This window comes from Hathewaya limosa, from assembly GCF_030815255.1.
Classification (GTDB): Bacteria; Bacillota; Clostridia; order Clostridiales; family Clostridiaceae; genus Hathewaya; species Hathewaya limosa.
Map to the genome: position 1 here is coordinate 1 of NZ_JAUSWN010000001.1, position 115,343 is coordinate 115,343.

101 protein-coding genes, 2 pseudogenes, 1 riboswitch and 2 other annotated features (1 of these 106 running past the window's edge) are annotated in these 115,343 nt (G+C 27.7%); of the genes and pseudogenes, 92 read left to right on the plus strand and 11 right to left on the minus strand.

Features of this window, described 5'->3' with window-relative positions; all coding sequences use genetic code 11:
• The 8 genes from QOZ93_RS14015 to QOZ93_RS00035 all read left to right on the plus strand — a co-directional run.
• Window positions 1-213 (plus strand): reverse transcriptase domain-containing protein (locus QOZ93_RS14015; protein WP_340342880.1); only part of this gene is annotated, 213 nt, incomplete at its 5' end.
• A gap of 60 nt (window positions 214-273) precedes the next feature.
• Window positions 274-660 (plus strand): group II intron maturase-specific domain-containing protein, encoded by a 387-nt coding sequence (locus tag QOZ93_RS14020; RefSeq protein WP_340343054.1) that lies wholly within the window; start codon window positions 274-276, stop codon window positions 658-660.
• Between the two features lie 163 nt (window positions 661-823).
• Complete coding sequence (locus QOZ93_RS00010; protein ID WP_307354633.1) at window positions 824-2,698, plus strand: sensor histidine kinase; 1,875 nt, start codon at window positions 824-826, stop codon at window positions 2,696-2,698.
• Between the two features lie 23 nt (window positions 2,699-2,721).
• Complete coding sequence (locus tag QOZ93_RS00015; protein WP_307354635.1) at window positions 2,722-3,414, plus strand: response regulator transcription factor; 693 nt, start codon at window positions 2,722-2,724, stop codon at window positions 3,412-3,414.
• 684 nt (window positions 3,415-4,098) lie between these two features.
• Window positions 4,099-5,520 (plus strand): basic amino acid/polyamine antiporter, encoded by a 1,422-nt coding sequence (locus tag QOZ93_RS00020; RefSeq protein ID WP_307354636.1) that lies wholly within the window; start codon window positions 4,099-4,101, stop codon window positions 5,518-5,520.
• Window positions 5,521-5,807: 287 nt separating this feature from the next.
• Window positions 5,808-7,217: a basic amino acid/polyamine antiporter gene (locus QOZ93_RS00025; RefSeq protein WP_307354637.1), complete on the plus strand. Its 1,410-nt coding sequence runs from the start codon at window positions 5,808-5,810 to the stop codon at window positions 7,215-7,217.
• Between the two features lie 586 nt (window positions 7,218-7,803).
• On the plus strand, window positions 7,804-9,351 hold the full coding sequence (pruA, locus tag QOZ93_RS00030) for an L-glutamate gamma-semialdehyde dehydrogenase (RefSeq protein ID WP_111943987.1): 1,548 nt from the start codon (window positions 7,804-7,806) through the stop codon (window positions 9,349-9,351).
• 216 nt (window positions 9,352-9,567) lie between these two features.
• Complete coding sequence (locus QOZ93_RS00035; RefSeq protein ID WP_307354638.1) at window positions 9,568-10,434, plus strand: YitT family protein; 867 nt, start codon at window positions 9,568-9,570, stop codon at window positions 10,432-10,434.
• A gap of 62 nt (window positions 10,435-10,496) precedes the next feature.
• Here the strand turns inward: QOZ93_RS00035 and QOZ93_RS00040 are convergent, their stop codons facing one another.
• On the minus strand, window positions 10,497-10,742 hold the full coding sequence (locus QOZ93_RS00040; RefSeq protein WP_307354639.1) for a metal-binding protein: 246 nt from the start codon (window positions 10,740-10,742) through the stop codon (window positions 10,497-10,499).
• 127 nt (window positions 10,743-10,869) lie between these two features.
• On the opposite strand from QOZ93_RS00040, the gene QOZ93_RS00045 reads away from it, so the two are divergent.
• Window positions 10,870-11,445 carry a nucleoside recognition domain-containing protein gene (locus QOZ93_RS00045; protein WP_307354640.1) on the plus strand — a complete coding sequence of 192 codons (576 nt, stop codon included), beginning with the start codon at window positions 10,870-10,872 and terminating at the stop codon, window positions 11,443-11,445.
• Between the two features lie 12 nt (window positions 11,446-11,457).
• A complete protein-coding gene (locus tag QOZ93_RS00050) occupies window positions 11,458-11,979 on the plus strand; it encodes a spore maturation protein (RefSeq protein ID WP_307354641.1) in 522 nt (173 codons plus the stop codon).
• Window positions 11,980-12,082: 103 nt separating this feature from the next.
• Here the strand turns inward: QOZ93_RS00050 and QOZ93_RS00055 are convergent, their stop codons facing one another.
• The gene (locus tag QOZ93_RS00055; protein WP_307354642.1) at window positions 12,083-12,274 is read right to left on the minus strand and encodes a hypothetical protein; all 192 of its coding nucleotides are present in this window, start codon (window positions 12,272-12,274) and stop codon (window positions 12,083-12,085) included.
• Window positions 12,275-12,572: 298 nt separating this feature from the next.
• Between QOZ93_RS00055 and QOZ93_RS00060 the strand changes: the two genes are divergently transcribed.
• The 20 genes from QOZ93_RS00060 to QOZ93_RS00155 all read left to right on the plus strand — a co-directional run bounded on the left by QOZ93_RS00060 (window position 12,573) and on the right by QOZ93_RS00155 (window position 41,029).
• Window positions 12,573-13,136, plus strand: a complete 564-nt coding sequence (locus tag QOZ93_RS00060) for a helix-turn-helix domain-containing protein (RefSeq protein ID WP_111943981.1) — start codon at window positions 12,573-12,575, stop codon at window positions 13,134-13,136.
• A gap of 31 nt (window positions 13,137-13,167) precedes the next feature.
• Window positions 13,168-14,070 (plus strand): trans-4-hydroxy-L-proline dehydratase activase, encoded by a 903-nt coding sequence (locus QOZ93_RS00065; protein ID WP_307354643.1) that lies wholly within the window; start codon window positions 13,168-13,170, stop codon window positions 14,068-14,070.
• 4 nt (window positions 14,071-14,074) lie between these two features.
• Entirely contained in the window at window positions 14,075-16,441 is a 2,367-nt protein-coding gene (gene hypD / locus QOZ93_RS00070; protein ID WP_307354644.1) for a trans-4-hydroxy-L-proline dehydratase, read from the plus strand.
• A 182-nt stretch (window positions 16,442-16,623) separates the two neighbouring features.
• Window positions 16,624-17,430, plus strand: a complete 807-nt coding sequence (gene proC / locus QOZ93_RS00075) for a pyrroline-5-carboxylate reductase (protein ID WP_307354646.1) — start codon at window positions 16,624-16,626, stop codon at window positions 17,428-17,430.
• A 126-nt stretch (window positions 17,431-17,556) separates the two neighbouring features.
• Complete coding sequence (locus QOZ93_RS00080; protein ID WP_307354647.1) at window positions 17,557-18,528, plus strand: DMT family transporter; 972 nt, start codon at window positions 17,557-17,559, stop codon at window positions 18,526-18,528.
• A gap of 334 nt (window positions 18,529-18,862) precedes the next feature.
• Window positions 18,863-19,120, plus strand: a binding site (T-box leader).
• 90 nt (window positions 19,121-19,210) lie between these two features.
• Entirely contained in the window at window positions 19,211-21,172 is a 1,962-nt protein-coding gene (metG, locus tag QOZ93_RS00085) for a methionine--tRNA ligase (RefSeq protein ID WP_307354648.1), read from the plus strand.
• Between the two features lie 311 nt (window positions 21,173-21,483).
• A complete protein-coding gene (locus QOZ93_RS00090) occupies window positions 21,484-22,995 on the plus strand; it encodes a DUF445 family protein (protein ID WP_307354649.1) in 1,512 nt (503 codons plus the stop codon).
• A 31-nt stretch (window positions 22,996-23,026) separates the two neighbouring features.
• Window positions 23,027-23,794, plus strand: a complete 768-nt coding sequence (locus QOZ93_RS00095) for a TatD family hydrolase (protein WP_307354650.1) — start codon at window positions 23,027-23,029, stop codon at window positions 23,792-23,794.
• Window positions 23,795-24,128: 334 nt separating this feature from the next.
• The gene (locus tag QOZ93_RS00100; protein WP_111943972.1) at window positions 24,129-25,166 is read left to right on the plus strand and encodes a 3D domain-containing protein; all 1,038 of its coding nucleotides are present in this window, start codon (window positions 24,129-24,131) and stop codon (window positions 25,164-25,166) included.
• Window positions 25,167-25,285: 119 nt separating this feature from the next.
• Window positions 25,286-26,962, plus strand: a complete 1,677-nt coding sequence (locus QOZ93_RS00105) for an alginate O-acetyltransferase AlgX-related protein (protein WP_307354651.1) — start codon at window positions 25,286-25,288, stop codon at window positions 26,960-26,962.
• A gap of 357 nt (window positions 26,963-27,319) precedes the next feature.
• Entirely contained in the window at window positions 27,320-28,411 is a 1,092-nt protein-coding gene (locus QOZ93_RS00110; RefSeq protein WP_307354652.1) for an MBOAT family O-acyltransferase, read from the plus strand.
• 86 nt (window positions 28,412-28,497) lie between these two features.
• A complete protein-coding gene (rnmV, locus tag QOZ93_RS00115) occupies window positions 28,498-29,040 on the plus strand; it encodes a ribonuclease M5 (RefSeq protein ID WP_111943969.1) in 543 nt (180 codons plus the stop codon).
• Between the two features lie 18 nt (window positions 29,041-29,058).
• Window positions 29,059-29,895, plus strand: a complete 837-nt coding sequence (gene rsmA, locus QOZ93_RS00120) for a 16S rRNA (adenine(1518)-N(6)/adenine(1519)-N(6))-dimethyltransferase RsmA (RefSeq protein ID WP_307354653.1) — start codon at window positions 29,059-29,061, stop codon at window positions 29,893-29,895.
• A 76-nt stretch (window positions 29,896-29,971) separates the two neighbouring features.
• The gene (locus tag QOZ93_RS00125) at window positions 29,972-31,399 is read left to right on the plus strand and encodes a hypothetical protein (RefSeq protein ID WP_307354654.1); all 1,428 of its coding nucleotides are present in this window, start codon (window positions 29,972-29,974) and stop codon (window positions 31,397-31,399) included.
• A 135-nt stretch (window positions 31,400-31,534) separates the two neighbouring features.
• A complete protein-coding gene (locus QOZ93_RS00130; protein WP_307354655.1) occupies window positions 31,535-32,125 on the plus strand; it encodes a PsbP-related protein in 591 nt (196 codons plus the stop codon).
• A gap of 260 nt (window positions 32,126-32,385) precedes the next feature.
• Window positions 32,386-35,595, plus strand: coding sequence for an N-acetylmuramoyl-L-alanine amidase (locus tag QOZ93_RS00135; RefSeq protein WP_307354656.1), 3,210 nt, complete (start codon window positions 32,386-32,388; stop codon window positions 35,593-35,595).
• A 242-nt stretch (window positions 35,596-35,837) separates the two neighbouring features.
• On the plus strand, window positions 35,838-38,435 hold the full coding sequence (locus tag QOZ93_RS00140) for an N-acetylmuramoyl-L-alanine amidase (protein ID WP_307354657.1): 2,598 nt from the start codon (window positions 35,838-35,840) through the stop codon (window positions 38,433-38,435).
• A 98-nt stretch (window positions 38,436-38,533) separates the two neighbouring features.
• Window positions 38,534-39,292: a prolipoprotein diacylglyceryl transferase gene (locus tag QOZ93_RS00145; RefSeq protein ID WP_307354658.1), complete on the plus strand. Its 759-nt coding sequence runs from the start codon at window positions 38,534-38,536 to the stop codon at window positions 39,290-39,292.
• A 13-nt stretch (window positions 39,293-39,305) separates the two neighbouring features.
• Window positions 39,306-40,145, plus strand: coding sequence for a YhfM domain-containing protein (locus QOZ93_RS00150; RefSeq protein ID WP_307354659.1), 840 nt, complete (start codon window positions 39,306-39,308; stop codon window positions 40,143-40,145).
• Between the two features lie 26 nt (window positions 40,146-40,171).
• The gene (locus QOZ93_RS00155; protein WP_307354660.1) at window positions 40,172-41,029 is read left to right on the plus strand and encodes an Mrp/NBP35 family ATP-binding protein; all 858 of its coding nucleotides are present in this window, start codon (window positions 40,172-40,174) and stop codon (window positions 41,027-41,029) included.
• Between the two features lie 64 nt (window positions 41,030-41,093).
• Here the strand turns inward: QOZ93_RS00155 and thiT are convergent, their stop codons facing one another.
• From thiT to QOZ93_RS00170, 3 genes are all read right to left on the minus strand, one after another.
• Entirely contained in the window at window positions 41,094-41,750 is a 657-nt protein-coding gene (thiT, locus tag QOZ93_RS00160) for an energy-coupled thiamine transporter ThiT (protein WP_307354661.1), read from the minus strand.
• Between the two features lie 58 nt (window positions 41,751-41,808).
• Window positions 41,809-41,897, minus strand: a riboswitch (TPP riboswitch).
• A 78-nt stretch (window positions 41,898-41,975) separates the two neighbouring features.
• Entirely contained in the window at window positions 41,976-44,345 is a 2,370-nt protein-coding gene (locus QOZ93_RS00165) for a heavy metal translocating P-type ATPase (RefSeq protein ID WP_307354662.1), read from the minus strand.
• Window positions 44,346-44,364: 19 nt separating this feature from the next.
• A complete protein-coding gene (locus tag QOZ93_RS00170; RefSeq protein WP_111943958.1) occupies window positions 44,365-44,742 on the minus strand; it encodes an ArsR/SmtB family transcription factor in 378 nt (125 codons plus the stop codon).
• A 369-nt stretch (window positions 44,743-45,111) separates the two neighbouring features.
• On the opposite strand from QOZ93_RS00170, the gene nrdD reads away from it, so the two are divergent.
• A complete protein-coding gene (nrdD, locus tag QOZ93_RS00175; RefSeq protein WP_307354663.1) occupies window positions 45,112-47,232 on the plus strand; it encodes an anaerobic ribonucleoside-triphosphate reductase in 2,121 nt (706 codons plus the stop codon).
• Between the two features lie 13 nt (window positions 47,233-47,245).
• Window positions 47,246-47,764 (plus strand): anaerobic ribonucleoside-triphosphate reductase activating protein, encoded by a 519-nt coding sequence (nrdG, locus tag QOZ93_RS00180; protein ID WP_307354664.1) that lies wholly within the window; start codon window positions 47,246-47,248, stop codon window positions 47,762-47,764.
• A 67-nt stretch (window positions 47,765-47,831) separates the two neighbouring features.
• Here nrdG and QOZ93_RS00185 read toward each other — a convergent pair whose 3' ends face one another.
• A complete protein-coding gene (locus tag QOZ93_RS00185; RefSeq protein ID WP_307354665.1) occupies window positions 47,832-48,527 on the minus strand; it encodes a beta/alpha barrel domain-containing protein in 696 nt (231 codons plus the stop codon).
• Between the two features lie 131 nt (window positions 48,528-48,658).
• Entirely contained in the window at window positions 48,659-49,303 is a 645-nt protein-coding gene (locus tag QOZ93_RS00190) for an MBL fold metallo-hydrolase (protein ID WP_307354666.1), read from the minus strand.
• A gap of 463 nt (window positions 49,304-49,766) precedes the next feature.
• Window positions 49,767-50,007: a binding site (T-box leader), on the plus strand.
• Window positions 50,008-50,074: 67 nt separating this feature from the next.
• Between QOZ93_RS00190 and ileS the strand changes: the two genes are divergently transcribed.
• The 17 genes and pseudogenes from ileS (at window position 50,075) to QOZ93_RS00275 (ending at window position 70,959) form a co-directional block, all read left to right on the plus strand.
• The gene (ileS, locus tag QOZ93_RS00195) at window positions 50,075-53,185 is read left to right on the plus strand and encodes an isoleucine--tRNA ligase (RefSeq protein ID WP_307354667.1); all 3,111 of its coding nucleotides are present in this window, start codon (window positions 50,075-50,077) and stop codon (window positions 53,183-53,185) included.
• Window positions 53,186-53,320: 135 nt separating this feature from the next.
• The gene (locus QOZ93_RS00200; protein WP_307354668.1) at window positions 53,321-54,520 is read left to right on the plus strand and encodes a phosphopentomutase; all 1,200 of its coding nucleotides are present in this window, start codon (window positions 53,321-53,323) and stop codon (window positions 54,518-54,520) included.
• Between the two features lie 23 nt (window positions 54,521-54,543).
• The gene (locus tag QOZ93_RS00205) at window positions 54,544-54,990 is read left to right on the plus strand and encodes a hypothetical protein (protein ID WP_307354669.1); all 447 of its coding nucleotides are present in this window, start codon (window positions 54,544-54,546) and stop codon (window positions 54,988-54,990) included.
• 201 nt (window positions 54,991-55,191) lie between these two features.
• On the plus strand, window positions 55,192-56,103 hold the full coding sequence (locus tag QOZ93_RS00210) for an ABC transporter ATP-binding protein (protein WP_307354670.1): 912 nt from the start codon (window positions 55,192-55,194) through the stop codon (window positions 56,101-56,103).
• Window positions 56,103-57,320, plus strand: coding sequence for an ABC transporter permease subunit (locus QOZ93_RS00215; protein WP_307354671.1), 1,218 nt, complete (start codon window positions 56,103-56,105; stop codon window positions 57,318-57,320). Before QOZ93_RS00210 ends, QOZ93_RS00215 begins: the two co-directional genes overlap by 1 nt.
• A gap of 94 nt (window positions 57,321-57,414) precedes the next feature.
• Window positions 57,415-57,675: pseudogene (locus QOZ93_RS00220) on the plus strand (sugar phosphate nucleotidyltransferase); the annotation flags it as partial.
• Window positions 57,676-57,790: 115 nt separating this feature from the next.
• Entirely contained in the window at window positions 57,791-58,774 is a 984-nt protein-coding gene (locus QOZ93_RS00225) for a substrate-binding domain-containing protein (protein ID WP_307354672.1), read from the plus strand.
• Between the two features lie 143 nt (window positions 58,775-58,917).
• The gene (locus QOZ93_RS00230; protein ID WP_307354673.1) at window positions 58,918-60,279 is read left to right on the plus strand and encodes a sensor histidine kinase; all 1,362 of its coding nucleotides are present in this window, start codon (window positions 58,918-58,920) and stop codon (window positions 60,277-60,279) included.
• A gap of 4 nt (window positions 60,280-60,283) precedes the next feature.
• Window positions 60,284-61,573 (plus strand): response regulator, encoded by a 1,290-nt coding sequence (locus QOZ93_RS00235; RefSeq protein ID WP_307354674.1) that lies wholly within the window; start codon window positions 60,284-60,286, stop codon window positions 61,571-61,573.
• Between the two features lie 163 nt (window positions 61,574-61,736).
• The gene (locus QOZ93_RS00240; RefSeq protein WP_307354675.1) at window positions 61,737-62,798 is read left to right on the plus strand and encodes a galactose ABC transporter substrate-binding protein; all 1,062 of its coding nucleotides are present in this window, start codon (window positions 61,737-61,739) and stop codon (window positions 62,796-62,798) included.
• Window positions 62,799-62,896: 98 nt separating this feature from the next.
• Complete coding sequence (locus QOZ93_RS00245) at window positions 62,897-64,405, plus strand: sugar ABC transporter ATP-binding protein (RefSeq protein WP_307354676.1); 1,509 nt, start codon at window positions 62,897-62,899, stop codon at window positions 64,403-64,405.
• 21 nt (window positions 64,406-64,426) lie between these two features.
• The gene (gene mglC / locus QOZ93_RS00250; RefSeq protein WP_111943941.1) at window positions 64,427-65,431 is read left to right on the plus strand and encodes a galactose/methyl galactoside ABC transporter permease MglC; all 1,005 of its coding nucleotides are present in this window, start codon (window positions 64,427-64,429) and stop codon (window positions 65,429-65,431) included.
• Window positions 65,432-65,561: 130 nt separating this feature from the next.
• A complete protein-coding gene (locus QOZ93_RS00255) occupies window positions 65,562-65,714 on the plus strand; it encodes a hypothetical protein (protein ID WP_162630413.1) in 153 nt (50 codons plus the stop codon).
• The gene (locus tag QOZ93_RS00260; RefSeq protein ID WP_307354677.1) at window positions 65,707-67,257 is read left to right on the plus strand and encodes a recombinase family protein; all 1,551 of its coding nucleotides are present in this window, start codon (window positions 65,707-65,709) and stop codon (window positions 67,255-67,257) included. Before QOZ93_RS00255 ends, QOZ93_RS00260 begins: the two co-directional genes overlap by 8 nt.
• 14 nt (window positions 67,258-67,271) lie before the next feature.
• Window positions 67,272-68,093, plus strand: a pseudogene (locus QOZ93_RS00265) (mannose-1-phosphate guanylyltransferase); the annotation flags it as partial.
• Window positions 68,094-68,761: 668 nt separating this feature from the next.
• On the plus strand, window positions 68,762-70,063 hold the full coding sequence (locus QOZ93_RS00270; RefSeq protein WP_307354678.1) for an APC family permease: 1,302 nt from the start codon (window positions 68,762-68,764) through the stop codon (window positions 70,061-70,063).
• A 62-nt stretch (window positions 70,064-70,125) separates the two neighbouring features.
• Window positions 70,126-70,959 (plus strand): type I phosphomannose isomerase catalytic subunit, encoded by an 834-nt coding sequence (locus QOZ93_RS00275; protein ID WP_307354679.1) that lies wholly within the window; start codon window positions 70,126-70,128, stop codon window positions 70,957-70,959.
• A 41-nt stretch (window positions 70,960-71,000) separates the two neighbouring features.
• On the opposite strand, the gene QOZ93_RS00280 is transcribed toward QOZ93_RS00275, so the two are convergent.
• Window positions 71,001-71,159 carry a small, acid-soluble spore protein, alpha/beta type gene (locus tag QOZ93_RS00280; RefSeq protein ID WP_307354680.1) on the minus strand — a complete coding sequence of 53 codons (159 nt, stop codon included), beginning with the start codon at window positions 71,157-71,159 and terminating at the stop codon, window positions 71,001-71,003.
• Window positions 71,160-71,403: 244 nt separating this feature from the next.
• Here QOZ93_RS00280 and QOZ93_RS00285 point away from each other — a divergent pair, with 244 nt between their 5' ends.
• The 4 genes from QOZ93_RS00285 to QOZ93_RS00300 all read left to right on the plus strand — a co-directional run bounded on the left by QOZ93_RS00285 (window position 71,404) and on the right by QOZ93_RS00300 (window position 77,038).
• Complete coding sequence (locus QOZ93_RS00285; RefSeq protein ID WP_307354681.1) at window positions 71,404-72,432, plus strand: LacI family DNA-binding transcriptional regulator; 1,029 nt, start codon at window positions 71,404-71,406, stop codon at window positions 72,430-72,432.
• Window positions 72,433-72,592: 160 nt separating this feature from the next.
• Window positions 72,593-73,588, plus strand: coding sequence for a galactose-1-phosphate uridylyltransferase (galT, locus tag QOZ93_RS00290; RefSeq protein WP_307354682.1), 996 nt, complete (start codon window positions 72,593-72,595; stop codon window positions 73,586-73,588).
• A gap of 24 nt (window positions 73,589-73,612) precedes the next feature.
• Window positions 73,613-74,782 carry a galactokinase gene (locus QOZ93_RS00295; RefSeq protein WP_307354683.1) on the plus strand — a complete coding sequence of 390 codons (1,170 nt, stop codon included), beginning with the start codon at window positions 73,613-73,615 and terminating at the stop codon, window positions 74,780-74,782.
• A gap of 177 nt (window positions 74,783-74,959) precedes the next feature.
• Window positions 74,960-77,038, plus strand: coding sequence for a methyl-accepting chemotaxis protein (locus QOZ93_RS00300; protein ID WP_307354684.1), 2,079 nt, complete (start codon window positions 74,960-74,962; stop codon window positions 77,036-77,038).
• Between the two features lie 73 nt (window positions 77,039-77,111).
• Here the strand turns inward: QOZ93_RS00300 and QOZ93_RS00305 are convergent, their stop codons facing one another.
• A complete protein-coding gene (locus tag QOZ93_RS00305) occupies window positions 77,112-78,233 on the minus strand; it encodes a glycosyltransferase family 4 protein (RefSeq protein WP_307354685.1) in 1,122 nt (373 codons plus the stop codon).
• 130 nt (window positions 78,234-78,363) lie between these two features.
• Between QOZ93_RS00305 and QOZ93_RS00310 the strand changes: the two genes are divergently transcribed.
• The 4 genes from QOZ93_RS00310 to glpQ all read left to right on the plus strand — a co-directional run bounded on the left by QOZ93_RS00310 (window position 78,364) and on the right by glpQ (window position 82,817).
• Window positions 78,364-79,365 carry a CotS family spore coat protein gene (locus QOZ93_RS00310; RefSeq protein WP_307354686.1) on the plus strand — a complete coding sequence of 334 codons (1,002 nt, stop codon included), beginning with the start codon at window positions 78,364-78,366 and terminating at the stop codon, window positions 79,363-79,365.
• A gap of 23 nt (window positions 79,366-79,388) precedes the next feature.
• On the plus strand, window positions 79,389-80,150 hold the full coding sequence (locus QOZ93_RS00315; RefSeq protein WP_307354687.1) for a protein kinase family protein: 762 nt from the start codon (window positions 79,389-79,391) through the stop codon (window positions 80,148-80,150).
• Between the two features lie 17 nt (window positions 80,151-80,167).
• Window positions 80,168-81,193: a CotS family spore coat protein gene (locus QOZ93_RS00320; RefSeq protein ID WP_307354688.1), complete on the plus strand. Its 1,026-nt coding sequence runs from the start codon at window positions 80,168-80,170 to the stop codon at window positions 81,191-81,193.
• 523 nt (window positions 81,194-81,716) lie between these two features.
• Window positions 81,717-82,817: a glycerophosphodiester phosphodiesterase gene (gene glpQ, locus QOZ93_RS00325; protein WP_307354689.1), complete on the plus strand. Its 1,101-nt coding sequence runs from the start codon at window positions 81,717-81,719 to the stop codon at window positions 82,815-82,817.
• A gap of 193 nt (window positions 82,818-83,010) precedes the next feature.
• Here the strand turns inward: glpQ and QOZ93_RS00330 are convergent, their stop codons facing one another.
• The gene (locus QOZ93_RS00330; protein ID WP_111943926.1) at window positions 83,011-84,123 is read right to left on the minus strand and encodes a glycosyltransferase family 4 protein; all 1,113 of its coding nucleotides are present in this window, start codon (window positions 84,121-84,123) and stop codon (window positions 83,011-83,013) included.
• Window positions 84,124-84,255: 132 nt separating this feature from the next.
• On the opposite strand from QOZ93_RS00330, the gene QOZ93_RS00335 reads away from it, so the two are divergent.
• The 17 genes from QOZ93_RS00335 (at window position 84,256) to rho (ending at window position 101,228) form a co-directional block, all read left to right on the plus strand.
• Window positions 84,256-85,269, plus strand: coding sequence for a CotS family spore coat protein (locus tag QOZ93_RS00335; protein WP_307354690.1), 1,014 nt, complete (start codon window positions 84,256-84,258; stop codon window positions 85,267-85,269).
• Window positions 85,270-85,381: 112 nt separating this feature from the next.
• Window positions 85,382-86,341: a sporulation peptidase YabG gene (yabG, locus tag QOZ93_RS00340; protein ID WP_111943924.1), complete on the plus strand. Its 960-nt coding sequence runs from the start codon at window positions 85,382-85,384 to the stop codon at window positions 86,339-86,341.
• A gap of 179 nt (window positions 86,342-86,520) precedes the next feature.
• Complete coding sequence (locus QOZ93_RS00345) at window positions 86,521-86,757, plus strand: Veg family protein (protein ID WP_307354691.1); 237 nt, start codon at window positions 86,521-86,523, stop codon at window positions 86,755-86,757.
• Between the two features lie 191 nt (window positions 86,758-86,948).
• Window positions 86,949-88,508 (plus strand): DUF3794 and LysM peptidoglycan-binding domain-containing protein, encoded by a 1,560-nt coding sequence (locus QOZ93_RS00350; protein WP_307354692.1) that lies wholly within the window; start codon window positions 86,949-86,951, stop codon window positions 88,506-88,508.
• Between the two features lie 168 nt (window positions 88,509-88,676).
• Window positions 88,677-89,525 carry a 4-(cytidine 5'-diphospho)-2-C-methyl-D-erythritol kinase gene (gene ispE, locus QOZ93_RS00355; protein ID WP_307354693.1) on the plus strand — a complete coding sequence of 283 codons (849 nt, stop codon included), beginning with the start codon at window positions 88,677-88,679 and terminating at the stop codon, window positions 89,523-89,525.
• 86 nt (window positions 89,526-89,611) lie between these two features.
• Window positions 89,612-89,803, plus strand: coding sequence for a CLC_0170 family protein (locus QOZ93_RS00360; protein WP_111943920.1), 192 nt, complete (start codon window positions 89,612-89,614; stop codon window positions 89,801-89,803).
• Window positions 89,804-89,829: 26 nt separating this feature from the next.
• Window positions 89,830-91,290 carry a spore germination protein gene (locus tag QOZ93_RS00365; RefSeq protein ID WP_307354694.1) on the plus strand — a complete coding sequence of 487 codons (1,461 nt, stop codon included), beginning with the start codon at window positions 89,830-89,832 and terminating at the stop codon, window positions 91,288-91,290.
• Window positions 91,291-91,350: 60 nt separating this feature from the next.
• Window positions 91,351-92,454, plus strand: a complete 1,104-nt coding sequence (locus QOZ93_RS00370; RefSeq protein ID WP_307354695.1) for a GerAB/ArcD/ProY family transporter — start codon at window positions 91,351-91,353, stop codon at window positions 92,452-92,454.
• Complete coding sequence (locus QOZ93_RS00375) at window positions 92,444-93,628, plus strand: Ger(x)C family spore germination protein (RefSeq protein ID WP_111943917.1); 1,185 nt, start codon at window positions 92,444-92,446, stop codon at window positions 93,626-93,628. Before QOZ93_RS00370 ends, QOZ93_RS00375 begins: the two co-directional genes overlap by 11 nt.
• Before the next feature lie 71 nt (window positions 93,629-93,699).
• Window positions 93,700-94,323 (plus strand): stage II sporulation protein R, encoded by a 624-nt coding sequence (gene spoIIR, locus QOZ93_RS00380; RefSeq protein ID WP_111943916.1) that lies wholly within the window; start codon window positions 93,700-93,702, stop codon window positions 94,321-94,323.
• Window positions 94,324-94,497: 174 nt separating this feature from the next.
• Window positions 94,498-95,883 (plus strand): germination protein YpeB, encoded by a 1,386-nt coding sequence (ypeB, locus tag QOZ93_RS00385; RefSeq protein ID WP_111943915.1) that lies wholly within the window; start codon window positions 94,498-94,500, stop codon window positions 95,881-95,883.
• Between the two features lie 217 nt (window positions 95,884-96,100).
• The gene (locus QOZ93_RS00390; RefSeq protein WP_307354696.1) at window positions 96,101-97,132 is read left to right on the plus strand and encodes a D-alanine--D-alanine ligase family protein; all 1,032 of its coding nucleotides are present in this window, start codon (window positions 96,101-96,103) and stop codon (window positions 97,130-97,132) included.
• Between the two features lie 19 nt (window positions 97,133-97,151).
• A complete protein-coding gene (locus QOZ93_RS00395; protein ID WP_307354816.1) occupies window positions 97,152-98,132 on the plus strand; it encodes a tRNA 4-thiouridine(8) synthase ThiI in 981 nt (326 codons plus the stop codon).
• Window positions 98,133-98,148: 16 nt separating this feature from the next.
• Complete coding sequence (locus tag QOZ93_RS00400; RefSeq protein ID WP_307354697.1) at window positions 98,149-98,568, plus strand: YwiB family protein; 420 nt, start codon at window positions 98,149-98,151, stop codon at window positions 98,566-98,568.
• 129 nt (window positions 98,569-98,697) lie between these two features.
• Window positions 98,698-98,982 carry a hypothetical protein gene (locus tag QOZ93_RS00405; RefSeq protein ID WP_307354698.1) on the plus strand — a complete coding sequence of 95 codons (285 nt, stop codon included), beginning with the start codon at window positions 98,698-98,700 and terminating at the stop codon, window positions 98,980-98,982.
• Between the two features lie 70 nt (window positions 98,983-99,052).
• Window positions 99,053-99,391 carry a hypothetical protein gene (locus QOZ93_RS00410; RefSeq protein WP_111943911.1) on the plus strand — a complete coding sequence of 113 codons (339 nt, stop codon included), beginning with the start codon at window positions 99,053-99,055 and terminating at the stop codon, window positions 99,389-99,391.
• Window positions 99,392-99,740: 349 nt separating this feature from the next.
• Entirely contained in the window at window positions 99,741-101,228 is a 1,488-nt protein-coding gene (gene rho / locus QOZ93_RS00415) for a transcription termination factor Rho (RefSeq protein ID WP_111943910.1), read from the plus strand.
• Window positions 101,229-101,318: 90 nt separating this feature from the next.
• Here rho and rpmE read toward each other — a convergent pair whose 3' ends face one another.
• Complete coding sequence (gene rpmE / locus QOZ93_RS00420) at window positions 101,319-101,531, minus strand: 50S ribosomal protein L31 (protein WP_111943909.1); 213 nt, start codon at window positions 101,529-101,531, stop codon at window positions 101,319-101,321.
• 176 nt (window positions 101,532-101,707) lie between these two features.
• On the opposite strand from rpmE, the gene QOZ93_RS00425 reads away from it, so the two are divergent.
• From QOZ93_RS00425 to atpA, 18 genes are all read left to right on the plus strand, one after another.
• Window positions 101,708-102,286, plus strand: coding sequence for a thymidine kinase (locus QOZ93_RS00425; protein WP_111943908.1), 579 nt, complete (start codon window positions 101,708-101,710; stop codon window positions 102,284-102,286).
• An 18-nt stretch (window positions 102,287-102,304) separates the two neighbouring features.
• Entirely contained in the window at window positions 102,305-103,231 is a 927-nt protein-coding gene (locus QOZ93_RS00430) for a DUF1385 domain-containing protein (protein WP_307354699.1), read from the plus strand.
• Window positions 103,232-103,282: 51 nt separating this feature from the next.
• Window positions 103,283-104,131, plus strand: a complete 849-nt coding sequence (gene prmC, locus QOZ93_RS00435; protein ID WP_111943906.1) for a peptide chain release factor N(5)-glutamine methyltransferase — start codon at window positions 103,283-103,285, stop codon at window positions 104,129-104,131.
• An 80-nt stretch (window positions 104,132-104,211) separates the two neighbouring features.
• A complete protein-coding gene (gene prfA, locus QOZ93_RS00440; protein WP_307354700.1) occupies window positions 104,212-105,291 on the plus strand; it encodes a peptide chain release factor 1 in 1,080 nt (359 codons plus the stop codon).
• 45 nt (window positions 105,292-105,336) lie between these two features.
• Window positions 105,337-105,918: a hypothetical protein gene (locus tag QOZ93_RS00445; RefSeq protein WP_307354701.1), complete on the plus strand. Its 582-nt coding sequence runs from the start codon at window positions 105,337-105,339 to the stop codon at window positions 105,916-105,918.
• Between the two features lie 71 nt (window positions 105,919-105,989).
• Window positions 105,990-106,712 carry a ZIP family metal transporter gene (locus tag QOZ93_RS00450; protein ID WP_307354702.1) on the plus strand — a complete coding sequence of 241 codons (723 nt, stop codon included), beginning with the start codon at window positions 105,990-105,992 and terminating at the stop codon, window positions 106,710-106,712.
• A gap of 25 nt (window positions 106,713-106,737) precedes the next feature.
• Window positions 106,738-107,790 carry an L-threonylcarbamoyladenylate synthase gene (locus QOZ93_RS00455; RefSeq protein ID WP_307354703.1) on the plus strand — a complete coding sequence of 351 codons (1,053 nt, stop codon included), beginning with the start codon at window positions 106,738-106,740 and terminating at the stop codon, window positions 107,788-107,790.
• A gap of 23 nt (window positions 107,791-107,813) precedes the next feature.
• Window positions 107,814-108,215 carry a hypothetical protein gene (locus tag QOZ93_RS00460; RefSeq protein WP_307354704.1) on the plus strand — a complete coding sequence of 134 codons (402 nt, stop codon included), beginning with the start codon at window positions 107,814-107,816 and terminating at the stop codon, window positions 108,213-108,215.
• Between the two features lie 16 nt (window positions 108,216-108,231).
• Window positions 108,232-108,681: a ribose 5-phosphate isomerase B gene (gene rpiB / locus QOZ93_RS00465; RefSeq protein ID WP_307354705.1), complete on the plus strand. Its 450-nt coding sequence runs from the start codon at window positions 108,232-108,234 to the stop codon at window positions 108,679-108,681.
• 45 nt (window positions 108,682-108,726) lie between these two features.
• Entirely contained in the window at window positions 108,727-109,356 is a 630-nt protein-coding gene (upp, locus tag QOZ93_RS00470; protein WP_111943900.1) for a uracil phosphoribosyltransferase, read from the plus strand.
• 164 nt (window positions 109,357-109,520) lie between these two features.
• A complete protein-coding gene (locus QOZ93_RS00475) occupies window positions 109,521-110,006 on the plus strand; it encodes a deoxycytidylate deaminase (RefSeq protein WP_307354707.1) in 486 nt (161 codons plus the stop codon).
• Between the two features lie 24 nt (window positions 110,007-110,030).
• The gene (locus QOZ93_RS00480) at window positions 110,031-111,056 is read left to right on the plus strand and encodes an MraY family glycosyltransferase (protein WP_307354708.1); all 1,026 of its coding nucleotides are present in this window, start codon (window positions 110,031-110,033) and stop codon (window positions 111,054-111,056) included.
• A 610-nt stretch (window positions 111,057-111,666) separates the two neighbouring features.
• Window positions 111,667-112,029, plus strand: coding sequence for an ATP synthase subunit I (locus QOZ93_RS00485; RefSeq protein WP_111943897.1), 363 nt, complete (start codon window positions 111,667-111,669; stop codon window positions 112,027-112,029).
• A gap of 14 nt (window positions 112,030-112,043) precedes the next feature.
• Complete coding sequence (locus tag QOZ93_RS00490) at window positions 112,044-112,724, plus strand: F0F1 ATP synthase subunit A (RefSeq protein ID WP_111943896.1); 681 nt, start codon at window positions 112,044-112,046, stop codon at window positions 112,722-112,724.
• 22 nt (window positions 112,725-112,746) lie between these two features.
• The gene (gene atpE / locus QOZ93_RS00495) at window positions 112,747-112,983 is read left to right on the plus strand and encodes an ATP synthase F0 subunit C (protein ID WP_111943895.1); all 237 of its coding nucleotides are present in this window, start codon (window positions 112,747-112,749) and stop codon (window positions 112,981-112,983) included.
• A gap of 61 nt (window positions 112,984-113,044) precedes the next feature.
• A complete protein-coding gene (locus tag QOZ93_RS00500) occupies window positions 113,045-113,527 on the plus strand; it encodes a F0F1 ATP synthase subunit B (protein WP_111943894.1) in 483 nt (160 codons plus the stop codon).
• Between the two features lie 2 nt (window positions 113,528-113,529).
• Window positions 113,530-114,063 (plus strand): F0F1 ATP synthase subunit delta, encoded by a 534-nt coding sequence (locus QOZ93_RS00505; RefSeq protein ID WP_111943893.1) that lies wholly within the window; start codon window positions 113,530-113,532, stop codon window positions 114,061-114,063.
• A 15-nt stretch (window positions 114,064-114,078) separates the two neighbouring features.
• On the plus strand, window positions 114,079-115,343 hold the 5' portion of the coding sequence (gene atpA, locus QOZ93_RS00510; RefSeq protein WP_111943892.1) for a F0F1 ATP synthase subunit alpha. It continues 256 nt past the right edge of the window; only the first 1,265 of its 1,521 coding nucleotides appear in the window; the start codon lies at window positions 114,079-114,081; its stop codon lies beyond the right edge, outside the window.

The window sequence follows — 115,343 nt, forward strand, 5'->3', positions numbered from 1 at the left end:
ATGCTTGATGAAGTAGATAAAGAACTTGAGAAAAGAGGTCATAGATTTTGTCGATTTGCAGATGATTGTAATATATATGTAAAAAGCAAAAAGGCAGGAATAAGAGTTATGGCAAGTACAAGAAGAGTACTTGAAGATGTATTAAAACTTAGAGTTAATGAAAATAAAAGTGCAGTAGATTTTGTGACGAGAAGAAAATTTCTTGGTTTTTAATTCTATTTTGTAAAAGGCGGAGCCAATATAAGGATACATGAAAAGTCATATAAAAGATTCATAAACAAAATAAGAAAATTAACAAATCGTAATAAAGGTATAAGTATAGAATATAGAATTTACATGATTAACCAATTAACGATTGGATGGATTAATTATTTTGGAGTAGCGAAAGCTAACGCTAAAATACAAAAAATAGATAGTTGGATAAGAAGAAGGTTAAGAAGTTGTATTTGGAAACAATGGAAAAAGGTTAAAACTAGAGGACGAAACCTCATAAAACTAGGTCTTCCGACCCATAAAGCATGGGAGTACGCAAATACAAGAAAAGGCTATTGGAGAATATCCAAAAGCCCAATTCTTGATACAATCTTAAACAACAAATATATTGAAAATCTTGGTTACAGAAGTATATCTAAAAGATATCAGCTAATACATAATTCTTAATGAACCGCCGTATACCGAACGGTACGTACGGTGGTGTGAGAGGACGCTAAATAAAATAATTATTTAGCTCCTACTCGATTCAAATATTAAGAAAATGTAAGAATTTATATAGATTTTTTTTAAATAAGTAATGATAAAATGTACATAAGGAAGAAGGGATAGTATGAATTTAAATGATAATGAAAATATAAAACATGAAGAAATGACAAAAAATCATGAAAATATAGAGAGTAATATAAGAGAAGATATACATAAGAAAGAGGAGGGTGGAAAGAAACAAGACACGGTTAAATATAGTTGGAGAGATAAACGAAAGTTTAAAAAGGAACAAAAGAAGCTTAAAAGAAAGAACAAAATCAATGTTAGAAAAGAAAAACTAAGACAAATATTAAAAAATGTTCAAGAACAAATAAAGACAAGTTTAAGAATGGAAGTTTTAGCAATAACTATAATATGTTTGCTTATTTCTGTGTTTAGCTATTATTTTGTTGATCGAAACTTAAAAAATAAAATTTCCAAAAATGTTACTATAAGTTTTAAAGAAGAGCGGGAGAATCTTGATAGAGAAGTTAGAACAACTTTAGGAGAATTAATGTATTTTAAACAAGGAATTGATTCTTTTGGAAGAGAAAATCAAGAAGAGTTTAAAAAGATCATTGAAGGAACTTATAATAATAAAAAAAGGCAAATAAATTTATCGATAGAACAATTAAAGGAATTTATTGTATCACAGTATAGTGTGAATCATGATGATATCAATGATGAAGAAATAAGAAAAATTATACAAAATTCAAGTAGTGTAGAAAATGCTATAGAAGAAGTTAAAAAATATATTTCAAGTGATACTTTAAACAATATAAGAATTAATGAAATTCTAAACAGGAGTTTAGGGAATGGAAATGTTTATTTAACTGATTTAGATGGGAACATAAAATTTAAAGGTAGTAATACTTTTGTGGATAAAATAAATGTATATGGTTTTATAAATAAGTTATATTCATCAGATAATGAGGAGGCAAATCAATATTATGCATTTTATCCAGTGAAAATATTAAATAGTAATTACTATTTAATGTACGATAATAGTTTGCATGGTACAGAAGTTGTTTTTTATACATCTGAAAGTAAATTTTTCGCATCTATAGTTGCATTTGTAGTATTTATTATCTTATTTTTATTAGCTACAAAGAAGAAAATTCAATATATAGAGTATATATCAAAATCTTTAAGAGAAATATCTAAAGGAAATCTAGATTATAAGGTAAATATAGAGGGAAAGGATGAATTAGCTATTGTAGCCTATGATATTAACTATATGGAAGAACAAATTAAAGACAAAATAGAAAAGGAAAGAAGAGCTGAAAAAACTAAAAATGAATTAATTACTAATGTTTCACATGATTTAAGAACTCCTTTAACTTCTGTAATGGGATATATAGGTCTTGTTAAGGAAGGAAGATATGAAAATGAAAAACAAAGAGAGGAGTATTTAAACATAGCGTATAATAAAGCAGAAAAGTTAAAAGTATTAATAGAAGATTTATTTGCTTTCACAAAAATGAATAATAAAGGTGCCCAATTAAATAAAAATAACATAGCTATAAATGAACTTATTCGTCAACTTATAGTTGAATTAGAGCCTATTTGTGAGGAGAAAAATATAGTAATTGATGATAAAATGAAAAAGTCTAATATTATGTTAGAAGTTGACGGAGATAAGATTTCTAGAGTGTTTGAAAATATTTTAAGTAATGCAATAAAGTATAGTTCCCCAAAGGAAAAGATAGAAATTAATATTGAAGATGATGAAAAATATTGTATAGTTAGCATTTCGAATAAGTGCTATGATATAAGTAAAGATGAGTTAGATAAACTATTTAATAGATTTTATAGAAGTGATAAATCTAGAAATTCTTCAACAGGGGGTAGTGGTTTAGGTTTAGCCATTGCTAAAAGTATTGTTGAAGCACATAATGGGGAGATATGGGCATCTTATGAAGATGATAGGATTTTCTTTAATGTAAGATTATATAAGTAAATTGCAATAAGGGGTGAGAGTTTGTGGAAAGAAATAAGATATTAATTGTTGATGATGAAGTTGAAATATGTGATTTAATATCTATATATATTAAAAATGAGGGGTATGAACCTATAAAGGCAAAGGATGGCTTAGAAGCTTTAGAAATATTAAAAAAAGAAAAAATAGATTTAATAATTTTAGATATTATGATGCCTAATTTAAATGGTATAGATACTTGTATAAAGATAAGAAAAGATAATAATATACCTATAATTATGCTTTCGGCTAAAAGTGAAGATATGGACAAGATATTAGGACTTTCTACTGGGGCTGATGATTATCTTACAAAACCTTTTAATCCATTGGAATTAGTTGCAAGGGTGAAATCACAGCTAAGAAGATATAAAGTTTTAAATAATTATGCAAATAAAAAAGAAAATGTTATAAATATAGGGGAGTTAGAGATTTATTTAGATGAACACGAAGTTAAGAAAAATGATAGAGTTATTAAACTTACTCCAACAGAATTTGATATTTTGAAGTTACTTTCTATTAATAAAGGAATGGTTTTTAGTGCTGAGAGAATTTATGAAAAAGTTTGGGGAGATAGCTTTTTTGATTCAGCAAATACTGTAATGGTCCATATTAGAAGGTTGAGAGAAAAAATAGAGGATAATGGAAGAAACGCCCAGTATATTAAAACAGTATGGGGTGTTGGATATAAGATCGAGTAAGAAAAATTTTCATAATAAAAACGTAGGAGTATATGAGTTATTAGAATTTTAATATTCATATACTTTTTTTGTTTATAAAAAGAAAAAAGTATATGAATATTGTTGAAAAATAAAGAATTAATTCAAAATAATAGAAAATATAGAATACATTTAAATAAACAAGTTCAAAATTATATAAAAAAATAAAATATGTAAAAAAAATTAAAAAAATTTTTAATTGAATTATATGCACAAAAACTTAAAGATTATTCATGGTAAAAAATACAAAATTGTTTATAGATACATATAAACTAAGCAAATCAAGAATTATAAATTTCTGAAAAAACTATTTCATGCAAGGTAATTACTAAAAAATAAGAAAAATTCGAAACTTTTTAATACTAATTGTTTCTTAAATTCGAAAAAGAGTTGTTAAATATTTATTCAAGGAAAAAAATTCAATAAATGCAATAAAAATTTAAATAATAAAAAAAAAACAAGAAAAAGACAAAAATATGAATTTACAAGATAGACATAATTAATTATAATAAGACATGCAAAGAGAAATTTCATATATATTTCTACATTTTTTTCAGGGATTATACATAATTAATATTAGACAAATATAAATGAAAGATTCTTTGTAAAACTGTTAAAAAATTAACAGGGAATACAATAAAATACCTTATAAAAGGAGAGATATTTATGGAAAATAACCAAAACGAACATAAGCTAGGTCTTATGATGCTTGTTTTACTAGGTATCGGTTCTATGATTGGCGGAGGAATTTTTAATAGTCCTACAGACTTAATTTCTGGGTCAAATCCTCAAGCAGCATTTTTAGGATGGACTATTGGTGGTATAGGTGTTATTTTCTTAGCATTAGTATTTAGTATGTTAGCTAATAAAAAGCCAGAGTTAACAGGTGGTGTTTATACTTATGCTAAAGAAGGATTCGGTGACTTTGCTGGATTTAACTCAGCTTGGGGTTATTGGATTAGTGCATGGTTAGGAAATGTTGCATTCGTTATTTTACTATTTAAAACTATCGCTGACCTTGCAGGTGGAATGAATAAGTATGTATCATTTATATTAGCATCAATATTCTTATGGGCAGTTCATTTTATTCAAAATAAAGGTGTTAAAAATGCAGGTGTTATTAATGCAGTAGCTACAGTTGCTAAATTAATACCAATTGCATTAGCCGTAGTATTAGGAATAGTTGTATTCAAAAAAGATACTTTCTTTGTTGCAAACTGGCAAACAGTTTTAGCAGCAACAGGACAAAAAACTACAGCATTACAACAAGTCAGTGCTTCAATGAGAACAATATTATGGTGCTTCATTGGTGTAGAAGCTGCTGTTGTATTATCTGAAAAAGCTAAATCACAAAAAATAGTTGGTAAAGCCATCGTTATAAGTTTAATCTGTACATTAGCTATATACATGTTAGTATCATTAATAGCTATGGGTGTAGTTCCAGCAGAACAATTAGGTAAATCAGCTACTCCATTCGCAGCATTATTAGGTGCTACAGCAATTGGTAAAGCTGGAGCAGTAATTGCTCAATTAGGACTTATTATTTCATTATTTGGTGCATTTGTTAGCTGGGTTATGTTAGCAGCAGAAACTCCATATGTTTTAGCAAAAGATGGTGCTATGCCAAAATCATTAGCAAAAACTAACAAATATGGTTGTCCAGTAAATTCATTATTACTTACAACTGTATGTACTCAAATATTCTTATGTTCTATGTTATCTGATTCATTACAAAAAGGTTATTCTGTAATGTTTACAATAGCTACAACAGCTATCTTAATACCTTACTTATTCTCAGCATTCTATGGATTTAAAGTTTCATTTGCAGAAAAAGATAAGTTTACAGGTGTAGATAGATTAGTAGGTACTTTAGCATCAATATATACAATTTATGTTGTGTATGCAGTAGGATTAGTTAACCTAGGATTAACAGTTATATTATATGCATTAGGAAGCTTTGTATATATAAAAGCTAAGAAGGAAGACGGAAAAGAAGTTACAGGAAAAGAAAAAGTTGCAATGGTTATTTTCTTTATAATTTCTATAATAGTAATCTACCTAATTGCAACAGGGAAAATTGCAGTGTAATATAATTTAAAAAATTATACTTACTGAACTTTTATTTAATTATAAAACTAAAAATACAATACAAAAGGACAAACCTTAAGAGCTAATCACTTTATTGTGGTTGGCTCTTTTTGGGTCGTGTAATTATTATACAAAAAAAATCATAAATATGCAATAGCAAAATATTAATCCTAATTTTAAAAGTTTATAAATATTTTAAGGTAAATTGATAATAATAAATTTAAGAAATAAATTTTTTACTAGTTACTGAAAAAATTATATATAAATGAAGGGAGAGAAAAAGGGGAATGAAAGAAAATGATAAATTAGGATTAAGCATGCTAGTTTTAATAGGCATGGGTTCTATGATAGGTGGAGGAATCTTCAATAGTCCTACGGATCTTATTAACTTAGCTAATCCACAAAGTGTTGTTATTGCATGGATAATTGGAGGTATAGGAATTATTGCCCTAGCCATGGTTTTTAATATGTTGGCAAATAAAAAACCAGAATTAACAGGTGGTATTTATACTTATGCAAAAGAAGGTTTTGGAGAGTTTGCAGGGTTTAATTCTGCTTGGGGATACTGGATAAGTGCTTGGTTAGGAAATGTAGCTTTTATAGTTTTATTAGTAAAAACCTTAGCTGATTTAGTAGGTGGAATGAGTGCCATTGTATCCTTTGCATTTGCAACTGTACTTTTATGGGCAGTTTATTTATTGCAAATTAGAGGAACTAAAAATACAAGTATAATAAATTCAATAGTAACAATAGCAAAACTTATACCAATTGTTCTTGCTATACTTTTAGGAGTTTTTATTTTTAAAAAAGATATCTTTTTCGTTCCTAATTGGCAAAATACATTAGCATCTACAGGGAGTGCTACAAATTTATTAAAGCAAGTCAGCGGTTCTATGGGAACTATTTTATGGAGTTTCGTAGGAATAGAGGCAGCAGTGGTTTTATCTGAAAGAGCAGAATCACAAAAAATAGTAGGAAAAGCAATAATTATTAGTATAATAGCAACTTTAGCAATATATATGTTTATTACAATTGTTAGTATGGGTGCAATACAGGCTAATAGTCTTTCTAAGTCCGTAACACCTTTTGCAGATTTATTAGGAAAAACCGTAATAGGAAAATCTGGTTCAATTATAGCAAAGCTAGGACTAATAATTTCTTTAATAGGTGCCTTTATTAGTTGGGTAATGTTAGCTGCAGAAACACCATATTTAGTTGCTAAAAGCGGTAGTATGCCAAAATGGCTTGGTAAGTTAGATAAAAATGATGTTCCAAGAAATTCACTTATGGTAACTACAATTTTGACACAAATATTTTTATTTTCTCTTTTATCAGGTGCATTTCAAAAGGCATATTCAATGTTATATAATATAGCAACTACATCTATATTAATACCTTATTTCTTCTCAGCTATATACGGAGCCAAAGCGGCTTTAGGAGAAGAAAAATTTACAGGTCTAGATAAGGTTATTGCAATAATAGCTACTATATATACTATTTATGTAATTTATGCCGTAGGAATCCTTTATTTAGGACTTACAGTAATCTTATATGCATTAGGAATTTATGTATATATAAAAGCTAAAAAGGAAAATGGTAAGGAAATTACATCAGGGGAAAAAATATGGATGGCTATTATTTTAATTATATCTATTTTAATGATAATAGGATTGGCCACAGGTAAGGTAGCTATATAAAATAAAAAAGTATATATAAATTATTATACAAAGATTAAGGGTTATACTAATAAGGATGTATAACCCTTTTTATAAAGATTTGTTCATAAAATATTAATTAATATTTTTATGAGATATATAATTTTTTAACAAGGTAATAAATAAATTTATAAAAGGAATAATAATAAAATGTGAACAAATTTAATGATAATGAAATAAATTTTACACACATAAACAAATAAACTATATAATATACATATAATAAGAGAAGAATTATAAAAAAAAGAAAGTACATAGCACGAAAAAATATTCTGAATTGTTTAAAAAATAACACTAAAAATAGTTGAATATTAGTTGTATATATAATATACTATATATAAATTAAAGATGAAAATGAAAATAATGAATATTTAAGATAAATAAAAAACAAAATTTATTTAGTAGTAAGGTTATATGTATTTAAATGTAAAATTCATTAAAATGAAAAAAAGTTGTTTGCTATGAAAATTAAAAGCTTTTTAATTAGGTGATTAAGTTATATAAATTTTTATATAACTTGTATATAACTTTAAGAGGGTTAAAAAATTTTGAAATGGGGGAAGTATAAATGTTAGTGCCTTACAAGAATGAACCATTAACTAATTTTAATTTACCAGAAAATAAAAAAGCTATGGAAGAAGCTTTAAATTTAATTGATAGCCAAAAAGGAAGACACTTTCCATTGATAATTAATGGAGAAAAAATAGATACTGAAGCAAGAATAACTTCTTATAATCCTTCAAAATCAGCTGAGATTATAGGAACAACAGCTAAAGCTAATAAAGAATTAGCTGAAAAAGCTGTACAAGCAGCTTTAAAAGCTTTTGAAGGCTGGAAAAATGTTTGTCCAGCACAAAGAGCTAATTATTTATTCAATGCAGCCGCTATTTTAAGAAAAAGAAAAAATGAATTTTCGGCTTTACTTGTTGAAGAGGCAGGTAAGATATGGGTTGAGGCTGATGCCGATGTAGCAGAGGCAATAGACTTTTTAGAATACTATGGAAGACAAATGCTTAAGTATGCTAAAGGAATGGAATTAATACCACTTAAAAATTCAATAAATGTGTGCAAATATATTCCGCTTGGAGTAGGCTTAGTTGTTGCACCTTGGAATTTCCCATTAGCTATTTTAGTTGGTATGACTTCAGCTGCTATAGTTTCAGGAAATACTGTAATAATGAAACCAGCTAGTACAACACCAATTATTGCTGCTAAATTTATGGGAGTATTAGAAGAAATAGGACTTCCAAAAGGCGTTGTTAACTATTTACCAGGACCAGGAGGAGAAGTTGGAGATTATTTAACTTCACATCCACAAATTAGATTTATAAACTTTACTGGTTCTAAGGATGTAGGATTAAGAATAAATAAAATGGCTGCTGATTTAGCTCCAGGACAAAAATGGATTAAACGTGTTATAGCTGAAATGGGAGGAAAAGATTTTATAGTTGTAGATAGTGAAGCAGATGTAGATTTAGCTGCTCAAGCTATTGTAACTTCAGCTTTTGGTTTCCAAGGACAAAAATGTTCAGCTTGTTCAAGAGCTATTATAGATGAAACAGTTTATGATGAAATAGTTGAAAAAGTTGTTGCTAAGACTAAAGAATTAAAAATTGGTCCAGCTAGAGAATTTGGAGTAAATGTATCTCCTGTAATAGATCAAAATTCAGTAGATAAAATTTTAAAATATGTTGAAATAGGTAAAAAAGAAGGTAAATTACTTACTGGAGGCGTAAGAACAAGTGAAGAAGGATTCTTTGTTGCTCCAACAGTTTTTGCCGATGTTGATAGAAATGCTAGAATAGCACAAGAAGAAGTATTTGGACCTTTTGTAGCATTAATAAAATCTAAGGGATTAGAAGATGCAATAGAAATTGCTAATGGAACAGTTTATGGATTGACAGGTGCATTTATTTCTAAAAATAGAACTAAAATTGAAATTGCTAAGAGAGAATTACATGCAGGAAATCTTTATATAAATAGAAAATGTACAGGTGCACTTGTTGGTGCAGAACCTTTTGGAGGATTTAATTTATCAGGTACGGACTCTAAAGCAGGTGGTGCAGATTATTTATTATTATTCATGCAAGCAAAATCAATTTCTGAACAATTGTAATCCTTATAAAAAATTAAATATATAAAGAAATATTTTAAAAAAAGTGTCGATAAAATCGGCACTTTTTTTTTCACAATATGTGTAAATATTTTATTGTTTTTGGTATAAGTAAGTGTTACAATATGAAATGATTAAAAGTTTTTAAAAAAATTCAGACAATTAAAGGGGAGCAATTATATTTATTATAAATTTTTAAAATTAGTGGGGGGAGCTTCTATGGTTAAAGTAACTGAACAAAATAAGAAAAAACTTATTGAAGACTATGTACTTATAGTTTTAGGCTGTACTTTGGTTGCAATATCAGTGCAAAAGTTTTTAGCAGAGGGAAACTTAGTAATTGGAGGGTTAGCAGGTATAGCAGTAATTTTAAAATATTTTACGGGTATTAGTATAGCTACTACTAATCTTTTAGTAAATGGACCTTTGTTTTTATTATGGATAAAACAAAGAGGAATTAAAGCAACTATTAGGATAGTAATTACTGTGGTATATCTTTCATTTGCATTATGGTATGTAGAATTTTTGCCATCTATGTTACCTAAAAATAATTTATTTTTAGCAAGTATCTATGGAGCACTGACCTTAGGTGGTGGAATAGGATTAATACTAAGAGCTTCTTCTAGTAGTGGAGGAACTGATTTAGCTGCTAACCTATTGCATTTTAGATTTAAATCTATTCCAATATCTGTTTTTATGCAAACACTTGATTCTACTATTATAGTCATTGGAGCTGTTGTATTTGGAAAAGAAAAGGCTATGTATGCATTGATATCTGCTTTTATAGTATCGAGGGTTGCAGGGTACATATTAGAAGGAGGACATTCTGCTAAGGCAGTATTAGTTATATCAGAAAAAATTGATGAAATTGCACCTAAATTACAGGATTCAATGAAAAGGGGAGGTACATTTGTCAATGGTACAGGTATGTATACTAATAATGAAAAGAAAATGTTATATATGGTTGTATCAAGTAAACAAATATTTAAATTTCAAAAGTTGGTTAATAAATTAGATTCGAATGCATTTATTACTATAACTGATGTAAAAGAGGCTTATGGTAATGGATTTAAGCAATTAGTGTAGTTAAATTAAATAATATTAAATAATAAAAAAAGTCATCGAATTAATGAATAGTTCGATGACTTTTAATTTGTAAAAAATTTTGATGGTAATATTAATTCTTCATTTCTAAAATAAGGGGCTGAAAATGCAAATACTTTTTCGTTTCCACATTTACTACAAGTACATATACATAGGTGATGTGGATAGCCCTCTATAAATTCTACATATAATTCATCTATAATAAGATTACTTCCGCAAAATTCACAAGGAGTGCTGTTGATAATAGAGTATTCACTTTCTATATAAAGCATTGTTTCTTTTGAAATCATTAACTTTCTCCTAATTGATATTTTCAACATATTTTATGGTATCACTAAAATAACATAAACACAAGGAAAAAATTAAGGAAATCATTCATATACATTAATGTAGTAATTATATTTAAGGGGTGATTTCTTGATAAATGGAATTTGGTTTTTACTTATTATTGTAGGTATAATAGTAGGCGTTTTTACGGGAAAAGGAGACGCATTAACAAAAGTCATAGTTTCTTCAGCAGGTTCTACTGTAGAACTTATGATAGCCCTAGTAGGATTAATGTGCCTATGGTGTGGTGTTATTAAAATATTGCAAGAAAGTGGGGCAATGAAATTTATTGCAAAAATATTGCAACCTATTTTAAAGCTTTTGTTTAAAAAAGAAGGCAGAAGTGAAAAGGCTATGGAATCTATTGTAATGAATTTGACTGCTAATAGTATGGGAATATCCAATGCAGCTACTCCAGCAGGAATTAAAGCTATGGAGGAAATGCAAAAGTTAAATACTAATAAAGATTATGCTACTAATGACATGATATTGTTTTTAGTTCTTAATTCTACATGTATACAATTTATTCCTTCTACTATTATTTCTGTAAGGGCAGCGTGTAATTCTAAAAATCCAGCAGTAATAATATTGCCAGCTATACTATCTACAGCTATAGCATCCTTAGCAGGAATTATATTTTGCAAAGTTTTAGAAAAATATTTTTAGGAGGAGCTTAATATGAATTTTACTAAATCTATTATTCCAGTAATAATATTACTTATTATTTTGCTTGGGATGTCTAAGGGAGTAAAAGTGTATGAATGTTTTGTGGAAGGAGCTAAGGAGGGAATAAGTATTTGTATTAGAATATTTCCTTATTTGTTAGCAATGCTTTTAGCAGTAGGGATAATTAGAGAATCAGGAGTGCTTAATTATATTATAGGTGGGGTTGGAAAGGTTACATCTGCGGTAGATTTACCTTCGGAGGTGTTACCTTTAGTCTTAATTAAACCATTATCAGGTAGTGGTGCATTAGGAGTTTTTACAGAAATAATAAAAACATATGGACCAGATACATATGTAGGGGTTTTAGCTTCTATTATTATGGGAACAACTGAAACAATTTTTTATACAGTTTCAGTATATTATGGTTCAGTTAAAATAAAAAAAATTAGACATACATTATGGGCAGCATTACTTGCAGATATGGTAGCAATAATAAGTGCTGTATGCTTTACTAAGTTAATTTTAGTTAGATAGAATTAGAAAATATAAAAACCAGTTACTTTTTAGTATAGTTTTAAAAAGTAACTGGTTAAATATATATATAAGGCGGTTTTAAAAATTTAATTAATTATATAGGCTATTTATTTTTATCTAAAGAGTCAGTGACTAGATTTTCTACATTTTCTTTAAATTTGCCTAATGATTTTTTGCTATAATCAGAAGCATTTATTTTATCCACTTCTTTTTTTAATTTATATAGTAATTCAGAATATAACTTCTTATAATTTTTCTTATAATTATTCTTTTGATTATCTTTTTTTATCCACAAAATGCTCACCTCAAATTAAAAAGAATACTATACTTTATATAGTATGAAAAAAATCATAGAAGTGATAATTTATTAAGGTAAGATAGAGATATGAAGTATAAAAAAATTTAAAAAAATTTCATGAACAAAAATATATTCTATAAAATTTCATATACATAAAATAAATTTTCATGATAGAAAAATAATTTTGAAAATTAGTAGCTTTTTAATTATTATAATAGTATAATAATATTAAGTAAACAATAACTTTTATTATTGTGAAGATATAAAAGAATTTAAATGTGGAAGGGATTTTATTATGACTGGAGATATAGGAAGTAAAATTAAAGAACTTAGAAATAATAGAAAATTAACACTAAAGGAACTTAGTGCTCAAACTAACTTATCTATAGGTTTTTTATCACAATTAGAAAGAGGACTAACTACTATAGCTATAGATTCTTTGGAGAAAATAGCTACAGTATTAGGTGTTGATTTATCATACTTTTTTAATATACCAAGAGAAAATAAAGGAAGTATATTAAGAAGTTATGAAAAAGAAGTTTTTCAAATAGTTCAATCAAAATTTATTGTATATCACCTTTCTAATGATATAGAAAATAGAGATCTATTGCCAAGAATTTACGAAATTTTACCTGAAGAAGGAACTGAAAATTTAACATCTTATCAGCATGATGGTGAAGAATTTGTATATGTTCTTGAAGGAATTTTAACATTATATTTAGATAATACTAAATATGAGTTATATCCAGGAGATAGCTCTCATTATGAATCTAAGTTTATTCACAATTGGGCAAATCATACAAATAAAATAGTAAAAATATTAACGGTTCATACCCCAAATGCATTTAAAAATAAATAGAAACTAGAGTTTTTTAAAAGGGGATGATATTTTGAACAAGGGGATAATTTTTAATATACAAAAGTATTCCATTCATGATGGTCCAGGAATTAGAACTACTGTGTTTTTAAAAGGGTGTCCTTTAAATTGTTGGTGGTGTCATAATCCTGAAAGTCAAAAAAAAGAGCCACAGTTAATGCATTTTAATTCGAAGTGTATTAAATGTGGAAGATGTGAAAATAAATGTAATCAGAATGCTATTTCTATAGTAGATAATAAGTTTTATTTAGATAAAAGTAAATGCACATTATGTGGACAGTGTGCTGATGTATGTGTACAAGCAGCCCTAGAGTTGTCAGGTAAAGAAGTTACAGTAGAGCAAGTGGTTAAGGAAGTTAAGAAAGATGAGATATTTTATGAGGAATCTAATGGTGGAGTAACTTTTTCAGGTGGAGAACCTATGGCACAAATTGATTTTTTAGAGAAAGCACTTAAGGCCTGTAGTAATTCTGGAATTCACACTACAGTAGATACTTGTGCATTTACAACATGGAGTAATTTTGAAAGAATTCTAGATTATACAGATTTATTTTTAGTAGATTTGAAACACATCGATAGTAATGAGCATAAAAAATATACAGGTGTTCCTAATGAAACAATATTAGAAAATATTAAAAAACTTTCAGATTTAGGAAAAAAAATATATATAAGAATTCCCATAATTCCTGGTATCAATGATTCTAATGAAATCATTGATAGAACTATAAGTTTCTTAAGGGATATAAAAATGGATCAGTTAAATCTTTTGCCATATCATAAAATTGGTATGGATAAATATAAAAGACTTCAAGAAAATTATAAATTAGAAGGATTACAAGAGCCTTCACAAAAATATATGCAACAATTGGTAGAATATTTTAAGAAGAATGGGTTTAATGTCAAGATAGGGGGGTAATTTTATGAAAACAAAAAGAGTAGAAAAATTAAGAGCTCAAAGTGTAAATGCAGTTCCATATATTTCTATGGAAAGAGCTAATCTCGTTACAGAGATTTACAAAAAATACCAAGGAGCAGTTCCAACTCCGATTTTAAGAGCATTAGCTTTTAAAAATATTATGGAAAATAAAAAACTTTGTATTAATGATGGAGAATTAATTGTAGGAGAAAGAGGAGAGGCACCAGCCGCAACTCCAACTTATCCTGAACTTTGTTGTCATACTTTAAGCGATTTTGATATTATGGATCAACGTGAAAAAATTTCTTTTAAAGTTTCTGAACATTCTAAGAAGTTCCAAGAGGAAACTATAATTCCGTTTTGGGAAAACAGGGCTATGAGACACATTCTTTTAGAAAATATGACTAAAGAATGGATGGATGCATATGAGGCCGGTATAATAACAGAATTTATGGAACAAAGGGCACCAGGACATGCTGCTTTAGATGATAAAATATATCATAGGGGATTTGGTGATTTTAAAGCTCAAATTCAAAATGAAATAGATAAATTAGATTGTTTTAATGATACTATGTTTTTTGAGAAAAAGGCAGAACTTGAAGCTATGGCTATTGCTTGTGATGCATTAATAATTTATGGTAAGAGATATTCTGAATATGCTAGGGAATTAGCAGACAAAGAAGAAGATTTAAATAGAAAAAAAGAATTAATGGAAATTTCAGAAAGATGTGCGTGGGTACCAGAACATGCACCAAGAAATTTTGCAGAAGCTCTTCAAATGTATTGGTTTGTACATTTAGGTGTAATAACTGAATTAAATACTTGGGATTCATTCTGTCCAGGAAGATTGGATCAACACTTATATCCATTCTATAAACGTGAAGTTGACGAGGGAACTTTAACTAAAGAAAATGCTATGGAATTATTGGAATGTTTCTGGGTTAAGTTCAATAATCAACCAGCTCCACCTAAGGTTGGTATTACACTTGAGGAAAGTGGAACTTACACAGATTTTTGTAATATTAATATTGGTGGGGTTACTAAGGACGGCAAAGATGGTGTTAATGAGTTAAGTTATATGCTTCTTGATGTAATTGAAGAAATGAGATTATTACAACCAAGTTCAAATGTTCAAATTAGTAGATTAAATCCTGATAAGTTTATTAAAAGAGCGGCCAAAATCGTTAGAACAGGATTTGGACAACCATCTATGTTTAATGTAGAAACAGTTATTGAAGAAATGTTAAGAGTAGGAAAATCTATTGAAGATGCTAGATGTGGTGGAACAACAGGATGTGTTGAAACTGGTGCATTTGGTAAAGAACGTTATTCATTAACTGGTTACTTTAATTTGCCTAAGATTCTTGAAGTTACTTTAAATAATGGTGTTGATCCTATGACAGGAAAGCAAATAGGATTAAAGACTGGTGATGTAACAGAATTTAAGTCTTATGATGAATTATTTGATGCATATAAGAAACAAATAAAATATTTTGCTGATGTTAAAATTGAAGGAAATCAAATTATTGAAAAATTATATGCAATAACAATGCCATCACCATTTATGTCAGTTATTATTGATGATTGTATCACTAAGGCTGTTGATTATAATGCAGGTGGGGCAAGATATAATACAAGATATATTCAAGGTGTTGGTATAGGAACTATTTCAGATGCTTTATCATCTATTAAATATAATGTATTTGACAATAAGAAATTTACAATGAAAGAATTAATGGGAGCTTTAAAAGATAATTTTGAAGGTCATGAAGATATATACAATATTGTAAACAATAGAACTCCTAAGTATGGAAATGATGATGATTATGCAGATGATGTTATGAAATCTATATTTGATGCATACTATGATTCAATAAATGGAAGATTAGCTCCAACTGGAGCGACTTATAGAATAGATATGTTGCCAACAACTTGCCATGTTTACTTTGGTAAAGTTATGGGTGCAAGTGCAGATGGTAGACTATCTAGAAAGCCATTATCAGAGGGTATATCTCCATCAAAGGGAGCTGATAAAAATGGACCAACATCTGTAGTTAAATCTGCATCTAAAATGGATCATGTAAAAACTGGTGGTACATTGTTAAATCAAAAATTTACTCCAGATGTAATTGCAGGGGATGAAGGATTAGAAAATGTGAAAAATTTAGTAAGGGCTTACTTCAAGATGGGAGGACATCACATTCAATTTAATGTTGTAGATAAACAAACATTATTAAATGCACAAAAACATCCGGAAGAATACAAAGATTTAATAGTTCGTGTTGCTGGATATAGTGATTATTTCTGTAACTTAAATAAAGTTCTTCAAGATGAAATAATTGAAAGAACAGAGCAAAGTTTTAACTGTTAATTTTTCTTTGATGAAAATTAAACAAGAATTTATAAAAAAAATAGAAAATAGTCTCTCTAATTTGATAAATATTATGCAAAGTTTTACTAAATAGTAGTATAATATTTGTATAGTTAAATATAGGCATTAAGAAAAAATGATTTTCTTAATGCCTAGTAATAAATAAGTGGGGAGGCTAAGTAATGAGTTTTAATATTAGTTTTATTGGATGCGGTAATATGGGAAGAGCAATGATAGGTGGAATAATAAATTCAGGAATTGTTAAACCACAAGAAATATTTGTTGCTGATTTATTTGTACCAAGTTTAGAAAAGGTAAAAGAAAAATATGGGGCAAATACTACTGTAGATAATATAGAAGTATCAAAAAAAGCAGATGTTTTAATTTTAGCAGTTAAACCTAACATATTATCAAGTGTAGCAAGTGAAATTAAGAACTCTATTAAAAAAGATACAATTATTATTAGTATTGTTGCAGGGAAAACCATTGCAAATTTAGAAGAATATTTTGGAAATGAACATAAAATAGTTAGAACTATGCCTAATACACCAGCATTAGTAGGTGAAGGTATGGCTGCAGTATGTGGAAATAAGAATATTAATGATGATGATTTAAATAAAGTTAAAAGTATTTTTTCAAGTTTTGGAAAGGTAGAAGTTATTCCAGAAAAATTAATTGATGCATTTGTTTCTTTAAGTGGTTCATCACCGGCGTATATTTTTATGCTAATAGAAGCTATGGCAGATGCTGCTGTATATGATGGTATGCCAAGAGATAAAGCGTATAAAATTGCTGCTCAAGCAGTATTAGGTTCTGCAAAAATGGTTTTAGAAACAGGTAAGCATCCAGCACAATTAAAAGATATGGTGTGCTCACCAGCGGGTACAACTATAGAAGCTGTAGAAGTGTTAGAAGAAAATGGATTTAGGAGTTCTATTATGAAGGCAATGAAGGCTTGTACTAATAAATGTAAAGATATGAGCAAATAGTAGTTACAATGTTGCAAAAATTGCTTTTAATAACACAGATTAAACATATTTCTAAAAAACAGCTTAAAGTCATGTACTAAGCTGTTTTTTTGTGTGTTAATTTATAAAAATGTGAGGAGGAATTATATGAAGTGTAAAAGTAGAAAATTTTGGGCTAATTTATGTTTATTTATTTGTGCTATTATTTGGGGAGGGGGATTTCCTGCAACAGATATAGCTTTAAGAGGAGGACTTAGACCATTTTATGGTATGGGATTCCGTTTTTCAATAGCATTTGTTTTATTAAGTATAGTCTTTTATAAAAAGCTTAAGAATATAAACAAGCAAGACATAAAAGGCGGATTGGTGGTTGGATTTGTTGTATTTTTAGCCTTTGCAGTTCAAACAATAGGTCTTCAGTATACGACTCCTGGAAAACAAGCATTTTTGACAGGATTATATGTGGTTATTGTACCATTTCTTTATTGGATGCTTACAAAACATGCACCAGATAAGTATCAATTTATAGGAACTGCGTTATGTCTAATTGGTACATGTCTATTGACTCTTAATAAAGGGTTTTGTATTACAAAGGGAGATACTTTAAGTATCCTAGGTGCTGTATTTTTTGCACTTAATATTGTGGTAGCGGAATATTATAATAAAAAATCAGATCCTGTAGTTATAACTATACTACAAATGGGCGTATCAGCGGTATGTTCGTTTTTGGCAGCTATTATATGTAAAGAAACTTCACCAGCATTTGCTACGTTACACGGATGGTTAGGAGTAATTTATTTAGGTATTTTTAGTACAATGATTGCATACATAATTCAAAATGTAGCCTTAAAGTATACATCATCTACTGAGGCGGCTATTATTTTAAGTTTGGAAACAGTTTTTGGATCTTTATTTTCTGCAATATTATTAGGAGAACAATTTACGCTAAAAATGATAGTTGGCTGTTTAATTATATTTATAGCTTTAATTACTGCAGAAACTAAATGGAGTTTTTTAAAAAAATCTGAAAAAGATCAAAAAAATACTGATAAAATGAACTTAAATGAAGAAAGCAAAGAAGAAGAGGTTAAAAATCAAAGCATTAATAATGAATTTTAAGTAATATTATTAAAGTTGAAGCAAAATAATATGAATTTTTAGACGAATAAGAAAAAGACCATAATTATAATTATGGTCTTTTAGCACGTTTGTGCCATATGGGGGATACATATATAATTAGGGGGATCATATATGTATTAATAGTATTAACAGAATTTTAGATTTTAAACACATATTTTAAAATTTTATATATTTTTATTTTAAAATTGTTTTATTAATTAATAGTATAATAATAAGAGTAATATATTTCCAGACATTATAGTTATTTAAAAAAGGTAACTTGACATAATAGAATGTATATACTATCATTAATATAAATATTAATAAATGTTTTTAAAAGACTATGAAGAGAAGAGTAGTAAATTAAAGTATTTAAAGAGAGCCAGGTTAGGTGAAAGCTGGTGATATGGAGATTTATGAATATGGCCTCTGAGTTGATTATTCGAGCTTTTATAAAGTAAGGGTAATACGGTAATGACCGTTATATTATAGGGTGATAAGTTTCTAAATTTGTTGAAGCCGTCACTTAGTGAGATATTTATGAAGACATAAATATGAAATAGAGTGGTAACGCGTATATAACGCCTCTAAGCAATTGTGCTTAGAGGTTTTTTTATTTTATAAAAACATTAATAAAAAAGAAATTGATTATTATAATAAACATTGAAGGAGGAACGGTATTATGTGTAATAAAAAACCATTTTATATTACAACGCCAATATATTATCCATCAGCAAAACTTCATATAGGTAATACTTATACTACAATTGCTGCTGATGCTGTAGCTAGATTTAAAAGATTAACAGGTTATGATGTAATGTTTTTAACTGGTTCTGATGAACATGGTCAAAAAATTCAAAGACTTGCAGAAAAAAAAGGTGTAACACCTAAAGAATATGTAGATGAAATAGTTGCAGGAATTAAAAGTTTGTGGGAACTAATGGATGTTAGCTATGATAAATTTATAAGAACTACAGATGAATATCATGTAGAAACTGTATCAAAAATATTTAAGAGATTATATGATCAAGGCGATATTTATAAGAGTTCTTATGAAGGATTATATTGTACTCCTTGTGAATCTTTCTGGACAGAAACACAAGCAGTAGGTGAAAAATGTCCTGATTGTGGAAGACCAGTTGAAAAGACTAAGGAAGAAGCTTATTTCTTTAAAATGTCTAAGTATGCTCCAAAACTTATTGAATATATTGAAAATCATCCAGAATTTATTCAACCTGAATCAAGAAAAAATGAAATGTTAAATAACTTCTTAAAACCAGGATTACAAGATTTATGTATTTCAAGAACAAGTTTTGATTGGGGTATTCCAGTAGAGTTTGACAAAGGGCATGTAGTATATGTTTGGATAGATGCATTATCTAATTATATTTCAGCGTTAGGATATGAAAATTCACAAGAAAATTTAATGGAAAAATTTTGGCCAGCAGATGTACATTTAGTTGGTAAAGATATTATAAGATTCCATACAATTTATTGGCCAATTATGCTAATGGCTTTAGATTTACCACTTCCAAAGCAGGTATTCGGACATGGATGGTTAATGCTTGAAGATGGTAAAATGTCAAAATCTAAAGGAAATGTAGTACATCCTGAAACATTAGTTAATCATTTTGGTGTAGATGCTGTTAGATATTATTTATTACATGAAATTCCATTTGGAGCTGATGGTATTTTTAGTAATGAAATTTTTATTAAGAAGACAAATTCAGATTTAGCTAATGATTTAGGAAATCTAGTATCTAGAACAGTTACTATGATAGATAAATATTTTGATGGTGAAATTCAAGCACCAATAGAAAGTGGAGAGTTTGATGATGAAGTTATAAAACTTGCATTAGAAACTCCTAAGAAAGTTGAAGATGCAATTAATGCATTAAGAATTCCAGCTGCCTTAGACAGTATTTGGGCTCTTATTAGAAGAACAAATAAATATATAGATGAAACTCAACCATGGGTACTTGGAAAGGATGAAACTAAAAAAGAAAGACTTTCAACAGTTCTTTATGTTTTAACAGAATCTTTAAGATTTACTTCAGTTTTATTAAGTGCATTTTTACCAGAAACAAGTAAAAAAATTAATGCTCAATTAGGTATTACAAATACTACATTTGAAAGTTTAAAAGAATTTGATGGTACAATTCCTGGAGTTAAAGTAAATAAAACAGGAGTTATATTCCCAAGAATAGATGTAGATGCTAAGTTGGCTGAACTTGAAAAGGTTGCCGAAGAGCAAAGAAAAATTGCAGCAGAAATGAATGGCACAGAAAAAACTCAAGAAATGCTTCCAATTAAAGAAGAAATAACAATCGAAGATTTTGAAAAAATAGATTTAAGAATAGCCAAGGTTTTAGAGTGCGAACCTGTTAAAAAAGCAAATAAGCTTTTAAAACTTAAGGTTGATTTAGGTGGAGAAGTTAGACAGGTAATATCAGGTATTGCTAAGTTCTATAAACCTGAGGAATTAGTAGGACAAAAAGTTATAATGGTTGTTAATTTAAAGCCAGTTAAATTAAGAGGAGAATTATCCCAAGGAATGATTTTAGCTGCATCAACAAATGATGATAGTGAACTTACTTTAGCAACTATTACTAAAAATCTGCCAACAGGAAGTGTTGTAAGATAATAAAATTTTAAAACTATTTCATATAGTTTTATGAAACAAATGACACTAAAATAATTTGGAGATGGAAATCTGTAAATTATTAGTGTCATTTTGTTTTGTATAATACATAATAAATTTTTAGAAAATAGTATAAGAATATAATTGACTATTATTTTAAAACATAGTAAAACATAAATAAGTGTAAATACATATTCTATATAAGAGAAGAAATAATTACTTAAGATCATTAAGGGATTTTAAGTAATTTAAATCAACTATAATTAATAAAGAAAATAACTTTAAGATTAATAAAATGATGTAGAGGTGAAGATATGAAATATTTGATTTCAATTTTAATAGGAGCTATTATTGGATATCTAACCAATTGGCTAGCTATAAAAATGTTATTTAGACCTTATGAAGAAAAAAGAATTTTTAATATTAAGATTCCATTTACCCCAGGACTTATACCAAAAGAGAGATATAGAATTTCTAAAAGTGTTGGAAAAGCAGTAGGAGAACATTTACTTACAGAAGAAACATTGACTAAGTCCTTGGAAAGAAAAGAAGTTAGAGATAAAGTTTATGAAATTATTACAGATAAAATAGATAAAGTTTTTAATGGAGAAAAACCTATCGGGGAGCTAACTAAAAAAATCTTTAAAGAAAACAATGACCAAGTTATTTTAAATTATGAAGATAAACTTTCTAAAGCTTTAATGGAATATGTAAAAAAAGAAGAATTTAAAAAAGAAAGTTATCCCTTAGTAAAGGAAGGAATAGATAAGGTCTTTTCTTATCCATTAAATAAAATCATAAAAGATAAGTATAGAAGTAATATAAAAAATACTATATTTAATCTAATTAATAACTATAAGAGTTCAAAGGAATTTAATGATAAAGTTATAAATTATTTTCAAAATAAATTAGAGAAAAAAATTGAAGAGGGCACAAAGCTAAATGAAATTGTTCCCGATTTTATACAAGATGGTGCTCAAGATTATGTTTTTGATCATAGAGAAGAAATTGCTAATGAAATTAAAGACTTTTTAAAACAAGATCAATCTAAAGAAAGTATAAGAAATATAATAGATGATATTATAAAAAATAAACTTAATCCTATGATGGCTATGTTTTTAAATACTGATTCTATATATGATAAATTTACATCTATAATTTCTGAGATTCTAGATGAAGAGAAAAATAAAATAGGAATAGCTAGATTTATAAACAATGAACTTGAAAAAGTTATGCAAAATCATTTAGAAACAGTAGTTAATGGATTTAACGAAGAAGATAGAAAAGGTGTTATAGTTGATATTGCAAATTTATTTGAAAATAAAGTTTTAAGTGAAGATTTCTTAGTTGAAATTTTAAATAATATAGAAGAAAAAATGGATGATAAGAAATTAACATTAAATACTTTAATAGAAGAGGTTGGTAGTTCAAAGGAAAAGATTATAACCTTCTTTTATAATAAGATTATAGTAAGTAATTCATTTGAAAGTGTAATTAAAAGTTTAAGCAAAAAAGTTATACACTATGTTTTGAATAAGAAAATAATGGATATAATTTCAATAGAGAGTATAGGTGGGGCTATAAATAAAGAAGAAATTGTAAATAAAATATATAATAAAATTATCAAAGGAAGTAGTGAAGATATAATTAAATCCTTAGATATATCTAATATAGTTGAAGAAAAAATCAATGAACTAGATGTAAGATTTACTGAAGATATAATTATAGAAATAGCTAATAAAGAATTAAAAGCTATTACATGGCTTGGTGCACTTTTGGGTGGAATACTTGGTATTTTAACACCATTTATAAGTAGCTTGCTTTAAATCACTAATATTAATATGAGGGGGAAATTTTATGATATTTGATTCACATGCACATTATGATGATGAAAGTTTTAATAGTGATAGATATAGTCTTATAGAGGGACTTCACAATGAAAAAGGAATAGTGGGTATTTTAAACTGTGGAGTTTCTCTTGAAACTTCAAAAACTTCTGTTCAACTTGCTGAAAAGTATGATTTTATTTATGCAGCAATAGGAGTTCATCCAGAAGAGGCCGAAGAGTTTAATGAAGATATAGTAAACGAATTAAAAATATTAGCTAAAAATGATAAGGTTAAGGCTATAGGAGAAATTGGACTAGATTATTATTGGGATGAAAATCCTAGTAAAGAAGTGCAAAAAAAAGTTTTTATAAGACAAATGGAGTTAGCTAAAGAATTAAATTTACCAGTAGTAATTCATGATAGAGATGCACATGGGGATACCTTAGAAATAATTAAAATGTTTCCAGAAGTTAAGGGGGTTGTACACTGCTTTTCAGGATCAGTAGAATTTGCTAGAGAATGTTTAAAAGCTGATTATTATATAGGAATTACAGGTGTTGTAACTTTTAAAAACGCTAAAAAGATTATTGATGTTGTAAAGGAAGTACCGATGGATAAGCTTTTGGTAGAAACAGATTGCCCTTATATGACTCCAGTACCTTTTAGGGGAAAAAGAAATCAATCAAATTATATTGAATATGTTATTGAAAAGATTGCAGAAATAAAAGAAATGCAAAAAGATGAGGTTGCAAATATAACAATACAAAATGCAAAAAAATTTCTTAAGATATGGTAAAATAATAAATAATATGGTATAATGTTTGGATAAAAAAATGTGTAATTTATACCAATTTTCTAGAAAGATAGTTTTAGAATTAAAAGGAAGATTTGAATTAATATAGCATGAAAATAAGATGTTATTTGTATTCATAGTAATTATAAACATAGTTGTTACATATAATTATTACAAGTCATAAAAATATAACCTTCTATTCATATAACTGGTAAATAAATATCAGTATATATTATGCAAATAATGCATTTAATGTCAAAGTGCTATGACCCTTATTTGACGCTAAAGAAGATTTAGGGTATAATACACAAAGACTCTTTGAAGGAGGGAACCAAGTATGAGTATGATGTCAAAAGGAAAATTAAAACATTACTTTTCCAGCATGCCCAAGACCCTTTTTATATTTGTTTTAGTTGTAACTTGTATGACGATGACGATTTTTTCTTTAAGAAAAACTATAACTATAACAATAGATGGACAAACTAAAACTATAACGACATTGAGCAGTAATTTGAAAAATATTTTAGACAACAATGGTATAGCCTTAGATAGACATGATAAAATTTCTGTTAATGCGAACAGTAAAGTAAAAGATGGAGATAATATAAATATTAAAAGGGCTGTTAATGTAACTGTATCTGTTGATGGTAAACAGTTGAATGTAAAATCTCCAGAGGATACTGTAAAAGAGTTACTTGTAGCTCAAAAGATTAAAGTTGAAAAATTAGACAAGTTATCTCTAGATCCTAAGACTGCAATTAAAGAAGGGTTAAATGTTAAGATTACCAGAGTAAATGAAAAAATTGAAAAGAAATCAGAACCAATTCGATTTGCAAAAGAGGTTAGAGAAACTAAAGAGTATGAGACAGGAACTGAAAAAGTAATCCAAAATGGTAAAACTGGAGAAAAACTTATAGCTACTAAGGTAGTATATGAGGATGGAAAAGAAGTTTCAAGGCATGTAGTTGAAGAGAAAATTTTAAAACAACCTATAAATCAAATATTAGCTGTAGGAACTTTAAACGTGGTTAAGGCTTCTCGTGGTTCAAAAATGAGTTATGCTAGAAAACTAAGAGTTAAAGCTACTGCGTATACAGCTGATTTTAATCCACAAGGGGTTAGAGATGACCCTTATGCAGGAAGGACAGCAAGTGGAACAAAAGCAAGAAGAAATTCAAGTGGATATAGTACCATAGCAGTAGATCCATCAATTATACCTTTAGGAACTAAGGTTTATGTAGAAGGTTATGGCTTAGCTATTGCTGAGGATACAGGTGGAGCAATAAAAGGGAATAAAATAGATCTTTATATGAATTCTTATTCTGAAGCTACCGATTGGGGTATGCAATATGTAGATTTATACATTCTAGAATAATATATAAAGAAATACTTAAAGGGAGCTAGTAAGCTTCCTTTTTTTATATTTACAATTAAAATTAGTGTATAATTAATAAGTAGAATAGGAAAATAATCAAAAAGAAAGAAGGAATGCATATGGAAGATAAATTTACGAATAAAAGAAAAAATCATATTATAGTTATTTTATTTATTATAATAATTAGTTCTGTATGTATAAATGAAAAAGTTCATCTAATAAAAACTCCAAAACTAAAAGGAGCAACTATAGAAAAGAATAAACCTACATTTTCTTTAAGGAGTTATTTAAAGGGATCATATCAAAAAGATCTCGAGGAATGGTATAGTGGTAACTTTTCTTTAAGAAATAATTTTATTAAATTGTATTCAAAATTAAAATCTAATATATTTGATAAATCTGCATTACCAGGTGCAATAAAAGGTAAAGAAGGAATGCTGTTTGAACCAGATTATGTAGATGAATATTTAGGACTTAGAAAAACTACTTCTGATAAAGATTTAAAAAAATTAGTATATAATATAGATGAAATAAGAAGAATGTGTAATAAATCTGGAAAAGAATTTTATCTGATAATAACTCCAAGTAAGGCTCATTTTTATCATGAATATTTACCAGAAAGGGCAGTGAGAGAAGGAACGTTACATAAAGACAGACAAGGAAAAAGTAGAGATTATTATAGGTTTTTAAACATTTTAAACGATACAGATATTAAATACTTTGATAGTGTTAAGTATATAGAAGATAACAAGAAATTATTTAATACGCCTTTATATTCAAAATATGGAACTCATTGGACATTTGTGACAGCAGCGAAGGTAGTAAATGGATTTGTAGATTATGTTAATAAAACCTCAAAGTTAGATTTAACTAATATATATGTAGATGATATATTAGAAAGTAATAAATCTTTTAATGAAGAAGATGTAGATATACAATCTGTTTTAAATTTTAAAAGTAAGGAAAAGTATAAATTTCAATCTCCTATAGTCAAATCGGAGAAAAAAGATACACGAAATATGCCTAATATATTTATTGAAGGTGGAAGTTTCAATTGGCAACTTATTAAATATTTAAGAATGAATAGAGTTGTTAATGAAATGGACTTCATGTTCTATAAAAAGTTTGTAAGAAGATATAAATTTCAACAAATGGTTAATGAGCAGGTTGCAATAGATAAAAATAATAAGGAGTTAAGTAATGCATATTTAGATAGATATTTACCTAATAAGGATATGATTATTCTTGAAGTTAATCAAACGGCTCTTAATAATATGGGAGAAGGATTTATTGAAATTTTTAAAGATTATCTAAATACAAAGGGATTTCCTAAGTATGAATATATTAAAAATTTTGAGTCCGCTAGTACACCAGAAGATTTAACTTACAAAAGTACAGGATTTTTCACAGTAAATAAAGATGAAAATGGATATTATAATTGGATGTCTGATGAAGGGATTGTACAATTAAAAAACAGGCAAATAGAAGATAGTGGAATTAGCATTAAGACCTATATTCCTTTAGACTATTTAAAGAAATCTTCTAATAATCCTCAATTAGATATTTATGTTAATGGAAAGTTGGTTTGTAAAGTTCCTATAAATAAGTCAGGAATTTATAATATAAATATTCCTAAGAATAAATTTAATATATCAAAAGATCATTTGTATAAGGTTGATTTAAAAATGAATTCTGCTTTTAGATTTTGTGATGTTGATAACTCGCAGAATGAAGTTAATAAAAATAATAATCGTTGGTTTTCTATGAAAGTATATTATATAGGGGAAGGAAGATAGGGAGGAAGTATGGTATTTAGTTCACCGATATTTTTATTCATATTTTTACCATTGATGTTAATCATTTATTTTTTTTCGGATAAAAAGTTTAAAAATTTCGTTTTACTCCTTGGTTCTTTAATATTTTATTCTTGGGGTGGTGCGAAATATCTTATTTTAATGCTTTTTTCTATTATAGTAAATTATTTAATTGGTATTTTAATAGGAAAATATAAGAAAAATAATAATATAAAAAAATGTATACTTATATTAGGTGTATTATTTAATCTAAGCATATTAGGGTATTTTAAATATTTTAATTTTTTTATTCATAATGTTGAACATATAGGGAAAATATTCAATAATAATTTCAGTATTATGAATAACAAAATAGTATTACCTATAGGAATTTCATTTTTTACATTCCAGATGATGTCTTATATAATTGATGTTTATAGGGAAGAGGTAACACCACAAAAAAGTATTATAAACCTTGGATTATATATTATGCTATTCCCACAACTTATTGCAGGACCAATAGTTAGATATATAGATATAGAAGAACAAATTAATACTAGAAAAGTAAATCTATATAAATTTACACATGGAATGGAAAGATTTATAATAGGCCTTTCAAAAAAAGTATTAATAGCAAATTCCAATGGTTTTATAGTAGATTATGTTTTTAAAGAGCCTTCTTTTTATAGTAATACAGTATTGGTTTGGTTAGGGATAGTTTGTTATGCATTACAAATATACTATGATTTTTCAGGATATTCGGATATGGCAATAGGTCTCGGAAAAATGTTTGGTTTTGATTTTTTAGAGAATTTTAATTATCCATATATCTCTAAGAGTATAAAAGAATTTTGGAGAAGGTGGCATATTTCATTATCTACTTGGTTTAGAGATTATTTATATATTCCCTTAGGTGGAAGTAAAGTGGGGAAATTTAAAACTTATAGAAATTTAGTAATTGTATTTTTTGCTACAGGATTATGGCACGGTGCTAGTTGGAATTTTATTATTTGGGGATTATTTCATGGAATGTTCCTTATTTTAGAGAGAGGAAAGTTTGGAGAATTATTGCAGAAAGTACCTACTATACTACAAAGAATTTACACTATGCTTGTTGTTTTAGTCGGATGGGTATTTTTTAGGGCGAATAATTTTAAATTAGCATTAAAGTATATTAAGGGAATGTTTAAGGTTGATTTTACGAAAGTTAATCAAATATATGGGGTTATAGATAAAGAGTATATGTTTTTTATAATAATAGGAATAATATTTTCTACACCTTTAATTAAAAAATTAAATTCCTTATTTAATAGTAAGATTAAGACTGAGAATAATTTAATTATAGTTATAACAGAAGGTATGTGGATAGCTATATTAATGAGTATGTTTATTATTTCTATATTATACATAACAGGGTCAAACTTTAATCCATTTATATATTTTAGATTTTAGGCAAATATTATTAGATTTTATTTTATTTCTTATTATAGTATAATTAAATAGTTTAATATTGAATAATAAACTTTGGAGGAAACTAAATGATAAAAGAAGTTATTGTGGTTGAAGGCAGAGATGATATTACTGCTGTAAAAAAAGCAGTTGATGCTGAAATAATAGCCGTTGGTGGTTTTGGAATAAATAGAAAAGTAATAGAAAAAATAAAAGAAGCTCAAAAAAGATGTGGTGTTATTATTTTGACAGATCCTGATTTTGCAGGAGAAAAAATTAGAAAGATAATTTCTAAAAGAGTACCTAATGTTAAACATGCCTATATTGGAAGAGATGAAGGTACTAAAGATGGGGATATCGGAGTAGAAAATGCATGTCCAGAGGCTATTCTAAGAGCTCTTAAAAACACTAAATTTGAGGTTACCGAAAAAAGAGAATTCTTTAATATAGAAGACATGATTTTTTGGGGGCTTACAGGAAAAGATGATTCTAAGAATAGAAGAGAGCTTTTAGGTAAGAAATTAGGAATTGGATATGGAAATACAAATCAAATGATTACAAGATTAAATAATTATGGTATTAGTAGAGATGAATTTGTAGAAGCTATGAATAAAATAGAGAGTGAAATTTAATTTAAAAGGAGATTACATATGGAAAAGTTAACTACTAGAGAAGTTGTTGAGAGACACGGGTTTAAATTTGCAAAGAGTTTGGGACAAAACTTTTTAGTAGATGAAAGTGTATTATTAGATATATTAGATTCAGCTGAAGTAACTAAAGAGGATTATGCAATAGAAATAGGTCCAGGAGTAGGGACTCTAACTAGAGAATTATTAAAAAGAGCTAAGGGAGTTACAGCTATTGAATTAGATACTAGATTAATTCCTATATTAGAAGAGGAATTAGCTTCTTTTGATAATTTTACCTTAATAAATAAGGATGCACTTAAAGTAGATTTTAATGAAATAATAGGGGAAGAAAATTCTATAAAGATAGTTGCAAACCTACCTTATTATGTTACAACTCCCATAATATCTAATTTACTTACAGGTGGTTACAATTTTAAATCTCTTACTATTATGATTCAAAAAGAAGTTGCAGAGAGAATGGATGCAGAACCAAGTACTAAAGAGTATGGTGCATTATCTATTTTAGCTCAATATTATTGTAATACTAAAATAATAAGAAGGGTATCTCCTAATTGTTTTGTACCTAGACCAAAGGTAGAATCTATAGTAATAAAGTTAGAAAAATTAGAAGAACCAAGAGTGAAAACAGATGATGAAAAATTATTTTTCTCATTAGTTAGAGCGTCGTTTAATATGAGAAGAAAGACATTATGGAATGCCACTAAAACCCTAGGTTTCGATAAGGAAGTTATGGAAAGAATTTTTGAAGAAAGTGGAATTGATCAAAAAAGAAGAGGAGAAACTTTAAGCTTAGAGGAATTTGCTAAACTTGCTAATACTATGGCTAAATTCAAATAAATTTACATAAATAGGTTCACTTTTCAGAAGTTCATTCATATATTATAAAGAATAAGTTGTATATGGAGGGACCAAAGTGGCTTCTAAGAAAAGTTATTCAAGATACTTTATAATATTACAGGAAGATGAAAAGGGGTACGCATTAGATAGAGATAAGAGTTCTTCTGGTTATGTGAAACTTGAAAAGAAAAATAATAAATGTAAAGTTTCTTTTTATGCCCAAAATATAAATCCAGGTATGGAACCATATTATATGGTCTTAGTTTGCAAAGAAAAAAGCGTTAAAAAGCTATTAGTGCTTGGTAAACTAAGTATAAGTGAGCAAGGAAAAATTGACATGAGCTGTGAATATGATGTAGATAACATTGCTGGTACTAAAATGTCAATGCAACATATAATAGGAGCAACTGTAAGTAAAGTTATTGAAAAGGACATAGTTTCATTAATGAGTGGTTTTATGGGTTCAGATATGCCTAAGGATTGGAAAAAATATGAACTTGTAAAAGTTACTAGGGAAGATGAAGTTGCAGAAAAAGAAGAAACTAAAAATGTGGAACCAGATAAAACTAGAGAAGATCCTAAAATTGAACAAGAAGAAAAAGTGGAAGAACCAAAAAAACAGGAGTCTCCTAGAGGAACATTTGACGAGTATGAAAAGAAGATAGAGGAAAATGTAAAGGAAGAAGAAATACAAAGTTTACCTGAAGAAGAAGTAAGAAGTGAATCAGAATCAAATGATAGTACTAATCAGGATAAAAGTAAGGAAAATGAGATTTTATCTGAAGAGTCAACAGAGAAAGAAAATACAGAAATAGAAGAAGTATTAAATAGAGAAGAAACAGAAGAAATATTAGATAAAGAAGAAAGTCTAGAAAGATCACAAGAAGTTATAGGTGAAAAGGCAGAATCAGAAGACAATATAATTGATGAGGATGATGAATTTTGTAATAGATATCTAGAAGAATTTATGGAAGAACCACAAATGGATTTTAGATATGATGAGAATTCAGAATATCATTCCTTTGAAGATATGTTACGCAAAAAGAAAAAATGTTGTTGTAAAAAATGTACTCATGAAGATATGCCAATAGGTAGACTAGGAGCTTATTTTAAAGGATTGATTTCTTGTTTTGACGAGATACAGGATATGGGTGAAGAAATACCAATGTGTAAATGGTATAAGATACCTGTGGAAAAATTAGAAGATATGTATGATTGTTCGGATTTTGATAGATATACAATTATATATTATCCTATGATTTGCTATTACTCCTATATAAGTAAACATAAACATTATTGTATAGGTTATAAATGTAACAAAGAAGGAAAACTACTATATATCCTTTATGCTATACCAGGTGGAAAGGATAGAATGTGTCAACCTTATGGTGGAAGAACAGGATTTGTAACTTGGATACCATATAAATGTCAAGAAAGTGGATATTGGTTAATGTTCTATGATTTTAGAAAATCAAGTGTAGTAGTGCCTATTAGAAAAAAATAAATAATTACTATAAAACGCTTTGTAAGAAATGATGTTATATTTATTTCTTAACAAGGTGTTTTATTTTTAGTAATAAATTTATTAAAAGTCTCATATGTTTTACTATATCTAAAAAATGAAATTGGAGGGATACATATGAGGGATAAAGTGGAGAATAAAAAAGTTGTTGTAAATATTATTGTGCTGATAGTTTTAATGATGGTTTTAACAATTGGAGAATTAAAGTTAAATAGTAAACTAAAATTAACCGCTTTTTCTGAAAATAATATAAATGAGCTAAAGCAATATAAAAATCCTAATGGAAAATTAAGCTATTTCTTACCTAAAAATTGGGTTACGAATGAAGAAAAATTTAATGGTGGAGAAATAACATATCATAATGAATTTAAGTCTCCCGATAAAAAAATCTATGGATATGTACAACTGTGGAATAAGAAATCAGATTTAAAAGATTTTCTTTATAGTAGTAAAGAAATTTCATCAAAACAAAATGTTATTAATAATTATAAATTAGAAAAGTTTATTTTTAATAATAAAAAGGCCTATAAGCTTATATACGATATGCAAATATCAGGGACTAATACTTTTAGGGTAGAAGAGTATTTTATAGACATTGGGGATCAATTTGTTAGGATATCTTTTTCAGTAAATAAGCAAAATTATAGGGAGCAAATGGGAAGAGTATTTAAAACAATAGTTGATACTATTAAAGTTAATAAAAAATAATTAATTCTAAACAAGGTTATAAGTTTGAACATTTAATTAAAATTAATTAGAAAAACTTATATATTAAAGGATTTTAAGTAAAAGTGTAGAATTTTTAATATTGGAGTAGAATGTAGGGAAGGAGGATCTAATTAATTCTATATCTTTAATATTAATGTTTAGTATCTTTTAATATTTAATCCCTTTACGCTTAATCGTAATCAATCTTATTACAACAAAAGAAAATAGATGATGATAAAGAGGGGTTTGATAAAATGAAAATGAAGAATAGAAAGGTACTTTCGTTAATTTACAGTTTTATTTTTATAAGTTTTATTTTTAGTTCAAATATGGTATATGCTGAAGAAGTTATATCGGATATGAATGCCATTAAAATTAGTTTAAATAACTTACAGGATGAAGAAACATTAAGTATAGAAAAGGAAGTTAAAGCTTCAGTAATAAGTATTAATCCTGTGGACAATGTAGAGGTTTATTTCAATGACAAAAAAATGGATAATATACCTTTTCAAGTGATACATAAGGATGATGATGAAAAAACTTATGGAGAATTTTCGTATAAGTTAAATCCTAAAGACCTATCAGAAGGTAAACATGAAATAGATTTCATTGTTACAGATATTAATGGTAATTCTAAAAAGGAATCAAGAAATATAACTATTGAAGGCATAAAACAAAATGTAGAGGATGAACAAATTACTGAAAAGCGTAGAGATATTAAGGCCTTTGTTGAAAGTGAAAAGACATCAATTAGGGGAAGGGCAGAAATAACAAAGGGGCAAGCGTTTTCGTATCTAAGACTTAGAAATTCTCAAAAATCCGATGAATATATAAGCAATTTTGTTACTTGGGTTTGGGAAGAAGGAGAAGCTGAAGGTATTCGTTCAGACATAGCGTTTGCACAAATGATGAAAGAAACAGGATTTCTAAAGTTTGGCGGAGATGTTAGTGAAGAACAAAATAACTTTGCCGGTATTGGAGCAGTAGGCGGAGGTGTAGCAGGGGCAAGCTTTCCAACTATTCAAATAGGCATAAGGGCTGTAATTCAACATCTTAAGGCATATGCTTGTAAAGATCCACTAAATAAGGAATTAGTAGATCCTAGATTTAATTTAGTTACAAGAGGATGTGCTCCATATGTAGAAGATTTATCTAATAAATGGGCTGCAGGAGATTCTAACTATGGACAGGATATAGTTAAAATGGTGGAGTATGCTAAGACCTTAGAAAGTAGAAATCCAAAAGCGATTCTAAAAAGCTTTAAGGTTTATGATAATGGTGCAGAGTGTAATATTGATAACAAGTTTGTTTATAATAAAAAGTATACTTTAGTTGCAGAAGCTGAAAGTATGAATACAATACTATATCAATTTTGGATTAAAGATAAAAGAACAAATCAATGGACTATGTTAAGAGATTATAGTGAAGATAATATATTTACTTGGACTTCACCATCTGATGGAAAAGATTATTTAATAGGGGTGCATGTAAAAGATAAATGTAGTAAAGAAAGATTAGATGACTTCAAATATACTCCAGTTCAATTTATTTTAGAAAAAGCCAAATTACAAAGTTTTGGTGTATATGATGGAAATACTGAAATAAAGGATTTTGTATTTAAAAAGGGAAAAACATATACATTAAGGTCAAATGCTATAGCTAATTCAAAAGTATTATATCAATTTTGGATTAAAGATAAGCGTACAGATAAGTGGACTATGTTAAGAGATTATGAAGAAAATAATACATGTACTTGGACAGCACCGACCGACGGAAAAGACTATTTAATAGGAGTACATGTAAAAGATGAAAGTAGTAAACAAAGGTTAGATGATTTTAAATATAACATTATGAAGCTAGAGTCAATGAAATCTTACGTTCAGAGTTTCGGTGTATATGATGGTAATAACGAAATAAAAAATTCAGTATTCAAAAAAGGAAAAACATATACATTAAAAGCAGTAGCTATAGCAGAATCAAAGCCATTATATCAATTTTGGATAAAGGACAAAAGAAATGGCCAATGGACTATGTTAAGAGACTTTGCAGAAAGTAATACATTTACATGGATAGCACCAATGAATGGTCAAGATTATTTAATAGGTGTACATGTAAAAGATAATCATAGTATTGAAAGATTAGATGATTTTAAATACAATCCTATTCACTTGGAAGTAGAAAAATCTCATATTCAAAGTTTTAGTGTGTATGATGGAAATACTGAAATAAAGAATTATGTATTTAAAAAAGGAAAATCATATACATTAAAATCAACTGCTATAGCAGAGTCAAAAGCATTATATCAATTCTGGATTAAAGACAAAAGCAATAATCAATGGACTATGTTAAGAGATTTCGAGGAAGGCAATACAATTACATGGACAGCACCAACAGAGGGGCAAGATTATTTACTTGGAGTACATGTAAAAGATAAATATAGTGTAGAAAGATTAGACGATTTTAAGTATAGTTCTATGAAGGTAGAGTCTGGAACAGCCCAAGTTCAAAGCTTTAAAATGTATTATGGATCAAAAGAAATAACATCACATGTTTTTCAAAGGGGTAAAAAATATACGTTAAAAGCAACGGCTAATGGAGCTTCAAAGCCATTATATCAATTCTGGATTAAAGACAAAAGTAATAATCAATGGACTATGTTAAGAGATTTTGCAGAAAGTAATACAGTCACTTGGACAGCACCTACAAAAAGTTGTCAAGATTATTTATTAGGGGTTCACATAAAAGATAAATGTAGTCAACAGAGATTGGATAGTTTTAAGTATCAGCCAATAACACTTTATGGAACTATCATAAATAATAATAGTAAGAATAAGAAGAAGATAGTCTTAGATGCTGGACATGGAAATAGAAATCTTACTTATGGCGGATATGATTCAGGCGCAGTTGGCGTTGGCGGTATAAGGGAAAGTGATCTTACTCAAAGTTTGACATTAAAGTTAGGACAATATTTGCAAAGACAAAACTTTGACATAATTTATACAAGAGATTACTTAAAAGGTTATACACAAGTAAGGGAAGATTTAATACAAAGAGTTGATGTTGCTAATAGTAACAAAGCGGATTTATTTGTAAGTCTTCATTTCGATAGTAGCAATAATCCAAGTGCTAATGGTATTAGTACGCACTATAGTAGCTATAAACCTAATTTAGATAATTCAGGGTTACAGACTATGAATGATATAGTCTATGATAGAACACCTTGTACAGAGGCTATAAAAAGTAGGGAATTATCTAATTTAATAGGCAAAAGACTAGCTGAACTAGGTTTTGTTAATAGAGGATCTAATGATCATAATTTATATGTAACAAAAAATACTAACATGCCATCTTTACTTATAGAGAATGGGTTTGTTACTAATCCTACTGAAGCAAATAAAATTAAAGATCCAAATATGCAGAATAAAATGGCTGAAAAAATTGGACAAGCAATTAATGATTTTTTTAAGTAACATAAGATTGATACAGAGGCGTAAAGTAAGTTAAAAATCATTTTAAAATAGGAAGAAGATAAAACTTCTTCCTATTTTTTATTTTGTTTTTAAAAAAAGTCAAAAAATATAAATATTTTGGAGGAATTTATAGAATAATATAGAAGTTTAAATATTGAAACAGTTCATTTTAATCCTTTTACGCTTAAAATAACAAATCATGTAAAGTTACTTTCTATTATGACATAAAGGGGATAGATAAAATGAAGAATGTCAACAAACGAATAAGGACTTTTATTTATAGTTTAATGTTTATTGGTTTTGTTTTTGGAATTCATGTAACTTATGCAGATGAAATATTGCAAGATAAAAATTCAACGAATCAAGTCGTAGATAAACAAGAATACAAGCAACATATCAGTTATTTAGATACGAAACAGGAAGATTGTACACTTATCATGGGACAGGCAGAAATGACAAAAGGACAGGCATTTACATATCTTAAACATAGAAATCACAATAAAGATACTAGATATATATATAATTTTGTTAATTATGTTTGGGAGGAAGGACAAAGGGAAGGGGTTCGTCCAGATATAGCTTTTGCCTTAATGATGAAAGAAACAGGGTTTTTAAATTTTGGTGGAGATGTAAGTGAAACACAAAATAATTTTGGAGGTATTGGAGCTACTGGTGGTGGTGCTAAGGGAAATAGCTTTCCTAGTATTCAAATCGGTATAAGAGCTGTTATTCAACATCTTAAAGCCTACGGAAGTAAAGAGAAATTAGTGAATGATGTTGTAGATCCAAGATTTGAAAAAGTTACAAGAGGAGTTGCACCTTATGTTGAATTATTAGCTAATAAGTGGGCTGTTGGTAATCCTAATTATGGCAGACAAATTGTAGCTATGGTTGAAAAAGGAAAAGAATTAAGTGATGAAAGTCCTAAAAGCATAGTAGAAGATTTTAAAATTTTAGATGGTAATTTAGATGTTACTAAAGAAAAACTTTTACGAGGAAAAACTTATACTTTAATGGCAGAGTCAAAGAGTGAAGAAAATACATTATATCAATTTTGGCTTAAAGATAGAAGGACTAATAAATGGATTCTGTTAAGAGATTATGATACTAAAAATACAATAACATGGGTTGCACCTATGGATAATTGTGATTATTTAATTGGAGTACATGTAAAAGGTCAATATAGTATGAAAAATTTAGATGACTTTTATTATGAATATATACAAGTTATCAAAGGTATAGCCAAGGTAAAAGGTTTATCAATATATGACGGGACTACAGTAATTTCTAATAGAAAATTAAAAAAGGGAAAAACTTATACAGTAAAGGCAGAAGTAGAAAAAAACTGTATTCCAATGTATCAATTTTGGCTTAAGGATAAGAGAACAAATAAATGGATGATGCTAAAAGATTATGGAGAAAATAATACCATAGTATGGACATCACCTTTAGAAGGAAAAGATTATTTATTAGGAGTACATGTAAAAGATAAGTATAGTGATAAGAGATTGGATAGTTATAAATATGAAGGTATTCAATTAGTATCACAAAGTCCACAAAATACAATTTTAAATAGTTTTGAAGTGTATGATAGAAATAGCATTATAACAAATAATTTATTTAATAAAGGAAAGGCTTATACAATAAAAGTAAAGGCATTTTCTGCTACAAAGCCATTGTACCAATTTTGGCTTAAGGATAAAAGAACAAATAAGTGGACAATACTAAGGGATTATAGTGAAAGTGATATGTTTAGTTGGATATCACCTAGTGACGGAGAAAATTATTTGTTAGGAGTGCATGTAAAAGATAAATATAGTGATAAAAGACTAGACCTATATCAATATAAATCTATAAAAGTTATAGGAGAATCTATAATAGCCAATGTAAAGAATTTTAAAATATACCAAAATAGTAGTGAAATAACAGATGGTAGACTTAAACAAGGTGAACAATATAATTTAAAGGCATGTGCTATAGCAACTTCAAAACCATTGTATCAATTTTGGATTAAGGATAAAAGAAATGGTAAATGGACAATGTTAAAAGATTATAGTGAAAAGGATACAATTACATGGATGTCACCAAATGAAGGAAAAGACTATTTGTTAGGAGTACATGTAAAAGATAAATACAGTATAAAAAGGTTAGATACTTTTAAGTATGTACCAATTACTATTTTAGGTGGAATTAATACTAAAAAGGCAAAAATAGTTTTAGATGCTGGTCATGGAAATAAAAATATTACTTACGGTGTTATTGATTCTGGATGCATAGGAGTAGGTGGCGTAAGAGAATGCGATTTAACTCAAATGTTAACAATGAAGGTAGGACAATATTTAAAAGAACGTAATTTCGATGTTATTTATACACGAGATTATCTAAAAGGTTATAAAGAGGTTAAAAATGATTTACAACAAAGATGTGATATTGCTAATTATAATAAAGCAGATTTATTTGTAAGTTTTCATTTTGATTCAATTGGTAACCCTAAAGTTGAAGGAGTTAGTACACATTATAGTAGTTATAGGCCTAACTTAGATAATTCAGGATTACAAACTATAAATGATATAATATATGATAAAACACCTTGTATTCAGGCTATAAAAAGTAAAGAATTATCTGATATAATATGTAAAAGATTATCAGAATTGGGGTTTAAAAATAGAGGATCTAAAGATCATAATCTATATTTAACTAGAAATAGTAATATGATCTCTTTACTTATAGAATGTGGATTTATTACAAATCCATCAGAGGTTAAAAAGGTGGAAAATCCAATAATACAAACTAAAATGGCCGAAAAAATTGGAGAGGCTATAAGTGATTTTTTAAAGTAAAATAAGGATTTGATTTAAGCGTAAAGTAGTATTATAATTAAATAAAGTCAAAATTGGGGGAGCCTTGGCTTCCCTTATTTGTTTAATTGGAGGGCTATATGAAAATAACCTTATTTGAAATATTTGGAATAAAAATACGTAGTTACGGGCTAATGATAGCTATAGGAATAAGTGTGGCATTACTATTATTAGATAAACAAAGTAAAAAAATGGGATATAATGAAGATGATATATGGGGATTATTTTTATGGTCTATATTAAGTGGAGTTTTAGGTGGTAAAATTTTATGGATTATTACTGAATTTAAAACTGTTATGGAAAATCCTAAAGTTTTACTTAATATAGGATATGGTTTTGTTGTTTATGGAGCCATAGGTGGTGGAGCGCTTGCAATTTGTATATATTGTTTAAGAAAAAAATGGAATGTGTTAAAGGTATTTGATATGGTTGCACCATTAGTAGCCATTGCACAAGGATTTGGAAGAATAGGGTGTTTACTTGCGGGATGTTGTTATGGGGCGCCTACACATTCACATTTAGGAATAGTTTTCCCAGAGGGATCCATGGCACCTTCTGGAATAAGGCTGCATCCAACTCAAATTTATTCATCTATATTTGATTTTATTCTAGGAATATTATTGTTTTGGTATTTTAATAAAAAACCCAAAGAAGGAAAAGTATTCGGGGCATATATGATTTTATACAGTATAGGAAGGTTTTTAGTTGAGTTTTTAAGAAATGATCCTAGAGGAAATGTAGGGAATTTTTCTACATCACAATTTATTGCTATATTTACATTGATTTTGGGTATATGTATGTTTAATATACATAAGTTTAAAAAAGTAAAAAATAATTAGCGAGGTAGCATAGGTGTATAAAAAAATATGTAGCTTATTTTTGATTTTGATTATAAGTTTTAGTTTTATAGGATGTAATAAAATAGAAAATTTAAAAGTTAAGTTAGGACTTAAAAATAAGGATTTTGAATTTATGAAATCTGATACGATTAAGGAAGTAGTAATTCAAAGTAATAGAGATAAAGGGTTTAGATTTGTAGTAACCAATGAAGAGGTTATAAAAGAAGCGTACAGTATTTTGACATCAGGGAAAAAAGTGGAAGTTAAATCTAAATTAGATCCAGATTATATATTTGAAGTTCATGAACGTGGAGGAAAAGTACGCAAATTTTATTATATAGCAGGATTAGATAAACAAGATGGGGGAAATTTATATAGTGAAGATGGGAAGAATATATATGTTGTTTCTTCTAGATTAGATAATGATATATTAGGTGACTTTGAGAATATTAGAAAACCAAGAAAGTTTAAAGATGTATATTATGAATCTATTTCACAATGCATAAAAAGGTTTTTTAAAGATAGTAAGGATACAAAGTTAATAGACAAAGAATTTGCTATCAGTATAAAAGATGATTTTGATGTACAAAAATTTTTACTATCCTTGGACATTGAGGAATTTAAGAGTGACTTAGCTGAGGACTATCCTAATGTTAAGATAAAGGATGATACCTTAAAATCTGATTTTACAATTGATGTACAAACTGAAGGATATAAAAGTATAGTATATAAATCAATTATTAGTTTTATAGATAATAAAACTAATAAGAAAAAATCCTATTATATATGGTCTACTTATGAAAATAAGAATTGGACAATAAAAATTGAAGAAAAGAAACCACAAGGGTTTTAATAAAACAACTTAGGAGGGGATATGTAATGAGCAGTTGTGAAGGTTGCAAAAATAAAGATAATTGTTCAAAGGCAAGTGAAAATAAAGGCTGTAATTTTATAATGCCTAAATTTGGAAAAATTAAAAATGTTATAGGGATAATCAGTGGGAAAGGCGGAGTTGGTAAATCTACAGTTACAGGTATATTAGCTACTAAGCTTAAAAATGAAGGATATAGTGTAGGGGTTTTGGATGCAGATATTACAGGACCATCTATGCCAAGATTTTTTGGTATTAACAATAAAAGGTCTTCTATTGAAGCAACAGGAGAAGAAAATTCTTTTAAGTTTATTCCAGTAGAAACTGAAGGAGGAATCAAGGTTAATTCCTTAAATCTTCTTACAGAGAATGAAGGAGATCCTGTTATTTGGAGAGGCCCTGTTATAAATGGAGTTTTAAATCAAATGTTTACGGACACAGTTTGGGGTGAATTAGATTATCTTTTAATTGATATGCCACCTGGTACAGGAGATGTAGCATTAACAGTAATGCAAAGTTTACCTTTGAATGGTGTTATTGTTGTTTCAACGCCTCAAGATATGGTATCAATGATTGTAACTAAAGTTATTAGAATGGCAAAGAAATTAGATATTAATGTATTTGGTGTTGTAGAAAATATGAGTTATGTTAAATGTAAATGTGGTGAGAAAATTAAAGTATTTTCTAATAAATCAGCGGAAGAAGGGGCTAAAGAATTGGGGCTACCATTGCTTGCTGAAATGCCTATAAATAAAGATTTAGTAGAGCATATGGAAAAAAGAACTATAGAGAAATTTATAAATGAAGAAGAAGATTATAATATGTTTCTTAAAAATTTTAAACTTCAATATTCAATGAATAAATAGTAAATTAGATTAAATATAAAAGGGGCTGTCGCACTAAAAAATAGTGCGACAGCCCCTTTTATATTTAAATTCTAGCTTTATTTTTATTTACTGAATTAAAATTACTAATTAAATTTTTAATTGGTAATAGATTAATTATAATGCAGGAAATAATAAATTCTATGCTTAAAAATGAAATGTTATAAACTAATGAATAAATATATGGATTTTGTCCCTTAGCGTATTCAGAGAAGAAAATTATACCGGATAAGAAATGACATAATAATCTACCTAAAATAGCTATTAATATACCTAAGCTTATTTTTATATGAGATTGTATGGGAGTATCTTTACTATAATTAGGTTTAATAAATCCGCCTATACCAATCATCATAAAGGCTAGTGGATAGTCTAATAATAATTGAATAGGATGTACAACATATCCTCCTAAAAATAAATTTAGTATACCTAAAATAAAACCTCCTAACATTCCAATTTCAGGTCCATAGATAAAAGACAATAAAAGAATTGGAATTAAACTACCAGGTGTAACACTTCCACCTTGGGGCATTTTAAATAATCTAAATTGACCTAGCACTGTAGCTATAGCAATGGTAAGTCCAATAGTTACTATTGAAGAGGTAGTTAATTTTACTTTTTTTATTCTAATAAATAAAAGTAAAAGAACTAGAACAATTAAAACAGATAATATGTTTGGAACGGAAAATAGTTCTTTTGGCATATAAAAAACCTCCTTAAAATAATGTGCAGGAGGTATAAGAAATACTCATATAATATACATATAAGATATTATGCTTTCCTACGCTGGGATTAACCAGATCAGGTTCGAGGGTATTTCTCAGTCTAATTGACACCCCTAGCACAAAAAATTTAATTTTAAAAGTGCTTATTAAATACTGCATGTATATTATAGTTTATATTGTAATAATTTACAACGTATATATAATTATTTTAGTTTTAAAATTCTCATAGAATTTAGTATAGCTAATAGAGCTACACCTACATCTGCAAAAACTGCTTCCCACATATTAGCAAGACCCAATGCTGCTAATATAAGAACTAAAAGTTTTATTCCAAGAGCTAAAATTATATTTTGTGTAACAATTTTACGGGTGAATTTAGATATTTTAAGAGCATCAAATATTCTTGAAGGCTCATCATTCATTATAACCATATCAGCGGCTTCTATTGCCGCATCAGAACCAAGACCACCCATTGCTATACCAATGTCAGCTCTGGCCAAAACAGGTGCATCATTTATTCCATCTCCAACAAAGGCCACTTTAGATTTACCTTTTTTACCTTGTAAAATTTCTTCAAATATTTTTACCTTTTCTTGTGGTAACAGTTCCGCATAAAATGTATCTAATTTTAATTCCTTTGCTACTTTTTCAGCTGTAATTTTATTATCACCAGTTAACATAATTGTATTATTTATTCCACTAGATTTTAATTGATTAATAGCTTCTACAGAATCTTGTTTAATTTTGTCAGAAATAACAATACTACCTATAAATTGATTATTTACTGCAATATATACTACAGTTCCTGTACTTTCGCATTTTTTAAAAGTAATTTCAAATTTATCCATTAATTTAGAGTTTCCTACTAAAATTGTGTTTTTCTCGAAATCTACTTTTGTGCCATGTCCAGCTATTTCTTCATAATTTTTTAGCATGTTTTTATCTATTGGTTTGTTATATGCAGAAATTATAGACTTAGCTATAGGATGAGAGGAATAACTTTCACAAATTGCTGCATATCTTAATAATTCTTCTTCCGAAGCTGAATTTGTAGTATTTAATTCTGTAACTTCAAAAATACCTTTAGTTAGTGTACCAGTTTTGTCAAATACAATAGTATCTACAGAGTTTAGAGCTTCTAAATAATTACTTCCTTTTATTAAGACACCTTTTTTAGATGCAGCACCGATTCCACCAAAGAAACCAAGTGGTATAGAAATTACTAATGCACAAGGACAAGAGACTACAAGGAATATAAGAGATCTTCTAACCCAGTCTGATAGAACTGAATCTTTTATAAACATTGGAGGTATAAATGTAAGTGCAATAGCGCAAATAACTACTAAAGGAGTATATACCTTTGCAAATTTAGTAATAAATTTTTCAGCTTCGGCTTTTTTTGAGCCTGCATTTTGAACTAAATCCAAAATTTTAGAAACTGTAGATTGTGAAAATGATTTTGTAACCTTTACATAAAGCATTCCATTTTGGTTTATAAATCCACTTAACACTTCATCTTTAACTTTTATATTTCTTGGTAAAGATTCTCCTGTTAAGGCAGAAGTATCAACAGAGGATTCACCTTCGATTACTATACCATCAAGTGGTACTTTTTCAAAAGGTTTAACAAGTATAATATCATTTATAGAAACATCGTCAGGAGATACTTCTTCTATAGAGTCACCAACTTTTAAGTTAGCCTTATCAGGTTTTATATCCATTAAGTCAGCAATTGATTTTCTTGAACGATTAACGGCTATATTTTGGAAAGTTTCGCCAACTTCGTAAAATAGCATAACAGCCACAGCTTCAGGAAATTCCTTAATAGCGAAAGCACCTAAAGTTGCTATAACCATTAAAAAGTTTTCATCAAAAATTTCCCCAGTTTTAAAGTTCTTTAAAGCTTTAATTAAGACTTTTCCACCTATACTTAAATAACTTATTATAAAAAGAGTTAATTCTGTATAAAAGGTAAATTTACCTATAAGAGCAACTAAAAATAATATAGTACCAATACCAATTCTAATAAAATCTTTTTTGTTTATTAAAGATAATGGAGATTCTTGTTCAGTATTTGATTTATTTGATGAGTTATTTGATTTCTTAAATTTTACAACTACATCAGGTTCAGTTTTATTAACAATGTTTTTAACTTCAGTAAAAATATCATTTTTAGAAGTCTTATTATTTATCTCAAGAGTTAAAATTGAAGTGGAAAAATTAAAAATAGCTTTATGAACATTAGGAAGTTCATTAACCTTATTTTCAATCTTAGCAGCACAATTGGCACAATGAAGTCCTTCTAAGATAAGTTCTACTGTAGCAGTAGAGCTACATGGTTTATTCTTTGACATAATTTCTACATCAGGTTCTAATTTATGAATTATAGATTTAATTTCTGCATACGTTTCTTCTTTTATAGATTCATCCTTTAGTATATAAGAAAGTGTTAAAGTTGAAAAATTCAAAGTACATTCTTGGATATTGGCTAAACTTTTTATTTTAGATTCAATTTTAGCTGCACAGTTTGGACAATCCAAACCTTTTAATATTAGAATATTTTCTTTATTCATTATATCACCTCATAATTAACTAAATTTCATTTATATGATCTAAGGCCATATGAAATATTTGTTTTATGTGATCATCATCAAGAGAATAATAAACCGATTTTCCTTCTTTTCTGTATTTAACAAGTCTGGATTGTTTTAAAACTCTTAATTGATGAGAAATAGCAGACTGATTCATTTGAAGTAAAGCTGCTATATCACAAACACACATTTCAGATTTAAATAGTGCAAAAATTATTTTTATTCTTGTAGAGTCAGAAAAGACTTTAAATAAATCTGAAACATCTTGTAGAGTATCTTCATCTAACATTTCAGTATTAACTTTATTTATTATATCTTGATGAAGAGTTTTACATTCACAAAAATCTATATTTGAGTTAGAGGTATTACTTTTTTTCATTAAGTCATCTCCTTTATAAGTATAATATAAACATATGATCATATATTCATATGTTTATATTATACTATCATTATATGGAATTAAAATCAATATGCGTACACAAAAAATAAAAAATAATTAAAAAATTTTTTAAAGATTTTTTTGAATTTTAGGTAAAAAAAGTGAAAGTAGGCTAAATGCCTATGTATGCATAATTTACCATAATAAAATACATTACATGAATAAAAACAGAATAAAACAAGAGAAAATTTATTAAAATTAAACGTAGTGTAGGATTTAAAGATTAAATTAAAATTGATTATAAGAGATTAAAATAGTATAATAATCCGAGTATGGCAAACAATATATTGTATAAGGAGGCTAAAAAATATGCTATATGTTGTAAAGCGTGATGGACGAAGAGTTCGATTTGATTCCTCCAAAGTCTTTAAGGCAATCAAAGGTGCAGCGGATGAAATTGGGTACATAATCGGTGAAGAGGAAATAAATAAACTGAAGGAGAGAGCTTTAAAGAAGTTAGAAGCTTTAGAGAGAGAAGAATTAAGTGTTGAAGATATTCAAAATGAAGTTGAAGACATGCTTTTAAGTAATGGACATAGAGAAATAGGAGTAGCATACTCTAATTATAGAAGAGAAAGAAATAGAATAAGAGAAATAAAATCTGATCTTATGAAAGCAATTGATAAGATTGGGGTAGAAACAGATAGAGATAACGCTAATGTTGGAAATAATTTTAGTTCTAAGCTTCTTAGAATAGCTTCCGAGTCTAATAAGTGGCATAACTTAGCTATGATGCCTAAAAAAATGGCTAAATTGCATGAAAACGGAGATTTATATTATCATGATTTAGATTCGTATAATCTTACAGTTAACTGTCTACACATTCCGACTAAAGAAATTTTGGAAAGAGGGTTTAATACTGGCTATGGAACGATTAATAGACCGAAGAGAATAGAGTCAGCAGCTGAACTTTCATGTATTCTTTTACAGTCTACCCAAAATGATATGTTTGGTGGACAGTCCCATCCAGATTTCGATAATGATATGGCAGTATTTGTAGATCCTACTAGACAAGAAATAAAAAAAGAACTTGAAGAGTATGGAATTCAAGGGGAACAACTTAAAGAGTTATTAAATAAAAAACTTAGAAAAACTATAAGTCAAGCAATGCAGGGAATTGTATATAATTTAAATACTATGCATTCAAGGGCAGGTTCACAGGTTCCATTTAGTTCTATTAATTTAGGAATACCACATTCAGAAGATGCAGCGTTAGTCTGTGAATTGTTTTTATTAGAATATGAAAAGGGATTAGGCAAGGGAGAACAACCTATTTTTCCTAATATTATTTTTAGGGTAAAAGAAGGGGTTAATAGAGAAGAGGGAGATCCTTACTTCTATCTATATAAACTTGCTTGTGATGTTGCTAGTAAGAGAATGAATCCTACATTTATGAATATAGATGCAGATTTTAATAAAAAATATTATGATCAAGGTGTAATGCCAGCTACTATGGGTTGCAGAACTTATGTATGTAGTAATTGCAATGGTGAACCTGGTACAAAAGGAAGAGGAAATATTGCACCAACAACAATTAATCTTCCAAGATTAGGATTAATGGCGAAAAATAATGAGAATAAGTTCTTTGAACTTTTAGAGAATAGATTAGAATTAGCAAAAGAGTCTCTACTTCATAGGTATGAGATATTAAAGAAACTTAAAGTTAAGGACCTACCATTTGTTGCAGGACAAGGACTAATGAAAGGTTGTGAAGATTTAGGACCAGAGGATTCTATAGAACCAATTTTAAAACAAGGTTCATGGGCTATTGGATTTATAGGACTTGCAGAAACATTAATTGCCCTTACAGGACATCATCATGGAGAAACTAAAGAAGCAAAAGAATTAGGAATAAAAATAATAACTTTTATTAGAAATTATACAGATAAGCTTATAAAACAAACTTCATTAAATTGGAGTACATATGCAACTCCAGCTGAGGGATTAAGTGGAAGATTTATACTGCAAGATCAAAAGATATTCGGAAAAATTAAGGGAGTTACGGATAAGGATTATTATACTAATAGTTATCATGTACCAGTTGGACATCCAATATCTATTAAGGAAAAGATTGATATAGAAGCTCCATATCATAATTTATGTAATGGTGGACATATAACATATTTAGAGGTAGATGATTGTCCAACAGGAGAAACTATCAAAAGTATACTAGACTATGCGTATAAGAGAACAAATATAAGTTATTTAGGAATTAATTTTCATATAAGATATTGCAGAGAATGTGGAACATATCTTCAAAGTGGAGAAGAGTCTTGCCCAGTATGTAATGGTAAAAATATACAAGGAATTTCTAGGGTAACAGGATATTTAAGCTTAGATGAAAGATTTGGACCAGGAAAATACCATGAAAGAAAAGATAGAGTAACTCATGAAAGTCATAAAAGTGGTTATACTGACTATGTAAGTTAAGGTGATGAGTATTATGAAAAAACAAGAAGGTATAATAAGACTTTCTGGAATCATATATGAAAGTTTGGTTAATGGACCAGGAATGAGAAGAGTATTTTTTTCTCAAGGGTGCACGCATAATTGTGAAGGCTGTTTTAATAAGCATACACATAGTTTTACTGGAGGAGAATTATTCGATATTATAGAATTAGTTAAAGATGTAGAAGAAAATCCTATAATTACTGGAATAACTTTTAGTGGGGGAGACCCATTTGAACAAAGTGAAAACTTTGCGGAATTTGCTTTAGAATTAAAAGAGCTTAATTTAAATATATGGTGTTATACAGGCTATACTTTCGAATATATACAGCAGCATTTAATTGAAAAATCTTCTTGGGAAAAGTTACTTTATAATATAGATGTGCTTGTTGATGGACCCTTTATTAAAGAACTAAAAGATACAAGATTGAAATTTAGAGGTTCCAGTAATCAGAGGATTATTGATGTTAAAGAAAGTTTGAAATTAAATAAAATAGTTAAAATTGATTATTAAAAATATAAAAAATACCTATTGGTTTATAAAAAACTAATAGGTATTTTTATATATTATGAAAATATATTTATTTATTAAGATCATCTTCATAATAGCTTTCATAGTTATCTCTATAACTTAACATTATTTCGTTTAATATATCTGCTGTAGCAGGTGGAGTATAAGTAATGGCATTGGCACCAGCCTCTATAGTTTGTCTTATTGAATTTTCATTAGGGCCACCAGTAGCTATAATAGGAAATTCAGGATACTTCTCACGTATCTTTTTTACTATGTATGGAGTACGTTTAGCACCAGAAACATTTAAAATAGTAGCTCCAGCATCGATTCTTGCGGCTATATCTTCGTATTCAGATACCACAGTCACAATAATAGGAATATCTATCATCTCTCTCATTTGACGTATAACTTCATTTGGAGTTGGGTTATTAACAACTACTCCTAAAGCACCCTTAAATTCTGCATCAAGGGCTAAATTAACTACTCTTTTGCCGGTAGTGATTCCTCCGCCAACACCACAGAAGATAGGTACGTCAGCAGCCATGATTAGGGATTCTGTGATTATAGGTTGAGGAGTGAAAGGATATACGGCTATAATAGCATCAGCATTAGTGTTTTTTATTATAGCAACATCCGTTGTAAAAACAAAAGATTTTAAACGTTTACCAAAAATTGATATACCACTAGCATCTCTTATGGCAGTAGGCATTTCAAGCATATGGCTTCTAAGAGTTCCTTTAATTACAGGTACATGTTTGCGCATTGTATAAATCACTCCTTTGTCAAATAAAGACTATAAATTCGAATTTCATTATGTTTTTAATAAAATATATATAATCTTAAAATAAATTAATATAATTTGTAAAGTGTTTTTTAAAAAAGATAGAATTATAATTAATAATCTAAAATTATAACTTTATTTTTAAATTCACAAATAGAAGCTCTATTATCTATGATTAGTTCATTAGTATTAAGGTTTGCATAATTGCCCATTTTTATTAAAAAGTTTTCCAAGTCATCAAGTTCAAAATTTAAATCAGGTGTTTTGTAGTGCATAGGAATTACAATGTTACTATTTATTTTTTGACACAATTCAAAAGCTTGGATATTGTCTATGGTATAGTTACCACCTACTGGTATAAGTAAAACATTTATTTCTCCTAAATCCTTTATTTGAGAATCACTTAGCATATGTCCTAAGTCTCCTAAATGACAAATATTAATTCCATCTATACAAAACTTTATAATGCTATTGTTTCCTCGTTTTGCACCTTTAACTTCATCATGAAAAGAAGGGAAACAAGTAAATTTTATATTGTGAGCCAAAAGTTCGCCAACTTTATGTATAACTACATAATCGCCTTTAATATTATCTAAGCAATTATGATCAAAATGATGATGACTTATGGTTACTATATCTGCATAATCATTATATGTTTTATATCCTATAGTATTAGGAAAAGGATCTGTTAAGATTTTTGTATTAGTCTTATTGGAAGTAATCAAGAAACTAGAATGTCCTAACCATTTTATATTCAAATAGAATCACTCCTTAATTTAATCACATAATATATATTTTAATATTTTATATATTTAGTATACAAGAAAATTGTAAAAAAATTATAAAGCCTATATAAATATTTATAAGTAATTATGTAAATTTTACATAACTAATTATCTTCTACATAAAATTAAACATAACATTAATATTATACTTAATTTTAAGCATTATAACAATTATTAGGTAAATACAAATTATAAGGAAACAATTGTTAATATAAGGGCTTTTAAATTATAGTAATTTTATAACAAAACAATCTTATGATATATACAATAGAAAAAAATAAATGCTCAATATTATGAAAGATTACAAAATTTCTTAGACGAGTAGGATATTTCTGTACCATAAATTATATTGTTAATTTAGATTTATTCTAATAAATATATATGTTTGACAAGAATAAATGTGTATATTATAATTAAAAATAATTATAATAGATACAAAAAAGCTTTGATTAGGAAGAGTAATTTATTTGTAAACTTTAAGAGAGTGGGGAATGGTGGAAACCCATAGTGGAGAATGGATGAAAATCACCTAGGAGCTTAAGGCTGAAAATTATAAGTAAGCTTTTACGTAATTCTGCGTTAAAGAATAGGGTATGCAAAATTTAAAATTTTAAGTACTTGAAATATTTTAAACTACCATAGGTGGTATAACGAAGAAGATATGCTTCGTCCTATTAAGGGCGAAGTTTTTTTATTTTTAAATAGTATGGGTATAATTTTAATAGGTATGAAAGGAGTAAAGATATGTATAATAAAATTGATAATTCAAAAAATAATGTTGCTAGAGAAAAAGAAATTGCGAAGTTTTGGAATGATAAGGATATAATACAAAAGAACTTCGATTTAAATGAAGATGGAGAATATTTTACTTTTTATGATGGACCTCCAACAGCTAATGGAAAACCACATGTAGGTCACGTTTTAACTCGTGTTATGAAAGACTTAATTCCTAGATATAAGGTTATGAAGGGATATAAGGTTTTAAGAAAAGCTGGATGGGATACTCATGGTTTACCAGTTGAACTTGAAGTTGAGAAAATGCTTGGCATATCTGGTAAGGAACAAATTGAGGAGTATGGTGTAGAAAAATTTGTTAAGGAATGTAAAGATAGTGTATTTAAATATACTAGTCTTTGGAAAGAAATGTCTGAAAAATTAGGTTATTGGGTTGATATGGATAATCCATATGTAACATATCATGATAACTACATAGAGTCAGTTTGGTGGGCATTAAAACAAATGTGGGATAAAGAATTATTATTCCAAGGACATAAGATTATGCCTTATTGCCCAAGATGTGGAACAGCTTTATCTTCTCACGAAGTTGCACAAGGATACAAAGATGTAAAGGAAGCTACTGCTTTTGTTAAGTTTAAAGTTAAAGGTGAAGAAAATAAATATTTCTTAGCTTGGACTACAACTCCTTGGACATTACCAAGTAACATAGCTCTTACAATTAATAAAAAATATGATTATGTAGAAGTTGAAAATAACGGTGAAGTTTATATATTAGCTAAGGAATTAGCACCTAAGGTTTTAGATGGTGAGTATACTATTCTAAAAGAATTTAAAGGTGAAGAAATTTTAGGAATGGAATACGAACAGTTATTTAAGTTTGAAACTCCTAAAGAAAAAGCTTTTGTTGTAATCCATGGTGATTTTGTTACTTTAACTGATGGTACAGGAATAGTTCATACAGCACCAGCTTATGGTGAAGATGATAATCTTGTATGTAAACAAAATGATTTACCATTAATCAACTTAGTAGATAGAAGTGGATGTTTTGTAGATTCAGTAGAACCTTGGAAAGGATTATTCGTTAAGAAAGCGGATCCTAAGATTTTAGAGTATATGAAAGAAAATAATATGCTTTATAAGTCAGAAAAGTTTACTCACTCATACCCACATTGTTGGAGATGTGATACTCCACTTTTATACTATCCTAAAGATAGTTGGTTTGTAAAAACTACTAAGGTTAAAGAAAATCTTATAAAGAATAACCAAGGCATTAATTGGTTACCAGATAATATTAAAAACGGAAGAATGGGTAAATTCTTAGAAAATAATATTGACTGGGGTATCAGTAGAGATAGATACTGGGGAACTCCACTTCCTATTTGGGAATGCGAATGTGGCCATAAAGAATGCATAGGTAGTAGAGAAGAACTTATGAAAAAAGGTATTGATGTAAAAGAAGGTATCGAACTTCATAAGCCATATATAGATGAGGTACATTTAAACTGTCCTCATTGTGGAAAAGAAATGAAGAGAACCAAAGAAGTTATTGATTGTTGGTTTGATTCAGGGTCAATGCCATTTGCTCAACATCACTATCCATTTGAAAATAAAGAAATTTTTGAGCAAAACTTCCCAGCACAGTTTATTTCAGAAGCTGTAGACCAAACAAGAGGTTGGTTCTATACATTACAAGCAATAGGAACTACTTTATTTAATAAGGCTCCATTTGAAAATTGCATAGTTTTAGGTCACGTGCTTGATAAAAAAGGAATTAAAATGTCTAAACATAAAGGTAATGTAGTTGATCCATTTGATGTTTTAGAGCATGAAGGTGCTGATGCAGCTAGATGGCATTTCTATACAGCTAGTGCTCCATGGTTACCAACTAGATTTTCAGAAGATGATGTTGCGGAAACTGGTAGAAGATTCTTAGGAACGTTATGGAATGTATATTCATTCTATGTTTTATATGCTGAAATAGATAAATTTAATCCATTAGAGTATAAAGATTTTGTATCTGAAAATGTAATGGATAAATGGATTATTTCTAAATTAAATTCACTATGTAAGACTATAGAAGAGGATTTAGATAATTACAGAATAACTCAGGCAGCTTTAGCTTTAGAAGGATTTGTTGATGAATTATCTAACTGGTATGTAAGAAGAAATAGATCTAGATATTGGTCAGAAGAATTAACAAATGATAAGATAGGTGCTTATGTAACATTATATAATGTACTTGTAAATGTATGTAAGATTGCAGCACCATTTGTTCCATTTATGACAGAAGAAATTTATCAAAATCTTGTTGTTACTTTAGATAAGAATGAACCAGAAAGTATTCATTTATGTAAGTGGGCAGGATATAATGAAAAATTAATTAATGTTGACTTAGAAAAAGAAATGGATTTAGCTTATAAAGTTGTTAAATTAGGTAGGGCAGCAAGAAATGGTGCTAATATTAAGAACAGACAACCACTTTCTACGATGTTATTATCTACAAAGGCTATTCCAGAGTATTATGGAGATATTATAAAAGACGAACTTAATATTAAAGCAATAGAGTTTGGTGCAGATGTATCTAAATTTGTTAAATTTGAAATTAAGCCTAATCTTCCTGTGCTTGGTAGAAGCTATGGCAAGCTAATACCACAAATTAGAAAAGCTATTTCTGAACAAAATCAAATGGAATTGGCTCAAAAAATTGATTCAGGTGAAAATGTAGTAATTAACATTGAGGGAAATGAAATAGAACTTAATAAAGAGAATTTATTAGTAACTATGCAAGGTTTAGAGGGATATGCTTTCGCTGGTGAAGGTGAAATAGGAGTTCTTTTAGATACTACTATAACTGAAGAGTTAAGAGAAGAAGGTCATGTTAGAGAAATTTTAAGCAAAGTTCAAAACATGAGAAAAGATAGTGGTTTTGAAGTAGCAGATAAAATTAAGCTTTATGTTTCAGAAAATGAAAACTTAGAGGCTGTTATCAGAAAATATGAAGATACTATAATGAAAGAAACTCTTACAGTAGAAATTCTTTACAATGAGGATAAAGAATATAATGAAGTTAAAATCAATGGAGAATTATTAAAATTAGCTGTTGAGGTTGTTAAATAGCTTAAATGAAATAAAAATACATTAAAAGGCACATTATAACTTTAAAATTAAAGGTATAACTGTGCCTTTTGTATTAAAAATACTTTGTATATTTAAGTTCTAAGAGTAGAATTATAAACATAAGAAGGTGATTTTATGAAAAGAGCAATTCTTCTTGTAATTGACAGTTTAGGAATTGGAGAAATGGATGATGTAAAAAAAGATAGACCTAATGATATAGGAAGTAATACCTTAAAACATGTACTTGAACATAATTCTATGTTAAAGTTAAACAACCTAGAAAATTTAGGATTAATAAATTGTTTAGGAGAAGAGGTTGAGTCATTTAAAAAGAGTAATAATTGTATTTGGGGAGTTAGTAATTTAAAGCATGAAGGTGCCGATTCTTTTTATGGACATTATGAAATTGTAGGAGCAAAACTTACAAAACCTATTTTAAAATCATTTTCTGAGTATATAGATAAAATATATAATTTTTTAAGAAACAGCGGTTATAGTGTTAACGTAGAGAAAAAACTTAATAAATCTTATTTAATAGTAGACAATAAGGTAATAATTTCGGATAATATAGAGGGGGAAAAAGGACAATTATATACTGTCTTAGGAGATGAAAATTCAGATTTTAATGTTGTATTGGAAATAGGCAAAAAAGTAAGAGAAGTGGTAGAGATACCTAGAATAGCTGTTGTAAAGTGTAATATAAATTTAGAAGAGCTAAAAGAGTGCATAGAAATAAGATTTAATGAATATATTGGTATAAATGCCGAAAAAGCCAATTTGTATAATAGAGGGTACAAAGTAGTTCATTTAGGTGCTGGTATAAGTAATGAAGGACATTGTATTAAGAAGCTTGTAGAAAATAACATACCTGTAGTTTTAGTAGGAAAAGTTAGTGATATTATAAGTATGAATAACATAAAAAAAGTGTCAGGAATACATACTAGTGATATAATAAAAAAAACCTTAAAAATATTAGAAGATTTTAATGAAGGTTTTTTATTTATAAATATACAAGAAACCGATCTAGCTGGTCATCTTCAAGATAAAAATTTATATGGAAAACAATTAGAAATAATTGATAGTTTTATTGGTGAAATTAAAAATATAATAAATGATGATGATTTATTTATTATAACAGCAGATCATGGTAATGATCCAACTATAGGTCATGGAAGACATACAAGAGAAAAAGTACCTGTTATTGTATACAAAAAACAACTTAAAAGTAATAGTATAGGGTTGAGAGAAAGTTTAAGCGATATAGGGGCAACAGTTTGTGAATTTTTCCATGTAGAAAGTATTGATGAAGGAAAGAGCTTTTTTGAGCTAGTATAAAATTTATAAAGAGGTGTAGAGTAGTGGGTATAGAACAAAAAGAAACATTATATTTATTTTGGAGAAATGAAGAACAAAAGGAATTTAAAATAGGAGAATTATGCAAGAGAACTGGAAAATATTATTTTAAATATAATATAGAAGAAACTAAAGAGGCATTAGAACATGGATTTGAACTTTTATCTGGTTTTCCAAGAATAGATGCAGAATATTTTAAAGAAGAACTTTTTAGAACTTTTGCAGACAAGATTCCAACAAAAGAAAGAAAAGAAATTGTTAATGATGAAGATAATAATGATGATTTTGAAATTTTAGTTCAAATGAATGATAAAAATGGTTTTAGATTTGAAGTGGCAACTATAAAAGAAAAAGAAGATAAAAAGGAAAAAGTTAAAAAAGATAATAAGCAACTTAAAAATAAAGATATAAAAGAAGATAAGGTTAAGGAAAAAGAAAATAAAGCAGAATAAGATGTAATATTAGTTATAAAAACACAATAATAAAATGTTTTCACATTTTATTATTGTGTTTTTTTCATTTAAATTAGAAAAAATTCTTAAGAAAGTATTAAAATCTTACGTTAAAGTTAAGATAAACTTAAATAGACATTGAAATTATTTACATTTAGGTATTTGTACATTAAAATTTATTTAAAAGGGAGGAGAGAGGATATGAATGTTTTAGAAGTAAAGGGATTATATAAAACTTTAGGAAAGAGTGAAATAATACAGGGAATAGATTTTTCGGTAAAAGAAGGGGAGATTTTTGGATTTTTAGGGCCTAATGGTGCAGGAAAAACTACTACTATAAGAATGTTAGTAGGACTAATACATCCAACCAAAGGAAGTATTAGTATTATGGGAAATGATTTAAGTAAGAATAGGGAAAAAGCACTTGAACAGGTTGGAGCAGTAGTAGAAAATCCAGAGTTATATACCTATCTTTCAGGAAGAGAAAATTTAATGCAGATAGCTAGAATTAGAGGAATATCTAAAAAAGAAGTTGATGAAATAATCGAAACTATAGGATTAAAAGAAAAAATAGATTTAAAAGTTAAAAAGTATTCTTTGGGTATGAAACAAAGATTAGGACTTGGAGCGGCACTAATATCTAATCCTAAATTATTAATATTAGATGAGCCTACAAATGGATTAGATCCATCGGGAATATTAGACTTTAGAGAAATAGTCAGAACAGCAGCTAGAAAAAGAGGTACAGCTGTATTTATATCATCACATATATTAAGTGAAGTTCAAGAATTATGTGATACTGTTGCTTTTATAAAAAAAGGCCAAATTCAATCTATCGAAAGTTTAAAAGAAAATGAAGAAGAACAAAATAATATAACATTAGTTATACATTCTAAAAATAAAGACAAATGTAAAAATGTGCTAAATACATTAGAAGATGTTAGAAGTATTAAAGAAGATAAGGAGTTAATAAATATTGTCGTAGATATGAAAAAAGTTTCTTCTACTATAAAATTATTGGTTAATAACGATGTAGAACTTTTAGAATTTTACATCAAGCATAAAGGTGTTGAACAAAGATATATGGAATTAGTAGAAGGGGGAGAAAGATAATGTTGGTTTTAATAAAAAATGAGATTACTAAATTATTAGGTAAGCCTAAGACTTGGGTAATTTTTATAGGTTTTATACTTTTACTAGGATGTTTTACATTCTCGGAATATAAAGGGGAAAAGAATGGCATAAATAATGAAAAGCCTCAATTTAAATTAGAACAACTTCAAGAAAATTTAAGAGCTTCAAAAGAAAGTTGTGAAAGTGAAAAGAAACAATATCCAAAAGAAGTTAAAAGTATAGAAGCAAGATACAATGAAGAAATTACAAGTTTAAATGAACAAATAGAGATTTTAAGACAAGAAATTAGAACAAATAAAAATGTTGATTGGAAAGAAAAAAAGGAAATAGAACTTAAAAGTTTACAAACAGAATATGAGTCTAGAAAAAAAGAACATGATAAGTGTTTAGAAGAACTTAGAGGTGAAATTCAGTTAAATAAATATTATTTAAAAAATAATGTAAAGCCCACACCAGCATATATGCTGAATGGATTTAATTTTCTTAAGCGTGTTATAGAAGTTTTAGGTGTAACATTTTTAACTTTTGGAATTATAATTTTTTCTTCAGATATGGTATCAGGGGAGTATACACCAGCTACTATGAAGTTTTTGCTTATACAACCTATATCAAGAGGTAAGGTATTATTATCTAAGTTTATTGCTTTAATTATAACAGCAGTAACAATGATTTTAAGTGGAGAGTTTTTGTTTTTCTTAGGGATAGGATTGACTAAAGGCTTTGGTAATCCTAATGAACCAGTTATATATGGTATTAAGTACATGTTTGATAAAACTATTAATTTACAAGGAGCCCATGATATTATTCCTGTGATTAATTCTTCTAGGCTAATGCCAATTTGGAAAATAGCGATGTTATTAATATTATTACAAGTATTGTATATAATAATTTGTTGTTCTTTTGCATTTATGTTTTCAACAATTGTTAAGAGTAGTATGGTATCTATGGCTGCTTCTATAATATCTATTATAGGAATTCAATTTTTAGGATCTGGAATATCATTTTTTAATAAATTTATGCCATATTGTTTTTTATCATATTCAGATGCTGGTGGAATTGTAAGTGGAAACTTAATACATCAATTAGGTGATCCTAGTGTTGGAGTAGGAAAAGCAGTAACTGTATTAGTGATATGGGGAGTTATTTGTTATGCTATAGCACATATTACATTTAAGAAAAAAGATATACTTATATAATATTGTTATAACTTAAAGTAAAGGTGAAAGTATTCACTACTTTTATAAATGTTTCATAATATAGTGTATAACTAATTTACAGAGGTGTTTTTTAGTGCTATATGCCTTAATATTAGCAGGAGGAAAAGGTACAAGATTGTATCCTCTATCAAGAAATGAAAATCCTAAGCAATTTTTAAATATTATAAATGGGAAAAGTTTTTTAAAAAATACTATAGATAGAATTTCTCCTGTGGTACCAAAGGAAAATATTTATATTGTTACTAATAAAGGTTATTATTCTAAAGTAACTAAAGAGTTACCAGAAATAAAAGAAGAAAATATATTTGTTGAACCAGCCAATAAAGAAACCTCTTTAAAGACCCTAAGGGTCTTTTTTGCTTATATTATATATAAATTACATTTATGATATAATTAATTTTAGAATATGGAGAAGATTAAGTTAATTAAAAAATAAATGGGGTGAGCTTTTGAAAGGATTTAAAATTTTTTTTGTAGGAGTTGTTATAATTATTAGTGCGATAACAATATTTTTTACATTTAAAAATTCCCCCCATAATATTGATAAAAATGTAAGTGAGGATAAAAAGAGAATTATGTTATTGGCACATATAAAAACAAATCCTTATTGGATTAATATAAAAAGTGGGGCTGAAGAAGCTGCAAGAGATAGAAATTGTTTTTTAGAATACAATGGTGCAGAGGGGAATTATATTGTAGAAAATATTAGACTAATGAACAAAGGAATAGCATCTAAACAGGATGGAATTTTAACTTATGTTCTACAAGAAGAGAAAATGAAAAAATCTATAGAGAAAGCTAAGGATAAGGGAATAGCTGTTATGACAATAGATAGTGATGTAAAAGATTCTTCTAGACAAGCCTACATAGGAATCAATAATTATAATGCAGGAAGATTAGCTGCAAAAACTTTAATTGATAAATTAAAGGGGGAAGGTGAGATTGCTATAATAATGGGTGGAAAAAATAATATAAATCAAATAGAGCGAGTTAAAGGAGTTAAAGATTATGTAAAGCAATATGAAAAAATAGAACTTTTATCTATAGAATCTTCTAATTCATATCTTTTGGAATCTGAACTTGTGACTAAGAAAATATTAAAAGAATATCCATATGTAAAGGCAATAATTTGTACTAGTGCATTAGATAGTATAGGGGCAGCTAGGGCAATTTCAGATATTAAGTTAAAGGGAAAGGTTCAAATTATAGGATTTGATGCTTTTGATGAAACTTTAGAATATATAAATCAAGGGTTAATATATGCTACAATTGCGCCAGATGCATATGAACTTGGATATAAGGCGGTTAATACAATGATGGATTTTTTGGAAGGTAAGCAGGTGAAAAATTTTATATCGCCTGTAGAAGTCATTACTAAAAAAAATATAAAAAAATATAAAAATAAACATAAGAAATTAAGTGAATTAAAATGAAGGTAAATATAAAAACAGTATTACATATAAATAGTTTGAAATTTAGATTATTAAGTTTTACATTGATCCTTCTTATATCTACTCTTGTTATAAACATTTATTCTTTAAGTAGCATAAGGTCTTTAGAAAATGTACATACAGAGATGATAGATAGGGTTTTTAAAATAGATAATATAAAAAAAGAAATATTGAGTTCAGAAAATTTTTTAGAACAATATTTTTCAACTAAAACAGATAGTGATCTTAAAAATTATGCTATCCATTATCAAGTGTGTAGAGATAGTTTTAAATATTTGCAGAATATTGGTTTACAAAAAGTAAATAATTCTATGGAAGAAGAAATGCTTATAAAAAATATAGGAAATACATTAGATAGTTATAAAGAGGTATCTAATGATTCTATTTTGAATTTTTATATATATGATAGAGGTGAAATATTTTATTCTAAATTAAAAGAAACAAGAGACATAACAAATTTTATTGTTGAGTATACCAATGATTTGCAAAATGAATATTTAAAGTATAGTGAAGAATTAAGTAAATCGATTACGGAATCTAATAAAATTCAGAATAAAATAATACTGGTAATATTAGGATTTATGGTTTTAAGTGGAGTATATTTTGCTGTATCTATAGAAAAAGGTGTAACTAAACCTTTGAATCAGTTAACAGAATCTGCGTATAAAGTTGCTACAGGAGAATTTAATATTCCTGAACTTAAAAATTCTAATATATATGAATTAGATGTAGTTACAATGGGATTTAATACCATGGTAGATGAAATCCATAAATTTATTAATAAAATGAAAGAAAAAGCAGATATAGAAAAAAAGTTGGGAGAAGAAGAGTTAAAAAATTTAATGGCTCAAAATATGCTAAAAGAGTCTAGATTAAAAATGCTACAGTCACAAATAAATCCTCATTTTTTATTTAATACATTAAATATTATTGTTATTACAGCTATGGAAGAAGAGGCTGAAAATACAGAGAAAATGATAAATTCTTTAGCAGAACTTTTAAGATATAGTTTAAATACAATAGATCATGTGACAACTGTAGAAAAGGAAATCGATATTATAAAACAATATATATATATTCAAGAATGTAGGTTTGGAGATAGGGTAAAATTTAATGTTGATATCGATAAAAGTGTGTTAAAAGTCAAGTTACCAGGAATGATATTACAACCTATGGTAGAAAATGCTTTAATTCACGGCATAGAAAATAAGGAAGAGGGAGGGGTAATTGAAGTTACGGCTAGAAGAATAAGAGATAACTGTATTGTGAAGATAAAAGATAGTGGTATTGGAATGACTAAGGAACAGATAGAAAAAATATTAAAAGGAAATGATGTTTCTAAGACCAAGGGTCATACAACAGGTTTAGGTGTTTCCAATGTAATTAGTAGGTTAAGGCTTTATTTTGATAATGAGGATGTTATTAATATATTTAGTGAAATAGGAAAAGGAACAGAAATAAATTTAAAGATACCTATGGGGGGATAAGGGGATGTATAATCTTTTAATTGCAGATGATGAAGAGATAGAAAGAAGAGCTCTAAGGACATTGATTCAAAAAAATTATAAGGATACATTTCAGATATCAGAAGCTAAGAATGGGAGAGAGGCTATTGAGATATCTGAAAAAATAAAACCACAAGTAATAATTATGGATATAAAGATGCCAGGTATAAATGGTATAGAGGCAATTAAAGAAATTAGAAAGAATTTTAGTGATACATATTTTATTATTATTTCAGCATATGATTATTTTAGTTATGCTAGAGAGGCTATGGAATGTAATGTAAAAGAATATATTTTAAAACCTTTTAACAAAGAAGATATAACTGAAAAGATTAAAAATGCTATTATAGAGCTGGAAAGAAATAGAGATAAAAGAATTAAAGAATTAGAGCTAAAAGAAAAATTATATTCTGTATTACCAGCTATAAAAAATGAAATTTCTAATGGAATAATATATGATAGATTACAGTTAGTGAATTACAAGCAATATTTGGAAATGTTGCATATGGATTTAGGTTTAGGATATTGTGTTTTAGTAAAAAAGAGAAGTGATACATGTGAAAATATAGAAAAAATAAAAGAATATATAGATGAGTTTTATAGAGGGTTTTGCAATTCTTTAGTATATCAAATAGATATGGAAGTAATTTGTGTATTTTGTGAAGTAAAGAAAGAATATACAAAAGAAAGTCAGGATTGTTTAGTTATAGCAAGAAGGTTATTACATTACATGTGTGAAAGATTTGACATTAATACATATATTGGTATTGGAACAATTAAAGAAGGAATAGAGAATTTAAAGCAATCATATAAGGAGGCTAAAGATTCTATTATTAAATGTAGTGAAAAAAATAAGATTATTCTATATGAAAAAGAAAATGTAGAGTATGACAAATCTGAAAAAAATGTAGCACAAAAATTTCAAGAGAATATAGCACAAAAAGATGAAGAAAAAGAAAATAACAAAATAGTGAAGGAAGCTTTAAAATATATAAATAATAATTTTAATAAGGAGATAACTTTAGAATTGATAGCATCAGAGGTGAATTTAAGTACTTATCATTTGAGCAAGGTTTTTAAAGAAAAAGTAGGAATTAATTTCATTGATTATCTAACAGAGTATAGAATTTCAAAAGCTAAAGAAATGCTTAAGGATGGAAGATATAATATAAAGGAAATATGTTATACTGTTGGGTATAGTGATCCTAATTATTTTAGTAGAGTATTTAAAAAAGCGGAAGGAATGAGTCCAACTGAATATAAAAGTATAGTATAAATGTTATATAGTATAATGCTATATAGCATTTTTTTGTTATTGAAATACACAATAAATTGAAGAAAGATAACAAAGGATTGTATTTTATTTATTTTTCATAAGATTTATGATTATGATAGAAATTAACGGAAAATTAAAGAAATTTTACAGGAGGGTTTTAAAAATGAAGGGGTTAAGAAAATTAGTTTCTCTTATAGCTGTTACAGCAATGTTAACTACAGGATTTGTAGGATGTTCAAAAAATGATGCAAAGGGGAAAGAACAATCTAAAAATGGAAAAGAAATAAAAGTTGGTGTAGCATTATATAAATTTGATGATACATTTATTTCAACAGTAAGACAGGCTATAGAAAAAGAAGCACAAACATTAGGAAAAGAAAAAGATGTAAAAATTACAGTTAATCCAGTTGATGGTCAAGGACAACAAGCAACTCAAAATGACCAAATAGACACTTTTATAAATCAAAAATATGATGTTTTAGCAGTTAACATGGTTGACCGTACAGCGGCATCTGTAATTATTGATAAGGCTAAAAAAGAAGATATTCCAGTAGTCTTTTTTAACAGAGAACCTGTAAAGGAAGATATGAATAAATGGGATAAGCTTTATTATGTAGGTGCTAAGGCTGAAGAATCCGGAACAATGCAAGGAGAACTAATAGGAGAGTATTGGAAAAAACATAAAGAGGCAGATAGAAATAAAGATGGAAAACTTCAATATGTTATGTTAGAAGGAGAACCAGGTCACCAAGATGCTATATTACGTACTCAATTTTCAGTTAAAGCTCTTGATGAAGCTGGAATAAAATCAGAAAAATTAGCTAGTGATACAGCTAATTGGCAACGTGCTCAAGGTCAAGAAAAAATGGCTGCTTGGCTTTCATCCTATGGAGATAAAATAGAAGCAGTATTTGCTAATAATGATGATATGGCATTGGGTGCTATCGAAGCTTTAAAAGCTGCAGGATATTTTAATGGTAAAAAATCTATTCCAGTAGTAGGGGTTGATGCTACGGCACCAGCATTAGATTCATTAAAAGAAGATAAATTATATGGAACTATTCTAAATGATGCTAACAATCAAGGAAAATATATTTTAGATATGGCTTATGACTTAGCTAAAAAAGAAGATGTTGCTAAAGATATAGAAGGAATTACAGATGGTAAATATAAATGGGTTCCATATCAACCAATAACAAAGGAAAATGTTTCAAAAGTTAAATAGTAATTTAAATATTAAATGATTATTATTGCTTAAGAAGAATGTCTTCTTAAGCAATAATAAAATATAGAAGTTTTTAAAATGCTGAAAGAGGTGAAGCTATGGCACAAGAATATATATTAGAAATGAAGAATATATCCAAGAGCTTTCCAGGGGTAAAAGCATTAGATGATGTAAGTATAAATATTAAAAAAGGCTCAGTGCATGCTCTTATGGGGGAAAATGGAGCAGGTAAATCTACCTTAATGAAATGTATTTTTGGAATCTACAATCCAGATGAAGGTAAAGTTATATTAGATGGTAAAGAAGTTCAATTTAAAACTTCAAAGGAAGCTTTGGATAATGGAATTTCAATGATACATCAAGAACTTCATCCTATACCATATAGAAGTGTTATGGAAAATATATGGTTAGGAAGATATCCTGTAAAAAATTATGGAATTATAAAAGTTGTTGATGAGAAAAAGATGTATAAGGACACAGAGGAATTGTTAAAAAGTGTAAGTATGGATATAAAACCAGATACACTTATGGCTAATTTATCTGTATCACAAGTGCAAGGGGTAGAAATAGCAAAGGCTGTTTCTTATAATTCTAAAGTTATAGTTATGGATGAACCTACATCTTCGTTGACTGAATCAGAGGTTGAAGGTCTATTTAAAATTATCAATAAACTTAGAAAACAAGGTGTTTCTATTATTTATATATCACATAAGATGGAAGAAATTCTAGAAATAGCAGATGATGTAACAATAATGAGAGATGGTAAATACATAGGTACATGGGAAGCAAGTGGATTAACAACAGATTTAATAATTTCTAAAATGGTAGGAAGAAGTTTGACTAATCGTTTTCCTAAAAAAGAAAATAAACCTACAGATGTGGTAATGAAGGTAGAGGATTTTACATCAATTAATTCGAAGTCTTTTAAAGATATTAATTTTGAACTTAGAAAAGGGGAAATTTTAGGTATAGCTGGTTTAGTTGGTGCTCAAAGAACTGAAATGGTGGAAGCTATTTTTGGTCTTAGAAATATTTCTAAGGGCAAGCTTATAATTAATGGGGAACAAGTTAAAATAAATAGTCCTATAGATGCTAAAAAACATAAAATAGCTCTTTTAACAGAGGAACGTCGTTCAACAGGTATTATTCCTGTGTTATCAATTGAAGAGAATATGCTAATAGCTTCTTTAAAAAAATATTTAAAGGGTGGAATTTATCTTGATAAAAAGATGGGAGAACAAGTTGTAGAAGATAACATAAAAAAACTTAGAATAAAAACACCATCTTCAAAAACTCAAATTCAACATTTATCAGGAGGAAACCAACAAAAAGTATTATTTTCTCGTTGGCTTTTAACTGATCCTGATATTTTAATACTTGATGAACCAACAAGGGGGATAGATGTTGGGGCGAAGTATGAAATTTATTGCATAATAGCTGATTTAGCCAAAAAGGGCAAAAGCATTATAATGATATCTTCAGAGATGTCTGAGCTTTTAGGAATGTCAGATAGAATAATGGTTATGTGTAATGGAAAGATGACCAAAGTTCTAAATGGTAAGGAAGCAAATCAAGAATTAATTATGAATTATGCTACTCAATTTTAGTATTAAGGAGGACTTTAAAGAATGAATGAATTAGCCACAAAGTCTTTAAAGAAGAAATCATTTAAGAATTTTACTAGTAAGTATGCTATATATATAGTTCTTGTGGTATTATTTTTTAGTATAGGAATTTTAGACAGTAGCTTTTTATCAATGGGTAATATAACTAATGTTTTAATAATATCATCAGTTCGTATAATCATTGCACTAGGTGTTGGTGGTGCATTAATCACAAGAGGTACAGACTTATCAGCAGGACGTACAGTTGGATTAACTGCCTGCATAGCAGCATCCTTGTTACAAAAACCAGATTATGCATATAAGTTATTTGGAAATTTACCAAATATGCCTTTAATATTTCCTATACTAATAGCTATTGCTGTTGGATTATTAATAGGATTAATTAATGGTGTGGTTGTAGCGTATTTAAAAGTACCACCATTTATAGCTACATTAGGTACAATGGTTATTGTATATGGGGTAGCATGTATTTATACAAATGCACAACCTATTGGCGGATTAAGAAATGACTTTACTACTATTGCATCAGGTAAAATGTTAGGTATACCAAATCTTATAATAATAGCTATTGTTGTATCTTTAGTTATGTGGTTTATTTTAAATAAGACACGTTTTGGAAAAAATATATATGCTATAGGAGGGAATCCAGCAGCAGCTGAAGTTTCAGGAGTAAATATTAATACAACTTTAATTAAGGTATATGCTTTAGCAGGTGCATTATATGGACTAGCAGGTGCATTGTTAGCAGCAAGAACAGGTGGAGCTACTAATAACTATGGATTAATGTATGAATTAGACGCTATAGCAGCAGCTACTATAGGGGGAGTTTCTACATCAGGTGGTATTGGTAAGGTTTCAGGAATAATTACAGGTGTTCTAATATTTGAAGTATTAAATAATGGAATGGTTATTCTTGGGGTGTCAGCTTACTGGCAACAGGTAATAAAGGGTATTATAATTATAGCCGCAGTTGCATTTGATATAAGAAAATATTTAGCTAAAAAATAAAGTTAAAAACTATTTCATAAAAAGTCACTTAGGATAATAAGTGGCTTTTATTTTTTTATTTTATAAAATATTAATAAATTAGATATGTAATTAATACTAATATAATAATAGCAATAAAATAGGGGTTATTATGGAGAAAGACAAAATAAAAGTAGATGTATATTATGGCAAAGAATCCTTAGAAAAAATAGTGGACGAGCTAATCGATGAGAGAATAGATAAATTAAGTAGAAGATTAAAGAAAACATCTTCTCTATTAGAGGGAGAGGATATAGATGAATAAGGTTTGGAATGTTGGAATTTATGTTAGGGTAAGTACAGATAAAAAAGTCCAAAGTGAATCTATTCCTTCTCAAATAGCAAATTTAAAAAAATGGTTAGAACTAAAGAGGAAAGAAGATAAAAATAATAAGTATAACTTAATTGAAATTTATAAGGATAAAGGAGTATCAGGATCTACTTTTGATAGAGAAAGTTTTCAAAAGCTAAAACAGGATATAGATGATAAAAGAATTAATATGGTTCTTACTAGGGATTTATCACGATTTTCACGTAACTATATTTTGGCAGGATATTATTTAGAAGAATATTTTAAAATAAAAGAGGTTAGATTTGTAAGTGTATTAGATAATGTAGATACTGAAAATGAGTTTGATGATATAATTCCATTTAAAAATATTTTAAATGAGATGTATATTAAGGATTGCAGTAAAAGAGTTAAAAGTGCACTAAAGGAAAGAATGATTAGAGGATCATCTATAGCTAGTAAACCCCCTTATGGCTATAAGTTCTTAGAATATTATAATGGAGATGTAAAAACTATAAAATTAGTACCAGCCAATGATGAAACTACAGAGGTTGTCAAGGAAATTTTTAATTTGTATTTAGACGGATATGGATTAACAAAGATAGCGGAATGTTTAAATGCACAGGGGATAGAGCCACCTTCAGCTAGGCTTGCAAATTTTAAAAATAACTTAACGACTAAATGGAATAAAAATACTATTTCTTCTATATTGAAAAATCCTAAATATGGTGGAATTATGGTACAACAAAGATGGAAGAAAGTTAGTTATAAGGCTAAAAAGGTAAAAAGAACTTCAAAGGAAGAATGGGTTTATGGAGGAGAATTCAAAGGGATTGTGGATAAGGAAACCTTTTATAGGGTTCAGAAATTAATTATAAAAAGAGGAAAAAATTACAGATATAAAAATGGGATAGTTCATCCTTTTTCTACGGTATTAAAATGTAATGAGTGTGGAGGAAAGATGACCTATAGGATTAATTATAAAGGATATAAATGCACCAATTCTCAACGAGGTGGAGGAATATGTACAGCACATAGTATAAAAGAGGAATTTTTAGATCAACTAATACAAATTAAGCTTAGGGAGAGTTTCTATAATAAATTTAATAGAGAAAATTATTATAAAAAAATAGATAAAGTTAATTTACGGAGCAATCTTTATAGAGAACTTATGCTTATAGAAAAACAATTAATGAAATTAGAAAAAAGTTTAGAGGAATTATATAAAGATAAGGTAAATGGCATTATAACAGAAAAAAATTTTAAAAAATTATTAGATAAAATACAAAATAATCAAAGTAAAATGGAGAATAAAAAAAATAAAATTGCAGAAGTAATTAATAAAAATTCAAATACTGATGAAATAAAAAAATTATATAAGTATGAAATTGATAAGGTATTAAATGTTGAAGAAATCGATAGAAGTTTTGTAGAGTATTTCATAGAAAAAATTGTTGTAATAGAAAATAAAATTAGTAGAGAAAAAGCACTGAAAATATATTTTAAATTTAAAAAATAGAAAACTATAAAGGCAATAAAGAAACTGCTACATGTATAGGGCTTTCGGCTATTAAGTTATTAAAAAAGGATAAAGATGCCACAATGATAGTTCTTCCATCAGATCATTATATTAATGGAGAAAAACGATTTATAGATAGTATGGATCAAGCTGTAAATATTGCAACAAGAAAAAGAGGTCTTGTAACAATGGGGATTACACCTAGAAGACCTGAAACGGGATACGGATATATTCAAATGGGAGATAGAGTAGAAGGAAATGTACCAACTTATAAGGTTGAAAGATTTTTAGAAAAACCTAATTTAGAAGTTGCAAAAGATCTTTTGTTAAAAGACACATATCTTTGGAATAGTGGTATGTTTGTATGGAGAGCAGATGTATTTTTAAGAGAAATGGAAAAATATATTCCTAAAATGTATAAAAGGTTAATGTTAATCTATCAAAATATAGATACACCTGAAGAAGAAGAAATTACAGAAGAACAATATAATCTTATAGAAGGCATTTCAGTAGATTTTGGGATAATGCAAAAAACAAGAAAAGCTTATTTAGTTAAATGTGATTTCTCATGGGATGATATAGGAAGTTATTCAGCTTTAAGTAGATTTTTAGGAAAATCGGCAGGTAATAATGTAAAGGGAAAAGTTTTTATGGAGGAATGTGAAGAATGTGCGGTCTTTGGTGGTAAAAAACTTGTTATTGGATTTGGACTAAGTAATCTAGTTATTGTAGATACTGGAGATGTTATATTAGTCATGGATAAAAACAAAGACCAAGAGATTAAACACTTAGTTAATCAATTAAAAGATATGAAAGAATATGATAAGTTTTTATAAAAATAAAAGTTCTTAAAGTAAAAATATAATTACTTTAAGAACTTTTTTAATTATTCACCGCAACTAGAACAACTAGAGCATCCACTTTCAGGTGCAATTTCTGGTTCGATAGATAATCCATCATATCCATTTTCATTGCTAGATTTTATTGTTAAGCAACCAAATTCATCTGTTATTTGTTTTTCTACTAGGAAAGTAAGATCTTCTATTTTTGTTACATTATCAGTATCTTTTTGTTCATCCAGAACAAGACCAAATTGAGGACCTCCTCAACCAACACCTGATATAACTAATCTAACAGTATCAGTTTCAATTTGATTGTCTGCTAAAAGTTTTTTAAATTCATTAAGAGCGTCGTTACTCATATTTACAGCTGACATAAAATTTATACCTCTCTTTTTATTAATTAATTGATAAACATAATCATTTAAAAATTGTTACTGTATTAATCATAATATAAATAAAATCTATTTTCAACATATTATTTATTTGTAATATCTATAGATATGATTAAATATAACTAGTATATGCAATTTTCGACAAAAAAATAAAACTATTAGAAAATAGAAAAATATTTTAAATCAAATTAAAATATGATAAAATAGTTAAATAAAATTTTAAAAGAGCAAAGGCTAAAGTTACAAAAATGTAATTTGAGGAGGAAAGTGATGGGAAATAATTTGAAAAAATCTATTACATTCGTTGATGCAATTTCAGTTGTAATAGGAATGATAATAGGATCAGGAATATTTTTAAAATCTGGTGTTGTTTTTGGGAGTGCAGGGTCTGCATTAAGAGGAATGGTAGCCTGGATTCTAGGTGGATTAATAACTCTATGTTCTGCATTAACTATTTCAGAAATAGCATCTTCAATACCTAAAACAGGTGGATTATATGTATATTTAGAAGAATTATATGATGAGAAAACAGGATTTTTGTTAGGATGGGTACAAACAATAATATCTTATCCCGCCGCCGCCGCCGCTTTAGCCATAGCATTTGCAAATTTTGCATGTTTTTTTATTTCAATGAATAATATGCAAGTAAAAATACTTGCTAGTTCAATATTAATTTTTATTCTTATTTTAAATGTAGTAAGTACTAAATTTGGAGGAATGATACAAGTATTTTCAACTATAGGAAAGTTAATTCCAATAGTTTTAATTATATTATTTGGATTTATAAAGGGTGAGGTTGGAAATCCTATAAATATGACAAGTACTATAACTTATAGCAATTTAGGAGCTGCTATATTAGGAACATTATGGGCATATGATGGATGGTTTGGAGTTACTAACATAGCGGAAGAGATGGACAATCCTAAAAAAAATCTACCTAAAGCAATAATTATAGGAGTTTTATCAGTTATTGTTATTTATGCAGTATTTAATTTTGCATTGTTAAAAATAATATCATTTAATGGTATAATAACGTCTAAACAACCCGCTACAGATGCTGCTATAAAAATTTTTGGAACAGGTGGAGCAATCTTTGTAGTTGCAGGAATTATGGTATCAGTATTAGGAACATTAAATGGATATGTTATGACAGGTGGAAGAGTTCCATTTTCAATGGGGCAAAAAAGACAACTTCCTTTTTCTCATATTCTTGGGCAAAAACATAGTAGGTTTGATACTCCAAGCAATGCTTTGATTTTTCAAGGTATATTGGCCTTAATATATATATTTAGTGGAAGTTTTGATGCTTTAACAGATATGTTAATATTTATAACTTGGATATTTTTTATAATGGGAGTTTCAGGAGTATTTGTATTAAGAAAAAAGTATAATAATAAAGACACATATAAAGTGCCATTTTATCCTATAGTACCGTTAATCGGAATGGGTGGAGGAATATACATAATAATTAGCACCTTAATAAGTAATCCTATTAATTCGGTTATAGGAATTGGCATCACTGTACTGGGATTACCAGTATATTATTATGTTAATAAAATAAAAAAACATTAACCAGATAAACACTCCTTGAATATTCTACTAATAGAAGTAATTTAGGGAGTGTTTTTCTTACAATGAAGCAAAATATTTTTAAGTTGTCGGCTGTTTATAAAGAGAAGCCATGGGGATATGAAAGATGGAATTTATGTTGCCATAATGAAGGAGAATGTATAATAGAGAATGGGATATTTAAAGGAAAAACCTTATGGAGTTATTTAGAATATAAACCATTCCCTCTTCTTATAAAGACTATAAAGGCAGAGAAAAAATTATCTATTCAAGTTCATCCAGATGATCAGTATGCAAAGGTGGTTGAACATGATAGAGGAAAAAATGAATGTTGGTATATATTAAGTGCCAATAAAGATGCGTTTCTATATTGTGGATTAAAGCATGAAATTAGTGAACAAGAATTGAATCAAATTTTGTACAATGGCAAAATAGAGAAATATTTAAATAAGGTATTCGTTAAACCGGGTGAATTTATCTATATTCCATCAGGGGTCATACATGCTATTGGTGGAGGAGTAAAATTACTTGAAATTCAACAAAATAGTAATATAACGTATAGAATATATGATTATAATAGAGGAAGAGAACTTCATGTAAAAAAAGCTAGCGATGTAATTAGATTAGAAAAGAATTTAGATATTAATAAGCTAAAAAGATTAGAAGTTTTTAATAGTGAAGATTTTATAATTAAAAAGGTCCTATTAGAAGATAAAATGGAAACATTTAATAGAGATAAGTTTGAAATTATATATATTGTAAGTGGAAAGGGAATTATAAAAGATTTATATGGATATAATGAAGACATTGAATTAATAGATGGTGATACTATATATATAGATAAAAATACTTATTATTCTATTAAGGGACATTTAGAATATATATGTGTTATTTTTTAAAAAAAGGCTTACTTCAAACAAAAATGAAGTAAGCCTTTTTATTACTTATTACATTTTTCAGCGCTTTTACCTAATTTTTTAGACTCGTTATTTGTACCCAGTTCATTTGCAGTTTCACACTTCATTTTTTGAAGTTGAGCTCTTGTTTTTTGCTTGGATTTTTTATTATCTTTACTGTTTTTATTATTTTTATGTGACATTTTAAATTTCTCTTTAAAAAAGAGATACACCTCCTTAAAAGTCATTACAAAATTAGGTTACCCAAAATAAGAAATATATATGTTTTATATGAATAAAAAGTTTATAGAAAATATGAATTTTTTTTGGGCATTTGTAAAAAATATTAAATATAAGATAGATATATGCAAATGAAGTAAGTAAAATTTAATATTAAAAATAAGTAAAAAAGTTAAGTGAAAAATAAAATTAAAGAAGGTGAGAGGAATGACGGTTACTATAAATGATGTTGCTAGAGAAGCAGGAGTGTCTATTACAACTGTTTCAAGAGTTATAAATAATAATTATCCAGTTAAAAAGGAAACAAGAGAAAAGATCGAGAAAGCTATAAAAAAGCTTAATTATAGACCTAATATTATGGCGAGAGGTTTAATAACTAAAAAAACTCATATTATAGGATTAATAGTTTCATGTATTACAAGTTTTTTTATTTGTGACATTATAGAAGTCATAGAAAATGAACTTAAAAAAAGAGGATACAGTATCTTCTTGGGAATCATGGATGGAGATGCAAAGGAAGAAGAGGATTTAGTGCATAATTTAATTGCTAGACAAGTGGATGGAATTATTATTATAGATCCATCAAGACAATGTTTAGAAAGTGAATTTTATAAAGAAATCTCCCGAAACATTCCTTTAATTATCGTAAATGCAATGGAGAAAATAGAAGGGTATAATTATATATGTTTTAATTCTGGAAATGGAATTAAGGAGGCATTTAAATATTTGATAGATTTAGGCCATAAAGAAATTTTATTTGCAAAGGGTGAAAGAAGTGTTTCTTATGAGGCGAAAACACAAGCATATGAAAGTATAAGGGAACAATATAACATGGAATATAAGAAAGAATTAATTGTACCTGGTAATGGTGCGGGAATTAATGGCGACTTGGTAAATAGAACGGAAAGTGAATTTAAGAGGTTTTTAGAAGATAACAAGAAACCTACAGCAATTCTAGCGGCTAATGATTTAATAGCAATTGGAATATTAAATTATTGCAAGAAATTTAATATTAAGATTCCCGAGGAATTATCTATTATAGGTTGTGATAATACATTAATATCTAATATTACGGTACCAATGATAAGTTCAATTGATCAAAATGTAGAAGAACTTTCTAAAAAAGCAAGTAGTTATATAATTAAATTAATAGAAACTCAAAATAAAAGTAAAGTTCATATAACAATATCTTCAAAATTGATAATAAAAGAAAGTTGTAATAAACCTTATAAATAATTTAAAAGTATATACTATTTAAGCACAAAATATTGCTATATATATCATATATATAGCAATTATTTTATGCTTTTTTTGTTTTACTCGCAATTAATGCATATGATATAATATTTTTAGAAATAAATTTAAATTTATGTGTTAAGTAAGGGAGCGGTTGGTTATGGCAGAATTAAGATGGAATCCCTTATTAGGGGATTGGACAATGGTTGCATCACATAGACAAAATAGACCACAAATGCCTAAAAATTGGTGTCCATTTTGTCCACAGTCAGGAAAGGTTCCAGTGGATTTTGAAGTTTATGAATATGATAATGATTTCCCAGCCTTAAGTATGAATCCACCTGTGCCAGATAATGTTGGAAGTGGATTTTATAAAACTAAAGAATGTTATGGTAAGTGTGAAGTCATTCTTTATTCAAAAAAACATAATGCGGTTTTAAGTGAGCTATCACTTTCGCATGTAAGAAAATTAGTGGATTTATGGTGTGAAAGATACATGAAGTTATCAGAAAATAAAAAAATTAAATATATTTTTGAATTCGAGAATAGAGGTGAAGAAGTAGGGGTTACCATGCCACACCCACACGGTCAAATTTATGGCTATTCTGTAATGCCATTAAAGATACAAAAAGAATTACATAATTGTAAGAAATATTATGAAGATAACGATGAGTGCTTAATTTGTAGAATGAATAAGGAAGAAAAAGAGTTTAAAGAAAGAGTAGTTATGGAAAATGAAGATTTTATAGCATATATACCTTTCTTTACAGATTATCCTTATGGGGTATATATTACATCAAAAGAACATTATTCAAAAATGATTGATTTTAGTGATAGATCTAAAACTAATTTTGCTGATATTCTAAGAAAAATATCTGGTACATTTGATTCTTTGTTTGATAGAAAATTTCCATATATGATGTGTATACATCAAGCCCCTGTTAATTCCGAGGAATATGGAAATTATGATGAATATTATCACTTTCATGTAGAATTTTATCCACCATTAAGATCTAAGGATAAAATTAAATTCAATGCTTCATCTGAGACAGGGGCTTGGGCGGCATGTAATCCAAGAGCGGTAGAAGAAACATCGCAAGAATTAAGAGAAGCATACGAAAGATTTTTAGATAAAGATAAAAAAAATAATAAATAGATTTGATATAAAGGGAGTTATAACATGGAATGTAATGAACTTAAAGAGAAATTTATTGAGGTTTATGGCAATAACTCTACAGATGAGATACAATATTTTCATTCACCAGGAAGAGTAAATCTTATAGGTGAACATATAGACTATAATGGAGGACTTGTTTTTCCTTGTGCTTTAGATTTTGGAACATATGCTTTAGTTAGAAAAAGGAATGATTCTAAGGTTAAATTATCATCTACCAATTTTAAATTACAGATAGAAGTGGATATAAATTCAATTGAATATAAGCAAGAGGATGATTGGGCAAATTACCCTAAAGGAGTAATTAAAGTAATAATGGACAAAGGATATAAAGCTAGCGGGATGGATATATTAATTAGTGGTGATATACCTAATGGTGCAGGCCTATCTTCATCAGCATCTTTAGAAGTTTTAATAGCACATATTGTAAATGTACTATTTAATAATGGAAAAATTAATATGATAGATTTAGTTAAGTTCTCTCAAAAAGCTGAAAATAAATTTGTTGGCGTAAATTGTGGAATTATGGATCAATTTGCGGTAGGTATGGGTAAAAAAAATAAGGCTATTTTGTTAAACTGTAATACTTTAGATTATATGTATGCAGATATAGATTTAAAAGAATATACCCTAGTACTTATGAATACAAATAAAAGAAGAGCATTAAATGAGTCTAAGTATAATGAGCGAAGAAGTGAATGTGATAAGGCATTAGATATTATAATAAAAGAAAAAAATATAAGTAATTTGTGTGAGCTTTCAAAAAAAGATTTTCAGCAATATGAGACATTATTAAAAGATGAAGTTTTAAGAAGAAGAGTAAAGCATGTAGTTTTTGAAAATATAAGAGTAAAAAAGGCATTTGAGGCATTGAATAATGGCAATTTAAGAGAGTTTGGAAATTTATTAATTGAATCACATAATTCATTAAAAGAATTATATGAAGTTACGGGCAAGGAACTAGATACTATAGTTTATGAGGCGTTAAAAATAGAAGGATGCATAGGAGCAAGGATGACAGGTGCAGGATTTGGTGGATGTGCTATAGCACTAGTTAAAAAGACTGAATTGGACAAGTTTAAAGAAGAAGTTAGCCGGGAATATAAAAAAGTTATAGGATATGAACCAAGTTTTTATTTTAGCGGTATAGGAGAGGGAACACGAAAATTATCATAATAATTAAAAAGGTGTTTTGGAAATATTTTAAAAATTTCCAAAACACTTTTTTGTTAAAAATGTAAATAAATTTAGTAAAAAGTTTAAGTATTTTATATTAATATACGAAATATATTAGTGATCAAAATACATATAAATTTATTTATAAACATATGAAAATTTTCAAGGGGGATACATATGGTAATAGGTGATATAAGAAGAAAATTTAAAAATAATGTTTCTCTTAAAGGAAAAACACTAATATTGACAATTTCTATATTAGTTATATTTTTTATAGGAACAAGCTTATTTAGTTATCTTAGTGCTAAAAATTTATTATTGAAAGAAATTGACGATAAGTTATATAAACAAATAGAGGCAATTTCAAATTCTATTAGAATTAAAGTTTTAAATAATAGTAAAGTTGTTCAATCATTAGTAAAGTCATCAGAATTTTTTACAGGTAAAGATTTAAATGAATATGGAGAATTAATAAAGGGAAATTTACAATTAAATGAAGATACTTTTGGTATGGGAATTTGGTTTGAAAAAAACAAATATAAAGCTAATATAGAGCAGTTTGCACCATATGTATATAAAAAAGATGGTAGCTTAAAAGTGGAAAATGGAGCTAGACAATATCCTCAGTATACCAAAGATGATTGGTATATAATGGGGAAGAATACGGAAAAAGGACGAGTTGGCTGGTCTAATGCTTATCCAGATCCAATAACTAATATAAATATGGTAACAATATCAAGTCCTTTTTATAATAAGAGTGGAGAATTCATTGGAGTAGTAACAGGTGATATAGATATAAATAATATTATAGGTATGATTAAAAAGATTAAGGTTGGAAAATCAGGAAGGGCATTTTTGATTTCAGAAAATGGAGAGTATATCTCTGATGAAGATAGCAGTAAAATAATGCATGTAAATATAAAATCAGATTCTAATAAAGGATTGGCAGCAATTTCTAAAAAAATTTTAAGTGAAAAAAGTGGAGAATTAAATTTTAAGGATATTAATGGAACAAGTAAAGTTGTATTTAAAGAAATACCAGAAACTAGATGGAGAGTTGGGATTATATTACCATTATCAGAAGTTAATGCGCCTTTAACAAAATTAATAAATACAATCGGAATAATAGCAATAATAGCTCTTATAATAACAATTATATTTATTTTAATGGGTATAAAATATTTAATGAATCAGATTATTAAAGTAAATGATTTAAGTAAATCTATGTCTCAAGGAGATTTTACTAAAAATTTAGAGGTTGATTCTCAAGATGAACTAGGACAGATGGTAATTAATTTAAATACTATGGCCAATAAGCTAAGGACAATGTTTTTAAAAGTTAATGCAAATGTAGAACAGGTAGTTTCCTCTTCACAAGAACTTTCGGCTATAGCAGAAGAAAATTTATCTATGGTTGAACAAAATTCTAATTCTATACAGGAACTGGCAGAAGGATCAGAAAAAATAGAAGAATTGACTAGAGAATCATTAGATATTGTTAATGAAATAAACAAAGGGGTAGAGCAAATAACTAATAATATCCAAGAGGTAGTAAATGCATCAGAAGAAACTTCACAAATTGCGGATAGAGGAAAAGAGGCTGTAAAAAATGCAGTTGAACAAATGGATAATATAGAAGCTTGTGTAAGTGAGTCAGCTGATGTAATAGATATATTAGGAACAAAATCACACAAGATAGGAGATATAGTATCTCTTATAGAAAGTGTTTCTGAACAAACTAATTTACTTGCTTTAAATGCCGCTATAGAGGCTGCGAGAGCAGGTGAACATGGAAAAGGGTTTGCGGTGGTTGCTGATGAAGTAAGAAAATTAGCAGAAGAAACTAAAAGTGCAACTTGCGATATTAGTGTTATAATAAAAGAAATTCAAAGTGAAGTAAAAAAAGCTGTGGTTAGCATGGATGAAGGTAAAAAACAGGTCCAAAATGGTAATGTTATTGTACATGATGCAGGCGAAGCATTTGCTAATATATTTATGTCTATAGAAAATGTTTCAGATCAAGTACATCAAGTTTCTGCCGTAATAGAGGAATTGTATGCAGGAATGGGAAATATGGTGGCCTCAATTGAAAATATGGCTAATATTTCAGTAGTTTCAACACAATCTACCGAAACTATAGCTGCTTCATCACAGGAACAAAAAGCTTCCATGGATGAGGTTGCAGAATCAGCACAGTTACTTTCAAATATTGCAATGGATCTACAAGAGGATTTTAGCAAATTTAAAGTTGAATAATAGTTGTATTTAAAAAGAACCTTAGAAGATAAAAAAAAGTAGCTTCTAAGGTTCTTTTTTATGTTCAGATCTATTACTTTTTTGAATATATTTTCTCATAAGCATCCAATGTTAATTTTGAGGTTCTTGTCCATGAGAATTCTTTTGCTCTTTTCTTAGATTTTTTGCTTAGGTTCTTCTGTAGTTCTTCGTCATTTAACAAAGTTTCTATGGAGTTTTGAAGCTCATTAAGACTATAGGGATTAATTAAAAGTCCACTATCACCTACGACTTCTGGTATAGAAGTTATATTTGACGAAATTACTGGAGTTCCACAACTCATAGCTTCTAAAGGAGGGAGTCCAAATCCCTCATATAATGAAGGGTATATAAATGCAGTAGATGCGTTATAAAAAATTGGAAGTTCTTCTTCCGGAATAAACCCTGCGAATATAATATGTTTCTCCATATTTAAGTTTTTAACTAATTTTATTAATTTTTGACTACTATCACGATAAGAACCTAGAATTACTAGAGAAAATTCTTCTTTTAAGTTTTTATAGGCTTTAGAAAAAGCTTCTATTAGTGAATGTACGTTTTTTCTATCACTAAATCCTCCTAAATAAAGAGCGAATTTGTTTTTGATATTATATTTTTTACTTATAAAATCAAAACAATCTTTTTTATCTAATGGTTTAAAAATTTCATTAGCGGCTAGGGGGGTTACAAAAATTCTATCTTTTTCTATAGGAAAAAATCTAAGTATATCTTGTTTTGAATATTCAGAAACAGTTAAAATACCACCAGAATTCTGAATTATTAAGGGCATTTCTTTTAAAAATTTATTTAGATATCCTCTTCCTACAGTTTCTGGCATTATATATGGTATTAGGTCATGTATGGTTACAAATTTTGTACAATCTATTTCATCGCTTAATCCAATTCCGTTTTGAGGGATATGGTATATATCAATTTTTTCATTTTTAAAATTAGATGGGAAAAAATATTGTTGAAAAAATCTGTGGTGTTTTGATGAGGTCATTATACAATGACAATTTTCTTTTATATATTTCTTATAACCACTTCCAGACCAATATAAGTAGTAATTATTATTAGTTTTAAATTTTAAAAGATTTTTTAAAAGGTTATTTGTATATGTTCCTATGCCGGTTCCATGATACCAGTTTATCCCCCTACAATCTATAGCAACTTTCATGAAATCACTCCTTAAAATTTATAAAATATCCCTTATATAATAATATATTAATATATGTCTAAAAGTGTGCTATCACAATAATTAAATAGTTTTCATATATTGAAATAGAGTAATTATGTGGGGGTAATATATGTTTGATGAAGTAAAAAAAATAGTGGAAGAAAACTATGAACTTAAAGTAGAGCACATTGAAAAAATAAAAAATGTATATAAAATTAAGTCTTTAAATAATTATTATTCTTTAAAGGTAATAAAATATGAATTTGCACATTTTTATTTTATAATTAGCGCTATGAAGCATCTACAAAATAATGGATATAAGGGAGTCCCTAAATTTATATTAACTAAAGATAATAAAGAGTATATAAACTTTTATGACAAATATGCATATTTAAATCCATGGTTGGAATGTAGACAAAGCAATTATGATAATTTAATAGATGTTTATTTAGCAGCCAAAAATTTAGCCGAGTTTCATAAGAAATCTGTGAATTTTCAGGTTGAGGATAGTATGAAACCTAGAGTAGGATGGTTTAAATGGATTGAAACCTTCAATACTAGAAAAAATGAAATTTTAGATTTTAAAAATACAATAAGTAAAAAGAATAAGAAAACGGACTTCGATTTTCAATATGAAAAAATCATGGATGATGAATTAAAAAGATGTGATAGATCTATTAAACATATAAAAGAAAGTAAATATTCCGAACTTATGCATAAAGAAATTTTAAACAAAGGTTTTTGTCACCATGATTATGCTAATCATAATGTTTTAATTGATAAAGACAATAAGATTTATGTTATAGATTTTGACTATTGTATTTTAGATACTCATTTGCATGATTTGAGTAGCCTAATTATTAGAAAAATGAAAAATGGAAAATGGAATTTAAATAATGCTAAAGATATTTTAAGGGTATATGATCATATATATGCTATTTTACCGGAGGAGTTAGAGGTAATGGCTGCTTTTATAGAATTTCCTCAGGCATATTGGCAATTAGGAATTCAATATTATTGGGAACATCAGCCTTGGGAAGAAGAGTTCTTCTTAAAAAAATTAAATCGTATTAGATTAGATAGAGAAGAGAGACAAGAATTTGTAGATCAGTTTAAATACATGAGTATTTAAAAATTTATAGAGGTGAGTTTATAGTGGATTATACTATGACTTTTAAGGAATATTTGGAAACACAGGATATAAGAGTAATGGATAACATAGATATAAAGATTAAGGTTAAGAATAAAAATTTATGCGAAAAAGACGTATTTAAACACATAGAAGCTTTAGCAGATTTTCATTATAAAACTATGGGGTTTCAGGACTACTTGAAAGGAAGATTGGATAATAAAATAGGTAGAAAGGTAGAAGAGTATAAAGTAAGTTTAAAAAGATTAAAGAGAGATTTAAATAATATAAATAAACATGAAGATTTAAATTCCTTTGAAAAACGATTAATGATTGAGGCACCTGAATATATAGGACGAGCCAATAATATTATCAGAATCATAGATAATCAATTTTATATAAATTTTATTATAAGAAGTATGGGGAGAAAAGAAGTATGCCTTTCTAATGTATGGTTAAATAACATTATTTGTGATAATAAGAATATATATGTTAAGGATATTAGTGATGCGTGTTATAACCTAGTTGAGATGGATTGTGTTGAGTTAATAAAAAAACTTAGAAAAAAAGGATATAAAGATTCCTGTATAAATGTATGTAAGTATTTTTGTAGTACAGAAAATTTAGGTTATGAAAATGAGAGGTTTATCTTGGCAATGGCTTCATTTCCAGAAGAATTCATGAAGATCTGTAATAAATATAGAAATAAAAAGAAAAATTGGGGAATAGATAAATATATGGACAGGTTAGATAAGGCTATTTTAGAGGATGGTGAAAGCTTAATTTAAAAAGAGGTGATTTTGTAATGTTAGATACAAAATATAAGGATAGGGAATATTTAAAAGAGTATTGTTTAGATGTTGAACTTTTTTTAAGATTTGATTTAGATGTAATAGATGTTATACCAGTAAGAAAAGTATTTATTGTAATAACAAAAGATGGACAATATATACTGAAAAAGTTAGACTATTCCATTGAAAATTTAGAGTTTATAAATAATGGGTTAGAGTATGTTAGAAAAAATGGTTTTAATAATGTATTAAGATTTTTAAAAACCAAAGAAAATCAAATTTGTACGGAATATAAAGGTAATATGTATTGTATTATGGAACTATTAGAGGGAAGTGAAAGTGTTTATAGTAATCCTATTGATGTATTATTAGCTACTAAGTCATTGGGGCTTTTGCACAAGGCATCTAAAGGATATTATGGAAACTTAGAAGAAAAAGATTTTAGAGGAAATTTAAAAGAAAATTTACAAAAACAATTACAAGATATGAAATTTATCAAAAACACAGTTGAAAAGTATTTAAATAAAAATAACTTTGATAACATATTTCTTGAAAATATAGATCATCTTCTAAAAAGAGGCGAGGATAGTCTTTCTTATTTGTTAAATTCAAATTACCATAATATGATAAATGATAAAAATAAGGTAGCATTTTGTCATCATGATTTAGCACATCATAATATACTTATAAAAGATAATGAAGCATATTTTATAGATTTTGATTATGCCATTATTGATCTTAAAGTTCATGATCTTTGTAATTTTATCTTGAAGGTAATAAAAGATTTTGCATATGACATAGAAAAGGCAGAGGATATAATAAACGAATATAAAAAATATAATGATTTGGAAAAGGATGAATTAGAAGTTTTATATGGTTTTATGAGCTTTCCACATAAGACATTTACCTTAATTAGAAATTATTATTATAAACAAAAAAAATGGGAATATGATATTTTTGTTAATAAGTTAATAGATAAAACTCAATATATTAGAGAGGAAGAGGAATTCCTCGAATTATTTAAAGAAAGAATAATTTAAAAATATAATTAAATAAACAATCAATAACTGCAAACTACAGCTCAAGTATTATAAATATATGTTTGAGCTGTAGTTTTATTATGTAGATTAATTTATTGAAATTAATCTACATAATATAGGAAGTTGTATTAAAAAATCTGAAGAGATAGTGAAAAAAATCTCAATATAATATATGTAAGTCAAGAATTTATATAAAATTATAAATAATTTACAGTTTAAAATTCGACTTAACGTGAATAAAAATGGGATTTTATTATTAAAAATATTTACTTTAAATAAAAAATGTGTTATATTGTTTTTTGTCAAGATGATTTTTGTTAAAATAACATTAAAAATAAATTATAAATATTAATTTTTAAGATAAATTTTATTCAAATATTGTATTATAAATAAAAGAGAGTTTGTTATAAATAAAACAATTAACGGGAGCTTTAAGTGGCCATTTTTTAGTATAGAAGATATTTTAGTGTATCTTTTACACTGTTAAAATAATAAAACTGAAGAACTTAAAGGAGAGACTGATATGAAAAAGACGAAATTACTAGCAATTATTATGGCTTCATTTATGAGTATTTCAGCTGTTGGGTGTACACAAGCCAGTAAAACTCAAACTACTACAAATGCAACTACTACAAGTACATCTAAAACTACTGAGGCTATAAATAAAACTATAATAGCTCATAGAGGAGCTTCAGGTTATTTACCAGAACATACATTAGAAGCTTATTCTCTTGCTTATGCAATGGGCGCTAATTATATTGAGGCTGATGTATGTCTAACAAAAGATGGTGTACCAGTAGTAATGCACGATATATATCTTGATACTACAACAAATGTAGCTAAACTATTTCCAAATAGAAAAAGAAAAGATGGAAGATTCTATATAATAGATTTTACTTTACAAGAAATTAAAAAATTAAGTGTTAATGAGCGTGTTGATTATAAAACAAATCAAGCTATTTTTAAAAATAGATTCCCAGTAAACAAATCACATTTTGAAGTTCCTACATTAAAAGAAGAAATTGAATTAATTCAAGGATTAAATAAAAGTACAGGAAAAAATGTTGGAATCTATCCAGAACTAAAAAATCCTGAGTTCCACAAAGAAAATGGTCAAGATATTGGTAGCGTTACATTAAAAGTTTTAGACCAATATGGATATAATAACAAAGACTCAAAATGTTATATTCAATGTTTTGATACAAAATATTTAAAATATGTGAAAAATACACTTAAAGCTAAGTGTAAATTAGTTCAACTTATGGGTCTTCAATCTTGGGATGAAAATAAAGATGATAATGTTGCATACCTTTTATCTAAAGAGGGTTTAAAAGACGTTGCTAAATATGCTGATGGAATAGCTCCTTGGTTTGGTCAAATTATAAATGATGATGGAAAGTTAGAAAAAAGTGCAGATGTTACAAATCCAAATTTTGTTGAAGATGCACATGCAGCAGGACTTATAGTACATCCATATACTGTTCGTAAAGATGAATTACCTAAATATGCTAAAGATGCTGATTCTCTACTTAGAAAATTATTATTTGAGGCAAAAGTAGATGGTTTATTTACTGACTTTACTGATTTAGGTGTTAAAGCAGTTAAAGAAGGACCTTTAAAATAGAAAATAATTATAAATATTTAACGATAAAATTTATAATTAATGATTTTTAACTTAATGACTCCTATAAATATAAAATTTTTTATATTTGTAGGAGTCATTTTTTATTGTTATAACAAAACAATAGATATTTATATAATTGATTACAAACTAATATAATTAAATTTTGCGGTAGTTCATAATAAGTATTTTTTATTTATAATATAGATTTATATGCGTCAATTGTATTTTTTACTGTGTTTTGCCAAGTTAATTGTGAAGAACGCTTTAATCCTAAGGAGATTAAAGTGTTTTTTAGTTCTATATTATTTAAAATTTCTAGCATAGCTTGTGAAAGTTCAACAATATCTCTAGGATTTATTAACATAGCAGAATTTCCAACTACTTCAGGTATAGAAGTTATATTAGAAGCAATAACAGGTACACCACAAGACATAGCTTCTATAGGGGGAAGGCCAAATCCCTCATATAAGGAGGGATATACGAAAAGTTCACAAGCATTATATAAATAGGGCATAAACTCCATAGAAATAAAACCAGGGAATATAACAGAATTATCTAGAGAAAGTTCATTTACTTTATTCTTATATATTTCGTATGAAAATCCTTTCATACCAGCAATAACTAGCTTTATATTTTTTTTATAATTTTCTTTAAATAAAGAAAATGCTTCAATTATACCTAAGATATTTTTTCTAGGACTAAATCCACCTACATAAAGTATGAAATCGTCATTTATACCGTAATTTTCTTTGATTAATTGTTTACTTAAGTTTTTATCTAGAGGTCTATAAATATTTTCACTTGCTAAGGGGGTTACAAAAATATTTTCGGGATTATAATTAAAAGTTTTAGATATATCTTTTTTTGAAAATTCAGAAACTGTAATTATTGCTTTGGAATTAGAAATAATTTTTGGAATATATTTATTAAATATAGATAAAAATTTATTACTAACAGTTTCAGGTAATTTACATGGAATTATATCATGTAAAGTTATAATATAAGAACAATCCTTGTTTATAGGAAGGCCTATACCGTTTTGAGGAATGTGATACAAGTCAAGATTTAAATTATCTATGTTATTAGGGATTTTTACTTCATCCCAAAAATTATTTTTAGTATTTTCTGTAGTAGAAATATATTCTATGTTGTTATAAGAAGGAAAAGTAATATTTTCAGGTAAATGAACATAATAATTAAAATTATTAGGGGTTTTCCCAAGGAAATTTATGAGTTCATAAGTATAGGTACCAATTCCTGTACCTCTATACCATTTAGCAGCTCTTCCATCAATACCAATTTTCATAATAAAACTCCTTAATAATGAATATAATTTATTATATTAAAAGTTTTATGCTTTTGTTAGTAATTATATAATTAATTAATTCTAAATTAGTAGGTAACGACATATAAATTTTTACAGGGGGTGTATTTAAAGATGATGAGAGAACTAGAAATTGAAAGACAATTTGATGTTAAAATTGAAACCATGATTCCTAATAAGGGAATATACGAATTAAATACAAATAAGGGTAAAAGATGCCTAAAAAAAATTAATTATGGAGTTCAAAAGTTATATTTTATTTACGGAGCCAAAGAGCATTTGGTTAAAAATGGATTTAATAACATAGATAGATATTTTTTAAGTGTAGATGAAAATCCTTATGCTATTGTAAATGAAGATATTTATACGCTTTCAGAATGGATTGAAGGAAGAGAATGTGATTTTAAAAATGATGAAGATATAGTTTTAGCGGCTAAAAGGTTAGCAGAACTTCATATAGCTTCAAAGGGATATGAACCACCAGAGAATAGTAAGTTAAAAACTGACCTAGGTAGATGGCATTATCTTATGGATAAGCGAATAAATTCATTTGGAAAAATGCGAAATATGGTAAGAAAAAAGAAGAATAAAAAATCTGATTTTGATATTGAATATATTAAAGAAGTAGATTTTTATAAAGATTTAGGTGTTAGAGCTAAGAATATATTAGAAAATTCCAAGTATGATGAATTATGTTTGGCAGAGGAGGAAGCAAAAGGGTTTTGTCATCATGATTTTACTTATCATAATATTATTATTGGAGAAAATAAAAATGTTAATGTTGTAGATTTTGATTATTGTAAAAGAGAACTTAGCGTGTACGATTTAGCTAACTTTATTACTAAAGTACTAAAAAGAAGAGAATGGGATATGGAAATTTGTAAAATGATTATTGAATCATATAACTCAGTAAGAATATTAAAGGAAGAGGAGTATGAAGTTTTATTTGCATTTTTAATGTTCCCTCAAAGATTTTGGAGACTTTGCAATAGATATTATTATAATGAGGCTAGTTGGATCCAAAATACATTTGTAAATAAAATTAATTCTTTGGTAGAGGAAAAAGAAGATTATGTTAAATTTATAAATGAATTTAAGGAGTATTATGAACAAAAGGAATATAATTAACTTATATAATACGGCCATGTAAAGGTGTTTACATGGCTATATTTTTGTTCGCACTTTATTTAAGGTTTTTGCATACAATGTATAAAGAAAGTTAATTTGGGGGCTAGGAGTAATGGACATAGGTGACTTAGTTGTAAGAAAGTCTTATGGAAAAGATATAACATTTAAAATTATAGATATTAAAGAGGCTAAAGATGGGAAAAAAATATGTATTTTAAAAGGGGTTAATTTAAGGATTGAGGCTGATGCAAGAGAAGACGATCTAGAGAAAGTTATAGGTAATAATTTAAGTAAAGCAGATATTATATTTAATGAAAAGATAAATGCCTCTATTAGAAAGGTTATAGCAGAAAGAGAAGAAGAAAATAAAGCTATTATGGTGTCTATGTCAAAAAAAAAGCTACAAAAGCTAAGAAAAAAAAGAAAAGAAAAAGAAAAATCCAAGCAAAGAGAAGTAGAAAAAATAAAAGAAGAACAAGGAAATATAGTAAGTAAGAATTTAACATTTGGTAGACCAGGAAGAATACTTCATGTAGATGGAGATGCAGAATATCTAGAAGTATGTTTAAAAACATATAAGCAACTTTCATTACAAGCAGTTGGAAGAGCAATAGCTGAAAAAGATCAACCAGATAAAATTTTGGAGATTGTTAATGAAGTTAAACCAGATATAGTAGTTATAACAGGTCATGATGGTATGATAAGGCATACTACTGATTATATGGATATGGACAACTATAGAAATACAAAATATTTTGTAGAAACTGTTAGAAAGTTAAGAGAATATCAAAGTAGTTATGATGAATTAGTTATTTTTGCAGGGGCATGTCAATCATGTTATGAGGCTATATTGGATGCAGGTGCAAATTTTGCAAGTTCCCCTAATAGAGTGTTAATTCATTGTTTGGATCCAGTGTTAGTGTGTGAAAAGATAGCTTATACAAATATTGAAAAAATAGTGCCTATAAAAGATGTTATAGAAAATACTATTACAGGTATAAAGGGCATAGGGGGGTTGCAAACCAGGGGGAAATATAGGGAAGGATTTCCTAAGTCTTCCTTTATTAAATAGAATATGATATAATATATTTAGAAGTAGAGTAAAATAAGCTATGGTTTTACTCTATTTTTGTAAAGATACTTTTGGAGGGTTTATTCCTAGTATTATATGTATAATTTTTAAATGAAATACTAATACTAAGAATAAAATAGTGGTTAAAAATTAAACCTTTAGAAAGAGGGTGTATTTTAATGGAAGCTAATAACAAGTTAGATGTAATTAAGTCAGAAGTTAAAAGTCACGTTGGAGAAACGGTTAATTTAAAAGATTTAGGTGGAAGAAAAAAAGTCCTTATTGAAGATGGAGTTTTAGAAAAGGCCTATTCTAGTATTTTTACAGTAAGAGTTAATGGTGATTTTGAAAGAAGATTGACTTATAGTTATTCAGATATTCTTACAAACACAGTGCAAATTCAATACACAGTCTAAATAAAAAATAAAATTCTGAATACATATTCATAACTCTTAACCTTTTATCATATCTAATAAAATCAAATATATAATTTAAATAATTCCCAAAAATCATAAAAATAATTTACAAAATAAAATATATTCTTCATAAAATCTTAAAGTACAGTATATACATTAATAGTAGGTATTTTAAGAAAGGGGAATAGAAAATGGAACTTATCAAAGAGAATATAGAGTATGAACAACTGTTGGGAGAAAATTGTGCAGACACAGTGTTAAGAGATGAATATGTTATTCCAGATACACATCCAGATGTTGGAGAAATTTTAATGTTGGATGCTAGAACAAGGGTTACTAGTGTTCAAGTTCTTCAAGACAAGGTTTTTGTAGAAGGAGTAGTTGATTATAATTTAATGTACTTAAATAAAAATGAAGGAGTTTCAGAAGTACATGGTGTAAATTATTCTACAGCATTTACAAATAATATTGACTGTAGAGGTGCTCTTTCAGATATGAATTGTGATGCAGAATGTTTTGTTGAACATATGGAATGTAGTATAGTGAATGAAAGAAAAGTTTGTATAGAAGGAATAATAAAATTAAAAACAGAGATTTATAATAAAAGAGGTTATGAAATAGTAAAAGATGTAGAAGGTTCTGATGATATTCAATTTTGGAAAGAACCTATCCAAGTTGATAAGGTTATAGAAAATATTTCTACAGATTTAATGGCCGAATCTCATATGAAGGTTCCTATGGAAAAACCTCAAATCGATAAAGTTATGAAGTGGAATGTTAATCTTCATAAAAAAGATGTTAAATTATTAGAAGGTAAATTAAAAATAGAAGCTTGGGCGAATATTAAAATTTTATATAAAGCACCTGAAAATAACAGAGACATATATTCTATAGAAGACGATGTTTTAGTACAAAAAGAGGTATCAGTTGAAAAAATAAAAGAAGGAATGAATAATTATACTTCTTATGAAATTTTAGATTTAGATTATGTTACTAAAGAAGATGACTTAGGTGAGAATAGACTTATGGATATAGTTTTAATGTGCAAAGCTAATACTACTATAATGAATAAAGAAGAAATACAAATTATAGAAGATGCTTATTCTCCAAGTATGTTATTAGGCATGGAAAAACAAAAATATGATATGAATATTATTCAAAATCAAGTTTGCGTTGAAAAAGTTATAAGAGGAGACATAGAAGTTGACATGGAAATGCCTTCTCCAAGAGAAATAATACTTTGTAAATCAACACTAAATGTCACTGATAAAAAGATTGTAGAAGATAGAGTTGTTATAGAAGGGGTTATGGATGTAACAGTCTTATATAGAAGTAATGAGGAACAAACACCTATATATTGTATACAAGATCAGATACCTTTCAGTTCACCAGTTGATATGCCAGGAACTAAAATTCACATGCAAGCAGTTTCAAAAATTTCACTTGAAGATGTGGCGGCAGATATTCAAGCAGGTAATATATCAGTAAAAGCTGTTGCTAAGGTTTATGTTAGGGTGAATTATATTGAAAGCAAAGAATTTTTAATTAATATAGGTGAATCCGAGGGAGAACTTCCAAAGAAAAAAGCAAGCATTATTATATATGTGGTACAAAAAGGTGATACCTTATGGAAAATAGCTAAAAGATATAATACAACTATAGAAAATATTGTTAAGGTTAATAACATTGAAGAGCCTGAGAAGCTTAAAGAAGGAACAAAATTAATCATTCCAGGAAGAGCTATTATATAGTAAAGTATACATTATTAAAATTAAATAAAAGCACATAAAAAACGCCTTATGTTGTAATAAACTTTAAATAAGTTATATAATGTAAGGTGTTTTATTTTTGAACATACTTTAAAAAAATAATGTTATAATATTATAATAAATAACATTAAGGAGGATTCTGGTAAAAATATGATTTTGAAAGCGTATGCAAAGGTTAATTTATCCTTAGATGTAGTTGGTAAAAGAGAAGATGGGTATCATCTTTTAAGAATGATTATGCAACGAATTGATCTATATGATGTAATAGAAATGGAGAAAAATAATTTAGGAACTATAAGGATATTTTGTGATAAACCTTATGTTCCTATTGATAATAGAAATTTAGCCCATAAAGCAGCGAAAATTTTTATGGAAAAGTATAATATAAAAGATGGTGTTGATATAAAAATCCAGAAAAATATTCCTGTAGCTGCAGGGCTAGCAGGTGGAAGTTCTGATGCCGCAACAGTTTTAAGAGGAATGAAATATTTATTTAATAAAGTTGATATTATGAAAAATGAATTAATGGAATTAGGACTGTCTATAGGAGCGGATATACCTTATTGCATTCAAGGTGGTACGGCTTTATGCGAAGGAATAGGAGAAAAAATAACTACTTTAAGACCTTTTAAGAATGTAATAATGGTCTTAATAAAACCTAATTTTGGGGTTTCAACTAAAGAGGTGTATAAAGCTTTAGATATAAATAAAATATTTAAACATCCTAATACGGAAGGAATTATAGAAGCCATGGATAATAGAAATTTAAGATTTGTGGCGGATAGCATGAAAAATGTACTAGAAAATGTAACTATAGGTTCTTATCCAGCTATAGGTAGTATAAAAAAAGAGATGTTAAGTAATGGAGCTATAGGAACCTTAATGAGTGGAAGTGGTCCTACGGTATTCGGAATATTTGATGATATGTTAAAAGCACAAAGAGCTTATGAATATTTTAAGGAAAATTACACAGAAGTTTTTATAACTAGGACTATTTAATACATTTGAATAATTTAATAAATATTAGCGAAAACTATTTAAGTAATTAAACACTTAGATAGTTTTTTTGTTTAAGGAGAATTTAAATGAAATATATAGATTTATTTGATAAGTATTTTCTTATATTAATGATAGTTATAAGTTTTGTAGCTATTAAATTTGATTCAAAAGAGTTTCAAAAGCAGGGAAGAGATAAAGAATGTAATCAATCTAAGATTTTAGGGTATTTTATACTTGGTATATCTATTGTGTTATTTATAATTAAAACTATTTTATAGAAGTAAGTACAAAAGGAAGTGAGGATTTGAAGGAAGAAATCAAAGAACAAATAAGAGAAAAAGCCGATGAAAATTTAAATTATTTAAAAAAATTATTACAGGGAAATTCAGATATAGTTTTTAGAGAATATTTTATACAAAATAAAAAAGCTGTTTTAGTATACATAGATGGAATGGCTGATAAATTGCTTTTAGACAAATATGTAATAGAACCTATGATGCAATGTTTAAAAGAAATAAAAAATGCACGAGAACTTAAAGATAGAATTATTGAAGTTTCGGATATTAAAGAAGTAGATAAAATGGCTCAAGGTGTTCAAAGTATGCTTTCAGGTGATACTTTAATGTTTGTAGATGGGCTAAAAGTTGCATATGTTATAGCTACCCGTTCTTGGCCAGCAAGGGGAGTTTCAGAACCTTCTGGAGAAACTGTAATAAGAGGTGCTAGAGAAGGCTTTGTTGAAACTATTAGATTTAATACAGCTTTAATTAGAAGGAGAGTTAGAGATACAAGACTTAAAATAGAACCTAAAACTGTAGGAGTAAGATCTAAAACTGATATGGCAATTATATATATTGAGGATATTGTAAATAAGGAAGCCTTAAAAGAGTTACAAACTAGAATGAAAGATATAAATATAGATGCAGTTTTGGATAGTGCTTATATTAGTGAATATATTGAGGATAATAAATATTCTCCATTTCCACAAATACAAAGTACTGAAAGACCGGATGTGGTAGCAGCGGCTATTTATGAAGGAAGAATAGCTATATTGGTGGATAACTCTCCGTTTGCTATTATTATACCAGCAACAATGGCTAATATGTTTCAATCTCCAGATGATTATTATCAAAGATGGATGGAAGGTTCTGTTCTTAGAATGCTTAGATTTATTTCTATTTTTATTACATTGCTTTTACCAGCGCTCTATATAGCTGTAACTTCTTTTCAAACATCTATAATACCTACAAAATTAGCCTATTCCATAGCAGCATCTAGAGAGGGAGTACCTTTCCCGGCATTTATGGAAGTTATTATTATGGAAATAAGTTTATCACTTCTTATAGAGGCAATAGCGAGGCTACCTAAGCCTATAGGAGCTACAATAGGAATTGTAGGTGGATTAATAATAGGTCAGGCAGCAGTTGGAGCAGGTATAGTAAGTCCTATTATGATTATTATAGTTGGATTAACAGCTATTACTACATTTATAACTCCTAATTATGAAATTACTTCAGCCTTTAGGTTTATTAGATTTTTTCTTATAATTTTATCCTCTATATTTGGATTATATGGAATAATGCTAGGATTAATTTTAGTTTTAATTCACCTTATAAAATTAAAAAGTTTTTCAATTCCATATTTAGCACCATTGGTTAGTCCTAATTTTAAAGATTTTAAAGATTTATTTCTTAGACTACCAATTAAATTTTTAAAGGAAAGACCTGAATACATGCATACAAAGGATAAAATAAGACAAAAATAATTTTTATTTTACAGAAGAAAAAGAGGTGAGGTAACTTACTTTTAGTAGTAAGAAGAAACTATGAAAGAAAAAATAAGGATTGAAGATTATGGGATTTTCGTAACGTTAATTATTACCGTATTAGGAATTAATATATTTTCTTATCCTAGAAGTGTAACAAAAATTTTAAATACAGAAGGATGGATAGCTACAATTTTAGCTGGAATAATAGCGTATTATATTTTAGTAATTATATATAAGACTGTGAAAATAAATGAATTTAGAGGATTTAATAATTTACTTGAAAGTAATTTTGGGAAATTTTTAGGAAAAATTATAGCTTTAATTTTTGCAATATATAACATAATATTTTCTGCTATTGGGTTAAGAATATTTGCAGAAGTAATAAAAATGTATTTATTAGAAAAAACCCCAACTGAACTAATAATACTTTTATTAATTTTAGTTGGAAGCTCTGTAGTTAGAGGAGGTATTAGCTCAATAATAAAGTTTAATGAAGTAGTTTTTTGGTGTGTAGTAATTCCACTAGGATTAAGTTTATTATTAACAATAAATAATATAGATTTAACAAATGTACTTCCTGTTTTTAATAATAAACCTATGCAATATATACAAGGAAGTTTAAGATCAGTATTTGCATTTATAGGGATTAATATAGCTTATTTAATAATACCTTATGCTAAAAATAGAGATAGATTAAAAAAGACGTTTTCTAAAGCGATTATTTTTATTTGTATATGTTATATAGTAGTTACTATATTTTCTTTAGGTATTTTTACTAAAAAAGAAGTTCAAAATTTATTATGGCCAACAATTACAATGATTAAATCTATAGACATCCCAGAGGCATTTATAGAAAGATGGGATGGGGTAGTAATGGTATTTTGGATTTTATTTTTCTTCACTAATTTTATAAATATGTATTTTTTCTCAGCAGAAATAACAGGAAAAGCATTTAATTTTTTAGATGTGAAGTTGGGATCTTTAATTGTAACTCCTTTATTTTATTTCATAGCATTAATTCCTGAAAATATAGCACAAGTCTATGAAGTGAAATCAATGTTTTTGTATAAAATATCAAGTGTTTTAATAATAATTTTACCTTTAATTATATATGCAGTTAGTAAAATAAGGCAAAGGGGTGAAGTAAGACATGAGAGCTAAAATTATAAGTTTATTTTTAGTTTTGATTATTCCCTTTGTTTTTACAGGATGTTGGGATAGAGTAGAGATAGATAGAAGAGCATTTATTTCTACTATAGCAATAGATACCGGTGATGATATAAATCAAGGAAAAAAACTTAAAAAAATTAAAAAAGATGAACCATTTGAAGAATCAATGGCTAAAAGATTAAATGTAACTTATGGATATCCAGATATCAGTGAACTAGGACCAACTAAGGGTGCTACGGCATCAGAAAAAAAAATTTCTACTGAGGCATACTCAATGGAGGACTCTCTATCAGAGGCCACTAAAAAAAGCAGTAGAAATATACATTTAGGTCATACAAAAATTTTAATTTTAAGTGATACTGTGTTGCAGTATCCAGATGTTGTAAAAGAGATTATGGATTATTTTAGTAGAAATGCAGATATTAATAGAATGATGAAGATAGTTATAACTAAAGGAAATGCCGAGAAATTTCAAAGCTTTAAACCTGAAATGGAGAAAAACTTTCAAACATATATAAGTGGTATAATGGAAAATAATGATAGAAATTCTAGCGTTCTTCCTATGACTTTGAATGAATTTATTTCTTTAATAGGTGAAAATGGAAATGCTATTGTACCTTATGTTGAAATGGATAAAGATAAAAATGAGCTTACTTTGTATGGAACCGCCGTTATAAAAAACTATAAAATGCTAGGAGTTTTAAATTCCATAGAAACTTCAAATTTAGAAATTTTAAGAGGAAAAGCTAAGGGTGGAAATAAGGTGCTTTATAGAGACGGTCATCCTGTTGATTATGTAATTGAAGGTGTACAAAGAAAATTTGATCTTAAAAAGTTAGATAAAGATAATCTTGAGCTAAATATTAATATAAGAGTAGAAGGTGCTATAAGTGGATTTACCATACAAAAAAATGTATTACAATCTAAACTAATACAAGAGTATGAAACAAGTTTTAATAATTCTTTAAGTGAGGAATGTGAAAAAATAATACAAATATTCCAAGAAAAATATTCTGTGGATCCGTTAAAAATAAAAGAATACCTAGAAAAATTTCATCCTTATAAATATAAAAAAATAAAGAGTAATTGGGAAGATGTATTTAAAAAAGCCAAAATAAATGTAAATGTTTATACGAAAATTAGAAGAACTGGTATTACATCATGATTAAAATTACAAATAATGGATACAATATGAATAAGTTAATAATTAATAAATGATTTTATGGGGGAAAGAAAATGAAAAGATTAATTATATTTATAACAATTGGCTTATTCTTATGTGGTATATTTTATAATTCTAAACAGGTTTCTGCTGAAGGGGATAATAATACACTAGAAGATATATCTTCTAAAATAATTAGATTTCATGTAATAGCTAATAGTGATACAGAAGATGATCAAAGTTTAAAGTTAAAGGTAAGAGACAAGGTTTTAGAATATATATCACCAAAATTGAAGGAATGTAAAAATATAGATGAATCAAGAAAGATAATGAAAGAAAATAATGATACAATAATAAATATATGTAATGAAACTATAAAAGATTTAGGGTATAAATATAGTGTGAAAACAACATTAGGAAGAGAAAATTTTCCAGTTAAAACTTATGGAAATATAACATTACCACAAGGTAATTATGAGGCATATAGAATAGTTATAGGCACAGGAGAAGGCCATAATTGGTGGTGTATAATGTTTCCACCTTTATGTTTTGCAGATGTAACTAAAGTAGAAGTAGATGAAAAAAAAGCAGAAAATGAAATGAAGACAGTTTTAGATGATAAAGAATATAATTTTATTAATAATAAAAAGTCTAATGTAAAAGTTAAATTTAAAGTTTTAGAATTATTAAATAAATAAAAGAGAGAACAGGTATTAACTTGGATATACAAGAATAATACCTGTTTTTGTTTTAATTTCTTTTATAAGAAGAAAAAAGAAATTAGTATTTAATGCAAGTAGTATGCACATAATAAAATTAAATAAACTAGATAAAAAGATAAAGAAATTTATAAACATGAGAGGAGAATAATTATGAAGAAAGAAAAAGGTAGAATAATCTATACTCTTATTGCTGCTATGATTATAGTGTATTCATCAAGTTATATTGTTTTAATGACTTTAGAAAGAACAGATTATAAAAATTATCTTCAATCACAATATAGTAAAAATTTATATAATCTTTCTAGTAATGTAGAAAATATTAGAAGTAATTTAAGCAAGGTTCCTATTATAGGATCAAAAGAACAAGGAATAGTTATATTTGATGAGATTTTTAGATATTCATCTATGGCTGAAGAAAATTTACACTCACTTCCAATTTCACAACGAACTATATCGCACACTAGTAAATTTTTAAATCAAGTAGGAGATTTTTGCTATACTTTAAGTAAAAGAGAAACTAAAAAAGAACCTTTAACTGATAAAGAAATTTCTACTATAGATGATTTAGAAATGCAAGCATATTCACTTGAAACAGAACTAAACAATGTTTTAAATGATACTACAAAGGGAAAAGTTAAATGGGCAGATATTAGAAAAAAAACATCGGAAATGTTAGCAAGTAATGAAGTTAAAGATAAGAGTGTAGAAAATAGATTTGATGTAATTCAAAAACAAGTTAATGAATATCCAGTTTTAATTTATGATGGTCCATTTTCAGATAATACCTTAGCTATAAAGCCAAGAATACTTTCACAAAAGATAGTTTCTAGTGAACAAGGAAAAGAAGCAATTATCAAGTTATATGGAAAAGAAAATATAAAAAAAATAGAACAGGTAAATGAAGCTAAGGATAAGAAGGTTCCAAGTAAAATACCTTCCTATAAATATAATGTAGAATTAAAAAATGAAAAACAAGGTGAAAGTATAGTCGCAGAGGTTAGTAAAAATGGAGGACATTTAGTATATCTTCTTTATAATAAAAAGCCAGATAAGAAACAAATATCAGCTGAAAAGGCCAATGAAATAGGAATAAAAAAATTGCAGAATATGGGGTATAGTAATATGAAATCTACATATACGCTTACATATGATAAAGAAATTTTAATCAGTTATGTAGCTAAAAAAGATAACATAATTATGTATCCTGATCAAATTAAGTTAAAAATATCTTTAGTAGACGGACAAATTACGGGAGTAGAAGCGGATAAATACTTAATTGCACACGTTAATGAAAGAAATATACCAACAGTTAAAATTACATCAGAGGAAGGAAAACACAAGGTAAGTAAAAGAATTGATTTAAAAAGAGTTTCCTTAGCAGTAATTCCCACAGAAAATAATAAAGAAGTGCTTTGTTATGAATATATTGGGGAATATAAAGGGAGACAATTTATAATATATATTAATGCTAAAACTGGTTATGAAGAGAGAATAGTTGAGATTATAAATACTCCTAATGGAAAATTAACAATTTAGAGGCTAAAAAATATTTTAATAAATTGCTATGAGGACTTTTAAAATTATCTCTGTAAATATATAATATATATTATTGCAATAAAAAAATAAAAGAGTTATTAATTTTGAGAAATAAACAATTTTGATAATATAAGAAATGTGAAATTAAGTTATTTTGTTGCAAAAATTTTATTTTAGAATAATTATAATATAGTAGTTATGTTAAAGGAGAGGTAATATGAAGACTAAAGTAGCTATTTTATTTGGAGGACAATCAACTGAACATGAAGTTTCAAGAGTATCTGCCTCATCAGTTTTAAGAAACATAAATCAACAAAAATTTGATGTTTATCCAATAGGAATAAATAAGGATGGAAAATGGTTTGAATATACAGGTGAAATAGATAATATAGAGAGTGGAAAATGGGAAGAAGATGAATTTTACAAAAAACCAGAAGGAGAAAAAATTCTTTTTAATAAAGAGGTTGATGTAGTATTCCCTGTACTTCATGGTTTATATGGTGAAGATGGAACAATTCAAGGACTTTGTAAGCTTTTAAATCTTCCTTGTGTTGGACCTGGAGTAATGTCTTCGGCTGTATGTATGGATAAAGTATATACAAAATATGTTCTTGAGAGATTTGGAATAAAACAAGCAGATTATGTAGTGGTTACGGAGTTTGGATATAACAATAATAAAGAAGAGCTTATTAATACAATAGAAAATAAATTAGGATATGATTTATTTATAAAACCATCTAATAGTGGATCTTCTGTTGGAATAACTAAGGCTCACAATAGAGAAGAACTTCTTGAGGGATTAGAAGAAGCCTTAAAATATGATAGAAAAATTCTTGTTGAAGAAGCTTTGAATGTAAGAGAGGTAGAAGTTGCTGTTCTAGGAAATGATGAACCAAAAGCATCTATACCAGGAGAAATCATTCCAGCTAAAGAATTCTATGATTATGAAGCAAAATATGAAAATGCAGCTTCTAAGTTATTAATTCCTGCAGCTTTATCTGATGAAGAATTAGAAAATATTAGAGAAATAGCAGTACAGGTATACAAGGCACTAGATTGTGCAGGTATGGCTAGAGTAGACTTCTTAGTTACTAAGGAAGAAGGAGAAGTTTATTTAAATGAGGTGAATACAATTCCAGGATTTACGAGCATTAGCATGTATCCAAAAATGTGGGAGAAAACAGGAATACCTTACACAGAGTTAATTACTAAATTAATTGAATTTGCCATTATAAGAAAAAATGGATAAAACAGAAAGGAAAGATAATATGACAAGAGCTTTAGCCATGGTTTCAGGAGGCTTAGACAGTATTTTAGCGGCGAAACTTATAAAAGATCAAGGAATAGAGGTTATAGGAATTTGTTTTAGATCATTTTTCTTTAATGAAGAAAATGCTAAAAGAATGACTAAACAAATAGATATTCCCCTTGAAGTAGTAGATTTTTCAAAAGAGCATTTTGAAGTGGTCAAGAATCCTAAACATGGTCATGGAAAAAATATGAACCCGTGCATAGATTGTCATGCTATGATGATGAAGTATAGTGGTGAACTTCTAGAAAAGTTTAATGCAGATTTTATTATAACTGGAGAAGTATTAAATCAAAGACCTATGTCTCAGAACAAAGGTGCTTTAAATCTAGTTAAGAAAGAATCAGGTATAGGAAATAAAATATTAAGACCATTATGTGCTTTGAATTTGGATCCTACTGAAATGGAGACAGAGGGATTAGTAGATAGAAATAAACTTTTAAAGATAAGTGGAAGAAATAGAAAAGTGCAAATGGAACTTGCGGAAAAATGGGGGATTGTAGATTATCCATCTCCAGCAGGAGGATGTAAACTTACAGAGCCTAATTTTTCTAAAAGATTGAAAGATTTAATAGATCATAAAGAGAATATTGAGAATAGGGAGATAGACCTATTAAAAATAGGAAGACATTTTAGAACAAGTGATAAGTGTAAGGTTATTTCCACTAGAATGCAAGAAGAAGGAGAGATTTTAAAAGATCTTTTAACTAAAGAGGATATTTATATGTTAGCAAAAGATTTTAATGGTTCTTCAGTTGCTATAATCGGTGAATACACCAATGAAGATTTGGAAATAGCTGCTAAAATAACAGTGAGATATTGTAAAGGTAAAGATGAGGATAAAGTTACTATTAAATATGGTGATTTTGGATCAAATTTAAGTAATGTAATTGAAACAGTAAGTGCTACAGAACAAGAATTAGAAAAGTATATGATATAAAGTAAGGGGAGTTCAAATGGATAAGAAGGCAATAATATCTGTTGTGAGTAAACAAAAGGGAAATGATGATGATATTATTGAAGTAGTTACCCCAGGGAAATATTACAAAAAGGGTCAAAAGTATTATGCTGTATATGAAGAAAGTGAGCTTTCTGGTATGGAGGGTACTACTACAATTTTAAAGATAGGACAGGACGAATTTACCATAATTAGAAAAGGCACTATAGATGCTAAAATGGTATTCAAAAATGAATTTAAAGATCATATATTATATAGCACACCTCAAGGAGCTTTGGGACTTTCTATGGATATTTTAGATGTAAAAGTAGATGTTAATGATGATGGTGGTCTTGTTTATGCAAACTATAATCTGAATTTAGGTGAAGGACAAAGTTTATCTACAGAAATTAATGTAAAAATTAAAGCAATATCATAGTTTTAATAATGAGAGAAAGATGGCTAAATATAAAATGCCATCTTTTTTTAGTTAGTTATCCTTTAATTTGTTTATAAAAAACAATAAGTTGTCAATAATTATAAATAAAGTTTAAGGAGGAATTTAAGTGTGTTTTGTGAAAGAAAATATGAAAATATTATAAATATTCTTTGTAAGGCTAAGGGGGTATCAAAGAAGGAATTAATGAATGTTTTAGAAGAAGAAGAATGTGAATATTTATTATTTTTACTATTAAAGAAATATAATTGTTTAGATGAAGAAAGGTTGATGAAAGATTTTAACTTAAAAAATGTAGAAAATAAAAGTAAAATAGCAGAAGAAAAATTTTTTGTAAATCACCAATTTAGAGAAGGATATTTTGAGGTTTTAAATCATATAAAAAAAATAGGATAATTTTTAAAGGGATAAAGATAAAGTTATAGAATAATATAAATTAATAGAAAGGCTAGTGGAGTGTGAAGCTATGGAGTTAAATTCGAATGTTACAATAGCCCTTAAAAAATTAGATAATAATTATACTATATACAATTTAAATCTATTTAATTTACAGTATATAGATGAAGGAAACATAAGTATAAATAAAATTAAAAATAATGCATTAGAATTTAAAGTATGTTGCCATTTATGTGAAAAAGAACATATATATATATATAGTATAAAGGAAATAGTAAAAAAAGATCTGATTGTTTTAGGGTGTGAAAAACTAGGTATTCCCTTAGTTGTCCTAGGTAAAAAGGAAGAAGTTGAAAAAATGATATATCCACACAATTATGTCAATTATAAAATTAATGTTATTCTATAAAAATATGAGTAATATAGTTTACTCATATTTTTGTTGTTTTTTTAACATCTTTGAATTAAAATAGTGGTTATAGGATATAATTAAAAAGCAAAGCATTTCTGAATAAAGTTTTATATCTAAATTTATTCCCAAATTATTAATTAATAGGCAATCAAAAAGTAAATAAAAATACGACAAAATATATTATTTGTTGTATGCGAAATTTTCAATTAAAACATTTAATTTACAGAATCATAAGTTTTATAAAGGTGTTGTGATTAAGAAATATTATAAAGTAGATTAGAAGGGAGGAGGCATCTAGTAAATTTTTATATTTATTATATATACTAGGTGTATATAGGTGGCTTATATGGATTTATCCAATAAAAATTTAAATGAATTAAGAGAAATAGCTAAAAAGTTAGAAATAAAAAATATATCTAAGTTTAGAAAAGCAGAACTAATTGATGAAATAAGAAATAATTCCACAATGTTTATAGAAAAGAATGGGGTTATATTAAAAGAAAAAATTTCACAAAAAACTTGTAAAGATGAAGATGAAATACAAGAAAATAAAGTTATTTATAAAAATAATGTGATTAATAAAGAAAATAAATGTAGTGATAAAAATTCGGATTTTGAGAGAAGAGAATCAGAGTACAAACCAGAGCATAAGAAAGAAAAATTAAAGGAAATGATACATGATTCAAATAGTGCCAAAGGTGTATTAGAATTAATTGATAATAATAACTTTGGTTTTTTAAGAGGTAATAATTATTTAACTTGTTCGGAGGATATTTATGTTTCACCTTCTCAAATAAGAAAGTTTAATTTAAAAACAGGTGATGAGGTTAAAGGAAAAGTTAGAATTCCAAAAGAAGGTGAAAAGTTTAGAGCATTACTTTATGTAGAAAGTATTAATGGAGAGTCGCCAGAAAAGGCAATTGGTAGAGAACCTTTTGAAAAACTTATCCCTATATATCCAGAACAAAGATTGTTTTTAGAAACTTCTAAAGAAGATACAGCATCTAGACTTATGGATATAATATGTCCAATAGGAAAAGGACAAAGAGGATTAATAGTGGCACCCCCTAAAGCTGGTAAAACAACATTATTGCAAAAAATAGCTAATAGTATTACTAAAAATCATTCTAATGTAAAGTTAATAGTTTTATTAATAGATGAAAGACCAGAAGAAGTTACAGAAATGCAAGAAAAAATAAATGGTGAAGTAATATATTCAACTTTTGATGAGGAACCTTCACATCATATTAAAGTTGCAGATATGGTTTTAGAAAGAGCTAAGAGAATGGTGGAACAAGGTCAAGATGTTGTTATACTAATGGACAGTTTAACAAGACTTACAAGAGCTAATAACTTAGTTATAGAGCCAACAGGTAGAACTCTTTCAGGTGGACTAGATCCAGGAGCTCTAATAAAGCCTAAAAAGTTTTTTGGTGCGGCTAGAAATATAAAAAATGGGGCTAGTTTAACTATTTTAGCTACAGTATTAGTGGATACTGGAAGTCGTATGGATGATATGATTTTTGAAGAATTTAAGGGTACCGGAAATATGGAAGTACATTTAGATAGAAAACTTCAGGAAAGAAGAATATTCCCAGCAATAGATGTTTATAAATCAGGAACGAGAAGAGAAGATTTACTTTTAAGTAGGGAAGAGTTAGAAGTTGCATTTAATATAAGAAGAAATATGTATAAAGAAGGAAATGCTCAAGTGATTACGGAAAAGTTAATTGGATTATTAGGAAAAACTAAGAATAACAATGAACTTGTAAGTGTTTTACATAAAAATGCCGAAATTATTAATAAAGAAGGTAAAAATAAAAACGAAATATAAGATATTAAAAATGAAGATTAGTTATAGTAACTAATCTTCATTTGTTTAGATATAAAAAAAGAAGGATAAATAGATATCCTTCTTAAAAAATTATTCTTCAATGTTAATATTGAATTTTTTCATGAATTTATCAATTCTACCACCTTGGTCTACAACCTTTTGTTTTCCAGTAAAGAATGGGTGGCATTTTGAACAAATTTCAATTTTTAATTCAGGTTTAACTGAACCAGTTGTGAAAGTGTTACCACATGCACATTTAACTACTGCATCATTATGATATTCTGGATGTAAGTTCTTTTTCATTACATATTCACCTCTTCTTTAAACAAAATATTGTATACCCGTCTTCAACTATTAAATTGTAACATGTCAACATATTTAAGTCAATATTAGGTTTTACTATTTATAATTTTTTGTGTATCTGATAAAATTATAAAGTAAATTATAAAAAACAAGACATAAGTTTAGGAGGAAAGTTGATGGACATATTGAGAAATCATGGTTGGCTTGAAATCATAGTAGGCCCTATGTATAGTGGAAAGTCTGAGGAACTTATTAGAAGAGTTAGAAGGGCTAATATAGCTAAACAAAAAGTTCAAGTTTTTAAGCCTAGTATTGATGATAGATATGATAAAGAAAATGTTGTATCTCATTGTGGAGAAGCTATAGAGGGAAAATCAGTTTCAAGTGCAGATGAAATTTTAAAATTTACTCAAGAAAATACTAAGGTAGTTGCTATAGATGAAATTCAATTTTTTGACCAAGATATTATAATGGTTATAAGAGAATTAACAAGTAAAAATAAAAGAGTCATTTGCGCAGGATTAGACATGGATTTTAGAGGGGAACCTTTTGGAGTAGTTCCACAATTAATGGCTATAGCAGAATATGTTCAGAAAGTAAGTGCTATTTGTGTATGTTGTGGTAATCCTGCAACTAGAACTCAAAGGTTAATTAATGGAATTCCTGCTAAATATAATGAAAATGTAGTGTTAATTGGGGCCAAGGAAAGTTATGAGGCTAGATGTATTGAGTGTTATATAGAACCAGAAAAATAATTTTTTCGAGGTGTAATTATGGGAAAATATAAGAATGTAGGTGGTCAGGCGGTTATTGAAGGCGTCATGATGCGTGGAAGTAAGAAAATGGCTACTGCTATAAGAAAAGAAAATGGGGAAATAAGTGTAAAATCTGAAGAAATAGTTCCACTAAGTAAGAAAAATAAACTTTTTTCTGTTCCTATAATTAGAGGAATAGTGAGTTTTATTGATTCTTTAATTATAGGAATTAATATACTAAATTATTCAGCTAGTTTTTTTGAAGATGAGGAAGAAGAAGGAAAGTTTGATAAATGGTTTAAGGAAACTTTTAAAGAAAAAGGTACAGATATACTTGTGGGAATATCTTTAATTCTTTCTTTAGTATTTTCATTTATGTTGTTTTTTGTAATGCCTACATTTGTTTCAGGATTATTGAGGAACATTGTTAAGAATAAGTTTGCTTTAAATATTTTAGAAGGACTATTTAGGGTTTTAATTTTAGTTATATATATTTTTGTTGTAAGTAAAATGGGCGATATAAAAAGGGTATTTCAATATCATGGTGCGGAACATAAAACAATCTTTTGCTATGAAGCAGAAGCGGAATTAACAGTAGAAAATGTTAAAAAATTTGAGAGATTTCACCCAAGATGTGGAACTAATTTTTTATTTCTTGTTATGATAATTAGTATTTTAATTTTTTCAGTGGTAGGATGGGAATCATTATGGCAAAGAATATTATACAGATTATTATTACTACCTGCTGTTTTGGGAGTGTCTTATGAAGCAATAAAATGGATGGGGAAAAGTGATGGATTTTTAAGTAGATTTTTTGCTTATCCAGGATTATTACTTCAAAGAATTACTACAGAAGAACCGGATGAAAAACAAATAGAGGTAGCTATAAAAGCATTGAAGTTTGCGGAAGGTATTGAAGAAGTTAATGATACTGAAGAAAAGTAGCTTTCAGTTGTTTAAAAAGCTATTATTTTAATTGAAAGGGGGTAGGCCCAGTTGAATTTAGGATACTGTTTAAAATATGCATATGATTTATTAAAATCAGAAAATATAGATTCATATATGTTAGATGTTCAGTTACTAATGTGTAAAGTGTTAAATAAAGATAAAATGTTTTTAATAATGAATAGAGATTATAAACTAACAGAGAAAGAAAAGAATGAATTCTTTAAATTAGTTGAACTTAGAAAACAAAGAATGCCAATAAAATATATTTTAGAGCAATGTGAGTTTATGGGTATACCTTTTTATGTTAGAGAAGGGGTTTTAATACCAAGACCAGATACAGAAATATTAGTTGAGTGGGCATTAAATTTAATAGAAAAAGAAAAAATAACAAAAGTATGTGATTTATGTTGTGGAAGTGGTGCTATAGGACTTACAGTGGCTAAAAATAATGAGCAGTGTAAAGTTGAGCTGTACGATATTTCTAGGGATGCTTTAGAAGTTACAGAAGAAAATATAAAAAGATTACAATTAAAAAATGCACAGGTTAAATATAGTGATTTACTGGAAAGGCCTATTAGAGAAACTAAGAAGTTTGAACTTTTACTTTCAAACCCCCCATATATAGCTAAAGAAGAAGTAAATAAATTAATGAAGGATGTAAAGGATTTTGAACCATTTATTGCATTATGTGGTGGAGAAGATGGATTGGACTTTTATAGAAAAATTACAAAACAAAGCAAATTAGTATTAGAAAAAAGAGCTTATATTGGGTTTGAAATAGGATATGATCAAGGTGAAAGTGTAAGTAAACTTTTAGGTGAAGAGGGTTTTAATAAAATAGAGGTATTAAAAGATTTTAGTGGTTTAGATAGAGTTGTTATAGGTCAAAATCAATAGAATAAATGGTTTTATTGTTAATGATAAATCTTTATGATATAATAATATAATGTTAAATTATAATTACGGAGTGATATAGAATGTTAGATAGATTGAATTTCTTGGAGAATAAATATGATGAATTGTCTATAAAAATTAGTGATCCATCTATTATGCAAAATCAAAAAGAATGGCAAAAGTTATGTAAAGAACATGCTGAACTTGAAGAACTTGTTATAAAATATAGACAATATAAAAAAGCGCTTGAACAAATTGAAGAGAATAAAGAACTTTTAAAAGAAGAAATTGATAGAGATATGAAGGATATGATTCAAGAAGATATCAAATCCCTTACAGAAGAAAAAGATCAAACTGAAGAAGAATTAAAAATATTAATGTTACCTAAGGATCCTAATGATTCTAAAAACGTATTTATTGAAATCAGAGGTGGAGCAGGTGGAGAAGAGGCTGCTTTATTTGCCGCGAATCTTTTTAGAATGTATATTAAATATGCAGAAAAGAATGGCTGGAAACATGAAATAATGAGTAGTAATGAAACTGATATCGGTGGGTTTAAAGAAGTCGTATTTATGATTAAAGGTAATGGTGCTTATAGTAAGTTTAAGTATGAAAGTGGTGTTCACAGAGTTCAAAGGGTACCTGATACTGAATCAAGTGGAAGAATACATACATCAACTGCAACAGTAGCAGTTTTACCAGAAGTTGATGATGTTGAAGTTGAAATAAATCCAAATGATTTAAAGATAGATGTATTTAGAGCATCAGGAAATGGTGGTCAGTGCGTTAATACTACAGATTCAGCTGTAAGAATGACTCATATACCAACAGGATTAGTTGTTTCTTGTCAAGATGAAAAATCGCAGCTTAAAAATAAGGAAAAAGCTTTAAAGGTTTTAAGAGCTAGATTATTTGAAATAGCTGAAGCTGAAAGAAATAAAGGTATAGCAGATGATAGAAAAAGCCAAGTTGGAACAGGGGATAGAAGTGAAAGAATTAGAACTTATAATTATCCTCAAGGAAGAGTAACAGATCATAGAATAGGACTTACATTATATAAATTAGAAAGTTTCTTAAATGGAGATATAGAAGAAGTAATAGAGGCATTGATTACCGAAGAGCAATCAAAGAAAATGCAGGCTATGGGTAATACAAATTTTTAATAATTAAATAATTATTGGTTAGAAAATTATATTAAGGGTGATTGTATGAAGTTAAATAAAGCCATTAAAAAACAGAAAAAAAATTTTAAAACTTTTCTTTTTTTAATGGGCTTTATTTTTATGCTGTTTCCATGTGTTGTAATTTTCGGCAAGATATATAATTATTATATATATATATATGTAGGGCTTTCGGATGCCATAGTATTATTTGCTATATTAAATAGAATTGATGAAGAAAATCTAATATATGAAAATAAGTTAAAAAAATTTGATATTAAAAATGGGATTTTTGAAAGTAAAGTATCTTTTAATTGTGAAGATGTAGTTTTTGTACATATAGAAGAAAAAATGGAGAATAATATAATTTTGATTATTAAGTCAAAAAGGAATAATAGGGGATTGAAGAAGATAGGAAAAAGTTTTTTAAAAAAACATCCGTATGCTGCAACCTATTATTATAATTTATATCAGCTTAAGCCTAATTATAATTATTATTATGTTATTGTTACTAATGGAAAATATAAAAAATATTTTCTTTTAAATGAATTATATAGAAGTTGTTTTAATGCATTTTATTCTGAAGAGTCTATAAGTAATATAAAAAAATATAGAGAAGAATTAAGTTAATATAAGTAATATACCTTCATTTTATGAAATAAATTTATAAGAGAATTTATTTATGAAATGGAGGTATTGTCTTGAATAATAGTATTTTATATGTTACGTTGTTTTGTTTGTGTATGTCTCTTATGGGTACGATGATTGGGGCTTTAATTGGTGTTAGTGTAAAAAATCCTTCAGAAAAACTTTTAGGTTTAACTTTAAGTTTTGCAGCAGGACTGATGTTAATTATTTCTATATTTGAACTTATACCAGAGGCCATAGAGGAAAATGGAATTACAAATTTTTTCATGTTTTCTCTAATAGGAATTTTTATTATACTAATTATTAATTATTTTAGTGCATCGCATGATAACAACACTCATATAAAGATGGCTTTTTTGGTTGCACTAGGAATTATGTTACATAACTTTCCTGAAGGACTTGTCATGGGCTTTGGATTTATGACTAAAGGAAATTTAGGATTTAAAATGAGCGTTTTAATTGCTATTCATGATATTCCAGAAGGAATTGTAGTAGCAGCACCATTAAATTATTCTAAAGTTAATAAGGTTAAAATTTTAGTATACACTTTATTGACCGCATTGCCAGCATTTTTTGGTGCATTAATTGCAATATATATTGGACGTATTTCACCGGTAACTATAGGGGCAAGTTTGTCAGTGGCTGCAGGGATTATGCTTTATGTAGTTCTAGTTGAAATGTTGCCAGAATCAAAAAAATTATGCGGAATACAAATATGTACTTTAGGTATGATACTAGGTAGCATATTTGGAGGATTAATGATAAAATTTATGTAGTTTTATATAACATGGAGATGATCTTATGAAAACAAAAATAACTATACTTAAACAAAATCATATAGATGAAGAAATAATTGAAGAAGCAGCAGAATGTATAAGGAATGGAGAGGTAGTAGCTTTCCCAACGGAGACTGTATATGGGTTAGGTGCAGATGCTTTAAATAGCGAAGCGGTTAATAAAATATTTGAAGCTAAGGGACGACCACAAGATAATCCCCTAATAATACATGTTGCAGATTTTAATATAGAAAAATATGTTAAGGAAGTTCCAGAAAAAGCTAAAAAACTTATGGAAAAGTATTGGCCAGGACCATTAACGTTAATACTTAATAAAAGTGATATCATACCAGAAAACACTAGTGCAAAACTGCCTACCGTTGGAATTAGAATGCCTGATAATCCTATTGCATTAGAACTTATAAAAAAGTCTGGCACTACTATAGCAGCACCATCGGCTAATATATCTGGTAGACCTAGTCCTACAGAGGTAGAACATTGTATAGAAGATTTAGAGGGAAAAATTCCTTATATATTAGGGGGAGGAAGTTGTGATGTTGGAGTAGAATCAACAATTGTAGACTGTACATCTGACACATTATGTGTTCTTAGACCAGGTGGAATTACTTTAGAAATGTTAAAAGCTGTAGATGAAAATGTTTATATTGATCCCCAAATTCTAAAAAAAGTTGAAGGCGATTTTAAGCCTAAAGCACCAGGAATGAAGTATAGACACTATGCACCAAAAGCACCGGTAAAAATAATTAAAGGAAATTTGAAAAAAACTATTGAAAAAATTAATAGTTTAGTGCAAAATTATATAGATGATAATAAACGAGTTGGAATTATAGCTACGGAAGAAACAAAAGAACAATATAATGTTAATGCCGTAGTTATATCTATGGGAAGTAGGAATAGCATAGAAGATATAGCACATAATCTATTTAGAGTTTTAAGAGAGTTTGATGAATTAGATGTAGATGTTATTTTATCAGAGTCTATTGAAGAACGAGGAGTAGGAATTGCTATTATGAATAGGTTGAAAAAATCAGCAGGATTTAATATTGAAGAAGTTTAATAAAAATAATATGGAGGAGAGTTATGAAGGATCTTTTTACGTGTTTAAATAACATCTATGGATGTTATAAGGGCAAGGTTATTAATGTAAATAAAAAATTAAAGGCAACTTTAAATAAAAAATTAACGTTGCTTAGTGATATTGACTCTAAAAATTCTATAAAAGTTCCTATTTTAAATAATGATCCTCATTTATTTATCTCTAATGATTTTTTTGAAATGTTAAATGAATATTGTGGACAAAAAAAAGATATAATAAATCCTTTAAATATGGATTTTAAAATATATAATAAAACTTTTAAAATTTTTAAAAGTTCTATTTCTCTTTTGATCCAAAAACTAGAAGAAGATATTAGTGTTACTAAAAAACATAAATTTTTTAGTAATACCACTATCTTCTTTTTTATGGAAAAGAGAAAGTTATAAAATGGGAGGTGTTTTTATGAAAATAGCATTAGGAAGTGACCATGGTGGTATAAACTTAAAAAATGCTATAATAAGGCATTTACAAGAGAGAGGATATGAATTAAAAGATTTTGGCACATATTCAACAGAATCTTGTGATTATCCAGATTATGCATTAAAGGTTGCTGAAGAAGTAAGTGCAAAAAAATATGATTTTGGAATTTTAATTTGTGGAACTGGTATAGGTATAAGTATTTCAGCTAATAAGGTTCCAGGAATAAGGGCAGCATTATGTAATGATACATTTAGTGCACATGCAACAAGAGAACATAATGATGCAAATATACTAGCTATGGGTGAAAGAGTAGTTGGGCCAGGACTTGCATTAGATATAGTTGATACATTTTTAACTGGTGAATTTCAAGGTGGAAGACATTCAAGAAGAATAGATAAAATAACTGAAATTGAAAAAAAATATAGTAAATAATAAAAAAAAAATTTAAAATAGAAAAAATATTAGGAGGAATACAAAATGAGTAAAGTAACACAAATAGCACATCCATTAATTCTACATAAATTAGCTTTTATAAGAGATAAAAATACTGGGTCAAAGGATTTTAGGGAATTAGTAGAAGAGGTTGCAATGCTTATGGCATATGAGGTTACAAGAGATATGCAACTTCAAGAAGTAGAGATAGAAACTCCCATATGTAAAACTAGATGTAAAATGTTGGCAGGTAAAAAGTTAGCTATAGTTCCTATATTAAGAGCTGGATTAGGAATGGTTGATGGTATGTTAAAACTTATACCAGCAGCTAAAGTTGGGCATATAGGAATGTATAGAGATGAAGAAACTCTTCAACCAGTTGAATACTTCTGTAAATTACCACAAGATATAGAGGAAAGAGATGTAATAGTAACAGATCCTATGCTTGCAACTGGTGGTTCAGCTATTGATGCTATAGAAGCTTTAAAGAAAAGAGGAGCTAAATATATTAGACTAATGTGTTTAATTTCTTCACCAGAAGGTATTAAGGCAGTAATGAATGCTCATCCAGATGTTGATATATATGTAGCAGCTATAGATGAAAAGTTAAGTGAAAATGGATATATTGTTCCAGGGCTTGGAGATGCAGGAGATAGATTATTTGGAACAAAATAATCATTATGTATTCTATATTTATATATAAAGTTATAAATAATAAGTAAAATCGCGATTATAAGACATAGGACTTTTGAAGAAAATTCAAAAGTCCTATGTTTTTTACTTTTAAATATAATATTTTTAGTATAGAATATAATGTGACACAGTTTATGGAGGATAAAATGAATAGAAGAGATAAATATAATTACTATTTAGATATTGCAGAAACTATTTTAGAAAGAGGAACTTGTCTTAGAAGAAATTATGGATCAGTTATTGTTAAGCATGATGAAATAGTTTCTACTGGATATACAGGATCACCTAGAAATACACCTAATTGTTGTGATTTAGGGATATGTTTAAGAGAAGAATTGAATATTGAAAGAGGAACTTGTTATGAATTATGTAGATCTGTCCATTCTGAGGCTAATGCCATTATTAGTGCATCACGAAGAGAAATGATAGGTGCAACTTTATATTTAGTGGGTAAAGAAAAAAATGGTAGTTTAGTTGAAAATGCAGATTGTTGCATAATGTGTAAGAAGATGATTATTAATTCTGGTATTGAAAAAGTAATAATAAGGGAAACTAAGGAAATATATAAAGTTTTAGAAGTACAAAATTGGATTGAGGATTCCTTAGATTTATTTAGAAAAAGAGGATATTAAAAAAAGACAGGAAGGTTATTTAATATGAGATACGCTTTATGGTTAGCTATAATTTCTATGGTGGTTTCTTTAATTTCTACACCTATCGTTAGGAAATTAGCTATAAAGGCAAATGCTGTAGATATACCAAAGGATGAAAGAAGAGTACATAAAAAACCTATCCCATTATTAGGGGGACTCGCTATATATGTATCTTTTATAATAGGAGTTATATTTCAAAAAACTCCTCTTCGTACTTCTGAAATAGGAATAATATTGGGAGCAACTATAATTCTTATTGGAGGAGTTTGGGATGATGTAAAAGAATTAAAACCTGTTTATAAATTGTTGTTTCAATTGGCGGGTACCATCGTGTTAATTATATTTGGAATCAATATAAGTTTAATTACCAATCCATTTACAAGTAAAGAATTATTTTTAAACGTAGGTTTTTTATCTATTCCATTAACAATTTTGTGGATAATAGGAGTTACAAATGCCTTCAATTTAATAGATGGGTTAGATGGACTTTCGGCTGGTATAGGCTTTATAGCCTCAGCTACACTATTTGTTATATCTATTATGAATAATAGATATGAAACAGCAATAATGACGGCTATCTTAGGAGGGGCATTGTTGGGATTTATTCCGTATAACTTTAATCCAGCATCCATATTTATGGGGGATGCCGGATCTCAACTAATAGGATTTTTGCTTGCAGCCATTTCAATTAAGGGTGCTATAAAGTCAGCAACTGCATTTTCACTAGCAGTACCTATACTAGCATTTGGATTACCGATTTATGATACTATTTTTGCTATGATTAGAAGAAAAATTAATGGAAAACCAATGATGCAAGGTGATAAGGGACATTTGCATCATAGATTGCTAAGGATGGGTTTATCACAAAAACAAGCTGTGTTAATTATGTATTTGATTAGTTTTATACTAGGTGTAGTATCTGTTATAGCTATGAAAATGAGTAGTCAAAGATCGTACTTTTTAACAACATCTGTTATAGTATTAATAGTATTAGTTGCATGGAAAAGTGGTTTTTTTAAGAATCAATAAGTAAGAATTAACTTTTCAAATTTAATATGGTGATTTTGGTGATTTATTATAAATAAAAGTTCTATATATTATATAGGACTTTTATTTTTGTGCTTAGGAAGGAGGGAGGAACAATTAACTTTATAGCTAAATAAAGTTGCAATTTAAACAGATTTAAAGATTAAAAGTAATAAAAAACAAAGAAAAACTAATAATAAAAATAAAGATTAGTTCGAATAAAGAATTATTAACTTGTCTATATTTCAAAAATCGGAATAAACAACAATTTAACTTTAGTTCATTGTTTGTTCAAAAGTATATTACAAAGGGCTTGACTCATTGACACTATGCCAATTTAAATAAAAAAAAATTTCAATTAAGGTGTTTTAATAAAAAATATAATATATAAAAAATCAATTAAAATCTTAAAAATGAATAATAAGATGCAATAAAAACTAAATAAAAGTAATGTATAGAAAAAAAGAAGTATAGATAAATATTTTAATGGTAAAGTAAGGTTATCAAGATATTTAGTAAGAGAGGGGTGAAAATGAAGAAATATACGATTTTATTTATAAAAATTGCAGTAATATAATAATAAACATGAATTTTATCTCCGGAGGAAAATGAATTGCCAAATGAAATTAAAAATATGCTAAAAAAAGTAATACTAAATATTTTACTTATTTCGGTTGTGTTTAGTGCAATAATTTATTTTATTAATAAGCAGTATATTTTAGCATTTGTATTAGGTAGCTTAATGGCTATAGTTTCTTTTACTATAAATACTGTACTAACAACTAGGGCATTAGGTAAAAACAAAAACAAATTAGTATTTTTTTTAAGTTCTATTATTAGAATATTGTTAGTATGTATAGTAGGAGCAGTTTTGGCTAAAATTAATATTAATTATATTTTACCTTATATCCTGGGATATTCAACAGAAGTACTTTCTATGATATTCTATGGAGTATCCTTAAAGAAACAAATATAAGGAAGTGAAAGTTAATGGGAGAAGATGTAGTTTTATTTACAGCTAAACTTTTTGGATATCCTTTTGACTTTACTATGAGTATGGCTATAGAAGTCATAGTAGTTTTATTTGTTTTATTCTTAATGTTTCTTTTTACTAGGAATTTACAGAAGTTTCCTAATAAAAGACAGGGCATTGCTGAATTATTTGTTGAAAAGGTAGAATTGGTTATAAAATCTAACATGGGAGATTCTTATATGGGTTTTGTACCATTCTTTGGATGCTTAGCAGTGTTCTTAGTATTATTGAATTTAACAGGCTTGTTTGGTGTTACACCACCTACAGCGGACTTCAATGTAGCATTAGCCTTAGGGCTTATAAGCTTTTTAGTAATTCAAGGATATACAATTAAAAAAATTGGTTTAGGACATTATTTTTTAGGATATGCTAAACCATTAGCAATGTTATTACCAATAAATATTATGGAAAGAATAGCTTTTCCTATATCTTTAAGTCTTAGACTTTTTGGTAATATGTTTGCAGCTAGTATTATAATGGACTTGATTTACAATGGATTAATGGGGATTACCCCAGCAGCATCTATAGGTATTCCAGTATTTTTCCATGGATACTTTGATGTATTTGACGGAACATTACAGATGGTGATTTTTGTAATGTTAACAATGATTAACATAAAAGTTATTTCAGAACATTAAAAAATATTAGGAGGAATAAAAAATGACTCATGAATTTGTATTAGGTATGATGGCTTTAGGAGCTGGTATAGCAGCATTAGCATGTATAGGTGGAGGTATTGGTACTGGAATGGCTACAGGAAAAGCTGTTGAAAGTATTGCAAGACAACCAGAAGCAAGTGGTAAAATTATGACAGCATTAATTATAGGTGGAGCTTTATCAGAAGCAACAGCAATATATGGACTATTAGTTGCTATATTATTAATATTAAAATTATAATTTTAGGTAAGATAAGTGAAGATTCTTGACTATATTGAGCCTGAAGGGAGGCTGAATATTTTTGATTAAAATAGAATGGACAAAAATTTTATTTGCTATGGTTAACTTTTTAATTATATACTTTTTTGGAAACAAGTACTTTTTTCCAAAGGTTAGGGAAATAATTGAAAAAAGAAATGAAGAAATACAAGGTAATTTTGATGCTGCGGAAAAAAGTAAAAAAGATGCTGCACAAATAAAAACTGAGTTAGAAGCAAATAGAGCAAATGTAATAGAAGAAAGCAAAAATTTATTAGAACAATATAAGACAAACGCAGAAAAATTATATGAAGAAATAGTTAGTGATGCGAAAAAAGAAGCTGATATCGTAAATGAAAGAAGCAAAAAAGAAATTGAAAGAGAAAAACAAAAGGCTGAAGAGGAAATTAAGACAAAAGTTACAGGTTTATCTCTTTTAATATGTGAAAAGGTTCTTGATGCTGAAATAGATGAGAAAAAGCATAGAGAATTAATTTCAGATTTCATATCTAAGGTAGGTATTTAACAATGTATGAATATTTAGATCGAAGATATGCTGAAGCTCTTTATGAGGTTGCTGAAGAAAAAGGAAAAGTTGATGAATATCTAGAAGATCTACGAATAATTGTGGATATGTTTAAAAACGATGAAAACTTTATTAAAGTTATTAAACATCCAAGAATTAGTACTTCTAGAAAAAGAGAACTTTTTACTACAATATTTAAAGATAAAATTGATGACGAATTATTATCTTTCTTATTAATATTAATAAATAAAGGAAGAATTCTTTATTTAGAGGAAAAGCTTAAAGAAATGGAAAAAATCCATTTAGAAAGACATAATACTTTAATAGCAGAGGTTAAGACTGCCGTTCCTTTAACTGAAGAAGAAAAGAATAAATTAGTCGAAAAGTTAGAGAAAAAATATGATAAAAAGGTTCTTTTAGATGATAGTATTGAAAAGAAACTTATTGGTGGAGTTTATGTTAGAGTTGGTGATGATGTAATCGATGGAACCATTAAACATAAACTTGAAGAGCTAAAAAAACGCATATTAGATTAGAAAAGAGGTGTTAATATGCACGTTAAACCAGAAGAAATTACTGCCATTATAAAAAAAGAAATAGAGCAGTATGAAAATAATATAGAAACTGTTGACTCAGGTACTATTATACAAATAGGTGACGGTGTTGCTAGGGTATATGGACTAGATAAGTGTATGGAAGGAGAACTTCTAGAGTTTCCTAACAATGTATACGGTATGGCATTAAACCTAGAGCAAGATAACGTTGGATGTGTTTTATTCGGTTCTGATGAAGGAATAAGAGAAGGTGACGTTGTTAAAAGATCTGGAGAAGTTGTTGATGTACCAGTTGGGGAAGGATTAATAGGAAGGGTTTTAAATCCTCTTGGAGAACCTATAGATGGTAAAGGTCCTATTAACGCTAAAGAAAGAAGACCAGTAGAAGTTCCAGCGCCAGGAGTTATAGATAGAAAATCAGTTAATGAACCTCTTCAAACAGGTATTAAAGCTATCGATGCCATGGTACCAATTGGAAAAGGTCAAAGGGAACTTATAATTGGAGATAGACAAATAGGTAAAACTGCATTAGCTATAGATACAATAATAAATCAAAAAGGTAAAGATGTTATATGTATATATGTAGCAATAGGGCAAAAACAATCAACTGTTGCTTCTATAGTAAACACATTAGAAACTAATGGAGCTTTAGATTATACAATAGTTGTATCATCTACAGCATCTGATTCTGCCCCATTACAATTCTTAGCACCTTATGCTGGATGTAGTATGGGAGAATACTTCATGTACCAAGGTAAAGATGTACTTATCGTATATGATGATTTATCTAAGCATGCAGTAGCATACAGAACAATGTCATTATTGCTTCGTAGATCACCAGGTAGAGAAGCTTACCCAGGAGATGTATTCTACTTACACTCAAGACTTTTAGAAAGAGCTGCTAAATTATCAGATAAGTTAGGTGGAGGTTCATTAACAGCCTTACCTATAATTGAAACTTTGGCAGGGGACGTAACAGCATATATTCCAACTAATGTTATATCTATAACTGATGGTCAGATATTCTTAGAATCTGAGTTATTCTATGCAGGACAAAAACCAGCTATTAATGCAGGTATTTCTGTATCAAGGGTTGGTGGAAGTGCACAAATAAAAGCAATGAAACAGGTTTCAGGTACATTAAGACTTGAACTTGCTCAATATAGAGAACTTGCTGCCTTTGCACAATTTGGTTCTGACTTAGATAAGGATGCTGTTAAAAGACTTGAAAAGGGTAAGAGATTTATAGAAATCTTAAAACA

Coding starts and splice junctions, on each gene's coding strand:
- rnmV (WP_111943969.1), top strand. CDS start 28,498: ATGATAAAAGAAGTTATTGTGGTTGAAGGCAGAGATGATATTACTGCT.
- QOZ93_RS00360 (WP_111943920.1), top strand. CDS start 89,612: ATGAAATATATAGATTTATTTGATAAGTATTTTCTTATATTAATGATA.
- upp (WP_111943900.1), top strand. CDS start 108,727: ATGAGTAAAGTAACACAAATAGCACATCCATTAATTCTACATAAATTA.
- atpE (WP_111943895.1), top strand. CDS start 112,747: ATGACTCATGAATTTGTATTAGGTATGATGGCTTTAGGAGCTGGTATA.
- rpiB (WP_307354705.1), top strand. CDS start 108,232: ATGAAAATAGCATTAGGAAGTGACCATGGTGGTATAAACTTAAAAAAT.
- QOZ93_RS00395 (WP_307354816.1), top strand. CDS start 97,152: ATGACAAGAGCTTTAGCCATGGTTTCAGGAGGCTTAGACAGTATTTTA.
- QOZ93_RS00370 (WP_307354695.1), top strand. CDS start 91,351: ATGAAAGAAAAAATAAGGATTGAAGATTATGGGATTTTCGTAACGTTA.
- QOZ93_RS00155 (WP_307354660.1), top strand. CDS start 40,172: ATGAGCAGTTGTGAAGGTTGCAAAAATAAAGATAATTGTTCAAAGGCA.
- prfA (WP_307354700.1), top strand. CDS start 104,212: ATGTTAGATAGATTGAATTTCTTGGAGAATAAATATGATGAATTGTCT.
- QOZ93_RS00270 (WP_307354678.1), top strand. CDS start 68,762: ATGGGAAATAATTTGAAAAAATCTATTACATTCGTTGATGCAATTTCA.
- QOZ93_RS00050 (WP_307354641.1), top strand. CDS start 11,458: ATGAATTTTACTAAATCTATTATTCCAGTAATAATATTACTTATTATT.
- QOZ93_RS00105 (WP_307354651.1), top strand. CDS start 25,286: ATGGAAGATAAATTTACGAATAAAAGAAAAAATCATATTATAGTTATT.
- QOZ93_RS00425 (WP_111943908.1), top strand. CDS start 101,708: ATGGACATATTGAGAAATCATGGTTGGCTTGAAATCATAGTAGGCCCT.
- QOZ93_RS00140 (WP_307354657.1), top strand. CDS start 35,838: ATGAAGAATGTCAACAAACGAATAAGGACTTTTATTTATAGTTTAATG.
- QOZ93_RS00460 (WP_307354704.1), top strand. CDS start 107,814: ATGAAGGATCTTTTTACGTGTTTAAATAACATCTATGGATGTTATAAG.
- QOZ93_RS00165 (WP_307354662.1), bottom strand. CDS start 44,345: ATGAATAAAGAAAATATTCTAATATTAAAAGGTTTGGATTGTCCAAAC.
- rpmE (WP_111943909.1), bottom strand. CDS start 101,531: ATGAAAAAGAACTTACATCCAGAATATCATAATGATGCAGTAGTTAAA.
- QOZ93_RS00080 (WP_307354647.1), top strand. CDS start 17,557: ATGAAGTGTAAAAGTAGAAAATTTTGGGCTAATTTATGTTTATTTATT.
- nrdG (WP_307354664.1), top strand. CDS start 47,246: ATGAAAAAACAAGAAGGTATAATAAGACTTTCTGGAATCATATATGAA.
- QOZ93_RS00200 (WP_307354668.1), top strand. CDS start 53,321: ATGAAAAGAGCAATTCTTCTTGTAATTGACAGTTTAGGAATTGGAGAA.
- QOZ93_RS00020 (WP_307354636.1), top strand. CDS start 4,099: ATGGAAAATAACCAAAACGAACATAAGCTAGGTCTTATGATGCTTGTT.
- QOZ93_RS00260 (WP_307354677.1), top strand. CDS start 65,707: ATGAATAAGGTTTGGAATGTTGGAATTTATGTTAGGGTAAGTACAGAT.
- QOZ93_RS00475 (WP_307354707.1), top strand. CDS start 109,521: ATGAATAGAAGAGATAAATATAATTACTATTTAGATATTGCAGAAACT.
- QOZ93_RS00130 (WP_307354655.1), top strand. CDS start 31,535: ATGAGGGATAAAGTGGAGAATAAAAAAGTTGTTGTAAATATTATTGTG.
- QOZ93_RS00240 (WP_307354675.1), top strand. CDS start 61,737: ATGAAGGGGTTAAGAAAATTAGTTTCTCTTATAGCTGTTACAGCAATG.
- metG (WP_307354648.1), top strand. CDS start 19,211: ATGTGTAATAAAAAACCATTTTATATTACAACGCCAATATATTATCCA.
- proC (WP_307354646.1), top strand. CDS start 16,624: ATGAGTTTTAATATTAGTTTTATTGGATGCGGTAATATGGGAAGAGCA.
- QOZ93_RS00410 (WP_111943911.1), top strand. CDS start 99,053: ATGGAGTTAAATTCGAATGTTACAATAGCCCTTAAAAAATTAGATAAT.
- galT (WP_307354682.1), top strand. CDS start 72,593: ATGGCAGAATTAAGATGGAATCCCTTATTAGGGGATTGGACAATGGTT.
- QOZ93_RS00245 (WP_307354676.1), top strand. CDS start 62,897: ATGGCACAAGAATATATATTAGAAATGAAGAATATATCCAAGAGCTTT.
- mglC (WP_111943941.1), top strand. CDS start 64,427: ATGAATGAATTAGCCACAAAGTCTTTAAAGAAGAAATCATTTAAGAAT.
- QOZ93_RS00035 (WP_307354638.1), top strand. CDS start 9,568: ATGGTTAAAGTAACTGAACAAAATAAGAAAAAACTTATTGAAGACTAT.
- QOZ93_RS00215 (WP_307354671.1), top strand. CDS start 56,103: ATGTTGGTTTTAATAAAAAATGAGATTACTAAATTATTAGGTAAGCCT.
- thiT (WP_307354661.1), bottom strand. CDS start 41,750: ATGCCAAAAGAACTATTTTCCGTTCCAAACATATTATCTGTTTTAATT.
- QOZ93_RS00090 (WP_307354649.1), top strand. CDS start 21,484: ATGAAATATTTGATTTCAATTTTAATAGGAGCTATTATTGGATATCTA.
- QOZ93_RS00025 (WP_307354637.1), top strand. CDS start 5,808: ATGAAAGAAAATGATAAATTAGGATTAAGCATGCTAGTTTTAATAGGC.
- QOZ93_RS00480 (WP_307354708.1), top strand. CDS start 110,031: ATGAGATACGCTTTATGGTTAGCTATAATTTCTATGGTGGTTTCTTTA.
- QOZ93_RS00430 (WP_307354699.1), top strand. CDS start 102,305: ATGGGAAAATATAAGAATGTAGGTGGTCAGGCGGTTATTGAAGGCGTC.
- ileS (WP_307354667.1), top strand. CDS start 50,075: ATGTATAATAAAATTGATAATTCAAAAAATAATGTTGCTAGAGAAAAA.
- QOZ93_RS00210 (WP_307354670.1), top strand. CDS start 55,192: ATGAATGTTTTAGAAGTAAAGGGATTATATAAAACTTTAGGAAAGAGT.
- QOZ93_RS00345 (WP_307354691.1), top strand. CDS start 86,521: ATGGAAGCTAATAACAAGTTAGATGTAATTAAGTCAGAAGTTAAAAGT.
- spoIIR (WP_111943916.1), top strand. CDS start 93,700: ATGAAAAGATTAATTATATTTATAACAATTGGCTTATTCTTATGTGGT.
- QOZ93_RS00285 (WP_307354681.1), top strand. CDS start 71,404: ATGACGGTTACTATAAATGATGTTGCTAGAGAAGCAGGAGTGTCTATT.
- QOZ93_RS00350 (WP_307354692.1), top strand. CDS start 86,949: ATGGAACTTATCAAAGAGAATATAGAGTATGAACAACTGTTGGGAGAA.
- yabG (WP_111943924.1), top strand. CDS start 85,382: ATGGACATAGGTGACTTAGTTGTAAGAAAGTCTTATGGAAAAGATATA.
- QOZ93_RS00375 (WP_111943917.1), top strand. CDS start 92,444: ATGAGAGCTAAAATTATAAGTTTATTTTTAGTTTTGATTATTCCCTTT.
- QOZ93_RS00320 (WP_307354688.1), top strand. CDS start 80,168: ATGTTAGATACAAAATATAAGGATAGGGAATATTTAAAAGAGTATTGT.
- QOZ93_RS00280 (WP_307354680.1), bottom strand. CDS start 71,159: ATGTCACATAAAAATAATAAAAACAGTAAAGATAATAAAAAATCCAAG.
- hypD (WP_307354644.1), top strand. CDS start 14,075: ATGAAAACAAAAAGAGTAGAAAAATTAAGAGCTCAAAGTGTAAATGCA.
- QOZ93_RS00110 (WP_307354652.1), top strand. CDS start 27,320: ATGAATAACAAAATAGTATTACCTATAGGAATTTCATTTTTTACATTC.
- QOZ93_RS00330 (WP_111943926.1), bottom strand. CDS start 84,123: ATGAAAATTGGTATTGATGGAAGAGCTGCTAAATGGTATAGAGGTACA.
- QOZ93_RS00100 (WP_111943972.1), top strand. CDS start 24,129: ATGAGTATGATGTCAAAAGGAAAATTAAAACATTACTTTTCCAGCATG.
- QOZ93_RS00230 (WP_307354673.1), top strand. CDS start 58,918: ATGATAGATAGGGTTTTTAAAATAGATAATATAAAAAAAGAAATATTG.
- QOZ93_RS00505 (WP_111943893.1), top strand. CDS start 113,530: ATGTATGAATATTTAGATCGAAGATATGCTGAAGCTCTTTATGAGGTT.
- QOZ93_RS00255 (WP_162630413.1), top strand. CDS start 65,562: ATGGAGAAAGACAAAATAAAAGTAGATGTATATTATGGCAAAGAATCC.
- QOZ93_RS00145 (WP_307354658.1), top strand. CDS start 38,534: ATGAAAATAACCTTATTTGAAATATTTGGAATAAAAATACGTAGTTAC.
- ypeB (WP_111943915.1), top strand. CDS start 94,498: ATGAAGAAAGAAAAAGGTAGAATAATCTATACTCTTATTGCTGCTATG.
- QOZ93_RS00040 (WP_307354639.1), bottom strand. CDS start 10,742: ATGATTTCAAAAGAAACAATGCTTTATATAGAAAGTGAATACTCTATT.
- QOZ93_RS00185 (WP_307354665.1), bottom strand. CDS start 48,527: ATGCGCAAACATGTACCTGTAATTAAAGGAACTCTTAGAAGCCATATG.
- QOZ93_RS00135 (WP_307354656.1), top strand. CDS start 32,386: ATGAAGAATAGAAAGGTACTTTCGTTAATTTACAGTTTTATTTTTATA.
- pruA (WP_111943987.1), top strand. CDS start 7,804: ATGTTAGTGCCTTACAAGAATGAACCATTAACTAATTTTAATTTACCA.
- QOZ93_RS00490 (WP_111943896.1), top strand. CDS start 112,044: ATGGGAGAAGATGTAGTTTTATTTACAGCTAAACTTTTTGGATATCCT.
- QOZ93_RS00235 (WP_307354674.1), top strand. CDS start 60,284: ATGTATAATCTTTTAATTGCAGATGATGAAGAGATAGAAAGAAGAGCT.
- QOZ93_RS00305 (WP_307354685.1), bottom strand. CDS start 78,233: ATGAAAGTTGCTATAGATTGTAGGGGGATAAACTGGTATCATGGAACC.
- ispE (WP_307354693.1), top strand. CDS start 88,677: ATGATTTTGAAAGCGTATGCAAAGGTTAATTTATCCTTAGATGTAGTT.
- QOZ93_RS00310 (WP_307354686.1), top strand. CDS start 78,364: ATGTTTGATGAAGTAAAAAAAATAGTGGAAGAAAACTATGAACTTAAA.
- QOZ93_RS00060 (WP_111943981.1), top strand. CDS start 12,573: ATGACTGGAGATATAGGAAGTAAAATTAAAGAACTTAGAAATAATAGA.
- nrdD (WP_307354663.1), top strand. CDS start 45,112: ATGCTATATGTTGTAAAGCGTGATGGACGAAGAGTTCGATTTGATTCC.
- QOZ93_RS00335 (WP_307354690.1), top strand. CDS start 84,256: ATGATGAGAGAACTAGAAATTGAAAGACAATTTGATGTTAAAATTGAA.
- rho (WP_111943910.1), top strand. CDS start 99,741: ATGGATTTATCCAATAAAAATTTAAATGAATTAAGAGAAATAGCTAAA.
- QOZ93_RS00455 (WP_307354703.1), top strand. CDS start 106,738: ATGAAAACAAAAATAACTATACTTAAACAAAATCATATAGATGAAGAA.
- QOZ93_RS00400 (WP_307354697.1), top strand. CDS start 98,149: ATGGATAAGAAGGCAATAATATCTGTTGTGAGTAAACAAAAGGGAAAT.
- QOZ93_RS00295 (WP_307354683.1), top strand. CDS start 73,613: ATGGAATGTAATGAACTTAAAGAGAAATTTATTGAGGTTTATGGCAAT.
- QOZ93_RS00095 (WP_307354650.1), top strand. CDS start 23,027: ATGATATTTGATTCACATGCACATTATGATGATGAAAGTTTTAATAGT.
- rsmA (WP_307354653.1), top strand. CDS start 29,059: ATGGAAAAGTTAACTACTAGAGAAGTTGTTGAGAGACACGGGTTTAAA.
- glpQ (WP_307354689.1), top strand. CDS start 81,717: ATGAAAAAGACGAAATTACTAGCAATTATTATGGCTTCATTTATGAGT.
- QOZ93_RS00300 (WP_307354684.1), top strand. CDS start 74,960: ATGGTAATAGGTGATATAAGAAGAAAATTTAAAAATAATGTTTCTCTT.
- QOZ93_RS00170 (WP_111943958.1), bottom strand. CDS start 44,742: ATGAAAAAAAGTAATACCTCTAACTCAAATATAGATTTTTGTGAATGT.
- QOZ93_RS00275 (WP_307354679.1), top strand. CDS start 70,126: ATGAAGCAAAATATTTTTAAGTTGTCGGCTGTTTATAAAGAGAAGCCA.
- QOZ93_RS00390 (WP_307354696.1), top strand. CDS start 96,101: ATGAAGACTAAAGTAGCTATTTTATTTGGAGGACAATCAACTGAACAT.
- QOZ93_RS00010 (WP_307354633.1), top strand. CDS start 824: ATGAATTTAAATGATAATGAAAATATAAAACATGAAGAAATGACAAAA.
- QOZ93_RS00445 (WP_307354701.1), top strand. CDS start 105,337: ATGAAGTTAAATAAAGCCATTAAAAAACAGAAAAAAAATTTTAAAACT.